General features: G+C 66.5%; 112 protein-coding genes, 1 tRNA gene and 1 pseudogene (1 of these 114 only partly in view). 67 read left to right on the top strand and 47 right to left on the bottom strand.

From position 1 onward, the window contains the following. The 3 genes from aspA to QM682_RS07395 form a co-directional block, all read right to left on the bottom strand. Positions 1 to 693 carry the beginning of an aspartate ammonia-lyase gene (gene aspA / locus QM682_RS07405; RefSeq protein WP_415128299.1) on the bottom strand. 714 nt of this gene lie to the left of the window's left edge, so 693 of the gene's 1,407 nt are visible here — the first part of the coding sequence; the start codon lies at positions 691 to 693; its stop codon lies off the left edge, out of view. Positions 694 to 840: 147 nt separating this feature from the next. Next, complete coding sequence (locus QM682_RS07400; RefSeq protein ID WP_415128298.1) at positions 841 to 1,737, bottom strand: LysR family transcriptional regulator; 897 nt, start codon at positions 1,735 to 1,737, stop codon at positions 841 to 843. A gap of 216 nt (positions 1,738 to 1,953) precedes the next feature. Beyond that, positions 1,954 to 2,418, bottom strand: coding sequence for an Lrp/AsnC family transcriptional regulator (locus QM682_RS07395; RefSeq protein ID WP_415128297.1), 465 nt, complete (start codon positions 2,416 to 2,418; stop codon positions 1,954 to 1,956). A gap of 110 nt (positions 2,419 to 2,528) precedes the next feature. Here QM682_RS07395 and putA point away from each other — a divergent pair, with 110 nt between their 5' ends. Continuing rightward, positions 2,529 to 5,957, top strand: coding sequence for a bifunctional proline dehydrogenase/L-glutamate gamma-semialdehyde dehydrogenase PutA (gene putA / locus QM682_RS07390; protein ID WP_415128296.1), 3,429 nt, complete (start codon positions 2,529 to 2,531; stop codon positions 5,955 to 5,957). Here the strand turns inward: putA and QM682_RS07385 are convergent. Continuing rightward, positions 5,954 to 6,529: a glycosyltransferase gene (locus QM682_RS07385; RefSeq protein WP_415128319.1), complete on the bottom strand. Its 576-nt coding sequence runs from the start codon at positions 6,527 to 6,529 to the stop codon at positions 5,954 to 5,956. The two genes, putA and QM682_RS07385, sit on opposite strands and share 4 nt — an antisense overlap. A gap of 25 nt (positions 6,530 to 6,554) precedes the next feature. After that, positions 6,555 to 6,782: pseudogene (locus QM682_RS07380) on the bottom strand (glycosyltransferase); the annotation flags it as partial. Between the two features lie 199 nt (positions 6,783 to 6,981). Between QM682_RS07380 and QM682_RS07375 the strand changes: the two are divergent. From QM682_RS07375 to hflX, 5 genes are all read left to right on the top strand, one after another. Next, complete coding sequence (locus tag QM682_RS07375; protein WP_415128295.1) at positions 6,982 to 7,458, top strand: aminoacyl-tRNA deacylase; 477 nt, start codon at positions 6,982 to 6,984, stop codon at positions 7,456 to 7,458. A gap of 125 nt (positions 7,459 to 7,583) precedes the next feature. After that, positions 7,584 to 8,960, top strand: coding sequence for a Trk system potassium transporter TrkA (gene trkA, locus QM682_RS07370; RefSeq protein ID WP_415128294.1), 1,377 nt, complete (start codon positions 7,584 to 7,586; stop codon positions 8,958 to 8,960). Next, positions 8,960 to 10,582, top strand: a complete 1,623-nt coding sequence (locus tag QM682_RS07365; protein ID WP_415128293.1) for a potassium transporter TrkG — start codon at positions 8,960 to 8,962, stop codon at positions 10,580 to 10,582. The genes trkA and QM682_RS07365 overlap by 1 nt, the downstream gene beginning before the upstream one ends. Positions 10,583 to 10,684: 102 nt before the next feature. Further along, positions 10,685 to 10,918 (top strand): RNA chaperone Hfq, encoded by a 234-nt coding sequence (hfq, locus tag QM682_RS07360; protein ID WP_017999735.1) that lies wholly within the window; start codon positions 10,685 to 10,687, stop codon positions 10,916 to 10,918. Beyond that, on the top strand, positions 10,919 to 12,226 hold the full coding sequence (gene hflX, locus QM682_RS07355; protein ID WP_415128292.1) for a GTPase HflX: 1,308 nt from the start codon (positions 10,919 to 10,921) through the stop codon (positions 12,224 to 12,226). 212 nt (positions 12,227 to 12,438) lie between these two features. Here the strand turns inward: hflX and QM682_RS07350 are convergent, their stop codons facing one another. The 5 genes from QM682_RS07350 to QM682_RS07330 form a co-directional block, all read right to left on the bottom strand. Then, positions 12,439 to 13,362, bottom strand: coding sequence for a carbohydrate kinase family protein (locus QM682_RS07350; protein ID WP_415128291.1), 924 nt, complete (start codon positions 13,360 to 13,362; stop codon positions 12,439 to 12,441). Between the two features lie 15 nt (positions 13,363 to 13,377). Next, a complete protein-coding gene (locus tag QM682_RS07345; protein ID WP_415128290.1) occupies positions 13,378 to 14,661 on the bottom strand; it encodes a zinc ribbon domain-containing protein in 1,284 nt (427 codons plus the stop codon). A gap of 10 nt (positions 14,662 to 14,671) precedes the next feature. Continuing rightward, positions 14,672 to 15,805, bottom strand: a complete 1,134-nt coding sequence (locus QM682_RS07340) for an SPFH domain-containing protein (protein WP_415128289.1) — start codon at positions 15,803 to 15,805, stop codon at positions 14,672 to 14,674. 91 nt (positions 15,806 to 15,896) lie between these two features. Then, the gene (locus QM682_RS07335) at positions 15,897 to 16,937 is read right to left on the bottom strand and encodes a DUF2927 domain-containing protein (protein ID WP_415128288.1); all 1,041 of its coding nucleotides are present in this window, start codon (positions 16,935 to 16,937) and stop codon (positions 15,897 to 15,899) included. Further along, positions 16,934 to 18,103: a toxic anion resistance protein gene (locus QM682_RS07330; protein ID WP_415128287.1), complete on the bottom strand. Its 1,170-nt coding sequence runs from the start codon at positions 18,101 to 18,103 to the stop codon at positions 16,934 to 16,936. Before QM682_RS07330 ends, QM682_RS07335 begins: the two co-directional genes overlap by 4 nt. A 241-nt stretch (positions 18,104 to 18,344) precedes the next feature. On the opposite strand from QM682_RS07330, the gene fabF reads away from it, so the two are divergent. The 21 genes from fabF (at position 18,345) to cysE (ending at position 36,615) form a co-directional block, all read left to right on the top strand. After that, complete coding sequence (fabF, locus tag QM682_RS07325; protein WP_415128286.1) at positions 18,345 to 19,607, top strand: beta-ketoacyl-ACP synthase II; 1,263 nt, start codon at positions 18,345 to 18,347, stop codon at positions 19,605 to 19,607. Further along, positions 19,604 to 20,785, top strand: coding sequence for an endolytic transglycosylase MltG (gene mltG, locus QM682_RS07320; protein ID WP_415128285.1), 1,182 nt, complete (start codon positions 19,604 to 19,606; stop codon positions 20,783 to 20,785). Before fabF ends, mltG begins: the two co-directional genes overlap by 4 nt. 159 nt (positions 20,786 to 20,944) lie before the next feature. Next, positions 20,945 to 21,409, top strand: coding sequence for a permease (locus QM682_RS07315; RefSeq protein ID WP_415128284.1), 465 nt, complete (start codon positions 20,945 to 20,947; stop codon positions 21,407 to 21,409). Then, positions 21,360 to 22,700: a DNA-packaging protein gene (locus QM682_RS07310; protein WP_415128317.1), complete on the top strand. Its 1,341-nt coding sequence runs from the start codon at positions 21,360 to 21,362 to the stop codon at positions 22,698 to 22,700. Before QM682_RS07315 ends, QM682_RS07310 begins: the two co-directional genes overlap by 50 nt. A 148-nt stretch (positions 22,701 to 22,848) precedes the next feature. Continuing rightward, the gene (locus tag QM682_RS07305; protein WP_415128283.1) at positions 22,849 to 24,048 is read left to right on the top strand and encodes a phage portal protein; all 1,200 of its coding nucleotides are present in this window, start codon (positions 22,849 to 22,851) and stop codon (positions 24,046 to 24,048) included. Between the two features lies 1 nt (position 24,049). After that, the gene (locus tag QM682_RS07300) at positions 24,050 to 24,283 is read left to right on the top strand and encodes a GTA head formation protein, RCAP_rcc01685 family (RefSeq protein WP_415128282.1); all 234 of its coding nucleotides are present in this window, start codon (positions 24,050 to 24,052) and stop codon (positions 24,281 to 24,283) included. A 1-nt stretch (position 24,284) separates the two neighbouring features. After that, entirely contained in the window at positions 24,285 to 24,836 is a 552-nt protein-coding gene (locus QM682_RS07295) for an HK97 family phage prohead protease (protein WP_415128281.1), read from the top strand. Positions 24,837 to 24,858: 22 nt separating this feature from the next. Beyond that, positions 24,859 to 26,025 carry a phage major capsid protein gene (locus QM682_RS07290; protein ID WP_415128280.1) on the top strand — a complete coding sequence of 389 codons (1,167 nt, stop codon included), beginning with the start codon at positions 24,859 to 24,861 and terminating at the stop codon, positions 26,023 to 26,025. Positions 26,026 to 26,159: 134 nt separating this feature from the next. Beyond that, the gene (locus tag QM682_RS07285) at positions 26,160 to 26,783 is read left to right on the top strand and encodes a head-tail connector protein (RefSeq protein WP_415128279.1); all 624 of its coding nucleotides are present in this window, start codon (positions 26,160 to 26,162) and stop codon (positions 26,781 to 26,783) included. After that, positions 26,780 to 27,130 (top strand): head-tail adaptor protein, encoded by a 351-nt coding sequence (locus QM682_RS07280; protein ID WP_415128278.1) that lies wholly within the window; start codon positions 26,780 to 26,782, stop codon positions 27,128 to 27,130. Before QM682_RS07285 ends, QM682_RS07280 begins: the two co-directional genes overlap by 4 nt. Further along, complete coding sequence (locus QM682_RS07275) at positions 27,127 to 27,552, top strand: DUF3168 domain-containing protein (RefSeq protein ID WP_415128277.1); 426 nt, start codon at positions 27,127 to 27,129, stop codon at positions 27,550 to 27,552. Before QM682_RS07280 ends, QM682_RS07275 begins: the two co-directional genes overlap by 4 nt. Before the next feature lie 5 nt (positions 27,553 to 27,557). Next, a complete protein-coding gene (locus tag QM682_RS07270) occupies positions 27,558 to 27,971 on the top strand; it encodes a phage major tail protein, TP901-1 family (RefSeq protein WP_415128276.1) in 414 nt (137 codons plus the stop codon). A gap of 1 nt (position 27,972) precedes the next feature. Continuing rightward, positions 27,973 to 28,290 (top strand): gene transfer agent family protein, encoded by a 318-nt coding sequence (locus QM682_RS07265; protein WP_415128275.1) that lies wholly within the window; start codon positions 27,973 to 27,975, stop codon positions 28,288 to 28,290. Beyond that, positions 28,287 to 28,517 (top strand): rcc01693 family protein, encoded by a 231-nt coding sequence (locus QM682_RS07260; protein WP_415128274.1) that lies wholly within the window; start codon positions 28,287 to 28,289, stop codon positions 28,515 to 28,517. Before QM682_RS07265 ends, QM682_RS07260 begins: the two co-directional genes overlap by 4 nt. Before the next feature lie 10 nt (positions 28,518 to 28,527). After that, on the top strand, positions 28,528 to 29,199 hold the full coding sequence (locus QM682_RS07255; RefSeq protein WP_415128273.1) for a phage tail tape measure protein: 672 nt from the start codon (positions 28,528 to 28,530) through the stop codon (positions 29,197 to 29,199). Positions 29,200 to 29,202: 3 nt separating this feature from the next. Continuing rightward, the gene (locus tag QM682_RS07250) at positions 29,203 to 29,835 is read left to right on the top strand and encodes a TIGR02217 family protein (protein ID WP_415128272.1); all 633 of its coding nucleotides are present in this window, start codon (positions 29,203 to 29,205) and stop codon (positions 29,833 to 29,835) included. Beyond that, a complete protein-coding gene (locus tag QM682_RS07245) occupies positions 29,832 to 30,656 on the top strand; it encodes a DUF2163 domain-containing protein (protein WP_415128271.1) in 825 nt (274 codons plus the stop codon). Before QM682_RS07250 ends, QM682_RS07245 begins: the two co-directional genes overlap by 4 nt. After that, positions 30,653 to 31,087: an NlpC/P60 family protein gene (locus QM682_RS07240; RefSeq protein ID WP_415128270.1), complete on the top strand. Its 435-nt coding sequence runs from the start codon at positions 30,653 to 30,655 to the stop codon at positions 31,085 to 31,087. The genes QM682_RS07245 and QM682_RS07240 overlap by 4 nt, the downstream gene beginning before the upstream one ends. Positions 31,088 to 31,105: 18 nt before the next feature. Further along, positions 31,106 to 34,996 carry a baseplate multidomain protein megatron gene (locus QM682_RS07235; RefSeq protein ID WP_415128269.1) on the top strand — a complete coding sequence of 1,297 codons (3,891 nt, stop codon included), beginning with the start codon at positions 31,106 to 31,108 and terminating at the stop codon, positions 34,994 to 34,996. Beyond that, positions 34,989 to 35,702: a DUF2793 domain-containing protein gene (locus QM682_RS07230; protein WP_415128268.1), complete on the top strand. Its 714-nt coding sequence runs from the start codon at positions 34,989 to 34,991 to the stop codon at positions 35,700 to 35,702. Before QM682_RS07235 ends, QM682_RS07230 begins: the two co-directional genes overlap by 8 nt. A gap of 70 nt (positions 35,703 to 35,772) precedes the next feature. Continuing rightward, the gene (cysE, locus tag QM682_RS07225; protein WP_415128267.1) at positions 35,773 to 36,615 is read left to right on the top strand and encodes a serine O-acetyltransferase; all 843 of its coding nucleotides are present in this window, start codon (positions 35,773 to 35,775) and stop codon (positions 36,613 to 36,615) included. A gap of 3 nt (positions 36,616 to 36,618) precedes the next feature. On the opposite strand, the gene QM682_RS07220 is transcribed toward cysE, so the two are convergent. Together QM682_RS07220 and QM682_RS07215 are read right to left on the bottom strand one after the other, a co-directional pair. Further along, positions 36,619 to 37,677, bottom strand: coding sequence for a quinone-dependent dihydroorotate dehydrogenase (locus QM682_RS07220; RefSeq protein ID WP_415128266.1), 1,059 nt, complete (start codon positions 37,675 to 37,677; stop codon positions 36,619 to 36,621). Continuing rightward, positions 37,674 to 38,006, bottom strand: coding sequence for a DUF952 domain-containing protein (locus QM682_RS07215; protein ID WP_415128265.1), 333 nt, complete (start codon positions 38,004 to 38,006; stop codon positions 37,674 to 37,676). Before QM682_RS07215 ends, QM682_RS07220 begins: the two co-directional genes overlap by 4 nt. 116 nt (positions 38,007 to 38,122) lie before the next feature. Between QM682_RS07215 and QM682_RS07210 the strand changes: the two genes are divergently transcribed. After that, positions 38,123 to 39,721, top strand: coding sequence for a bifunctional metallophosphatase/5'-nucleotidase (locus QM682_RS07210; protein ID WP_415128264.1), 1,599 nt, complete (start codon positions 38,123 to 38,125; stop codon positions 39,719 to 39,721). Positions 39,722 to 39,752: 31 nt separating this feature from the next. Here QM682_RS07210 and QM682_RS07205 read toward each other — a convergent pair whose 3' ends face one another. Next, a complete protein-coding gene (locus QM682_RS07205) occupies positions 39,753 to 40,115 on the bottom strand; it encodes an ArsR/SmtB family transcription factor (RefSeq protein WP_415128263.1) in 363 nt (120 codons plus the stop codon). A 186-nt stretch (positions 40,116 to 40,301) separates the two neighbouring features. Here QM682_RS07205 and QM682_RS07200 point away from each other — a divergent pair, with 186 nt between their 5' ends. The 5 genes from QM682_RS07200 to QM682_RS07180 all read left to right on the top strand — a co-directional run bounded on the left by QM682_RS07200 (position 40,302) and on the right by QM682_RS07180 (position 42,966). Next, positions 40,302 to 40,646 (top strand): AtpZ/AtpI family protein, encoded by a 345-nt coding sequence (locus QM682_RS07200; protein ID WP_415128262.1) that lies wholly within the window; start codon positions 40,302 to 40,304, stop codon positions 40,644 to 40,646. Between the two features lie 2 nt (positions 40,647 to 40,648). Next, positions 40,649 to 41,401 (top strand): F0F1 ATP synthase subunit A, encoded by a 753-nt coding sequence (locus tag QM682_RS07195; protein ID WP_415128261.1) that lies wholly within the window; start codon positions 40,649 to 40,651, stop codon positions 41,399 to 41,401. Between the two features lie 58 nt (positions 41,402 to 41,459). After that, entirely contained in the window at positions 41,460 to 41,693 is a 234-nt protein-coding gene (locus tag QM682_RS07190) for a F0F1 ATP synthase subunit C (protein ID WP_114348568.1), read from the top strand. A gap of 77 nt (positions 41,694 to 41,770) precedes the next feature. Next, positions 41,771 to 42,415 carry a F0F1 ATP synthase subunit B' gene (locus QM682_RS07185; protein WP_415128260.1) on the top strand — a complete coding sequence of 215 codons (645 nt, stop codon included), beginning with the start codon at positions 41,771 to 41,773 and terminating at the stop codon, positions 42,413 to 42,415. Continuing rightward, positions 42,412 to 42,966 (top strand): F0F1 ATP synthase subunit B, encoded by a 555-nt coding sequence (locus QM682_RS07180; protein WP_415128259.1) that lies wholly within the window; start codon positions 42,412 to 42,414, stop codon positions 42,964 to 42,966. Before QM682_RS07185 ends, QM682_RS07180 begins: the two co-directional genes overlap by 4 nt. 214 nt (positions 42,967 to 43,180) lie before the next feature. Here the strand turns inward: QM682_RS07180 and QM682_RS07175 are convergent, their stop codons facing one another. After that, positions 43,181 to 43,840: an OmpA family protein gene (locus QM682_RS07175; RefSeq protein WP_415128258.1), complete on the bottom strand. Its 660-nt coding sequence runs from the start codon at positions 43,838 to 43,840 to the stop codon at positions 43,181 to 43,183. A gap of 248 nt (positions 43,841 to 44,088) precedes the next feature. On the opposite strand from QM682_RS07175, the gene nth reads away from it, so the two are divergent. Together nth and QM682_RS07165 are read left to right on the top strand one after the other, a co-directional pair. Then, positions 44,089 to 44,757 (top strand): endonuclease III, encoded by a 669-nt coding sequence (gene nth / locus QM682_RS07170; protein ID WP_415128257.1) that lies wholly within the window; start codon positions 44,089 to 44,091, stop codon positions 44,755 to 44,757. After that, a complete protein-coding gene (locus QM682_RS07165) occupies positions 44,754 to 45,761 on the top strand; it encodes an adenosine kinase (RefSeq protein ID WP_415128256.1) in 1,008 nt (335 codons plus the stop codon). Before nth ends, QM682_RS07165 begins: the two co-directional genes overlap by 4 nt. A gap of 165 nt (positions 45,762 to 45,926) precedes the next feature. On the opposite strand, the gene QM682_RS07160 is transcribed toward QM682_RS07165, so the two are convergent. From QM682_RS07160 to QM682_RS07130, 7 genes are all read right to left on the bottom strand, one after another. After that, complete coding sequence (locus QM682_RS07160; RefSeq protein ID WP_415128255.1) at positions 45,927 to 48,110, bottom strand: 3-hydroxyacyl-CoA dehydrogenase NAD-binding domain-containing protein; 2,184 nt, start codon at positions 48,108 to 48,110, stop codon at positions 45,927 to 45,929. Beyond that, positions 48,107 to 48,574 (bottom strand): cupin domain-containing protein, encoded by a 468-nt coding sequence (locus QM682_RS07155; protein WP_415128254.1) that lies wholly within the window; start codon positions 48,572 to 48,574, stop codon positions 48,107 to 48,109. The genes QM682_RS07160 and QM682_RS07155 overlap by 4 nt, the downstream gene beginning before the upstream one ends. Next, positions 48,574 to 49,785, bottom strand: a complete 1,212-nt coding sequence (locus QM682_RS07150) for an acetyl-CoA C-acetyltransferase (protein WP_415128253.1) — start codon at positions 49,783 to 49,785, stop codon at positions 48,574 to 48,576. Before QM682_RS07150 ends, QM682_RS07155 begins: the two co-directional genes overlap by 1 nt. Then, a complete protein-coding gene (locus QM682_RS07145; protein ID WP_415128252.1) occupies positions 49,782 to 50,423 on the bottom strand; it encodes a glutathione S-transferase family protein in 642 nt (213 codons plus the stop codon). Before QM682_RS07145 ends, QM682_RS07150 begins: the two co-directional genes overlap by 4 nt. Positions 50,424 to 50,701: 278 nt before the next feature. Then, on the bottom strand, positions 50,702 to 52,480 hold the full coding sequence (locus QM682_RS07140; RefSeq protein WP_415128251.1) for an acyl-CoA dehydrogenase C-terminal domain-containing protein: 1,779 nt from the start codon (positions 52,478 to 52,480) through the stop codon (positions 50,702 to 50,704). Continuing rightward, entirely contained in the window at positions 52,477 to 52,899 is a 423-nt protein-coding gene (locus QM682_RS07135) for a MerR family transcriptional regulator (RefSeq protein ID WP_415128250.1), read from the bottom strand. The genes QM682_RS07140 and QM682_RS07135 overlap by 4 nt, the downstream gene beginning before the upstream one ends. Positions 52,900 to 52,989: 90 nt before the next feature. Next, on the bottom strand, positions 52,990 to 53,394 hold the full coding sequence (locus QM682_RS07130; protein WP_415128249.1) for a MerR family transcriptional regulator: 405 nt from the start codon (positions 53,392 to 53,394) through the stop codon (positions 52,990 to 52,992). A gap of 135 nt (positions 53,395 to 53,529) precedes the next feature. Between QM682_RS07130 and QM682_RS07125 the strand changes: the two genes are divergently transcribed. The 3 genes from QM682_RS07125 to QM682_RS07115 are packed head-to-tail and all read left to right on the top strand — an operon-like array spanning position 53,530 to position 55,802. Beyond that, a complete protein-coding gene (locus tag QM682_RS07125) occupies positions 53,530 to 53,985 on the top strand; it encodes a PaaI family thioesterase (protein ID WP_415128248.1) in 456 nt (151 codons plus the stop codon). Position 53,986: 1 nt separating this feature from the next. After that, positions 53,987 to 54,490, top strand: a complete 504-nt coding sequence (locus QM682_RS07120) for a PaaI family thioesterase (protein ID WP_415128247.1) — start codon at positions 53,987 to 53,989, stop codon at positions 54,488 to 54,490. Beyond that, positions 54,483 to 55,802 (top strand): MATE family efflux transporter, encoded by a 1,320-nt coding sequence (locus QM682_RS07115; RefSeq protein ID WP_415128246.1) that lies wholly within the window; start codon positions 54,483 to 54,485, stop codon positions 55,800 to 55,802. Before QM682_RS07120 ends, QM682_RS07115 begins: the two co-directional genes overlap by 8 nt. Positions 55,803 to 55,835: 33 nt before the next feature. On the opposite strand, the gene QM682_RS07110 is transcribed toward QM682_RS07115, so the two are convergent. After that, positions 55,836 to 56,150, bottom strand: a complete 315-nt coding sequence (locus QM682_RS07110; protein WP_415128245.1) for a DUF1476 domain-containing protein — start codon at positions 56,148 to 56,150, stop codon at positions 55,836 to 55,838. A gap of 149 nt (positions 56,151 to 56,299) precedes the next feature. Here QM682_RS07110 and purC point away from each other — a divergent pair, with 149 nt between their 5' ends. From purC to QM682_RS07060, 10 genes are all read left to right on the top strand, one after another. Beyond that, positions 56,300 to 57,064 (top strand): phosphoribosylaminoimidazolesuccinocarboxamide synthase, encoded by a 765-nt coding sequence (gene purC, locus QM682_RS07105; protein ID WP_415128244.1) that lies wholly within the window; start codon positions 56,300 to 56,302, stop codon positions 57,062 to 57,064. Between the two features lie 25 nt (positions 57,065 to 57,089). After that, positions 57,090 to 57,329: a phosphoribosylformylglycinamidine synthase subunit PurS gene (gene purS, locus QM682_RS07100; protein ID WP_415128315.1), complete on the top strand. Its 240-nt coding sequence runs from the start codon at positions 57,090 to 57,092 to the stop codon at positions 57,327 to 57,329. Between the two features lie 82 nt (positions 57,330 to 57,411). After that, positions 57,412 to 58,284 carry a LysR family transcriptional regulator gene (locus QM682_RS07095; protein ID WP_415128243.1) on the top strand — a complete coding sequence of 291 codons (873 nt, stop codon included), beginning with the start codon at positions 57,412 to 57,414 and terminating at the stop codon, positions 58,282 to 58,284. 80 nt (positions 58,285 to 58,364) lie between these two features. Beyond that, entirely contained in the window at positions 58,365 to 58,844 is a 480-nt protein-coding gene (locus QM682_RS07090; protein WP_415128242.1) for a formate dehydrogenase subunit gamma, read from the top strand. Then, positions 58,841 to 60,367: a formate dehydrogenase beta subunit gene (locus QM682_RS07085; RefSeq protein WP_415128241.1), complete on the top strand. Its 1,527-nt coding sequence runs from the start codon at positions 58,841 to 58,843 to the stop codon at positions 60,365 to 60,367. Before QM682_RS07090 ends, QM682_RS07085 begins: the two co-directional genes overlap by 4 nt. Further along, positions 60,364 to 63,243: a formate dehydrogenase subunit alpha gene (gene fdhF, locus QM682_RS07080; RefSeq protein ID WP_415128240.1), complete on the top strand. Its 2,880-nt coding sequence runs from the start codon at positions 60,364 to 60,366 to the stop codon at positions 63,241 to 63,243. Before QM682_RS07085 ends, fdhF begins: the two co-directional genes overlap by 4 nt. A 22-nt stretch (positions 63,244 to 63,265) precedes the next feature. After that, positions 63,266 to 64,045, top strand: a complete 780-nt coding sequence (gene fdhD, locus QM682_RS07075; RefSeq protein WP_415128239.1) for a formate dehydrogenase accessory sulfurtransferase FdhD — start codon at positions 63,266 to 63,268, stop codon at positions 64,043 to 64,045. 3 nt (positions 64,046 to 64,048) lie between these two features. Beyond that, positions 64,049 to 64,279 (top strand): formate dehydrogenase subunit delta, encoded by a 231-nt coding sequence (locus QM682_RS07070; protein ID WP_415128238.1) that lies wholly within the window; start codon positions 64,049 to 64,051, stop codon positions 64,277 to 64,279. Between the two features lie 45 nt (positions 64,280 to 64,324). Further along, a complete protein-coding gene (rnr, locus tag QM682_RS07065; protein ID WP_415128237.1) occupies positions 64,325 to 66,586 on the top strand; it encodes a ribonuclease R in 2,262 nt (753 codons plus the stop codon). Between the two features lie 4 nt (positions 66,587 to 66,590). After that, positions 66,591 to 67,148, top strand: coding sequence for a DUF2585 domain-containing protein (locus tag QM682_RS07060; RefSeq protein WP_415128236.1), 558 nt, complete (start codon positions 66,591 to 66,593; stop codon positions 67,146 to 67,148). Between the two features lie 91 nt (positions 67,149 to 67,239). On the opposite strand, the gene QM682_RS07055 is transcribed toward QM682_RS07060, so the two are convergent. Next, on the bottom strand, positions 67,240 to 68,838 hold the full coding sequence (locus QM682_RS07055; protein ID WP_415128235.1) for a phosphoenolpyruvate carboxykinase: 1,599 nt from the start codon (positions 68,836 to 68,838) through the stop codon (positions 67,240 to 67,242). A 217-nt stretch (positions 68,839 to 69,055) separates the two neighbouring features. Between QM682_RS07055 and QM682_RS07050 the strand changes: the two genes are divergently transcribed. The 6 genes from QM682_RS07050 (at position 69,056) to QM682_RS07025 (ending at position 72,355) form a co-directional block, all read left to right on the top strand. Further along, positions 69,056 to 69,496, top strand: coding sequence for an HPr kinase/phosphorylase (locus QM682_RS07050; RefSeq protein WP_415128234.1), 441 nt, complete (start codon positions 69,056 to 69,058; stop codon positions 69,494 to 69,496). Positions 69,497 to 69,551: 55 nt separating this feature from the next. Beyond that, positions 69,552 to 70,499, top strand: coding sequence for an RNase adapter RapZ (rapZ, locus tag QM682_RS07045; RefSeq protein WP_415128313.1), 948 nt, complete (start codon positions 69,552 to 69,554; stop codon positions 70,497 to 70,499). Positions 70,500 to 70,525: 26 nt separating this feature from the next. After that, positions 70,526 to 70,951, top strand: a complete 426-nt coding sequence (locus QM682_RS07040; RefSeq protein WP_415128233.1) for a PTS sugar transporter subunit IIA — start codon at positions 70,526 to 70,528, stop codon at positions 70,949 to 70,951. Further along, on the top strand, positions 70,948 to 71,229 hold the full coding sequence (locus QM682_RS07035) for an HPr family phosphocarrier protein (RefSeq protein ID WP_415128232.1): 282 nt from the start codon (positions 70,948 to 70,950) through the stop codon (positions 71,227 to 71,229). The genes QM682_RS07040 and QM682_RS07035 overlap by 4 nt, the downstream gene beginning before the upstream one ends. A gap of 8 nt (positions 71,230 to 71,237) precedes the next feature. Continuing rightward, a complete protein-coding gene (locus QM682_RS07030) occupies positions 71,238 to 71,849 on the top strand; it encodes a TetR/AcrR family transcriptional regulator (protein ID WP_415128231.1) in 612 nt (203 codons plus the stop codon). Positions 71,850 to 71,935: 86 nt separating this feature from the next. Next, a complete protein-coding gene (locus QM682_RS07025) occupies positions 71,936 to 72,355 on the top strand; it encodes a DUF2852 domain-containing protein (protein ID WP_415128230.1) in 420 nt (139 codons plus the stop codon). A gap of 111 nt (positions 72,356 to 72,466) precedes the next feature. Here the strand turns inward: QM682_RS07025 and QM682_RS07020 are convergent, their stop codons facing one another. From QM682_RS07020 to QM682_RS07000, 5 genes are read right to left on the bottom strand one after another with little or no spacing between them, the layout of a single operon-like run. Next, positions 72,467 to 73,846 (bottom strand): glutamate--cysteine ligase, encoded by a 1,380-nt coding sequence (locus QM682_RS07020; protein WP_415128229.1) that lies wholly within the window; start codon positions 73,844 to 73,846, stop codon positions 72,467 to 72,469. 50 nt (positions 73,847 to 73,896) lie between these two features. Then, positions 73,897 to 74,400: a hypothetical protein gene (locus tag QM682_RS07015; RefSeq protein ID WP_415128228.1), complete on the bottom strand. Its 504-nt coding sequence runs from the start codon at positions 74,398 to 74,400 to the stop codon at positions 73,897 to 73,899. Between the two features lies 1 nt (position 74,401). After that, positions 74,402 to 74,821, bottom strand: coding sequence for a GNAT family N-acetyltransferase (locus QM682_RS07010; RefSeq protein ID WP_415128227.1), 420 nt, complete (start codon positions 74,819 to 74,821; stop codon positions 74,402 to 74,404). Continuing rightward, positions 74,818 to 75,963: a succinyl-diaminopimelate desuccinylase gene (gene dapE, locus QM682_RS07005; protein ID WP_415128226.1), complete on the bottom strand. Its 1,146-nt coding sequence runs from the start codon at positions 75,961 to 75,963 to the stop codon at positions 74,818 to 74,820. Before dapE ends, QM682_RS07010 begins: the two co-directional genes overlap by 4 nt. Positions 75,964 to 75,993: 30 nt before the next feature. Next, complete coding sequence (locus tag QM682_RS07000) at positions 75,994 to 76,809, bottom strand: sulfite exporter TauE/SafE family protein (protein WP_415128225.1); 816 nt, start codon at positions 76,807 to 76,809, stop codon at positions 75,994 to 75,996. A gap of 113 nt (positions 76,810 to 76,922) precedes the next feature. On the opposite strand from QM682_RS07000, the gene QM682_RS06995 reads away from it, so the two are divergent. Together QM682_RS06995 and QM682_RS06990 are read left to right on the top strand one after the other, a co-directional pair. After that, positions 76,923 to 78,566, top strand: coding sequence for an acyl-CoA dehydrogenase family protein (locus QM682_RS06995; RefSeq protein ID WP_415128224.1), 1,644 nt, complete (start codon positions 76,923 to 76,925; stop codon positions 78,564 to 78,566). Positions 78,567 to 78,644: 78 nt separating this feature from the next. Next, on the top strand, positions 78,645 to 79,067 hold the full coding sequence (locus QM682_RS06990) for an META domain-containing protein (protein ID WP_415128223.1): 423 nt from the start codon (positions 78,645 to 78,647) through the stop codon (positions 79,065 to 79,067). 45 nt (positions 79,068 to 79,112) lie between these two features. Here QM682_RS06990 and recO read toward each other — a convergent pair whose 3' ends face one another. Beyond that, the gene (recO, locus tag QM682_RS06985) at positions 79,113 to 79,838 is read right to left on the bottom strand and encodes a DNA repair protein RecO (RefSeq protein WP_415128222.1); all 726 of its coding nucleotides are present in this window, start codon (positions 79,836 to 79,838) and stop codon (positions 79,113 to 79,115) included. 63 nt (positions 79,839 to 79,901) lie between these two features. Between recO and ade the strand changes: the two genes are divergently transcribed. After that, positions 79,902 to 81,677 (top strand): adenine deaminase, encoded by a 1,776-nt coding sequence (gene ade, locus QM682_RS06980; protein ID WP_415128221.1) that lies wholly within the window; start codon positions 79,902 to 79,904, stop codon positions 81,675 to 81,677. Positions 81,678 to 81,842: 165 nt separating this feature from the next. On the opposite strand, the gene recF is transcribed toward ade, so the two are convergent. From recF to mutM, 6 genes are all read right to left on the bottom strand, one after another. After that, positions 81,843 to 82,922, bottom strand: coding sequence for a DNA replication/repair protein RecF (recF, locus tag QM682_RS06975; RefSeq protein ID WP_415128220.1), 1,080 nt, complete (start codon positions 82,920 to 82,922; stop codon positions 81,843 to 81,845). Next, entirely contained in the window at positions 82,919 to 84,037 is a 1,119-nt protein-coding gene (gene dnaN, locus QM682_RS06970) for a DNA polymerase III subunit beta (RefSeq protein ID WP_415128219.1), read from the bottom strand. The genes recF and dnaN overlap by 4 nt, the downstream gene beginning before the upstream one ends. 72 nt (positions 84,038 to 84,109) lie before the next feature. Further along, the gene (gene dnaA, locus QM682_RS06965) at positions 84,110 to 85,459 is read right to left on the bottom strand and encodes a chromosomal replication initiator protein DnaA (RefSeq protein WP_415128218.1); all 1,350 of its coding nucleotides are present in this window, start codon (positions 85,457 to 85,459) and stop codon (positions 84,110 to 84,112) included. 485 nt (positions 85,460 to 85,944) lie between these two features. Beyond that, positions 85,945 to 86,214, bottom strand: a complete 270-nt coding sequence (gene rpsT, locus QM682_RS06960) for a 30S ribosomal protein S20 (protein WP_415128217.1) — start codon at positions 86,212 to 86,214, stop codon at positions 85,945 to 85,947. A 152-nt stretch (positions 86,215 to 86,366) separates the two neighbouring features. Continuing rightward, the gene (locus tag QM682_RS06955; RefSeq protein ID WP_415128216.1) at positions 86,367 to 87,143 is read right to left on the bottom strand and encodes an enoyl-CoA hydratase; all 777 of its coding nucleotides are present in this window, start codon (positions 87,141 to 87,143) and stop codon (positions 86,367 to 86,369) included. A 113-nt stretch (positions 87,144 to 87,256) separates the two neighbouring features. Beyond that, the gene (mutM, locus tag QM682_RS06950; protein ID WP_415128215.1) at positions 87,257 to 88,102 is read right to left on the bottom strand and encodes a bifunctional DNA-formamidopyrimidine glycosylase/DNA-(apurinic or apyrimidinic site) lyase; all 846 of its coding nucleotides are present in this window, start codon (positions 88,100 to 88,102) and stop codon (positions 87,257 to 87,259) included. 87 nt (positions 88,103 to 88,189) lie between these two features. Between mutM and ubiE the strand changes: the two genes are divergently transcribed. The 4 genes from ubiE to QM682_RS06930 all read left to right on the top strand — a co-directional run bounded on the left by ubiE (position 88,190) and on the right by QM682_RS06930 (position 93,250). Continuing rightward, positions 88,190 to 88,954 carry a bifunctional demethylmenaquinone methyltransferase/2-methoxy-6-polyprenyl-1,4-benzoquinol methylase UbiE gene (gene ubiE, locus QM682_RS06945; protein WP_415128311.1) on the top strand — a complete coding sequence of 255 codons (765 nt, stop codon included), beginning with the start codon at positions 88,190 to 88,192 and terminating at the stop codon, positions 88,952 to 88,954. Continuing rightward, positions 88,954 to 90,489, top strand: coding sequence for a 2-polyprenylphenol 6-hydroxylase (gene ubiB, locus QM682_RS06940; protein ID WP_415128214.1), 1,536 nt, complete (start codon positions 88,954 to 88,956; stop codon positions 90,487 to 90,489). The genes ubiE and ubiB overlap by 1 nt, the downstream gene beginning before the upstream one ends. A 52-nt stretch (positions 90,490 to 90,541) precedes the next feature. Continuing rightward, positions 90,542 to 91,360, top strand: coding sequence for a TIGR00282 family metallophosphoesterase (locus QM682_RS06935; protein WP_415128213.1), 819 nt, complete (start codon positions 90,542 to 90,544; stop codon positions 91,358 to 91,360). Between the two features lie 111 nt (positions 91,361 to 91,471). Next, complete coding sequence (locus QM682_RS06930; protein WP_415128212.1) at positions 91,472 to 93,250, top strand: SLC13 family permease; 1,779 nt, start codon at positions 91,472 to 91,474, stop codon at positions 93,248 to 93,250. Between the two features lie 112 nt (positions 93,251 to 93,362). On the opposite strand, the gene QM682_RS06925 is transcribed toward QM682_RS06930, so the two are convergent. The 3 genes from QM682_RS06925 to QM682_RS06915 all read right to left on the bottom strand — a co-directional run bounded on the left by QM682_RS06925 (position 93,363) and on the right by QM682_RS06915 (position 95,324). Continuing rightward, positions 93,363 to 94,226 carry a lysophospholipid acyltransferase family protein gene (locus QM682_RS06925; RefSeq protein WP_415128211.1) on the bottom strand — a complete coding sequence of 288 codons (864 nt, stop codon included), beginning with the start codon at positions 94,224 to 94,226 and terminating at the stop codon, positions 93,363 to 93,365. Then, the gene (locus QM682_RS06920; RefSeq protein WP_415128210.1) at positions 94,223 to 95,005 is read right to left on the bottom strand and encodes a GNAT family N-acetyltransferase; all 783 of its coding nucleotides are present in this window, start codon (positions 95,003 to 95,005) and stop codon (positions 94,223 to 94,225) included. Before QM682_RS06920 ends, QM682_RS06925 begins: the two co-directional genes overlap by 4 nt. Before the next feature lie 142 nt (positions 95,006 to 95,147). Continuing rightward, on the bottom strand, positions 95,148 to 95,324 hold the full coding sequence (locus QM682_RS06915) for a DUF3553 domain-containing protein (protein ID WP_415128209.1): 177 nt from the start codon (positions 95,322 to 95,324) through the stop codon (positions 95,148 to 95,150). Between the two features lie 42 nt (positions 95,325 to 95,366). Between QM682_RS06915 and QM682_RS06910 the strand changes: the two genes are divergently transcribed. Further along, complete coding sequence (locus QM682_RS06910; RefSeq protein WP_415128208.1) at positions 95,367 to 96,020, top strand: histidine phosphotransferase family protein; 654 nt, start codon at positions 95,367 to 95,369, stop codon at positions 96,018 to 96,020. A gap of 664 nt (positions 96,021 to 96,684) precedes the next feature. Here QM682_RS06910 and QM682_RS06905 read toward each other — a convergent pair. From QM682_RS06905 to QM682_RS06895, 3 genes are all read right to left on the bottom strand, one after another. Further along, on the bottom strand, positions 96,685 to 97,992 hold the full coding sequence (locus QM682_RS06905) for an NAD(P)/FAD-dependent oxidoreductase (protein WP_415128207.1): 1,308 nt from the start codon (positions 97,990 to 97,992) through the stop codon (positions 96,685 to 96,687). 68 nt (positions 97,993 to 98,060) lie between these two features. Next, on the bottom strand, positions 98,061 to 99,419 hold the full coding sequence (locus tag QM682_RS06900) for a glutamine synthetase family protein (protein ID WP_415128206.1): 1,359 nt from the start codon (positions 99,417 to 99,419) through the stop codon (positions 98,061 to 98,063). Continuing rightward, positions 99,416 to 100,111, bottom strand: coding sequence for a type 1 glutamine amidotransferase (locus QM682_RS06895; protein ID WP_415128205.1), 696 nt, complete (start codon positions 100,109 to 100,111; stop codon positions 99,416 to 99,418). The genes QM682_RS06900 and QM682_RS06895 overlap by 4 nt, the downstream gene beginning before the upstream one ends. A 136-nt stretch (positions 100,112 to 100,247) precedes the next feature. On the opposite strand from QM682_RS06895, the gene QM682_RS06890 reads away from it, so the two are divergent. Then, entirely contained in the window at positions 100,248 to 101,375 is a 1,128-nt protein-coding gene (locus QM682_RS06890; RefSeq protein WP_415128204.1) for an aminotransferase class V-fold PLP-dependent enzyme, read from the top strand. A 337-nt stretch (positions 101,376 to 101,712) separates the two neighbouring features. On the opposite strand, the gene tig is transcribed toward QM682_RS06890, so the two are convergent. After that, entirely contained in the window at positions 101,713 to 103,047 is a 1,335-nt protein-coding gene (gene tig, locus QM682_RS06885; protein WP_415128203.1) for a trigger factor, read from the bottom strand. Between the two features lie 388 nt (positions 103,048 to 103,435). On the opposite strand from tig, the gene QM682_RS06880 reads away from it, so the two are divergent. Next, a tRNA-Ala gene (locus QM682_RS06880) sits at positions 103,436 to 103,511 on the top strand. 94 nt (positions 103,512 to 103,605) lie between these two features. On the opposite strand, the gene QM682_RS06875 is transcribed toward QM682_RS06880, so the two are convergent. Together QM682_RS06875 and QM682_RS06870 are read right to left on the bottom strand one after the other, a co-directional pair. Then, a complete protein-coding gene (locus tag QM682_RS06875; RefSeq protein ID WP_415128202.1) occupies positions 103,606 to 104,184 on the bottom strand; it encodes a hypothetical protein in 579 nt (192 codons plus the stop codon). Between the two features lie 392 nt (positions 104,185 to 104,576). Next, positions 104,577 to 105,170, bottom strand: a complete 594-nt coding sequence (locus QM682_RS06870) for an HNH endonuclease (RefSeq protein ID WP_415128201.1) — start codon at positions 105,168 to 105,170, stop codon at positions 104,577 to 104,579. 181 nt (positions 105,171 to 105,351) lie between these two features. Here QM682_RS06870 and QM682_RS06865 point away from each other — a divergent pair, with 181 nt between their 5' ends. Continuing rightward, positions 105,352 to 105,777: a VOC family protein gene (locus tag QM682_RS06865; protein WP_415128200.1), complete on the top strand. Its 426-nt coding sequence runs from the start codon at positions 105,352 to 105,354 to the stop codon at positions 105,775 to 105,777. 274 nt (positions 105,778 to 106,051) lie between these two features. On the opposite strand, the gene QM682_RS06860 is transcribed toward QM682_RS06865, so the two are convergent. Genes QM682_RS06860 through QM682_RS06850 form a run of 3 tightly spaced genes read right to left on the bottom strand, consistent with a single transcriptional unit; the run spans position 106,052 to position 107,975 of the window. Further along, positions 106,052 to 106,708, bottom strand: a complete 657-nt coding sequence (locus QM682_RS06860) for an alpha/beta hydrolase (RefSeq protein WP_415128199.1) — start codon at positions 106,706 to 106,708, stop codon at positions 106,052 to 106,054. Then, positions 106,705 to 107,328 carry a DNA-3-methyladenine glycosylase family protein gene (locus tag QM682_RS06855; protein WP_415128198.1) on the bottom strand — a complete coding sequence of 208 codons (624 nt, stop codon included), beginning with the start codon at positions 107,326 to 107,328 and terminating at the stop codon, positions 106,705 to 106,707. Before QM682_RS06855 ends, QM682_RS06860 begins: the two co-directional genes overlap by 4 nt. Further along, entirely contained in the window at positions 107,328 to 107,975 is a 648-nt protein-coding gene (locus QM682_RS06850; RefSeq protein WP_415128309.1) for a GntR family transcriptional regulator, read from the bottom strand. Before QM682_RS06850 ends, QM682_RS06855 begins: the two co-directional genes overlap by 1 nt. A gap of 111 nt (positions 107,976 to 108,086) precedes the next feature. Here QM682_RS06850 and QM682_RS06845 point away from each other — a divergent pair, with 111 nt between their 5' ends. Together QM682_RS06845 and QM682_RS06840 are read left to right on the top strand one after the other, a co-directional pair. Beyond that, entirely contained in the window at positions 108,087 to 108,767 is a 681-nt protein-coding gene (locus QM682_RS06845; protein ID WP_415128197.1) for a pyrimidine 5'-nucleotidase, read from the top strand. Then, complete coding sequence (locus QM682_RS06840; protein WP_415128196.1) at positions 108,764 to 109,960, top strand: UbiH/UbiF family hydroxylase; 1,197 nt, start codon at positions 108,764 to 108,766, stop codon at positions 109,958 to 109,960. Before QM682_RS06845 ends, QM682_RS06840 begins: the two co-directional genes overlap by 4 nt. Positions 109,961 to 109,971: the final 11 nt, after the last annotated feature.

Here is a 109,971-nt window from a genome sequence, read left to right as displayed (position 1 = left end):
GGTGGCGCCCAGGTTGATCTCGCAGAGCAGGGCCGAGACCTCGGCCAGCCGCGCCTCGTCCTCGCCCAGCATGACGGCATAGGTGGTGAATTCCTGGCCCAGCGTCATCGGCACGGCCTCTTGCAACTGGGTGCGGCCCATCTTCAGGATGTCGGCGAATTCGACCGCCTTGACCTCGAAGGCGCCGCGCAGGCTGGACAGCGCGCCGATCAGCTTCTGAATGCCCTTCCACGAGGCCAGCCGCAGCGCCGTCGGATAGACATCGTTGGTCGACTGGCTCATGTTCACATGCTCGTTCGGGTGCAGGAACTGATACTGGCCCTTCTGGTGGCCCATGATTTCCAGCGCGCGGTTGGCGATGACCTCGTTGGCGTTCATATTGGTCGAGGTGCCGGCGCCGCCCTGGATCTGATCGACCACGAACTGATCGTGCAGCTTGCCCGCGCGGATTTCCTCGCAGGCGGCGACGATGGCGTCGCGGCGCTCGGGCGAAAGCAGGCCCAGATCGGCATTGGCAAGCGCCGCCGCCTGCTTGATCGCGGCCAGCGAGCGGACCAGTTCGGGGATATCGCCGATGCGCCGTCCCGAGATCGGGAAATTCTCGACCGCGCGCAGGGTGTGGACGCCCCAATAGGCGTCGGCGGGCACGTCGCGGTCGCCAAGCAGGTCATGTTCGACGCGGATCTGGTTCATGTCATTCCTCTGGGGCATAAAGGCGGGGCCGGCGGCGCACGGATCGCCCGCTGTCGCGCAACGCTTTGGGTTCGGACGGTTTTTGCCGTCCCGTGGCGCAGATCTAGGCCCGGCGGCGCGTGAATGCCAATGCCAATCCCGGCATGGTTATTCGGGTTTCGCATAACCTTCGCCCAGTTCGCGCGCGGCCTGCCAGACCCGGCCGGTGATGCCGCGTCCGCGCGCCGCATTGCGGTAAAGCCGGATCTGCATCGGCAGTTCGGGGGCCACCACCTCAAGCCGGCCCGAGGCGATCTCGGCCTCGACCAGCAGGCGGGGCAGCCAGACCATGCCATGGCCCGCGACCGCCATGCTTTTCATCGCCTCGGCCATGCTCGCCTCGTCGGTATGGGCGGTATAGACCTGCGGCGCGCCGGGCTGGGCCAGGGCGATGCGGGCCATCGCGTTCAGAAAGCTGCCGCGCGAATATTTCAGCATCGGCATGCCCTCGGTCAGCCATTCGGGCGGCCAGCCGGGCCGGGCGACGGCGACCAGGCTGTCGGCGCCCACGACCAGATGCGGATAGGCCGCCGGGTCCAGCGGGATGTTCACCTGCGGATGGGCATAGGTCAGGAAGAAGTCGTAGCCGCCTTCGGCCAGCGCCTCGATGCAGCGGTCGAAATTCTCGGGCTTGACGCGGCTGGTCATCTGTCCCGCCGTCGCCTTCAGCCGCATCAGCCAGCCGGGCAGGAAGGTCACGGTCAGGCTGTGCAGCGCGACAAAGGAAATCTCGCCGCCGCGCGCGCGGGCATGGTCGCGGAACTCGGCGCGGCGGGCCTGGATCATGCGCACGGCCTCTTCGGCGGTTTCGCGGAAGGCCATGCCCTCGGGGGTCAGGCGCACCGGATAGCTTTCGCGGGACAGAAGGTCGGTGCCCAGCCATTCCTCAAGCGCGCGGATGCGGCGCGAGAAGGCGCTTTGCGTCACCCCGCGCAGTTCCGCCGCGCGCGAGAAGCTATGCGTCTCGGCCAGGGTCAGGAAGTCTTCCAGCCATTTGAAGTCCATCGGCCCCTCCCTTTCCGCCAAGGCTTACCCCAGCCGCCCCGCCGCCGGAAGCCGCTTGCGGGGGCGGCGGGCTTTTCGCGCAGGGGCTGTCATGACATCGCGTATTCAGGATGCCATCGCCGCCGCGCCGGTCCAGCCATCCCGACGGCCTGGCCAAGCCACGGGCCGCGCCGCCGATTCAGGCCGGCACCTTCGCCCCCGAGGCAAGGGGCGGCCCTATAGCTCGGTCCAGTTCTGCTCGACCACCGCCTCCATCGAGACATAGCTGGTCGTGCCCTGGATATGGGGCAGGGCCGAGATCCGCTCGGCCATGATCCGGCGGAAATCGGCCATGTCCTGCGAACGCACCTTCAGAAGATAGTCAAAGCCGCCCGCGATCAGATAGCATTCCTCGATCTGGGGGATGGCGCGCACGGCGGCGTTGAACTGCTCCAGCGTCCTTTGCCGGGTGTCCGACAGCCGCAATTCCACATAGGTCACATGGGTCAGCCCCAGCTTCAGCGGCGACAGGATCGCGCGGTAGCCGGTGATCAGCCCCGCCTGCTCCATCTGCCGGATGCGTAGCGCCACCGGCGTCTTCGACAACCCGACCTTGCGCGCCAGTTCAGTGATTGGAATCCGGGCATTGGCGACCAGTTCGCGCAGGATCTTGATGTTGGTCGCGTCCAGGATGTCGTTCATGGACCATAAACTCGCGAATATATGTTTCAATCGCCTGGCAAAATGGCATGAATTGGTCACACCGTCCATTCCTACCCAGGTAATGAGCCGCTACGCCACAGGAGAAGATGATGCCCCCCGTTGCCCCCATTGCCTATGATCAGCTTGGTCTTGCCACCAAATACCAGCCCGAGCAGGAGCTGTCGCAGCGCCTGGTCGCCGAGACCGCGCTGACGCCCGAGGCCCGCGCCGCCATCACCGCGCGCGGCGCCGATCTGGTGCGCCGCATCCGCGCCGAGGCCAAGCCCAGCCTGATGGAGCATTTCCTGTCCGAATACGGGTTGTCGACGCGCGAAGGGGTGGCGCTGATGTGCCTGGCCGAGGCGATGCTGCGCGTCCCCGACCGTCATACCATCGACGCGCTGATCGAGGATAAGATCGCCCCCTCGGACTGGGGCCGGCACCTGGGCGAGGCGTCCTCGTCACTGGTGAACGCCTCGACCTGGGCCCTGATGCTGACGGGCAAGGTCCTGGACGACGATCAGGGCGGCATCGCGGGCACGCTGCGCGGCGCGCTCAAGCGGCTGGGCGAGCCGGTGATCCGCACCGCCGTCGGCCGCGCCATGAAAGAGATGGGCCGCCAGTTCGTCCTGGGCGAGACCATCGAGAAGGCGCTGGACCGTGCCCGCACCCGCGAGGCGCAGGGCTTTACCTACAGCTACGACATGCTGGGCGAGGCGGCGATGACCGGCGCCGATGCCGCGCGCTATGCCCGCGACTACGAAAAGGCCATCGCCGCGATCGCGAAGGCTTGCGACAAGGGCTCGGTGCAGATGAATCCGGGCATCTCGATCAAGCTCTCGGCGCTGCATCCGCGCTATGAGGTGGCGCAGGAACCGCGCGTGCTGGCCGAACTGGTGCCGGTTGTGCTGAAGCTTGCCCGCGCCGCCAAGGCCGCCGGCATGGGCATGAACATCGACGCCGAGGAACAGGACCGGCTGGTCCTGTCGATGAAGGTGATCGAGGCGGTGATGTCGGATCCCTCGCTGGCCGGCTGGGACGGGTTCGGCGTGGTCGTGCAGGCTTACGGCAAGCGCGCCGGGCTGGTCATCGACTGGCTTTACGGACTGGCCTCGGGTCTTGACCGCAGGATCATGGTCCGCCTGGTCAAGGGCGCCTATTGGGACAGCGAGATCAAGCGCGCCCAGGTCGAGGGCCTGCCGGGATTCGCGCTGTTCACCAGCAAGGTCGCCACCGATGTCAGCTATATCGCCAATGCGCGCAAGCTGATCGGATATGCGGACCGCATCTATCCGCAATTCGCCACCCACAACGCCCAGACCGTCGCCGCCGTCCTTGAGATGGTGGACGAGGCCGGCGGCATCTCGTTCGAGTTCCAGCGCCTGCATGGCATGGGCGAGCGGCTGCATGACATCGTGCTGCGCGAAAGCAACGGGCGCTGCCGCATCTATGCGCCGGTCGGCGCGCATCGCGACCTGCTGGCCTATCTGGTCCGCCGCCTGCTGGAAAACGGCGCGAATTCCAGCTTCGTGAACCAGATCGTGGACGAATCGATCCCGCCCGAGGAAGTGGCCGCCGATCCCATCGCGTTGCTGGATGGCGCGCGGGCACCCGCGGGTCTGGTCCAGCCGCAGGCGCTGTTCGGCGCGCAGCGGCAGAACTCGCGCGGCTTCGATCTCAGCGATACCGGGCTGCTGGCGCGGATCGAGGACGCGCGCGGCGGCCCGCTGCCCGATGCCGCGCCGCTGACCGTATCGGCACCCACGGGTGCGACGCTTGCCGTGGTGAACCCCGCGACCGGCGAGACGGTCGCCCATGTGACCGAGGCCGATGCCGAGACCGCCGCCCGCGCCATCGCGGACGCCCGGATCTGGGACGCCCCCCCGGCCGAGCGCGCCCGCATCCTGCGCGCCGCCGCCGATCTCTACGAGGAAAACTTCGGTCCGATCTTCGCGGCCCTGGCGCGCGAGGCGGGCAAGACCCTGCCCGATGCGGTGGGCGAATTGCGCGAGGCGGTGGATTTCCTGCGCTATTACGCCGCCGAGGGCGAGGCGACGCGCCACGCGCCGCGTGGCTTGATCGTGGCGATCAGCCCCTGGAACTTCCCGCTGGCGATCTTCACCGGCCAGATCGCCGCCGCGCTGATGGCGGGGAACGCGGTCCTGGCCAAGCCCGCCGAACAGACGCCGCTGATCGCCGCCATCGCGGTGCGGCTGCTGTACCAGGCGGGGGTTCCGGCCAGCGCGCTGCAACTTCTGCCGGGGCAGGGCGGCACGGTCGGCGCCGCGCTGACCTCGGATGCGCGGGTGAACGGGGTGGTCTTCACCGGCTCGACCGACACGGCGCGCATCATCGCCCGCGCCATGGCCCGGCATATGCAGCCGGGCACGCCCCTGATCGCCGAGACCGGCGGGCTGAACGCGATGATCGTCGACTCGACGGCGCTGCCCGAACAGGCGGTGCGCGATATCGTGGCCTCGTCCTTCCGCTCGGCCGGGCAACGCTGCTCGGCGCTGCGCTGCCTTTATGTGCAAGAGGACATCGCCCCGCATCTGATCGAGATGATCCAGGGCGCCATGGACGAGCTGGTCGTGGGCGACCCCTGGGCGCTTGCAACCGATGTCGGCCCGGTGATCGACGCCGAGGCGCGCGACGGCATCCTGGACTATCTGCGCCAGAACCAGAAGCGCGTGGCCTATGCGGTGGCGGCGCCCCAGGCGGGCACCTTCGTGCCGCCGACGCTGCTGAAGGTGGGCGGGATCGACGATCTTTCGCATGAGATCTTCGGCCCGGTCCTGCATGTCGCGACCTTCCGCTCGGGCCAGCTTGACCGGGTGATCCAGGCGATCAACGCGCGCGGCTACGGGCTGACCTTCGGCCTGCACACGCGGATCGACAGCCGCGTGCAAGAGGTCACGGACGCGATCCATGCGGGCAATATCTATGTCAACCGCAACCAGATCGGCGCGGTCGTGGGCAGCCAGCCCTTTGGCGGCGAGGGGCTTTCCGGCACTGGTCCCAAGGCGGGCGGGCCGCTTTACCTGGGCCGCTTCTATGCGCCGCGCCTGCCCGAGGACGCGCTGCCCCATGCCGTCCTGCCCGCCAGCGACATCGTAAGTGACCTCAAGGGCCTGGCCCCGGCGCCCGTGGCCGAGATCGCGCACCGCCTGATGCCCGGCCCGACCGGCGAGATGAACCGCCTGACGCTTCTGAACCGCGCCCCGGTCCTGTGCCTGGGCCCGGGCGAGAGCGCCCGCGCGGCCCAGATCAGCGCCGTGCGCGCCCTGGGCGGCACGGCCATCGCCGCGCCCGAGACCCTGGCGCCCGAGACGCTTTCGGCGGCGCGGGGCTTCTCGGCGGTGCTGTGGTGGGGCGATGTCGAGACCGGGCGCGGCCTTGCCCAGGCGCTGGCCTCGGGCCAGACCGAACTGCGCCCGCTGATCACCGCCATGCCCGACCAGGCCCATGTCGCGCATGAGCGCCATCTGTGCGTGGACACCACCGCGGCCGGCGGCAACGCCGCGCTGCTGGCGGGCTAGGGCGCGACACTTTCCGGCAGGCCCGCCAATGCGCGGGCCTGCCGGTCCAGGAAGGGAAAATTGCGCGCCACCGCCGCGTCGATCGCCTCGGGCTGCATCAGGACCATGTTGCGGCGCCTGATCATCATCGGGGTGAAATCCGTGTCGTTCGTGCCGTTGTTGGTGACCAGCGCCAGCCGGCCCGGAATGGTGATGCTGGTAAAACGCTGCGCCAGACCGAAATGCCCGAAATCGAACACGCAGCGCGTCGGATGGCGCAGCGCCGCCCCGGCGCTGAAAAACGCCACCGGCCAGTCATAGATCCCGGCTGTCGGACCGGCCAGCTTGCAATACATCACCCCGCGCATGCTGGCGGCAAAGGCCAGGCCGCTTTTCATCATCCCCGCGGTATTGCGCCGCATCCGCTCGATGAAGTCGACGCATAGGCAATCGTCGTCGTCCAGCCGGCACTGCAATACCTGACCCAGGCGCAGGCCCAGTTCGGCAAAGACCGCGCCCTGCGCCTCCGAAACCGAGGTGATCGGGAAAAACCGCAACACCACCTGCGGCACCCTGGCGCAGATCGCCTCCAGCCGGGCGCGATCCCGGCGGCATCAACTCCGAGGCCAGCACCAGAAAGCGGAAATCCTGGTCGGTCTGCGCCCGCATCGAGGCCAGCGTCAGATGCTCGAAGCTCCGCAGCCGCGCCTCCATCCGCTCGGGCGCGAACAACAGCGCCGCCTGCTCCAGCGCGATCCGCTCGATCTCCTCCTCGGGCCTGTCCTGATAGGCTTTCCAGTCGCCCCGTCCCAGCAGGGAAAAGCGGCAGATTCCGACGATGTCCATTGCGTCTCACTCTCGTTTCCCGGGGCGGCACGATCCGCATCGCATCCGCCCTTCTTTCTTGTCCAAATATCCCGGGGTCCGGGGCAGAGCCCCGGTCCAGACATCGCGGGCCCCGCGCGACCGGCGTGCTTTGCGATCTTCGCCTTGCCATCCGCCCATGTGCAAGGCAGGCATGGCATGTTCGAACAGTCAGGCGACAATGTCCACAGCCACCCCCGCCACCCATGCGCTGACCCGCGCCGCCATCGCCTTCCAGGTGCTGGAATATGCCTATGCCCCCGGCCAGGACCGCGTCGGGCTGCAAGCCGCCGAGGCCATCGGCATGCCGCCGGGACAAGTCCTGAAAACGCTGATGGTCGAGGTCGACGGCAAGCCGGCCTGCGCGGCGATCCCCTCGGACCGCACATTGTCGATGAAACGCGTCGCCGCGGCCTTCGGCGGCAAGGCCGCGCGGATGATGCCGCCCGACAAGGCCGAGCGGCTGACCGGCTATCATACCGGCGGCATCAGCCCCTTTGGCCAGAAACGCCGCGTGCCGACCGCCTTTCAGGCCGATGCGCTGACGGCGCCGCTGATCGTCCTGAACGGCGGCAGGCGCGGGCTGATGCTGCGGCTGGCGCCCGCTGACGCGGTCGAGGCGGCGGGGGCGATCCGCGCCATGCTCTGCGCCGACTAGCGCGATCCTTCGCCGCCATGCCACGGCGGGGGGCGCCTTTCCCCGCTGCGCGTTTTCCCGTATCCGCCCGTCCCGCCCCGCGCTAGGATTGGAGGCGGGCCATCGGCGAAGGCGACAGGAGCGGCATGAAGATCATCATCTGTGGGGCGGGGCAGGTCGGCTGGCACATCGCCCGCCACCTTTCGGGCGAGCGTAACGATGTCACCATCGTCGATACCGATGCCGAACTGATCCGCCGCGCCACCGACGCGCTGGATGTCCAGGGCGTCACCGGCTTCGCCAGCCATCCCGATGTGCTGGACCGGGCCGGCGCGCGCGATTGCGACCTGATCATCGCCGCCACCCATTCGGACGAGGTGAACATGGTCACCTGCCAGGTCGCGCATTCGGTCTTCCAGGTGCCGCGCAAGATCGCGCGGCTGCGCAGCTCGGCCTATCTGGATGCGATCTGGTCGGATCTTTACCGCACCGACCACCTGCCCATCGATGTGGTCATCAGCCCCGAGCGCGAGGTGGCGCGGGCGGCGCTGCAACGGCTCTCGGCACCCTCGACCTTCGATGCGGAAACCTTCCTGGACCGGAAGCTGCATCTTCTGGGCATTCTGCTGGATGCCGACAGCCCGGTGCTGAATACGCCCCTGCGCCAACTGGACGAGATGTTTCCCAGCCTTTCGGCGCTGGTGGCGGGGGTGCGCCGCGCGGGCAAGCTGTTCGCGCCCGAGCCGGGCGACCAGCTGTTCGAGGGCGACCAGATCTATGTCTTCACCCGGACCGAGGACGTGCCGCGCACGCTTGAGGTCTTCGGCAAGCCCGCCGAGCGGCAAAGCAGCATTGTCATCATCGGCGCGGGAAATGTGGGCCTGGCCGTCGCCCAGGCGCTGGAGGCCCGCCCCGAGCGCGTGCGTGTGCGCCTGATCGAGAAAAGCCGCGCCCGTGCCGAGGACGCGGCCGACGCGCTGAAGCGGACCATCGTGCTGAACGGCGACGGGCTTTCCGCCGAATTGCTGGAAGAGGCCGCCGTGCCCCGCGCCGACGCGGTTCTGGCGATCACGGATGACGACAAGACCAACATCCTGGCCGCCGTGCGCGCCAAGCAGGCGGGGGCGAAGCTTGCGATCTCGCTGATCAACGATCCCACGCTGATGTCGCTGATGGACCCGCTGGGCATCGACGCCTTCATCAATCCGCGCGCCTCGACGGTCTCGACCATCCTGCGCCATATCCGGCGCGGGCGGGTGCGCGACATCTATTCCATCGGCGACGCCGAGGCCGAAGTGATCGAGGCGCAGGTGCTTTCGACCTCGCCCCTGGCCGGGCGGCCCATCCGCGACATCGAATTCCCCGAGGGCGTGCTTCTGGGCGCGGTCCAGAAAGGCGGGCGCGTGATCAAGCCGGTGGGCGACCTGCGCATCGAAGAGGGCGATATCGTGGTGATCTTCGCCCTGGCCTCCGACATTCCCGAGGTCGAGGGCCTGCTTCAGGTCTCGATCGACTTTTTCTGATGCGGATGCTGGTGCGCCTGCCGCTGCTCGTGATCCTGGCCGGCTTCGTGTCGCTGGCCATGGCGGTGCCGGGGCTTTACGCCCATGCGCTGGACCAGCACCATGTCGGCGCGATCTTTCTGGGCTGCGCCGGGATCTTCCTGATCCTCAGCGTGCTGCTGGCCCTTGCGACGGCGGGCAAGCCGGAAAGCGCCGGGCCGCGCAGCGTGCTTCTGACCATGCTGGGGGCGATGGTGGGCCTGCCGGGCGTCATGGCCACGCCCTTCCTTTTGTCGCTGCCCGATACCGGCTTCTTCAACGCCTGGTGGGAGATGGTCTCGTGCCTGACCACCACCGGCGCCTCGCTTTACGACACGCAAAGGCTGGCCGACCCGCTGAACCTCTGGCGTGGGCTGGTGGGCTGGATGGGGGGGCTTTTCATGCTGATCGCGGCCACCTCGCTTCTGGCGCCCCTGCGCGTCGGCGGGTTCGAGATCCTGGCCTCGCCCTATGGCCGCAATGAGCGGTTCGAGCGGCTGCCGGGCTCGGCCCGGTCGTCAGGCATGGTCACGCATCTTTCGCTGCCCTCGCTGCAAAGCGATATGGTCGATCCGGTGCATCGCGTGGTGCGGGCCTTCCAGCAGGTCTTTCCGCTTTACGCGGGGCTGACGCTTCTGATGTGGGTGCTGCTGTTGATGCTGGGGGATGTAGGGCTTGTGGCGCTGACCCGCGCCATGGGCACGCTTTCGACCAGCGGGATCGGTCCGGGGCCGGGTCCCGCCGGCCAGCAAAGCGGTATCCTGGGCGAAATGGTGATCTTCCTCTTTCTGCTTCCGGCGCTTTCGCGGCGCTTTTGGCCCGGCGGAGGAGAGCTTCAGGCCACGGCGGGCTGGATCGGCGATCCAGAATTGCGGCTGGCGGCCGGGGTGGTGCTGGTGATTTCGGCCGCGCTGTTCCTGCGCCATTTCATCGCGGCGATCGGGGTGGCGCCGGGCGGCGCGCGGGGCGCGCTGGCCACGCTCGACAGTGCGGCTTCGGCGGGCTGGGGCGGGGTCTTCAACGCGCTTTCCTATCTGACGACGACGGGCTGGAACTCGGTCGAATGGCAGGGCGCGCGGAACTGGTCGGGGATCAGTTCGACAGGGCTGATGCTGGCGGGGCTGGCGATGATGGGCGGCGGTGTCGCCACGACGGCGGGGGGCGTCAAGCTGCTGCGCGTCTATGCCCTGGCTCGGCATTCCCAGCGCGAGCTGGAAAAGATCGTGCATCCGAACTCGATCGGGGGCGGCGGGCTGATGGCGCGGCGGCTGCGGGGCGAGGGGGCCTATCTGGCCTTCATCTTCTTCATGCTCTTCGCCAGTTCCATCGCGGTGGTGGTGATGCTCGTCTCGCTGCAGCAGATCGAGTTCGATTCGGCGACGATCCTGTCGATTTCGGCGCTGACGAATACCGGCCAGCTTGCCGGGGTGATTCCCACCACGCCCACTTTCCAGGGCAGCGCGGGCATGGCCGGCGCCCCGTGGGAGGGCTGGGCGGGCCTGCCCGCGCTGACCAAGGGCGTGCTCGCGGGCGCGATGATCGTCGGCCGCGTCGAGACGCTGGCTATCCTGGCGCTGCTTTCGCCAGAATATTGGCGTCGCTAGCGGCTTTGTCACAGTGGCGCGGGCCTTGGGGATGATTGGCTTGCAAGCGCCCGTGGCCTCGCCTAAGTCTTGAAAACCCGAGATAAGAACAAGGTGCTTGCAATGGCCGGCGATAAACAGAATCTCCAGGATGCTTTTCTGAATCATGTCCGCAAGGGCAAGGTTCCGGTCACGATCTTTCTTATCAATGGCGTGAAGCTTCAGGGCGTGATCACCTGGTTCGATAATTTCTGTGTGCTGCTGCGCCGGGACGGCCAGTCGCAACTGGTCTACAAGCACGCGATCTCTACCATCATGCCGGGGCAACCCATCAGCCTTTACGATGGCGAGGATTGATTGGCCGAACCGTCGGAAACGCGCGAACGCCCGACGCGCGCCTATGTGATCCATCCCGATCTGGGTAATTCTCGCACCCGCCGCTCGCCCGAGCTGGCGCTGGAAGAGGCCGTGGCACTGGCCCATGCCCTGCCCGCGATCGATGTCACGGGCGCCGAGGTCGCGCGGCTGCGCAAGCCCGATGCCGGCATGCTGCTCTCCAAGGGCAAGCGCGAGGAAATCGGCCAGCACCTGGCCGCCGTCGCCGGGGGCGAGGGGGCCGAACTGGTGCTGATCGACGGGCCGGTCACGCCGGTCCAGCAGCGCAACCTGGAAAAGGAATGGGGCGTCAAGATCCTGGACCGGACCGGGCTGATCCTGGAGATCTTCGCCGACCGTGCCCAGACGCGCGAGGGGGTGTTGCAGGTGGAACTGGCCGCGCTTGCCTATCAGCGCACGCGGCTGGTGCGCGCCTGGACACACCTCGAACGCCAGCGCGGTGGATTCGGCTTTGTCGGCGGTCCGGGCGAAACCCAGATCGAAGCCGACCGCCGCGCCATCGACGAACAGGTGATCCGCCTGCGCCGCCAGCTTGAGCGCGTGGTCAAGACCCGCGAACTGCACCGCAAGGCCCGCGCCAAGGTGCCCTATCCGATCGTGGCTCTGGTCGGCTATACGAACGCGGGAAAATCCACGCTCTTCAACCTGCTGACCGGGGCTGAGGTCATGGCCAGGGACCAGCTTTTCGCGACGCTGGACCCGACCATGCGCCAGATGGTGCTGCCGGGCGGGCGGCGGGTGATCCTGTCCGATACGGTCGGCTTCATCAGCGATCTGCCGCATGAACTGGTCGCGGCCTTCCGCGCCACGCTGGAAGAAGTGCTGGCGGCCGATCTGATCCTGCATGTGCGCGACATCTCTCACCCCGAGACCGAGGAACAGGCCGGAGACGTGGGCGAGATCCTCGAAAGCCTGGGGGTCGAGGATGACGTGCCCCTGATCGAGGTCTGGAACAAGATCGACGCGCTTACCCCCGAGACCCGCGCCGCCCTGCGCCGCACGGATGCGCGCACCGAGGGCGTGCAGGCGATCTCGGCCCTGTCGGGCGAGGGGCTGGAAGATCTTCTGGCCGCCGTCGAGACCCGCCTGGCCGAAGCCCTGGACGAGCCGCTGGTCGAAGCCCAACTGCTGCTGCCGCTCCATGATGGCCGCCGCCGCGCCTGGCTGCATCAAGCCGGGGTGGTGCGATCCGAGAGCACCGGCGAGGATGGCATCCGCCTGACCCTGCGCTGGACCGCGCGCCAGCAGGCGGCCTTCGAGGCGCTCTGAAGCGCGGGCGTCGCCGGGAAAAAGCCGCAGCCCGCCTTCTTCGTTTTCCAAATACCCATGCGGCGGTGCCGGTGGCGTTGTCCTTTGGGTATTTTGGAAACGAAGAAAGCCGATGGAGCGCGCCCTGACCGACGGCTGCTCGGGTGGCGCGGTTTTCGGGGTATGCGGGGCCGCGAAGGGCATCGGCCGCTTTGGGGGCGGCCGATCCTGGGTCACGCGGGCAGGGCCGCGAGTTCCTGCGCCCAGGGCGGGTCGGCGCCGGGGCGCGAGACGGTGATCGCCGCCGCGCGGGTGCCCATGGTCAGGGCTTGGGCCAGAGTCCTGGAGGTGAGGGCGGCGATGCCGTCGCGGGTCAGGGCGCCGCTTTGATGCAGCGCGGCGAGAAAGCCCGCGTTGAACGTATCGCCGGCACCGATCGTGTCGGCGACCTCGACGCGGGTGGCGGGGGCCTTGACCGGATCGCCTTGCCGCCAATGGGCGGTCGCGCCCTCGGCGCCGCCGGTTTGCAGCACGAGTTTCGCGCCCTGTGCAAGGATGCGTTCGGCGGCTTCGGCGAAGCTTTGTCCGGGGGCCAGCCATTCCAGGTCGTCCGCCGAGAGTTTGACGATATCCGCCTGAGCCAGCAGGCGGTCCAGGCGGGCGCGATAGGCTTCGGCGTCCTGGATGAAGAAGGGCCGGATATTCGGGTCGATCATCACCGGCATGCGGGGGCGCAGGCGCCGGACCAGTTCCTCGACCGCGCTGCCGCAGGGATCGGGGACCAGGCTGATGCCGCCCACGAAGAGGGCGCCGACCTCATCGGGGATGGGGGGCAGGTCCTCGGGGGCGAGCATGCGGCCGGCCGAGCCTTCGTCATAGAAGGAATAGCGCGCCTCGCCGCCGATCAGGGTGACGAAGGCCAGCGTGGTCGGCCTGTCCGAGCGCGGGCAGAGATCGGTGTTCACCGCCGCCTCGGCCAGGGGGCGCAGGAGCTGTTCGCCGAAAGGATCGCGCGAGATTGGCCAGAGATAGCCGGTCGGCGCGCCCAGGCGGCCGAGCGCGATCGCGGTATTGTAGACGGCGCCGCCGGACAGGGGGCGGAAGGCCCCCGCCTCTGGCACCATGTCGATCAAGGATTCGCCCGCGCAAAGGATCATCTTCGTCCCCTCCCTTTATGGTCCGTGGCCGTTTTGATAGCGGTAGCCGTCGCGGATGGAAATATCCGGCATGATGTCGCTGCCCCCGAAGCTGACATTCACCCCGTCATGCAGCCAGACGAAGAGCGCGGCCAGCGCCAGGGCCAGGAGCACAGCCAGCGCGATTTTCCAGACCGACCAGGGCCGTTCCCCTTGGACCCGGCCCGACTGGCCATTGACCACGAATCGGTAGCTCTTGCCGTTATAGCGATATGCCGCGGTCCAGACCGGCAGCAGGATATGCTTGAAGGTCTCGGCATCGTGGCGGGTCTGGATGGACGAGATCTGTTGTTCGTTGCCGCCGATGGCCCGGCGCACGTCCATGGCGATCACCCCGGCCATTTCCTGGCGCGCGATGTCATGGCCCGAGGAGAGCGGGATGGTGTAGCCCTCGGCCAGGAAACCGGCCAGGAAGGCGGGCTGATAGGGCATCAGGTGCGACAGGTCCCAGGGCGTCAGCCCATCCGTGATCCGGCGCGGCAGAGAACTGGAGGCCAGCACGAGCACATCGTTGAAAACGCGTGCGACCTGGCCCTGCACCGGGGTCCAGCGGGTGCGGCGGACCTGCTCGGCCACCTGCTGGCGCTGGCCGTTGATCTCGCGCGTGACCCAGACGGTTTCGAAATACCAATCCCCCCGCGCGCCGGCATAGGCCGAGCGCGTCGCCGCGTCGAAGGTCCAGAAGGGGGAATAGACCCCGCTGAGCCGCTTGCCCCGGCGGGCATAGGCCGTCAGCCCCGAGGGCGCGAACCACAGCCCCTTGAGCCAGCTTTCCAGCGCCGCCCTGGCCTGGTCCTGGGTGATCACGAAAGGCAGCACGCCCTGCGGCTTGATCTGGCGCGTGGTGCCGGTATCGGTCACCACGGGCGTGGCGCAGAAGGGGCAGGCCGAGGCGTGCCGGGTGTCGGTGATCTCGACCTTGGCGCCGCAGTTCGGGCAGGAGAGGGTGCGCAGCGTCTCGGTCAGGTCGCTGTCGCGGTCGAGGCGCAGGCCCTGTTCCAGCGGCAGTTCGACCAGTTCGGGCGCCTTGTGGCTGGCATCCCATTGCAACGCCCGCCCCGTGGCGGGATCTTGCAGGATGGCGCGTTCGCCCCAGGGGCCGTCCTTTTGCTGGCGCGAGGGGGCGCGGGCGGCGCCGGGGCCGATCTGTTGCGCATGGCCGCAATAGGGACAGACCAGGCTTTGCTGGCCGGGAGAGAATTCCAGGCTCGCGCCGCAATTCTCGCAGGGATAGCGATATTCCGAGGGGGGCGTCGGCATGGCGCCCTGCCTATTGCCCCGGCGGAAGCGGCGGCGGAGGGGGCGGCGGCGCGACGGTGAAGAGCTGGGCCAGCTCGGCGATTTCCTCGGCTGGTTTCCAGCCGTCCTGTCCGGGCGTCCAGACCAGCGTATCGCGGGCGAAGCCGCCCTGCGCCGCCAGGCGGCCCAGATGCGCGCGTCCGTAGGGGCCTTGGGCCGCGCCGTTCACCGCGATATGCCAGAGCGTCTCGGGATGAAGCGGCGGGGGCACCGCCGCCGCCGGGGCCTGCTGTTGTTGCGGCATCGCGCCCCAGGGGCCGCGCTGCTGGGCCATGGCGGCGCCCAGCCCCGCGCCCAGCCCCGCGCCGATTCCGGCGCCCATGCCGCCCGCCTGGTTCGAGGCGTTCAGCATCGCCTCGGCGGCGGCATATTGGCCGAAGCGGTCCAGGTCGCCCACGATCCCCATCGAGGTGCGCTTGTCGAGCATCCTCTCGACCTCGTCGGGCAGGCTGATGTTCTCGATATAGAATTCGGGGATGCTCAGCCCGTATCCGGCAATGGTCGGGGCGATGGCCTTGGCGACCAGCCCGCCGAGTTGGCCGGTATTCGCCGCCATGTCCAGGACAGGGATGCCCGAACCCGCGATCATGCGCGAAAACTCTTGCACGATGATATTGCGCAGTTGGAAGGCGATCTCGTCGCGGGTGAATTCGCCGTCGGTGCCGACGATCTCGGTCATGAACTTGCCCGGATCGGTCACGCGCATCGAATAGGTGCCGAAGGCGCGGATGCGGACCGGGCCGAATTCGGGATCCCGCGCTATCACGGGGTTCTTGGTGCCCCATTTCAGGTCGTTGAAACGGGTGGTGTTGACGAAATAGATCTCGGACTTGAAGGGGCTGCGGAAGCCGTGATCCCAATGCTGTATCCGGGTCAGGACCGGCATGTTGTTCGTTTCCAGCATATACAGGCCGGGCTGGAACACGTCCGCCAACTGCCCCTCATGGATGAAGACGGCCGCCTGCCCTTCGCGCACGGTAAGCTTGGCGCCGTATTTGATCGCGCGGCCCACGGTCGGGAAGCGATAGACCATCGTGTCGCGCGAATCGTCCACCCATTCGATGATGTCGATGAATTCGCCGCCCAGAATGTCGAAGATGCCCATGACCCGCTGTCCCTCGCAAAAAACGCTTGTGCCGATAGTGCCGCAGGCGGGGGGCGCGTCAAGCCGAAAGGCCGATGCCCCGCCTTGGGCTTTAGCTTTGCGCGGCCAGCAATTCGCGGGCGATCTGAAGGACGATGGGGCGGGACTCGGCCTCGGTCATGCCGGGATGCAGGCGCGGATCGTAGAGGATCTTCAGCAAAAGCTCGTCATGCGGGGTCAGCGAGGCGAATTCCTCGTCGTCGTTGAAGATCGACGGGCGGACCAGGCGGCTGTCATTGGCCAGCCCCATGCCCTGGGCCAATTCCTCATGCACGCAGGATAGCCGCAGCCGCTGCGGCGTTTCCGAGCGGATCAGCGCCACCGCATGGGCATAGGTCGAGGCGCTGCCGCGCGAATAGGCGAAGACCGTGCAATAGTTCTGGGGCGAGAGATGCACCAGCGCGTTCACGTCGCTGGGCGGGATGCCGGGCACCAGCGCGGCCAGCCGCTCGGCCATGTCGTGGCGCTCGTCCTCGGACAGGATCAGGATGGTGAAGTTGCCGTCCCCCGCGCCGAGCGAGACCGGATGCCCCGTGGCCGCTTGCAGCCGCGCCGCATAGGCGGCGATGTCGGCGCGGTCGCGGCTGCGTTGGGCGGGCGCGACCGAGGCGCCGAATTCGATCCGCATCCGCACCGGATTGACCCAGCGCCGCAGCGGGGCCGGGATCGAGTTGGCGATCAACTCGCCGTTCTGGCGGGTATATTCGTCATGCAGCGCGACCAGCACGAAATCATCGGCCAGCCGTTCGGGCGTCATCGCGATCTCGGTCCCGCCATCGGTGCGCATCAGGCCGCGCCCGATCAGGGATTTCTCGACCCCTTGCAGATAGGCGCGCATCTGGCGGCTGGCCGGGGTATCGGCGGCGGTCTGGGCGGCCAACCGCGCCTCGCGCGCGCTGGCGGCCCGGTCGCGGCGAAGCGCGGCCTGGCGGATGTCGCTGGGCCGGGGCCGGGGCGCGGCCGCGCCGATCACCTCCTCGGGTGGGGCGCTGTCGACCTTGGGCGCGCCGTCGCAGCCGGCCAGCAGCGCGATGCAGGCCAGCGCCAGCAAGGGGGCGGTCGGGCGCGAGGACGGGAAGGCGAGGGCGGTCACGATGGGGTCTGGCCTTTTTGGCTGGCGCTGGCCGAGGACAGGGTGCGGCGCAGTTCGCCCTCCATCTGGCGCAGTTCCTCTTCGGCGGCCGCGCGGCGGGCCTTGCCCTCGTCGGCGATGCGCAGGCTGTCCTCGATGGTGGCGACCAGTTCGGCATTGGCGGCGCGCACCGAGGCGATGTCGAAGACGCCCCGCTCGACCTGGGTGCGGATGGTGGCGTTCGCATCGCGCAGGTTCCGGGCATTCGCGGTCAGAAGGTCGTTGGTCAGGTCGTTGGCCTGTTTGACCGCCGCCGCCGCCTCGGCGCCGCGGCGGATGGTGACGGCCTGGGCAAGCTGGGTTTCCCACAGGGGGACGGTATTGACCAGCGTAGAATTAATCTTGGTGATCAGTGACTTGTCGTTTTCCTGAACGAGCCGGATCGAGGGCAGGGATTGCATCGTCACCTGCCGGGTCAGTTTCAGGTCATGCACCCGCCGCTCCAGATCGTCGCGGCCCGCGCGCAGGTCGCGAAGCTCTTGCGCGGCCATCACCTTGTCCGGCTCGGGGGCGGCCTGCATCGCGGCCTCGCGCGCGGGAACCTCGTCGTGGTCGATCTGGGCAAGCTTTTCCTCGCCCGCCGCGATATAGAGGCCCAGTTCATCGTAGAAGGCCAGCGTGCGGTCGTAAAGCAGATCCAGCGAGCGGATGTCCTTCAAAAGCCGGTGCTGGTGCTGGTCCAGTTCCGAGGTGATGCGGTCGATCTGGCCTTGGACCTGTTCGTAATTCGCCACGAATTTCGCGAAGGGCGCGGCGCGGCCGGTCAGACGCTCGAACCAGCTTCTGTCCCGGCGCGTGTCCAGTTCCGAAAGCGAGAAGCCCCGGATCGTGGTCACGATCTCGCGCAGGGATTCGCCCGCGGGGCCCACGTCCTTGTTCTTCACGTCCGCCAGCATGGCCTGGCTGATCTCTTGCAATTCGTTCTGGGCGCGGGCGCCGAAATGGATGATCGAGCCGCTGTCGCGGATGTCGATCTCGGCCATGCGGCGGAGGATCTCGTCCGCGACCTCGGGGCGGGCGGCGGCCAGGTCGGGCTGCGCGGGCGGCGGCTCGGGCAGGGCCACGGCGGTCACGTCCCGGATCTCGGCCATGGCGGCCTTGGCGCTGGCCTGGGTCTTGTCGGTCATGCGGTCGTCCTTCGCTGGTTCAGGACCAAGCGCAGAATAGGCGGAATCCGCGCGGTTACAACGCCATCCCGGCGCGCGGGGGCGGGAATGGCGTCCAAGGCGGCCCATCTTGCGCCCGACCGTTGCAATCGCGCCGCATGCGCGGAAAGTCGCGGGCGGGGGCGGCGGCAGGCTTTGCGTTGCGCAGATCGCGGGCGGCGTGTAGAACCTGCCCGATTGAACGAGGGGTAAGGAGCCGTCTATGCGCAGAGTAGTCGTCACCGGGCTGGGTATGGTCACGCCGCTGGCCTCGGGGGTCGAGGAGACCTGGAGCCGTCTTCTGGCCGGAGAATCCGGCGCCGGTCCGATCACGCGCTTCGATACCTCGGGGGTCGTGACGAAATACGCCTGCGAGATTCCCTTGGGCGATGGCAGCGGCGGCACCTTCAATCCCGACGACTGGATGGAGCCGAAGGACCGCCGCAAGGTGGACGATTTCATCCTTTACGGCATGGCCGCCGCCGAGCAGGCGGTCAGGGATTCCGGCTGGGCGCCCGAAAGCCTTGAGGATCGCGAGCGCACCGGGGTCATGATCGGCTCGGGGATCGGCGGGCTGTCCTCGATCGCCGATACCGCCGTCCTGATCAAGGAACGCGGGGCCAAGCGCGTCTCGCCCTTCTTCATTCCGGGGGCGCTGATCAACCTGGTTTCGGGGCAGGTGTCGATCCGCTTCGGCTTCAAGGGTCCGAACCATGCCGTGGTCACGGCCTGTTCGACCGGGGCGCATGCCATCGGCGACGCGGCGCGGCTGATCGCCCTGGGCGATGCCGATGTCATGGTCGCGGGCGGCACCGAAAGCCCGATCTGCGAGATCGGCGTCGCGGGCTTCAACGCCTGCAAGGCGCTGTCGACCCGGCGCGAGGACGATCCCAAGGCCGCCAGCCGTCCCTGGGACGAGGCCCGCGACGGTTTCGTCATGGGCGAGGGCGCGGGCGTCGTCGTGCTTGAGGAATACGAGCACGCCAAGGCGCGCGGCGCCAGGATCTATGCCGAGATCCTGGGCTATGGCATGTCGGGCGACGCCTATCACATCACCGCCCCCAGCGAGGATGGCGACGGCGGCTTCCGCAGCATGACGGCGGCGCTGAAGCGGGCGGGGATCGGCCCCGGCGATCTGGATTACATCAACGCGCATGGCACCTCGACCATGGCCGACGTGATCGAGCTGGGTGCGGTCGAGCGGATGCTGGGCGATGCGGCGGGCAATGTCGTGATGTCCTCGACCAAATCCAGCATCGGGCATCTGCTGGGCGCGGCGGGCGCGGTCGAGGCGATCTTCTGCATCCTGGCGATCCGCGATCAGATCTGCCCGCCGACGATCAACCTGGACAAGCCGGCGCGCGAGACGGCCATCGACCTGGCCGCCAATGCCGCCGTGCGGCGCAAGGTGGATCATGTGCTGTCGAACAGCTTTGGTTTTGGCGGCACCAATGCCAGCCTGGTGATGGGACGCGTGGCGGAATGATCTTCTGGCGTCACGTCGCCGCGAATTTCCTGACGCTGCTGATCGTGATCCTGATCGCGGTCGCGGCGGCGGTGGCCTGGGCCAAGCATCAATATTCCGCGCCCGGACCGAATGCGGTCGCCTCGTGTCTGCGCATCGCGCCCGGCGCCGGCCTGAGCGCGGTGAGCCAGCAACTGGTAGAGCAGGGCGCGGTCTCGAACGGTTATATCTTTCGCGCGGGCGCCGATTACGCCGGCAAGGCGCGGGACCTGAAATACGGCGCCTATCTGGTGGCGCCGCATTCCAGCATGGAGCAGATCGTCGCCACGATCACCGCCGGCGGACCCAGCACCTGCGGAGCCGAACTGATCTATCGCATCGGCGTGCGCGAGAATTCGGTGATCCTGCGCGACACCGATCCCGCCAGCGGACAGATGGCCGAGCAGGCGAAATACGTTCCCGGCGTCGAGCCCGCCCCCGAGGCGATCACCGCCGCCGAGGCGCGTTCCGACCTGCGCATCCGCCTGACCGTGGCCGAGGGCGTGACCAGTTGGCAGGTCGTGGACGGGCTGAAAAAGGCCGGATTCATGAGCGGCGATGTGGCCAAGGTGCCCGCCGAAGGCAGCCTTGCCCCCGATACCTATGACGTGCAGAAGGGCGCCGAGCGCGGCAAGCTTCTGGACGAGATGGCGCGGCGGCAGGCGGCTTACCTGACGCAAGCCTGGGACGCGCGCGAGACGGGCCTGCCCTATCAGACGCCGGAAGAGGCGCTGATCATGGCCTCGATCATCGAGAAGGAAACCGCCGTTCCCGACGAACGGCGCGTGGTGGCCAGCGTCTTTGTCAACCGGCTGCGGCGGGGCATGCGGCTGGAGACCGACCCGACCGTGATCTATGGCATCACCGAGGGCAAGGGCGTCCTGGACCGCGGCATCCGCGGCAGCGAGTTGCGCCGGCGCACGCCCTGGAACACCTATCAGATCAAGGGCCTGCCGCCGACGCCCATCGCCAATCCGGGCCGCGCCTCGATCCAGGCGGCGCTGGACCCCGAGGAGACGGACTATATCTTCTTCGTCGCCGATGGCACCGGCGGCCATGCCTTCGGTCGCACCCTGGCCGAGCACAACGCCAATGTCGCGCGCTGGCGCCAGATCGAAAAGCAGCGTGGCGAGCAGCTTTCCCCGGTTCAGGGCGAATAGATTCGGGCGCGGCGGGGGGCCTTGGCGCCCCCGTTGCAACAGCGCGCGCTGGGGGTGTTGCGCGGTTCAGTAAATTGTTTTTCAAGGGAAATGAATGGAAGGTTTATCAACCTTTGGTTTTGCGTTGACTCATCGAACGCTCTAAAGTAGAAATTATACATGCTGGGAGAAATGGGCAAGCGGCCGGGTCGAAAGATCCGAGGCCGCTTTTTTCATGTCTCGCTCGTGCGGACAGGCACACGAGGGGCAGGGCGATACGGAATGACAGTGAACTTCGATCCGGGGCGCGAGCCTTCGGAAGGGCCGATCATGCCCGGCGCCGATGCGGCGCCGGGCATCAATGTGCTGGACATCGCGGAGGGGCTTTTCCTGTCCTATGCCGCGGATCTGGACCTGCTTCGGCGTAAGATCGAGGCGGGAGCAACCGAAGAAGTAAAGGAATCCTGCAAGCTGGTCCGCACCCTGCGGGATGCGGCCCATCTGGTGCTGGAGGAAAGGAACAAGGTTGACAAGCTACGCAAAGATGCTGCCGGACAGGTCGGTGCAGGCGCACTCGACCTTGTCGCGGCAAGAGATGAAGTCGGGCGCCGCCTGGCTTGCCTGCGCCGCGCCGGAGGAGGTTGACGAATTCCTGGGCGGCCTCAGCGACAATGCGCTGGCGAGCCTGCCCTGGCTGTTCGAGTTCTGGGCCCTGCCGCATCAGCTGCCCCCCGAGGGCGACTGGAAAAGCTGGGTGATCATGGGGGGGCGCGGGGCGGGCAAGACCCGTGCCGGATCCGAATGGGTGCGCGTGCAGGTCGAGGGCGCGACGCCCGATGCGCCGGGCCGCGCCCATCGCGTGGCCCTGGTCAGCGAGACCTTCGATCAGGCGCGCGACGTGATGGTCTTTGGCGAGTCGGGCATCCTGGCCTGTTCGCCGCCCGACCGCAGGCCGGTCTGGGAGGCGGGGCGGCGGCGGCTGCTCTGGCCCAATGGCGCGACCGCGCAGGTCTATTCGGCGCATGAGCCGGAGGCTCTGCGCGGGCCGCAATTCGATGCGGCCTGGGTCGATGAGCTGGCCAAGTGGAGGAAGGCCGAAGAGACCTGGGACATGCTGCAATTCGCGCTGCGGCTGGGCGCGCATCCGCAGCAGGTCGTGACCACGACGCCCCGGAACGTGGCTGTGCTGAAGCGCATTCTGGGCAATGCCTCGACCGTGACGACCCATGCGCCGACGGATGCGAACCGCGCCTATCTGGCCGAGAGCTTTCTGGCCGAGGTCGAAAGCCGCTATGCCGGCACGCGGCTGGGGCGGCAGGAGCTTGAGGGGCTGCTGCTGGAGGATGTCGAGGGGGCCTTGTGGTCTGGCGCGGGGCTGGAAGCCTGCCGGGTGGCCGAGGCTCCGCGCCTGTCGCGTATCGTCGTCGCCGTCGATCCGGCGGTGACGGGGGGCGTGGGGGCGGACGAATGCGGGATCGTCGTGGCGGGTGTCGTCTCGGAAGGGCCGGTCGGCGAATGGCGGGCCTATGTGCTGGAGGATGCGAGCGTGAGGGGCGGGCCGACGGACTGGGCGCGCGCCGCCATTGCCGCGATGGACCGGCACGGGGCCGAGCGGCTGGTGGCCGAGGTGAACCAGGGCGGTGATCTGGTCGAGGGCGTGATCCGCCAGATCGATCCGCTGGTCCCCTTCCGGGCCTTGCGGGCTGCGCGCGGGAAGGGGCTGCGCGCCGAGCCGGTCGCGGCGCTTTACGAGCAGGGCCGGGTGCGTCACCTGCATGGCCTGGGCGCGCTTGAGGACCAGATGTGTCGCATGACCGTCGGGGGCTATGACGGCAAGGGTTCGCCCGACCGGCTGGATGCCCTGGTCTGGGCCATTCACGAGCTGATCATCGAGCCGGGCGCGCATTATCGCCGGCCTTCGGTGCGGGGGCTGTAGGGGGCTCTGCCCCCGCGTTTTCGAGGCCCCTCAATGGGGCCTCGAAAACGCTCCCCCGGGATATTTGGACAAGAAAGACGGGCCTTGGGGGTCCGCGGGGGTCGCGGTTGACGCGGCCCTTTTTCGTTGGGATTTCAGGAGGAAAACCATGGCTTTTCCCTGGTTCGGCCGGGCTGTGGCGCCGGCCGTCGCGGAACCTGCTCCGGTCGAGACGAAGGCAAGCGCGACGGGCAAGCTGGTCGCGCTTGCCTCGGGTTCGGGCCGGGCGGTCTGGTCCGCGCGCGACACGTTCAGCCTGACGCAGAGCGGGTTCGTCGGCAATCCCGTCGGCTTCCGCGCCGTGCGCCTGATCGCCGAGGCCGCTGCCGCTGTCCCGCTGATCTGTCAGGACCGCGAGCGCCGCTATGAGTTGCATCCGGTTCTGGATCTGTTGCGGAGGCCCAATCCGGGCCAGGGCCGGGCAGAACTGTTCGAGGCGTTGATCGGCCAGATCCTGCTGAGCGGGAATGGATATCTGGAGGCTGTGGGCGAGGGTGCCAAGGGCTTGCCGGCCGAGTTGCATGTGCTGCGCTCGGACCGGATGGCCGTGGTGCCGGGGCCGGACGGCTGGCCCGTGGCCTTTGAATATGGCGTCGGGGGGCGGAAATTCCGCTTCGACATGACCGGAAGTCCCGATCCCATCTGCCATATCCGCAGTTTCCATCCGCTGGACGACCATTATGGCCTGTCGCCCATGCAGGCGGCGGCGGTGGCGCTGGATGTGCATAACAGCGCCTCGGCCTGGTCGAAGGCGCTGCTGGACAATGCCGCCCGGCCTTCGGGCGCGATCGTCTATAAGGGGGCGGATGGGCAGGGCAGCCTGTCGGCCGATCAATATGATCGCCTGGTGACCGAGATGGAGATGCATCACCAGGGTGCGCGCAATGCGGGCCGGCCGATGCTTCTGGAGGGGGGGCTGGATTGGCGGCCCATGGGTTTCAGTCCCAGCGACATGGAGTTTCACCAGACCAAGCTGGCGGCGGCGCGCGAGATCGCGCAAGCCTTCGGCGTGCCGCCGATGCTGATGGGCATTCCCGGCGAGGCCACCTATGCCAATTACGCCGAGGCGCATCGGGCCTTTTACCGGCTGACGGTCCTGCCGCTGATCACGCGGGTCGCAAGCGCGCTGGCCTGGTGGATGAGCGAGCATCTGGGCGCCGAGGTCGATTTGCGCCCCGATCCCGATCAGGTGCCCGCCCTGTCCGAGGAGCGCGACCAGCAATGGAAGCGCGTCGGCGAGGCCGCTTTCCTGACCGATGCCGAGAAGCGGGCGGCGCTGGGTCTGCCGCCTCTGGCCTTGGAGGGCTGAGATGGAGGGCTCGCGCTTTCTGAAGGAGCCTTTCGACTGGCACGATCAGCGTTTCGACACTCAGGAGCGGATCATGGCCCTGCAATTCGGTCAGGTCGAGCGTCGTCTGGAGCGGATCGAGGGGTTGATCGAAGGGCTGGAGCGGCGGCTGTGGATGACCGTCTACGGTGTCGTCGCGGTCATCCTGACCCAGGCCGTGCAGTCGATCCTGGCCTATACCCCGAAAGGAGGATGAAATGAGTTCAACGGACTATGGGCTTGAGTTGAAATACGCGCCGGGAGCCTCGCTGGTTTCGGACGGGACCATGCTGGAGGGTTACGCCAGCCTGTTCGGGCTGACCGACCAGAGTGGCGATGTGGTCGTCAAGGGTGCCTATGCCGCCAGCCTCAAGCGGCTGGAGGCGCGGGGCGACAAGGTGCGGATGCTGTGGCAGCACGACCCTGCCCGCCCCATCGGCGTCTGGGACGAGATCCGGGAGGACGACAAGGGGCTGTGGGTCAAGGGCCGCCTGCTGCCCGAGATTGCCCAGGCCCGCGAGGCCGCGGCGCTGATCGCCGCGGGTGCCATCGACGGGCTTTCCATCGGCTACCGCACCATTTCAGCGGAGCGCGACGGCAGGGGGCGCCGCCTGCTGAGCGAGGTCGAGTTGTGGGAGGTGTCGCTGGTCACCTTCCCGATGCTGGCCGAGGCCAAGGTCGGGCGCAAGTCCGAGGACGTGCCACAGAGTGGCGCGCAGGAAATGGCGGCGGCCTTTCGGGCCGCGACGCTGGCGCTGCGCGCCGAATGAGTTTCACCGCAAGGAGGGGAACATGACCGAGGTGAAAGCCGTGGCCGGGGCAGGGACGCCCGGTGAACTGGGACGCGAGATGGTGGGGTTCGTCAACGAACTCAAGAGTTTCCGCACCGACATTCAGAAACGACTGGAAGCACAGGAAGAACGCATGACCATGCTGGACCGCAAGACGATCGTTCGGGGCCGCGCCCCTTTGTCGGTTGAGGCCGATGCCGGCGCGCCCCATCAGAAGGCGTTCGACGCCTATATCCGCCATGGCGACGATGCCGCGCTGCGCGGCTTGCCGCTGGAGGGCAAGGCCATGGCCACGACCTCGGACGGCGGTTTTCTGGCGGCGCCCACCGTGTCGCTGCAAGTGCAGGATTTGCTGAACTCGATGGCCTCGCTGCGCCGCGTGGCCAATGTGGTGACGGTGGAATCGGCCACTTTCGAGATGCTGGTCGATATGGGGGATATCGCCAGCGGCTGGTCGGTCGAGGCCACCGCCCAGGCCGAGACCGCCACTCCGACCGTGCAGCGCATCCAGATCCCGGTCTATGAGCTTTCGGCCATGCCGAAGGCCAGCCAGCGGCTGCTGGACGACGCGGCCTTCGACATCGAGGCGTGGCTTTCGAACTCGATCGCGCAGCGTTTCGCCCGTGCCGAGGCGACGGCCTTCATCAGCGGCGACGGCGTGAACAAGCCGCGCGGCTTTCTGACCCATGCGCGGGCGGCGAATGCCTCGGCGACGAATGTGCAGATCGGCACCATCCCCTCGGGTGCGACGGGCGATTTCGCGGCGTCCAATCCGGCCAATGCGCTTATCGATCTGGTCTATGCCCTTGGCGCGCACTACCGCGCCAATGCGAGCTTCGTGATGAATTCGAAAACCGCCGCGGCGGTTCGCAAGATGCGCGATACGGATGGTCGCTTCCTGTGGTCGGACAGCCTGGCCATGGGCCAGCCTCCGCAGCTTCTGGGCTATCCCGTGCTGCTTTGCGAGGACATGCCGGACATCGCCAACGGGTCGGCCTCGATCGCGTTCGGGGATTTCAGATCGGCCTATACGATCGTCGAGCGTCCCGATCTGCGCGTGCTGCGCGATCCCTTCTCGGCCAAGCCGCATGTGCTGTTCTATGCCACGAAACGTATCGGCGGCGGCGTCACCGACGCCCGTGCGATCAAGTTGATGGTCTTCGGCTGATCTAGGCCGAAGGGGGGCCGCGCGGGCCATGTCCGCCCAACCGGCTGAGCAGCTGTCCGCGCGCGCGAGGGCGGACAAGCGCGGCCCCCGATTTCGTCCTGGATGCAGCAACCGTGCGAGCGGGAGGTTCGAAGATGATGCTTGTGGAATTGACGGCGCCAGCCCTTGAGGCGCTGCCTGTCGCGGGGTTGCGCGCCCATCTGCGGCTGGGAACGGGGTTCGACATGGCCGAGGATGAGGCCGAGACCGCCGCGCTGGCGGGTTTCCTGCGCGCTGCCATCGCGACCATCGAGGCGCGCACGGGCAAGGTGCTTCTGGCCCGGCAGTTCCGGCTGCGGCTGGAGGATTGGCGCGACCCGGAATGCCAGCCCTTGCCGCTGTCGCCGGTCAGGTCGGTCGAGCGGGTCGAGATCGACGACGGAACCGGCGAGGTCACGCCGGTCGATCCGGCAGGTTGGCAGCTTTGCCCCGACATGCAAAGGCCCTCGCTTGTGCCCAAGGGCAGCGCATGGCTGTCGCCGGTGCCTTCGGCGGGTTTCGTGACGATCATGTTTTCGGCCGGTTTCGGGCTAAGCTGGGACGCGGTTCCGGTGGATCTGGCACAGGCCGTGCTGCTGCTTGCCGCGCGCTATTACGAGGACCGCACCTTCGAGGGCAGCCAGTCGGCCATGCCGTTCGGGGTCAGCGCGCTGATCGAACGCTGGCGTGCCGTGCGGGTGCTGGGGGGGCGCGGCCAAAGCCCGCGCTTTCGGCGATGAGCCCGCCGCGCCTTTCGGTGCCTTTGGTGCTTGAAGCCTCGGTCAGAGAACCGGACGGCATGGGCGGGTTCACCCTGGCATGGCAGTCGGTCAGCCGGTTCTGGGCCGAGATGCGGTCCGGCGCGGGTGGCGAGAAATTCGCCGAAGTCGGGGCGAGAAGCGTCGTGACCTGGCGGATCCTCATCCGCTCGGTCCGGGCCGGCGATCCTCGTCGTCCGCGCCCCGAGCAGCGGCTGGTGATGGGCGAGGGCGTCCATCAGCGTTGCTTTCGCATCGAGGCCGTGGCCGAGGCCGACAATCTGGGCCGCTATCTGGTCTGCTTTGCCAAGGAGGAGACGGCGGCATGAGTTACGCGGCGAGCGCGGCTTTGCAGGCTGCGATCTATCGGACGTTATGCGCCGATGACGGGCTTGGGGCGCTGATCGGGGATGCGATCTTCGACGCCATGCCGGTGGCCGCGCCGAACGGCACCTATGTCGCGCTTGGCCCGGAAGAGGTGCGCGACGCGGGTGACATGACGGGCGCGGGATCGAGCCATGATTTCGTCGTCTCGGTGCTGTCGGGCGCCGATGAGGCGAACGGTTTCGGCGCGGTCAAGGCGGTCGCGGTCGCGGTCTCGGAGGTGCTGGAGGCGGCCGAGATACGGCTGACCCGAGGCCGCCTGGTGGGGCTTTGGTTCCTGCGCGCCAAGGCGCGGCGGGTGGAAAACGGCGGGGGGCGGCGGGTCGATCTGACCTTCCGCGCCCGCATTGACCTGGTTGAGGAGTGACGGACATGGCGGTGCAAAACGGGCGCGACCTGCTGATCAAGATGGATATGACCGGCGATGGTCAGTTCGAGACCATCGCGGGGCTTCGTGCCTCGCGCATCTCGTTCAATGCCGAGACGGTCGATGTGACCAGCATCGAGAGCGAAGGCCGCTGGCGGGAGTTGCTGGGGGGTGCGGGGGTGCGCTCGGCCAGTATCTCGGGCTCGGGCGTGTTTCGCGACGGGACCACGGACGAGCGGGCGCGGCAGGTCTTTTTCGACGGCGAGGTGCCGAATTTTCAGGTCGTGATCCCGGATTTCGGGACCGTCCAGGGCTCTTTCCAGATCACCAGCCTGGAATATTCCGGCAGCTATAACGGCGAGGCGACTTATGAAGTTACCATGGCAAGCGCGGGCGTCATCAGCTTCGTCTCGCTTTAGGATGGCCAACCCCCTTGCCGGCGAGGTCGAGGTGGTGCTGGGCGGCCGGTCCTATGCGGCGAAGCTGACCTTGGGCAGCCTGGCCGAGCTTGAGGCGGAGCTGGGAGCGGAGAGCATGATCGCGCTGGTCGAACGCTTCGAAGGTGGCCGGTTTGCGACGAAGGACGTGATCGCCGTGCTGGTGGCGGGTCTGCGGAGCGCGGGCTGGCAGGGGGATCGCCAGGCGTTCGGCGCGCAGGAGCTTGAGGGCGGGCCGGTCATGGCGGCGCAACTGGCGGCGCAACTGCTGGCGCGGGCCTTTCGGATCGAGGGCACATGAGCAGGCGCGGTCTGGACTGGCCGGGCCTTTTGCGCGTCGGTCTGGGGCCGGAGCGGACGGGCGGGCTGGGACTGGCCCCCGATGCGTTCTGGCGGCTGACCCCGGCGGAACTGGCCCTGATGCTGGGCGTGGATTCGGGCGGGGCGGGAATGACCCGCGACCGTCTGGCCGAACTGGTGGCGCGTTACCCGGATGCGCCGCGCAAGATCCCCACGAAAAAGGACTAGGAGGGTTGGCATGGCCAACAAGGATGGTTTCGGTGGCCTGTCCGACGACAGCGGCGACGGCGGCGCCCTGGGCAAAAGCCTGGACGAGAGCGGTCGGGTGACGGCGGCCTTCGAGCAGGAGCTGGCGCGGCTTCGCGGCTCGATGCTTTACACCGGCCGCGAGGTCGGCACGCTGAGCGCGGGTATCGGCAGCGGCTTGCGCAAGGCTTTCGAGGGGCTGGTCTTTGACGGCGCCAAGCTGAGCGACGCGCTGAAGTCGGTCGGGCGCAGCATGGCGGATACGGCGTTCTCGGTCGCGTTCAAGCCGATCCAGCAGGCTTTCTCGGGTGCGCTGGCGCAGGGCGTGAACGGTCTTGTTTCGGGGGCGATGCCGTTTGCGGATGGCGGGGCGTTCACCCAGGGCAGGGTCATGCCCTTTGCCAAGGGCGGCGTCGTCAGCCAGCCGGCTTATTTCCCCATGCGCGGCGCGACCGGGCTGATGGGCGAGGCCGGACCCGAGGCGATCATGCCCCTGCGCCGGGGCGCGGATGGCAGGCTTGGGGTCGCGGCGGGCGGCGGCGGCCGTCCGGTGAACGTCACCTTCAATGTAACGACGCCCGATGTCTCGGGCTTTCAGCGCAGCCAAAGCCAGATGGCTGCCCAGTTGGGCCGGCTATTGGCACGCGGCGACAGGAACGGGTGAACCATGGCCTTTCACGAAATCCGGTTTCCGGCGAATCTTTCCTTTGGCTCTGTCGGCGGTCCCGAGCGGCGCACCGAGATCGTGGCCATGACCAACGGCCACGAGGAGCGCCGCTCGCCCTGGGTGCATTCGCGGCGGCGCTATGATGCCGGAATGGGGTTGCGCTCGATGGACGATATTGCGGCGCTGATCGACTTTTTCGAGGCGCGAGCCGGCCAATTGCACGGCTTTCGCTGGAAGGATTGGGCGGATTGCAAATCCTCGGCGCCCAGTGGCGAGGTCTCGGCGCTGGATCAGCATCTGGGGCGGGGGAACGGCATCAACCGCGTTTTCCAGTTGCGCAAGGTCTATCAATCCGGGCCGTCGCGCTATTGGCGTCCGGTCCAGAAGCCGGTGGCCGGAACGGTGACGCTGGCCATCGGCGATGTCGTGCAGGTGGAGGATGCCGATTTTTCGGTCGATACGGCAAGCGGAGAGGTCACTTTTACGGTGCCTCCCGACGATGGCGCGCCCGTCACGGCAGGGTTCGAGTTCGACGTGCCGGTGCGGTTCGATACGGATCGCATCGCCGTCTCGGTCGCATCCTTTCATGCGGGTGATCTGCCGCAGGTTCCAGTCATCGAGGTGCGGCTGTGAGGGGCGAGAGCATCGCGCGCGCATGGGCCATTCGCCGCAAGGACGGCATGGAGCTGGGCTTTACAGATCACGACCGGCCCTTGTCATTCGGCGGCATGACCTTCCGCCCCGAAAGCGGGTTGACGGCCAAGGCGCTGGTGCAGGGCGCGGGCCTGTCGGTGGACAACACCGAGGCGGTCGGGGCGCTTTCCGATGACGGCATCACCGAGCTGGACCTGCTGGCGGGGCGATGGGATTCGGCCGATGTGCGGCTGTGGGAGGTCGACTGGGCCGATACGGAGCGGCGCAAGCTGATCTTTCGCGGCGGCTTGGGCGAGGTCAGCCGGTCCGGCGGGGCGTTTCGCGCCGAGTTGCGCGGGCTTTCCGAGCCGCTGAACCGCACCCAGGGCCGGGTCTATCATGCACGCTGTTCGGCCGAACTGGGGGACAAGGATTGCTGCTTCGACCTGACCAAGCCGGGATACCGGGCCGAGGGGGTGATCCGGTCGCATGAGGATGGGCAGCGTTTCATCCTGGGCGGAATCGCCGGTTATGATACCAGGTGGTTCGAGCGTGGGCAGTTGATCGTTCTGTCCGGCCGTTGCGAGGGACTGCGCGGGCTGGTCAAGAACGACTTCGCCCAGACGGGTCAGCGGCGCGATGTCGAACTGTGGACTGCCTTGGCGCTTCAGCCCGAGGTCGGCGACCGTATCCGGCTGGTCGCGGGATGCGACAAAAGGGGAGAAACCTGCCGTTTCAAGTTTCTGAACTACCTAAACTTCAGGGGCTTCCCTCATCTGCCGCCGGAAGACTGGCTGATCGCGCCGCAGGTGCAGCGATGAGCGAGCGGATTGTGCTTGCGGCGCGGGGATGGATCGGCACGCCTTATGTTCACCAAGCCTCGGTCAAGGGAGCGGGGACGGATTGCCTGGGCCTGATCCGAGGGGTCTGGCGCGAGCTTTATGGCCGCGAACCCGAGGCATTGCCCGCTTATACCCAGGACTGGGGCGAGATGGGCGAGAGCGAATTGCTGATGTCCGGCGCGGCGCGTCTGCTGATGCCGGTCACGGATGAAATGGCGGGGGATGTTCTGATCTTTCGCATGCGGTCGGGCGCGATCGCGAAACATATGGGTATCCAGGCGCAGGCGGGAAGCGCGGCAAGTTTCATCCATGCCTATGATCGGCATGGTGTCGTCGAGAGCCCTTTATCCGCGCCCTGGAGTTCCCGGATTGCCGGGCGGTTCCGTTTTCCGCCCCTGCAACAAGCCTGAAACAAGAGGGAAGGCGCGATGGCGACTATTCTGCTGGCGGCTGCGGGCGCCTCGGTCGGGGCGGGTTTCGGCGGCACGGTCCTGGGCCTTTCCGGGGCCGTCATCGGACGTGCCGTGGGTGCGACGCTGGGCCGGGTCATCGACCAGAGGCTTCTGGGTTCCGGCTCTAAGGCCGTCGAGACGGGCCGGATCGACCGGCTGCGGATCCAGACCGCCGGCGAGGGCACGCCGATTCCGCGCGTCTGGGGGCAGATGCGTATGCCGGGGCATGTCATCTGGGCTGGCCCGCTGGTCGAGACCCGGCGCAAGCAGGGCGGCGGCAAGGGCACCAGCCCCAGTGTGACCGAGATCAGTTATCGTTTGAGCTTTGCCGTCTCGGTCTGCGAGGGGCCTATTCTGGGCGTGGGGCGGATCTGGGCGGATGGAGAGGAGATTTCCCCCGACGATCTGGGCATGCGGGTCTATAAGGGCGGGGCCGAGCAATTGCCGGACCCCGCCATCGTCGCGGATCATGGCGACGATGCCCCAGCCTATCGCGGCATCGCTTATATCGTATTCGAGGATCTGGCGCTGGAACGCTGGGGCAATCGCGTGCCGCAATTCTCGTTCGAGGTCACCCGTGCGGCGATGCAGGGGCGGGGGCTGTCCCGCGAGGTTCAGGCGGTCGCGATGATCCCCGGCACGGGGGAATATTCGCTTGCGACGACAGCGGTGTCCTATGATTTCGGCCTGGGCGAGACCCGCGTGGTCAATCGCAACACGCCGATCTCGGGCACGGATTTCGATGGCTCGATGCGGATCCTTGGGCGGGAACTGCCTGCGGTCGGCTCGGTTTCGCTGGTCGTGTCCTGGTTCGGCGACGATCTGCGGGTGAACCATTGCACCGTCCGCCCCAAGATCGAGGATGCCTCACGCGAGGGTGAGGGCATGGCCTGGCGGGTGGGCGGGATAGACCGTGCCCATGCCAGCGAGGTTGCCCGGTCAAGCGGGCGTCCGATCTATGGCGGCACGCCCGCCGATGGGTCGGTGCTGGAGGCATTGCGCGCCATCGCCTCCAGCGGGCGCAAGGCGGTGTTCTATCCGTTCATCCTGATGGAGCAGCTTGCCGACAATGGGCGCGACGACCCCTGGACGGGCGCCTCGGATCAACCCGTCATGCCCTGGCGGGGCCGGATCACCGCGAGCATTGCGGCAGGGCGGCCGGACAGCCCGGTGGGAACGGCGAGTGCCGCGCATGAAGTGGCGAAGTTCTTCGGCTCGGCCACGCGCGAGGACTTCTTTGTCGAGGGTGGCGAGATTTCGTATCGGGGTCCCGATGAATGGTCCTATCGGCGGTTCATTCTGCATTACGCGCATCTTTGCGCCTTGGCGGGGGGGATCGACGCGTTTCTGATCGGCTCGGAGATGATCGGGCTTACGCAGATCCGTGCCGCCGGGGATGGTTTCCCGGCCGTCGCGGAACTGCGCCGGCTTGCGGCCGATGTGCGCGCCATCCTGGGAGAAGAGGTCAAGATCGGCTATGCGGCGGATTGGTCTGAATATTTCGGCTATCATCCCGGCGATGGGGATGTCTATTTCCACCTGGACCCGCTTTGGGGTGACGAGAATATCGATTTTATCGGCATCGACAATTACATGCCGCTGTCGGACTGGCGCGAGGGTGAGACGCATCTGGATGCGGGTTGGGAGCGCAACGACAATGTTGAATACCTGAAGTCCAATGTCGCGGGCGGCGAGGGGTTTGACTGGTATTATGCCCGCGACGAGGATCGCTTGGAGCAGAAGCGCAGGCCGATCCGCGACGACTTGTTCGACGAGCATTGGATCTGGCGCTACAAGGATATCCGAAATTGGTGGCTGAACGAGCATTTCGACCGGATCCGCGGGGTCAGGCAGTCGCAGCGGACGGCATGGAGGCCCGGCTCGAAGCCTGTCTGGTTCACCGAGATGGGTTGCGCGGCCCTGGACAAGGGGACCAACCAGCCGAATAAGTTCCTGGATGCGATGAGCTCGGAATCCTCTTTGCCCTGGTTCTCGGACGGGCGGCGGGACGATGCGTTGCAGGCGGCCTATATTCGGGCGATGACTGAATATTGGGAGAATCCGACAAATAATCCTGTCCGCGCCGCTTTCGGACGGATCGCGGCGGGGCGGATGATAGACATGGCGCGGGCGCATGTCTGGTGCTGGGACGCCAGGCCCTTTCCCGCCTTTCCGTCGCGCACCGACCTGTGGTCGGATGGCCCCGCCTGGGAGCGGGGCCATTGGTTGAATGGTCGTGCGGGCGCTGTTCCTTTGGGAGACGTGGTGGCGGAGTTATGCCGCGATGCCGGAGTTGCCGCATTCGATACCGGGGAACTGGCGGGCCTGGTTCGGGGCTATGTCGTTTCGGGTGCCGAAAGCGGACGCGCGGCGCTGCAACCGCTGATGCTGGCGCATGGCTTCGATGCCTTGGAGCGGGACGGCATATTGCAATTCCGCATGCGGGATGCGCGCGTGGACGCTGATCTGACCGTGGACGATCTGGCGATTTCGTCCGAAGTCGACATGCCCGAATTCACCCGCGCGGCGGAGTCCGAGACGGCGGGGCGGGTCCGCGCCACATTTGTCGAGGCGGGCGCGGATTATGTTGCGCGCACTTCCGAGGCCCAGCAGCCTGGAGGGGATGTGCTGACGGTATCGGATAGCGAACTGCCGATGCTGATGACCCCAGGCGAGGGTCTTGCCATGGCCGAGCGCTGGCTTTCGGAAACGGTGGTGGCGCGGGATGTGGTTCGTTTTGCGCTGCCGCCGTCCGCCGATGGTCTTGGACCGGGAGATGTGGTCCGGTTGATCGAAGGGGACGGTGTTGCCAGGCGGTGGAGGATCGACCGTATCGAACGATCCGGCGCCATCACGGTCGATGCGGTGCGGGTCGAGCCCGGCGTTTATCGCCCGGCGCGGCCCATCGCCGAAGAAATGCCGTCCAAAGCCTACCAGCCGCCACTGCCCGTCTGGCCGGTCTTCCTGGATCTGCCGCTGCTTCGGGGAGACGAGGTGCCGCATGCGCCCTATCTGGCGGTGACTGCCACACCTTGGCTGGGCGCGGCCACGGTCTGGAGTTCGGTGCAGGAAAATGGCGGTTACGCTTTGAACAGCACGCTGAACTCTTCCGCCGTCATGGGCGTGACGTTGGAGCCTCTGGAGACCGCGAGGGCGGGCTGCTGGGACCGGGGCGCGCCGCTTCGGATCCGTGTGAAGGGTGGCAGTCTGGAATCCGCGACCGAGACCGCCCTGCTGGCCGGGGCGAACCTTTTGGCGATCGGCGACGGCACGCCCGAAGCCTGGGAGCTGATGCAGTTCCGGGACGCCAGGCTGATTTCGTCAGAGGTATGGGAGATTTCGACCCGGCTTCGCGGCCAGGCCGGCACGGATGCCTTGATGCCCGAGATCTGGCCGGCCGGCAGCACGGTCGTTCTGCTGGACGGTGCCGCGCGTCAGGTGGATCTGCCGCCCTCGGCGCGCAATCAATTGCGCCATTGGCGGATAGGGCCGGCGACGCGGGTCCTGGGCGATGCCAGCTATCGCCATGTCGCGGCGGCCTTCAGGGGCGTGGGCCTGCGGCCGCTGTCGCCCTGCCATCTGGATCTGAGCGGCACCACCTTGCGCTGGATCCGCCGGACCCGCATCGACGGCGACGATTGGGCGGGTCTGGACGTGCCGCTGGGCGAGGCGCAGGAGCGGTATCTGGCACGCGTGGTGCAGAACGGCTTGGTCCTGGCGCAGACGACAACAAGCGAGCGGCAATGGAGCGTGCCGCCCGCGATATGGAACACGGCGATGGCGGCCGGACCCTTCGCGGTCGAGGTCGCCCAGCTTTCCGACAGTTTCGGCCCTGGCCTTTTTGCAAGGAAAATCATCAATGCCTGAGAATATGACGGCCAAGATCGAGCTGCCTCTGCTGGCGCCCGCCCAAGCCCAAAAGCATGTCACGGTGAACGATGCCTTGGCGCGGCTGGACGGCCAGGTGGACCTGGTGCTGCAAAGCCTGGGGCAGACCACGCCGCCCGAGACGGTGGTGGACGGGATGTGCTGGGCCGTGCCCGCTGGCGCCGTCAACGCCTGGGGGGGACAGGAGGGCAAGATCGCCATTGGTGCGAATGGAGGATGGATCTTTGTGCAGCCGCGCTATGGTCGCCGCGCTATGATCGCCGATCAGGGTTTGGCGGCTATCCATGACGGCTCTGACTGGGTTGCGGGCGCCATTTCGATGGGCGCGCACGGTTCGGGCATGATCGCGGGCCAACTTTCCGAGGATGTGACCCTGAGGGCGGGCGGCTTCGTCAATACCTCGATGGTCATTCCGACTGGCGCCATGGTGATCGGGGCGACTGCGCGGGTCCTGAGCCCCATCACTGGCTCTTTGAGTTCATGGACGCTGGGGAACGCGGATTCTCTGAACCGCTTCGGGCAGGGCTTGGGCAAGGAGGCGGGGGTCTGGGTCAGGGGAATCCTGTCCGCGCCCATGACCTTCTGGACGCCCACGCCGCTACGGTTGTCGGCGACGGGGGGCCAGTTCGCGGATGGTCAGGTCAGGGTGGTCGTGCATTGGTGGGAATTGCGGGTGCCGAACTGATACGCGCTCTTTCGGAGGACGAGGGTTTCCAGTAGAAGCGGCTTTGGGATGCAAGCCGACGGACATTGTCATGAACCTTCAGAAAGACATGATCGAGCCGCTTCAAGTGGGCGAGCAGGATGTGTCGCGTGAAACGATCTGGGCGCGCATTCAGCGCGAGGCGCGCATGGCCATACGTGACGAGCCGCTGCTGGGTGCCTTGATCCATGCGGGCCTGCTGCACCATTCCACATTCGAGGCGGCGCTGGCCTTCCGCTTTTCGCTGAAGCTCGCCTCCGGCGAAATGAGCGAGCAGATCCTGCGCGAAATCGCGGATGATGCCTTTGCCCGCGCGCCGGGACTTGCCTTGGCGGCCCAGGCGGATCTGATCGCGGTCTATGACCGGGATCCGGCCACGCATCGTCTGATGCAGCCGATCCTGTTCTTCAAAGGCTACCAGGCATTGCAAGCTTATCGTATCGGGCACTGGCTTTGGCAGAACGGGCGCCAGGACATGGCCTATTTCGTCCAGATGCGGTGTTCTGAAGTGTTCGGCGTGGATATTCATCCCGCCGCGCGGATCGGGACGGGCGTGATGATCGACCATGCCCATTCCATCGTGATCGGCGAGACGGCGGTGGTGGGCGACAATGTCTCGATGTTGCATTCGGTGACGCTGGGCGGCACCGGCAAGGAGGACGGGGACCGTCATCCCAAGATCGGCAATGGCGTCATGATCGGTGCGGGGGCCAAGGTTCTGGGGAATATCCAGGTCGGGCATTGCTCGCGCATCGCCGCCGGCTCGGTCGTGCTGACGGACATTCCGCCGTGCAAGACCGTGGCGGGCGTGCCCGCGCGGGTCGTCGGCGATGCCGGATGCAGCGATCCGTCGAGCGCCATGAACCAGCTTCTGGTGCAACCGGACCTGTTCTAAGCTTCAGGTCCAGTCCTTGATGCCGCTGCCGATCAGTTCGGGCAGGGAAATCCTTTCGCGTTTCAGGCGCGCGTCGATCTGTCGCGCGATCCTGTCGGCCAAAGAAAAGCCCTGATAGATCAAGGCCGAGTAGATCTGTATCGCCGAGGCGCCCGCCCGGAGCTTTTCCCAGGCATCTTCGGCCGAGGCGATGCCGCCGACACCCAGGATAGGAATGCGGCCAGCGATCTGCTGGCTGAGGCGCGCCAGCACCTGGGTGGATTTTTGAAACAGCGGCCGCCCCGAGAGCCCGCCGGCCTGCGCCGCATCGGCCGAGGTCAAGCCATCACGCGCGAGCGTCGTATTGGTCGCGATGATCCCGTCCAGGCCAGCCGCGACCGCGACGGCGGCTATGTCGGCGATTGCGCCGTCCTCCAGGTCGGGGGCGATCTTCACGAAGACCGGCGGACGGTTCGGCAGTTCGTTGCGCGCCGACACGACACCGTCGAGCAGCGCGGCGAGCGCTTCGGCCCCCTGGAGATCGCGTAGCTTCTCGGTATTCGGCGAGGAGACGTTGACGGTCAGGAAATCCGCATGCGCACCAGCGATGCGCACCACGGCCGCGAAATCCGCAGCCTTGTCGATGCTGTCCTTGTTTGCGCCGATATTCAACCCCACCGGAATTCCCGTAGGACGCTGGGCCAGGCGGGCGGCGATTACCTTTGCGCCTTCATTGTTGAAACCGAAGCGGTTGATGATGGCCTGGTCCTGCGTCAGCCGGAAAAGGCGCGGCCTGGGATTGCCCGGCTGGGGTCGGGGCGTGGCGGCGCCGACCTCGACGAAGCCAAAACCCGCGCGCATCAGCGCAGGCAGGGCGCGGGCATTCTTGTCATAGCCTGCCGCCAGCCCGACCGGATTGCGCAGGGACAAGCCCGCGACGGTGCAGGCCAGCCGCTCGGAACCGTATGGTTGGCCGGGCAGGGGCACCAGGCCCCGCTCAAGCGCGCGGATCGAGAGGTCATGCGCGCGCTCGGGTTCCAGAAGGTGCAGCGCCTTCAGGCCCGCCGTTTCGATCATCCTCATTCCAGTTCTCCCGGCTCGTGGCCGTTCAGGCCGGCGGTGATCGGACGTGCCCAAAGCACATCCTCGCGCCGCAACTCGCGATAGAGATGCGGGAAGAGCGCCCCGCCGCGAGAAGGCTCCCATTTCACTTTGTCCAGGGCGTCGATATCGACGGCAAGCAGGTGCAGGCCGTTTTCGCCGGCGAAATGCTTGGTCAGCGTCCCGCGGACCTGATCGGCGGTCGAGAGGTGGATATAACCATCCGCCAGGTCGATGGGCGCACCCTGGCTGCGGCCCTGATCCTGAAAGGCGCGGAATTCTTCGGCACGGAAAATCTTGTATGCGAGCATGCGCGGTTCATGCGCCGCACCCTGGGCCGCGTCAAGCCGGAAGCGCATCCGGGTTGACGGCGGTCGCCGCATCCCGGAAGCTGTCCCTGTCAAACCATCGATGACAGAGGTTCAAGATGAAACGCTGGCTCATGATCTCGGCTGCGGTCTTCTTCGGCGCGGGCTCGGCCCATGCGGAATACAAGCTGCATGTTCTGCATATCAACGATTTCCATAGCCGTATCGAGCCGATCACCAAATCCGACAGCACCTGTGCCGCCGAGGATGACGCCAAGGGCGAGTGCTTCGGCGGCGTCGCGCGTCTGGCGAGCAAGGTGGACGAGCTGCGCAAGCAACTGCTCGCGGATGGCCAGAACGTGATCCTGCTGGATGCGGGCGACCAGTATCAAGGCAGCCTGTTCTATACGACCTACAAGGGCAAGGACACGGTCGAGTTCATGAATATGATCGGCTTCGACGCCATGGCGGTGGGCAATCATGAATTCGATGACGGGCCTGCGGGCTTGCAGATACTGATCGAAGGCGTGAAGTTCCCGGTCGTCTCGGGCAATCTCGACGTGTCGCAATCGCCCGAGCTGAAGGGCAAGCTGGGCGATGTGCTGACGCTGGATGTCGGAGGCGAGAAGGTCGGGATCGTTTCGGCCCTGGCGATGGATACGCCCGAGACCGCCTCGCCCGGCGACAAGGTGATCTTCAAGGACGATCTCGATAGTTTGCGCGACGATGTGCAGGTGCTGAGCGATCAGGGTGTCAACAAGATCATCGCCCTGACGCATGAGGGTTATAAGCGCGACCAGGAAATCGCCGCCGATGTCGCGGGCATCGACGTGGTGATCGGCGGTCACAGCCACACCCTTCTGGGTGAGATGGAGGGCGCCGAAGGCCCTTATCCCACCATGGTCAAGGGAGCCGACGGTGTCGAGGTTCCCGTGGCAACCGCTTATGCTTACGGAAAATATCTGGGCCATCTGGTGTTGACCTGGGATGACAAGGGCAAGCTGATCAAAGCCGAGGGCCAGCCGGTGCTGCTGGATGCCTCGGTCCAGCCCGACGCTCGGGTCGCTGCTCGCGTCAAGGAGATGGCGGCGCCGATCCAGGAGTTGAAGCAGAAGCAGGTCGCCACCCTGAAGGCGGGCATCGACGGAGATCGCAACAATTGCCGCCAGCGCGAATGCGAGATGGGCAATGTGGTCGCGGATTCCATGCTGGACCGGGTAAAGGGGCAGGGCATCTCGATCGCCATCGAGAATGGCGGCGGCCTGCGTGCTTCGCTACAGGCCGGAAACATTACCATGGGCGATGTGCTGGCGGTGCTGCCGTTCCAGAACACGCTTGCGACCTTTCAGCTGAAGGGCGGCGATATCGTCACCGCGCTGGAGAACGGCGCCAGCCAGTATGACGAGAAGGCGGGGCGCTTTGCCCAGGTCTCGGGCCTGAAGTATACGGTCGATCCGAAGGCCGAGGTGGGCAAGCGCATCTCTGATGTGCAGGTCAGCGAGGGGAGCAAATGGGTGCCTCTGGATCCGGCGGCGATCTATGGCGTGGTCGCGAACAATTACACCCGCCTGGGCGGGGACGGCTACAAGATCTTCGAGACGAACGCGATCGCGGCCTATGATTTCGGCCCCGACATGGCCGATGTGCTGGCCGAGTATCTGGCCAAAAAGGGGCCGGATTTTGTCCCGGAGATGGATGGCCGCATCACGGTGAAATGAATCGGACCGGGCGCGGGGCTTGTCTTCGCGCCTATTCGGCTAAGGGTGGGGCGGTATCCGGCTCGTCCTGAAGCTCGGCCAGCAGGAAACGCTCGAAATCGTCCAGATCCACGGGATCAAACTGGCCGAAGCCCTGCATCCAGACCGAGGCTTTGCGCAGCCCGTCCGGCTCGATCTTGCACCAGATGATCCGGCCGCGACGCTCTTGCCGGATCAGTCCTGCTGTCACCAGCACCGCCAAATGTTTCGAGATCGCCGCCAGGCTGACCTGGAACGGTTCCGCCACATCGGTCACGGCCATGTCATCCTCAAGCAGCATCGACAGGATCGTCCGCCGGGTCGGGTCGGCCAGGGCGGAAAAGATCATGTCGAGGTTCGGCTGATGCGCGCTCATCGTCTTTGTTTAACTGAGTGGTTGAATAAAGGCCATGGGGCGATTTTCCCGAAGGCTGGTTCGGCTGGCGAGAATTTCCCAATATTGTTTATATAAAACAGATATTTGATGATTGCTCTCGATTGCTTGACTCGGGGCGTCGCAACCCCTATCACCAGCCTCAATCAATACACGGGGGCGTGAGCGATGTCCGAAGGGCCGGATGAGCAGGCTGCGCGCGTCCGGGATGCTGAACGGCTGCGGCAGCTTGAGGCCCGTCTGGGTGAAAAGGTGGCCCGTGAGGAGCAGTCGCGCGGCGAAGACCATTTCCGCCAGGCCAATATTGCCTGGCGCATGGTAACCGAACTGGTGGCCGGATTGGGCATCGGTTTCGGGATCGGATACGGGCTGGACGTGCTGTTCAGCACCGCACCGTTCCTGATGGTCGTCTTCGTGATGCTGGGCCTTGCGGCCGGGGTGAAGACGATGCTGCGGACGGCGAGGGACATAGGGAAGACACCGGGGCGCACCGGCGACGACAAGGGTGAATGACGATGGCTGTTACTGAAGAAGAAGTTGAGGGGCTGGTTTTCCATCCCATGGACCAGTTCATCGTCAAGCCGCTGTTTGGCGGTCACGACGTGCATTGGTATACGCCGACGAATGCCGCGCTGTGGATGGGTCTGGCCGCGCTTTGCGTGGTGGGCCTGCTCGTCTTCGGCACCCGTGGCCGTGCCATCGTCCCGAACCGCCTGCAATCCATCGCGGAGCTGCTTTACGGCATGGTCCGCAAGATGGTCGAGGACGTGACCGGCAAGGACGGGCTGAAATACTTCCCCTATGTGATGACGCTGTTCTGCTTCATCCTGTTCGCGAACTTCCTGGCCCTGCTGCCGAAATCCTTCTCGCCGACCTCGCATATCGCGGTGACGGCGGTGCTGGCGCTTCTGGTCTTCGTTGGCGTGACCGTGTTGGGCTTCGTCAAGAACGGCACGCATTTCCTGGGCCTTTTCTGGGTCAGTTCGGCGCCGCTGGCGCTGCGCCCGGTCCTGGCCGTGATCGAGCTGATCTCGTATTTCGTGCGTCCGGTCAGCCACTCGATCCGGCTTGCGGGCAACGTCATGGCCGGCCACGCGGTGATCAAGGTCTTTGCCGCATTCGCCGCCGTCGCCGCCATCGCCCCTGTCTCGATCGTCGCGATCACCGCCATGTATGGGCTTGAGGTGCTTGTCGCGCTGATCCAGGCTTATGTCTTTACCATCCTGACCTGCGTCTATCTGAAAGACGCCCTGCATCCGGCGCACTAAGCGCCGGATCGACGGTCGGACAATCGAAACCCTTTCCAAAGCCTCAAGGAGCATGAATATGGAAAATCTGGGTCAACTGGGACAATACCTCGGTGCCGGTCTGGCTTGCATCGGCATGGCCGGTGCTGCCATGGGTGTGGGCAATGTCGCAGGCAACTACCTGGCCGGCGCGCTGCGCAACCCCTCGGCCGCCGCTTCGCAGACCGCTACGCTGTTCATCGGCATGGCCTTCGCCGAAGCCCTGGGCATCTTCTCGTTCCTGGTCGCGCTGCTGCTGCTGTTCGCAGTCTGATCCTTTTGCCATCCTTGCGGTTGGGTGGGGGCATGACGCGCCCACCCGATTGTGAAACGACCGGCATGGGGTAGGATATGTTCAGCCTGTTGCAACAGACCGCGCCCGTCGTGGTCGAAGAAACCGAAACGGTGATCATCACCGAGACCGCCCCCGATGCAGCGCATGGTGTGGCGGCGCATGGTGCCGACGCGGCCCATGCCGCGGCTGAGGGCGCCCACAGTGCCGGAATGCCGCAATTGGACGTCAGCACGTTCGGCAACCAGATCTTCTGGCTGCTGGTGGTGTTGGCTGTCATCTACTGGGTTCTGTCGCGCGTGGCCTTGCCGCGTATCGGCGGGGTCATCAGCGACCGCCAGGGCGCCATCACCGGCGATCTGATGGCTGCCGAGGAGTTCAAGCAGAAAGCCAAGGAAGCGGAAGCCGCCTATGACAAGGCGCTGGCTGATGCCCGGACCGAAGCGAACAAGATCATCGCCGCCAACAAGGCCGAGATGCAGAAGGAACTGGACGCCGCCATCGCCCATGCCGATGCCGAGATCACCGCGCGCTCGGTCGAATCCGAGAAGCGCATAGGTGAGATCCGTGCCTCGGCGGTCGAGGATGCGCGCAATGTCGCCCGCGACGTGACCCAGGCCCTGGTCGAAAGCTTTGGCGGCAATGTCGATCAATCCATGGTCAACGAGGCCGTGGACCAGCGGCTGAAGGGGGTGCTGCAATGAAACGTCTGAGCGTCCTTTTCGCCCTGCTGGCCAGCCCGGCCTTCGCCGCGTCCGGCCCGTTCTTCTCGCTGCGAAACACGGATTTCATCGTCACGCTGGCCTTCCTGCTTTTCGTGGGCATCCTGGTCTATTACCGGGTGCCGCAACTGGTGGGCGGTCTGCTGGACAAGCGGGCCGAGGGTATCCGCAACGATCTGGCCGAAGCCCGGCGCCTGCGGGACGAAGCGCAGGAGATCTATGTCAGCTACGAGCGCCGCCAGCGCGAGGTCAAAAGCCAGGCCGACGAGATCGTCGCCAACGCGAAGCGCGAGGCCACGCTTGAGGCCGAGAAGGCCAAGAAGGCGCTTGCTCTGTCGATCGAGCGCCGCCTGAAGGCCGCCGAAGAGCAGATCGCCAGCGCCGAAGGCGATGCGGTCCGCGCCGTTCGCGACCGTGCGATCCAGACCGCCGTGGCTGCCGCGACCGAAATTCTGGGCAAGCAGACCACCGCCGACCAACGGCGTTCGGGCATCGACAAAGCCATCGAAGATGTGGCCCGCCGCCTGAACTGAAACAAGATACGCGGCCTTCAAGGGCCGGTGCATCGGACAGTGATCGGCCCCCGTGACAGCAATGTCCGGGGGCTTTTTTCATGCTTGGCGGCTGGCTTCTGGCTGCTGCGCGCCTGGGCCAGGCACGCTTGGGCGACGCATGCTTGGGCAATGTATGGCGGGCAATAGAAAAGGGCCGGCGTGATGCCGGCCCTTCTGGTCGTGGCCGTGGAAATCAGCGGCTGTTTGGAGTGATCAGGATTTCGACCCGGCGGTTTTGCGCCCGGCCTGCCACCGTGTCGTTCGAGGCGACCGGGTTCGCGGCGCCCCGACCCGTGGTGGTCAGCCGCCCCTGCGCCACGCCGCCCGCCGTCAGGATGCCCGAGACCGAGCGTGCCCGGCGCTCGGAGAGGTCCTGGTTATAGGCGGCCGAGCCGGTGCTGTCGGTATGGCCGATCACCTGGATGCGGCTGTCTGAATATTGGTTCAGGTTGCGCGCGATGGTGTAAAGATCATTCTGTCCCTGGGCACCGACGGCCGCCGAATCGGTCGCGAACAGCGTGGATTCCGGCATTACCACGGTCAGGTAATTGCCATTATTGACGATGCGGATATTGGGGTTGTTCAACTGCTGTTGCAGCGCCTTTTGTTGCTGATCCAGGATCGAGCCGCCGACCGCGCCCGCGGTCGCGCCGATCAGCGCGCCCTTCAGCGCATTTTCCTTGCTCTCTCCGGCGCCGATCAGGCCACCGACGACGGCGCCGGCGATGGCGCCCTGCTGGGTGCGGCTCAGGTTGGTCTGGCCGCCGGACGTGCCGTAGGAGTCCGTGGTCGCACAGGCGCCAAGCGCGAACACGCCCACCGAGGAGATCAGCAGCGCAATACGGGTTTTCATCATGTCACCTTTCTTCATGGAGCGATTCAACGCCGCCTTGTCCTACGACGCGCCCCAAGCGTTCAACCGCAACTTGGGTCTGGTCTTCAAGCACGGGCAAGATGGCACGGGTTCCCGCGCAACTCCACAGAAATACATCGGAAAAGCGATATCGCGCCGCTCACATTGCGGCGATGGCGGTGCGGGCGGGACCGGCGTTTTTTGCCTGCGCGCCTTGCGTTGGCGCGCGGGCCGGGGCATGTGGAGGCATGGCCCGTGCAACCCTGTCCCGCAGTTTCCAGCCCTTGCCCTATGGCGCCCAGGTCGCGATCTTTTCGTGCCTGCGCGAGGCCAATCCGCAGCCGGAGACCGAGCTTGAATATACCAATGCCTTCACGCTGCTGGTCGCGGTGGCGCTGTCGGCCCAGGCGACGGATGTGGGTGTGAACAAGGCGACCAAGGCGCTTTTCGCCCAGGTCTCGACGCCCCGGCAGATGCTGGACCTGGGCCTTGAGGCGTTGACCGATCACATCAAGACCATCGGGCTGTTCCGGCAGAAGGCGAAAAACGTCATCGCCCTTTCGCGCATCCTGGTCGAGGAATATGGCGGCGAGGTGCCGCAATCGCGTGCCGCGCTGATGACCCTGCCCGGCGTGGGACGCAAGACCGCGAATGTCGTCCTGAACAGCGTGTTTCACTTTCCGGCCCAGGCGGTCGACACCCATATCTTTCGCGTCGGCAACCGCACCCGCATCGCGCCCGGTCGCGATGTCGAGGCGGTCGAGCGCGCCATCGAGGACAATGTCCCCGTCCCTTTCCAGCAGAACGCGCATCACTGGCTGATCCTGCACGGCCGCTATATCTGCCAGGCCCGCCGTCCGCGCTGCAAGATCTGCCCCATCGAAGACCTCTGCCCCTATGAGGAGAAGACCGAATGACCACCCCCTATGTGATCGGGATCGGCAATGCCGTGATGGATGTGATCGCGCCGACCTCGGATGCCACGCTGGCGCGGCTGGGGGTGGAAAAGGGCATCATGCAGTTGATCGAGCGTGAACGCTCCGAGTTCCTGATGGCCGCCCAATCCGCCGACAAGGGCGCGGGCAAGGCCCGGCTGGTCCCCGGAGGCTCGGTCGCGAACACGCTGGCGGGACTGGGCATGATGGGGCTGCGCACCTGCTTCATCGGCAAGGTGGCGGACGATGCCCTGGGTTTGAGCTATGCCGAGCAGACCGAGGCGCAGGGCACGGTCTTCGTGAACCCTCCGGTCGCGGGCGAGGTGCTGCCCACCTCGCGTTCGATCATCTTCGTGACGCCGGATGGCGAGCGTTCGATGAACACCTATCTTGGCATTTCGGGCGGCATCTGCCCCGAGGACGTGAACCCCGCCACCTTCAGCGGCTGCGATTGGCTGTTCCTGGAGGGCTATCTTTTCGACAAGCCCGAGGGCAAGGCCGCCTTCCTGAAAGCCACCGAGGCTTGCCACGCTGAGGGCGGGCAGGCGGGCATCGCGCTGTCAGATCCTTTCTGCGTCGACCGCCACCGCGAGGATTTCCGCCGCCTGGTCGCGGGGCCGATGGATTACGTCATCGGCAATGTCCATGAGTGGCAGTCGCTTTATCAGGTCGAGGATCTGGAACAGGCCCTGACGCTGGCCCGCGCCGATTGCGGCACGGTGATCTGCACCCGCTCGGGCGAGGATGCCATCCTGATCCGTGGCGACGAGCGCGTGACGGCCCCGGTCAACCGCGTCGTTCCGATCGATGCGACCGGCGCGGGTGACCAGTTCGCCGCCGGGCTGATCCACGGCCTGGCGCGCGGCCTGCCCCTGGCGGTCGCCGGCCGCATGGGCTGCATCGCCGCCGCCGAGGTGATCTCGCATGTCGGCGCCCGGCCTGAAAGCGATCTTTTGGCCGCCTTCCGTGCGGATGGTCTGATCTAGGCGCTTCCGGCGCGCTTGGCATGGGTATTTGAAAAACGAAGAAAGGCCCGAGGCGGGGGGCGAAGCCGCGACAGGGCAAAGCCTGGGGGCTTCTTCGTTTTTCAAATACCCATGCGACGCAGGCGGACAAAGCCGAGCAAGCCGACTTTGTCGCTGCCCGCTTTCTCAGGCGGCGTTCTTTCCGGCCCCGAAGCGATCATGGAAGTTTTCGTTCTTGTCCGCCATGTCCTTCAGAAGTCGCGGCGGGGCGAAGCGGGCGCCGAATTTCCGGGCCAGATCCTCGGCGATGTCGACGGCGCGGGGCGCGCCCAGCATGTCGAGCCAGCCGAAGGGGCCGCCGGACCAGGGCGCGAAGCCCCAGCCCAGGACCGCGCCCACGTCGCCTTCGCGGATGTCTTCCAGCACGCCCTCTTGCAGGGCGCGCACGGCCTCAAGCGATTGGACGAACATCAGGCGGTGCTGGATCTCGGTCAGGTCGGGCTGGTCGGGGCATTCCGGCCATTCCGTGGCGAGGCCGGGCCAAAAGCCCTGGCGCTTGCCGGCATCGTCGTAATCGTAGAACCCGGCCTTGGCCTTGCGGCCCAGCCGGCCCAACTCGGCCAGCTTGAAGATCACCGCATCCACCGCCCCATCCGGGTAGGCGTCGCCCATCGCCGCGCGGGTCGCCTTGGCGATCTTGACGCCCAGGTCGATCGAGGTTTCGTCCACCAGTTGCAGCGGCCCCAGCGGCATTCCCATCATCTTGGCGGCATTCTCGATCAGGATGGGGCTGGTGCCCTCGGCCACCATGCGGATGCCTTCGTTGATATAGGGGATGATGCAGCGATTGGCGTAGAAGAAGCGCGCGTCGTTGACCACGATGGGCGTCTTGCGGATCTGGCGCACGAAATCCAGCGCCTTGGCCACGGCGCGCGGGCCGGTCCGATGGCCCTTGATGATCTCGACCAGCAGCATCTTGTCCACGGGGCTGAAGAAATGGATGCCGATGAACTGTTCCGGCCGGGCGCTGGCCTTGGCCAGTTCGCTGATCGGCAGGGTCGAGGTATTGGTGGCGAAGATCGCGTCCCGCGGGATCGCGGCCTCGGCTTTCGCGGTGACCTCGGCCTTGACCTTGGGATCCTCGAACACTGCCTCGACCACCAGGTCGCAGCCGGCAAGGGCGGCGTAATCGGTGGTGGCGGTGATGCGGGCCAGCACCTCGGTCTTTTTCGCCTCGGTCGCCTTGCAGCGGCTGATCGCCTTGTCCAGGAGGTCTGCCGAATGCGCCTTGCCGCGATCGGCGGCCTCTTGGGCCGCGTCGATCAGCACCACCTCGATCCCCGCCATGGCGCTGACATGAGCGATGCCGGCGCCCATCATGCCGGCGCCCAGGATACCGACCTTGCGCACGGTCTGGTCCGGCGCCTCGGGGCGGTTCGCGCCTTTCTCCAGCGCCTCCTTGTTGATGAAGAGGCTGCGGATCATCGCGGTCGAGGAGGGGTTCATCAGCACATTGGTGAACCAGCGCGCCTCGATTTTCAGCGCCGTGTCGAAGGGCACCAGCGCCCCTTCATAGACCGCGCTCAGCAGCGCCCTGGCCGCCGGATAGACGCCCAGCGTCTTGCCATGCACCATGGCGCTGGCGCCCACGAAGGTCATGTAGCCCGCCGGGTGATAGGGCTCGCCGCCGGGCATCTTGTAGCCCTTGGCGTCCCAGGGCTTGACCAGATCGGCGTCCGAGGCGCTCAGCACCCAGTCGCGGGCGGCTTGCAGCGGGTCGGCGGCCACCTCGTCGATCAGCCCCGCCGCCCTGGCCTTGGCCGGATCGCTCAGCTTGCCTTCCAGCAGGAAGGGCGCGGCGCCCATGGCGCCCAGCTTGCGCACCAGCCGCGTGGTGCCGCCGCCGCCCGGAAAGATGCCGACCATGATCTCGGGCAGGCCGATCCTGGCCTTGGGGTTGTCGGCGGCGAAGATGCGATGCGTGGCCAGCGGCAGTTCCAGCCCGATCCCCAGCGCGGTGCCGGGCAGGGCCGAGGCGATGGGCTTGGCCCCCTTTTTCGTCTTGGGGTCCATGCCGGCCAGTTCGATCCGGCGCAGCAGATGGTGCAGGGACATGGTGCCGTCGAAGACCGCCCGCGCGCCGCCGTCCTTCATCGCTGCGATGACGTTCAGGTCCATGCCGGCGGCGAAATCCTTTTTGCCGCTGGTGATGACGATGCCCTTGACGGCCGGATCGGCCAGCGCGTCGTCGATCAGCGCGCCCAGTTCGGCGGCGCCTTCCAGCGACAGCACGTTCATCGACTTGCCGGGCACGTCCCAGGTGACGATGGCGACGCCGTCGTCGCCGGTCCGCATGGTGAAATCGGTCATTCTCTCTCTCCCTCGCTCGGGTAGGGGGTGCCGTCCAGACGCACATATCCCTGGGGCGTCGCCAGCAGGTCCAGGCCCGGATAATGGCAGATGTTGTTCGGTTGTCGGCTGCCGGCGATCAGGTAGGTCGCGGGCGCCTCGCCATGGTTGCGCAGCGTATGGGCGACGGGGGTGCCCGCCTTCCAGCAGCAGGCATCACCGGGGCGGATCACGGTCTCGATCCCATCCTCGATGACGGTCAGTTCGCCTTCGAGCATGTAAAGGAATTCGTCCTCATGCTCTTCCCAATGCGGCTGGCTGCTTTGCTTGCCGGGGTGAAGCGTCTCCAGCGCGATGCCGAACTGCGTCAGTCCGCCTGCCTCGGTCAGGTGACGATAGGAAAGGAACCCCCGGCCCAGGTTCCAGGGATCGGGATAGCCCGAGACCCCCTCGGTCACCGGCACGCTGTCCTTGCGAATGATCATCACACGCGCTCGATGATGGTGGCCGCGCCCATGCCCGAGGCGATGCACAGCGTGGCAAGGCCCAGGGCCTTGTCCTGCCGCTCAAGCTCGTCCAGCAGCGTGCCGATGATGATGGCGCCGGTTGCGCCAAGGGGGTGACCCAGCGCGATGGCGCCGCCGTTGACGTTCACGCGTTCGGGATCGGCCTGGAAGGCTTGCAGGAAGCGCAGCACCACGCTGGCGAAGGCTTCGTTCACCTCGAACAGGTCGATGTCGCCGATGGTCAGCCCGCTTTCGCGCAGGATCTTCTCGGTCACCGGGACCGGGCCGGTCAGCATGATCGTCGGATCGGTGCCGATCTTGGCGGTGGCGCGGATGCGGGCGCGGGGCTTCAACCCGTGCGCCTGGCCGAATTCCGCGTTCCCGATCAGCACGCCCGCCGCCCCGTCCACGATGCCCGAACTGTTGCCGGCATGATGAATATGCTCGATCCGGTCCAGATGCGGGTATTTCAGCGTGGCCACCTTGTCGAATCCGGGCATCGCCTCGCCCATGTCCTTGAAGGCGGGCTTCAGCCTGGCCAGGTCGTCCAGCGTGGTGCCTGGGCGCAGGTATTCGTCGCGGTCCAGAATGGTCAGCCCGTTCTGGTCCAGCACGGGAACGATGGACTTGTCAAAGCGGCCCTCGGACCAGGCCAGGGCGGCGCGGCGCTGGGATTCCACCGCCAGCCGGTCGGCATCCTCGCGCGAAAAGCCGTATTCGGTGGCGATGAGATCGGCGCTGATGCCTTGGGGCACGAAAAAGGTCGGGAAGGTCAGGCTGGGATCGACGGCGATGGCGGCGCCGTCGCTGCCCATGGGGACGCGGCTCATCATCTCGACTCCGCCGGCGATATAGGCCGCGCCGGCGCCGCCCATGACCTGGTTCGCGGCCAGGTTCACCGCCTCCATGCCGCTGGCGCAGAAGCGGTTGATCGAAAGGCCGGGAATGGATTGGTCCAGCCCCGAGGCCAGCACGGCCGAGCGTGCCAGGCAACCGCCCTGTTCCTTGACCTGGGTGACATTGCCCCAGATCACGTCCTCGACCGCGTGGCCGATAAGCCCGTTGCGGTCCTTGATCGCATCCAGCAGCCGGGCCGAAAGCGCGACCGAGGTGACCTCATGCAGGCTGCCGTCCGGTCGGCCCTTGCCGCGCGGCGTGCGTGCGGCGTCATAGATATAGGCGTCGGTCATGCGTCCTCCTTCGCGGCCCGGTCCGCGGGATTGCCGGGCATCAGGTCATAGGGATGTTTCCAGCCGGGCAGGGCCTGAACGCGGCTCAGCCAGGTATCTATATGCGGCCATTCCGAGCGGTCGAAGCCGAAAGGCTCGGGATAGAAGAGGTAACCGCAGCATGAGAGGTCGGCGATGGTCGCACGGTCTCCGGCAAGCCAGTCGCGGCCTTCAAGCTGGCCGTCCAGCGTCCCGAGCGCGGCGCGCATGCGGCCCCGCATCCAGCCGATCACCTCGGCGGGACGCTTTTCGGGCGGCAGGAAGTTCATCAGAAAGCGCAATGCCCCGAATTGCGACGAACCCTTGTGATTGTCCCAGAAAAGCCAGCGCAGGATCTCGTTTCGATCACCGTCGAGAAAGCGCCCGGTCCTTTCGGCCAGATGCAGCAGGATGACGCCCGATTGCGTCAGGGTCACGTCCCCTTCGATGAAAACGGGGGCCTCGGCCATCCCGTTCAATGCGCGATAGTCCGGGCTGCGCGTCGCGCCGCCGAAGAAATCGACGAAGACCGGCCGCCAAGAATAGCCGGTGAGCTCCATCATCAGCGCGACTTTGTAGGAATGGCCGGATTCTCCAAAGCAATGCAATTGTGCGGTCATGTGCTCTTTCCTTTCTGCGCTGTCGGGGCGGGTGGCGGCGCCGGATTATGGGTATTTGTAAAGCAAAGAAGGTTAGAGGTTTCTTAACCTTTCGCCACTACGTTCAATATTGCGGTACAGGCTGGGGAGCCGATGACCGCAAGCGAAGAAGGCGCTCCGAGGCTCCCGGCTTGTCCCCGTCAAACGGGGAGGCCCGGTGTCTCGGAGCCCAACCTGGCCCTTCTTTGCTTTTCAAATACCCATAATCCGGCATCTCGACCCGCGTTCTCCTTGCAGTTTCAGAACTGCGCCTCGTCCAGCGCCATCACCGGCTCGGCGCCGGAACGGATGCGGGCCAGGTGGGTTGCGGTCATCGGCAGTTGACGCGCCATGTAATAGCGCCCGGTGGCAAGCTTGGTTTCATGGAAAGAGGGATCGGCCGCGCCTGCCGCCAGCGCGTTGCAAGCGGCGGCCGCCATGCGCAGCCACATCAGGCCAAGCGCCACATGGCCGAAGAGGTGCATGAAATCATAAGAGCCCGCCAAGGCGGCATCTGGATTTCTCATGCCCTGCTCCATGAAGAACATGGCTGCCGATTGCAGATCCTTCGAGGCTGCTTTCAGCGGCTCGCAGAAGGGCGCGCGAAGCTCTTCCTTGGCCTCGTGCCGCTTGATCTCGGCCTTGATCAGGTCGAAGAAGGCCATGATCGGTTTACCGCCTTCGGCAGCCAGCTTGCGGCCCACCAGATCCAGCGCCTGCACGCCGTTCGCCCCTTCGTAGATCATGGCGATGCGGGTGTCGCGGACGAACTGGGACATGCTCTGTTCCTCGATATAGCCGTGGCCGCCAAAGACCTGCTGGGCCTGCACCGCGCTTTCGAAGCCCTTGTCGGTCAGGAAGCCCTTGATCACCGGCGTCAGCAGCGAGACCAGCGTCTCGGCCTCGTGATCCTGGGTCAGGCGGCTGCGGTCGATCAGGTGCGCGGCCCAGGTGGCCAGCGCGCGGGCGCCCTCGACGAAACTTTTCTGATCCATCAGGTTGCGGCGGATGTCGGGATGGACAAGCAGCGGATCGGCCGGTCCCGTGGGGTTCGCGGCCCCGGTCACGGCACGGCCTTGCAACCGATCCTTGGCATAGGCCAGCGCGTTCTGGTAGGCGGCTTCGGCCACGGCATAGCCTTGCAGGCCGACGCCGATCCGGGCCTCGTTCATCATGGTGAACATGGCCTTCATGCCCTTGTGCTTCTCGCCCAGCAGCCAGCCGCGGGCGCCGTCGTAGTTCATGACGCAGGTGGAATTGCCGTGGATGCCCATCTTTTCCTCGACCTTGCCGACCGAGACCGCGTTGCGCGCGCCGAGCGCGCCGTTTTGATCGACCAGGAATTTCGGCACGATGAAAAGCGAGATGCCCTTGGTGCCCTCGCCGCCGCCGGGGGCCTTGGCCAGGACCAGGTGGATCACGTTCCCGGCCATGTCGTGGTCCCCGGCCGAGATGAAGATCTTCTGTCCGGTGATCAGGTAGCTGCCATCCGCCTGCGGCTCGGCCCGACTGCGCAGAAGGCCCAGGTCGGTGCCGCAATGCGGCTCGGTCAGGTTCATCGTGCCGGTCCAGTCGCAGTTGACCAACCGGGGCAGATAGGTGCGTTTCTGCGCCTCGGTGCCATGAGTGTGGATGGCGGAATAGGCGCCATGCGTCAGCCCCTGATACATGGCGAAGGCCATGTTCGCGCCCGAAAACAGTTCTCCCGCCGAGATGCCGATCACATAGGGCATGCCCTGGCCGCCATATTCGGGATCGCAGTCCAGCGCGGTCCAGCCGCCCTCGCGCAATTGCGAAAAGGCTTCCTTGAACCCGTCGGGTGTGCGCACCACGCCGTTTTCCAGCTTGCAGCCCTGGCGGTCGCCTGTTCCGTTCAGGGGCGCGATCACGTCCGAGGCGAGCTTGCCCGCCGCCTCCAGGATGGCCTGGGTGAAGTCGCGGTCCAGATCGGCATAGCCCGGAACGTCGAGCGTCGAAATCCCCAGCACGTCATGCAGGATGAATTGAAGGTCGCGCAGGGGGGCGGTGTAGGTGGTCATCGGTCCTCCGGGGGGATGTCCTGCGCCCCGGAGGCGCGGGATGTCATGCTTTCAAGCCAGGTCTCGCCCTGGACGATCTGCTGGCGAAGTTCGTCGATCGCCACGGCAAGCTCGCGCTGCTGGCGTTCCATGTCGGCCAGGCGCGCGCGCGCGGTGGCGAGGGTTTGGGTGGTCTGGGTGAGGTTGCGCTCGGCCGGATCGTAAAGCTCGATCAACTGGCGGATCTGTTCCAGCGAAAAGCCGAAACGCTTGCCGCGCAGGATCAGCTTCATCCGGGCGCGATCCGAACGGCCGTAAAGCCGGTGCTGGCCCTGTCGTTCGGGAAAGATCAGTTCGCGGGATTCATAGAAGCGCAAGGTGCGCGGTGTCACCTCGAAGATGTCGCACATTTCGCGGATGGTCATCAACTGGTCGCTCATGGCCCTCCCTTCCGATTGCTTGGGGTGGAATATAAAGCAAGTTGACGTTCACGTCAGCGGAGACGTGGCGTCAGATCGCGAGGCGCCCCGTCACTGCTGGCCGTGCGGCTTGTCCTGGGCCGTCTGTTCGAGGAAGCCGGTGGTCTCGTCGCGCAGGGCCTTCAGGTCCGTGATCGCGGCCTGGATTTCGGCCTGCTGGCGGCTAAGCTGTTCGATCTGGCGGTTGGCCAGGTTGATCCAGACGCGATATTGCTCGTGCGTGCCCTTTTCGCCGTAGATCAGCAGCCATTGCCGGATTTCCTCCAGCGAGAAGCCGAAGCGGCGGCCGCGCAGGATCAACTTCATGCGCGCGATTTCACGAGGGCCGTAAAAACGCGCGCGCCCGTCGCGTCGGGGGTCCAGAAGCTCGATATATTCATAGTAGCGCAGCGTTCTCGGCGTGACCTCGAACCGGGCGCACATTTCCTTGAAACTGATGAAGTCGCTGTCTGCCATGGGTTACCTGCCGCAAGCAGGGACAGCCTAGCTTGACGTTTTGGGAAACTCAACCATCTGGCGGATATCTGGTGGCTTGCTCCCCGATCCGGGCGGGGCTAGCGTGACCCGCGAAACAACGATCCGCGAGTCGGCATGCCAGATCACGATCCCGTCGCCCCGGACGAGGCCGCGTGCGAGCATCGCCTTCGCATCGCCCGGCAATTCATCGAGGCCATCCCCCATGTCCGCGCCCTGGGGATGCGGCTGGACGATATACTGCCCGGCGCGGCCTGGATCTCGATGCCCTGGGCGGCGGAACTGGTCGGCGATCCGCGCAGCGGGGTGATCCATGGCGGCGTGATCTCGGCCCTGATGGATACTTGCAGCGGGGCGGCGGTCATGGCCCATCCCGAGGGGGCGAAGGTCACCGCGACCATCGACCTGAGGATCGACTATATGCGCGCCGCGACCCCGCGCCAGACGATCCGGGCGCGGGCCGAATGCTATCACGTCACCCGCTCGGTCGCCTTCGTGCGCGCCTGGGCGATGGATGAGGACGACACCCGCCCGGTCGCCGCCGCCACCGGCGCCTTCACCTTCGAGCGTTAGCATGACCGACCCGAACGAATCCCTGGCCGCGATCAAGCTGCGCCGCAACACCACGCTGAACGCCCTGATCGCGGGGGTGCCCTATATGCGCTGGCTGGGCATCCGCTTCGACCGGCGCGGGGATGAGCTGACCGCCATTCTGCCCTTTGACGAGAAGCTGATCGGAAATCCGATGCTGCCCGCCATCCATGGCGGCGTGACGGCGGCTTTCCTGGAGGTCACGGCGATCATCGAACTGACCTGGACCGCGATCTGGGAGGATATGGAGCGCGGCCGCATCGTCCCCGACGCCGCCGTGCCGGACAGCCTGCCGCGCCTGCCCAAGACCATCGACATCACTGTGGATTACCTGCGCCCGGGCCTGCCGCGCGACGCCTATGCGCGGGCGCGGGTGGTGCGTTCGGGGCGGCGCTATGCCAGCGTCCAGGTCGAGGCGTGGCAGGACCAGCGCGCCCGCCTGTTCGCCCAGGCCACCGGGCATTTCGTGATGCCCGAGAATGGCTGAGCCGGGCGCCGAGGTGTCGTTGACGCATCGCCGGGTGCTGTCGATCGCGCTGCCCGTGGTGATCTCGAACGCGACGGTGCCGCTTCTGGGCGCGGTCAATACCGGGGTCATCGGCCAGATGGGCCAGGCCGCGCCCATCGGCGCCGTGGGGCTGGGCGCGGTGATCCTAGCCTCGATCTACTGGGTTTTCAGCTTTCTGCGCATGGGCACGTCCGGGCTGGTGGCGCAGGCCCGTGGCGCGGGGGACGGGCGCGAGGCCGGGGCGCATCTGGTCCGGGCGCTGCTGATCGGGCTGGCCGCGGGGCTGGTCCTGGTGTTGGGGCAGGGCCTGATCCTGGGCGGCGCGCTGCGGCTGGCGCCGGCCTCGGCCCAGGTCGAGGATCTGGCGCGGCAATATCTGTCGATCCGCATCTGGGGCGCGCCCGCCACCATCTCGCTTTACGCGTTGACCGGCTGGCTGATCGCGGTCGAGCGGACCCGCGCGCTGCTGGTGCTGCAACTGCTGATGAACGGGCTGAACGTCGCGCTGGATCTGTGGTTCGTGCTGGGCCTGGACTGGGGCGTGCCGGGGGTCGCCGCCGCCACGCTGATCGCGGAATGGTCGGGGCTGGCCCTGGGCCTGTGGCTGGCACGCCATGCGATCGCCAGGGGGCTGCGCCATGCCCAGCTGTTCGCCGCCGACCGGCTGCGGCGGCTGGGGCAGGTGAATGGCGACATCATGATCCGCTCGGTTCTGTTGCAGGGCTGTTTCACCAGCTTCATGTTCCTGGCGGCGGGACAGGGGGACGTGACGCTGGCCGCGAACCAGGTGCTGCTGCAATTCCTGGAGATCCTGTCCTTCGCGCTGGACGGTTTCGCCTTCGCCGCCGAATCGCTGGTCGGCCAGGCGGTGGGCGCGCGGCATCCGGCGCGGCTGCGGCGGGCGGCGGCGCTGGCCTCGGGCTGGGGTTTTGGCGGGGCGGCGGCGCTGGCGCTGGCCTATGGGCTGTTCGGCGGCGCGCTGATCGACCTTCTGACCACCTCGACCGAGGTTCGCGACGAGGCGCGGCGCTATCTGCCCTGGCTGGTCGCCTTGCCCCTGGTCAGCGTCGCCGCCTATATGCTGGACGGGATCTTCATCGGCGCCACCCGCACGCGCGAGATGCGCAACGCCATGATCCTGACCGTCGCGGTCTATGCGGCGCTGGTCCTGGCGCTGCTGCCCGTCTTCGGCAACCATGGGCTGTGGGTGGCGCTGACGGTGCTGAACTGCCTGCGGGGGCTGACGCTGTGGCGGCTTTTCCCGCAGGTCGAGGCGGCGGCCCGCGCCTGAGGCGTGTTCCCTTGCGGCGGGCCGGGCCGGAGTTCAGCCCTCGTTCAGGATCTGCTCGCGCGCGACGATGCGCAGTTGGGCCATCTTGCCGCGGATCGTCGGCTCGTCCGCCTTTTCCTTCAGGTCGGTCGCGAGCTTGCGATAGACATCCTCTTCGCCCGGTTCGTCGAAATCCGATGCCACCAGCGTCAGCGCATAGGCGCGGGCATCGTCGCCGGTCTTGCCCAGAAGCGCGGCCGCCCATTCGCCGACCAGCCGGTTGCGCCGTGCCTCGGCCTTGAAGTTCAATTCGGCGTCATGGGCGAACTTGTTTTCGTAAGCGCGCTCGCGTTCGTCAAATGTCGTCATGGCAGTCTCCGCCTGAGGGTGCTGGATTATTCGCTGGCACGATAGCACCAGCTTTGCTCTTCGCTCGCAAGCCCGTATTGCCCCGGACCCTCGTTCTGGCCTATAGCCGCAGGGAAGTGATGGTTACCTTGCGGACGGGAGACGCGCAGATGGCACCAAGGCGCAAGAAAATCTACGAGGGCAAGGCGAAGATCCTTTACGAAGGCACCGAGCCGGGCACGCTGATCCAGTATTTCAAGGATGATGCCACGGCCTTCAATGCCCAGAAGAAGGCGACCATCGAGGGCAAGGGCGTGCTGAACAACCGCCTGTCCGAATTCTTCATGACGGGGCTGACCAATATCGGCGTGCCGAACCATTTCATCCGCCGCATCAACATGCGCGAGCAATTGGTGCGCCAGGTCGAGATCATCCCGCTTGAGGTGATCGTGCGTAATTTCGCCGCCGGCTCGATCGCCAAGCGCCTGGGCATGGAAGAGGGGACCCCCCTGCCGCGCCCGATCGTCGAATACAGCTTCAAGAACGACGAACTGGGCGATCCCTTCGTCTCCGAGGAATATGTCATCGCCTTCGGCTGGGCCAGCCAGCAGGATCTGGACGATATCGTCAGCCTGGCGCTGCGCGTGAACGACTTCCTGTCGGGCGTCTTCTTCGGCGTCGGCATCAAGCTGGTGGATTTCAAGATCGAGATCGGTCGCGTCTGGGACGGCGATTTCATGCGCCTGGTCGTCGCCGACGAGATCAGCCCGGATTCGTGCCGGCTGTGGGACGTGAAGACCGGCCAGAAGCTGGACAAGGACGTGTTCCGCCGCGACTTGGGCAGCCTGACCGACGCCTATACCGAGGTGGCCCGCCGGCTGGGCCTGATGCCCGCCAACACCACCTCGCTGACCAAGCCCACGCTGATCAACTGAAGGACTGCCGCCGATGAAAGCCCCCCTGAAGGCTCGTGTGACCATCATGCTGAAGGACGGCGTCCTGGACCCGCAGGGCGAGGCGATCCGTCACGCGCTGGGGGGGCTGGGTTTTGCGGGCGTCTCGGGCGTGCGCCAGGGCAAGGTGATCGAGCTTGATCTGGCGGCCGGCGATGCCGAGGCCGCCAGGATCGAGGTCGCGCGCATGTGCGAGGGGCTGTTGGCCAATACCGTGATCGAGAAATACGCCGTCGAGATCGTCTGATCCGCCGAACCGGGGCTTTGCCCCGGACCCCAGGGTATTTGGCAAACGAAGAAAGACGGTCCGTGCGGGGAGGGCGGTCCGCTTGATCGACAAGCTGTCCATGTTCATGGTGCTGGCGCGCGAGGAGCATTTCGGCCGCGCCGCCGAGGCGCTGGGGATCGCCCAGCCCACGCTTTCCTCGGCCGTCAAGTCGCTGGAAGAGCAGCTTGGCGTGCAATTGGTTCGGCGCGGCTCGCGCTATCAGGGGCTGACGCCGGAGGGGCGGCGTGTGCTGGAATGGGCGCGCCGCATCGTCGGCGATGCGCGCGCCATGCAGGAGGAGATGGCGGCGAGCCGGCGCGGCGTCTCGGGGCTGCTGCGGCTGGGGGTGATCCCGACCGCCATGCCGCGCATCGCGGAGCTGACCGGGCCGTTCCTGCAACGCCATCCGAATGCCGGGGTCTCGATCCTGTCGCGTTCCTCGGACGAGATCCGCGAGCAGATCGAGGCATTGGAACTGGATGCGGGTGTCACCTATCTGGATGGCGAGCCCCTGGGCCGGGTCCAGAGCCTGCCCTTGTATCGCGAGACCTATTGTCTGGTCGCCCGCGACGAGGCTGGTGGTCCCGTCGGCTGGGCCGAGGCCGCGCGGCGGCCGCTTTGCCTGCTGACGCCGGATATGCAGAACCGTCGCATCGTCACCCGCCATCTGCTGGCGGCCGGGGTCGAGGCGCTGCCCAGGGTGGAATCGACCTCGATGCTGGCGATCCTGGCCCATGTGGCCACCGGCGACTGGGCTGCGATCCTGCCGCGCGGCCTGGCGCATGGCCTGCCGCTGCCCGCGGGGGTGCGCGCCCGCGACCTGGCCGGCGAGGGGTATCTGGTGGGCCTGGTCGTGGCCGCGCGCGCGCCGCATTCTCCGCTGGTCGAGGCGCTATTGCGGGGCCTGAGCGCGATAGACCAGAGCTATCAATAGACGAGAGTTTGAAATTGCCTGGTCTATCGCGAGGCCATATCCTGGGTGTGATCGTGCAATGAGCCAGGACGGACCCAGCCATGACCGACGCCGCGCATGCCGCCGATTTCCGCGAGCGCCTAGACGAGATCCTGACCCGGCATCGGAGGCGCGAGGGGCCGCTGCTGCCGATCCTGCATGATGTCCAGGCCGAATGGGGCCATGTGCCCGAGGCCGCGCTGCCGGTGATCGCCGGTGCCCTGGGTCTGACCCGGGCCGAGGTGCATGGCGTCGTCAGCTTCTATCACGATTTCCGCGACCATCCCTCGGGGCGGCATGTGCTGCGGCTGTGCCGGGCCGAAGCCTGCCAGTCGATGGGCGCCGACGCGTTGGCCGATCAGGTTCGCGCGGCCCTGGGCGTCGATTTCCACGAGACCACGCCCGACGGGCGGCTGACGCTGGAGCCGGTGTTCTGCCTGGGGCTGTGCGCCTGCGCGCCCTCGGCCCAGATGGGCGGGCGGCTGCTGGGCCGGGCGACGGTCGAAAAGGTGCAGCGCATGGTCGCGGAGGCGGGCGCATGAGGGTCTGGGTTCCGCTGGATGCCGCCGCCCGCGCGCTTGGGGCCGACGAGGTGGCCGAGGCCCTGGCCAGGGATTTCGCCGTGACGCGGAACGGCACGCGCGGGATGATCTGGCTTGAGCCGCTGGTCGAGGTCGAGCGTGACGGGGTGCGCTACGGTTACGGGCCGGTCGAGCCGGGCGATGTGGCCTCGGTCTTGGATGCGATCCGCACGGGCGCCGATCACCCGCTGGCGCTGGGTCCGGTCGATGACCTGCCCTGGATGAAGGCGCAGATGCGGCTGACCTTTGCCCGCGTCGGCGTGATCGACCCGCTGTCGGTCGAGGAATACCGGGCGCATGGCGGGCTGGACGGCCTGCGCCGCGCCATCGGGATCGGGTCCGAGGCCATCGTGACCGAGGTGACGGATTCGGGCCTGCGCGGCCGGGGCGGCGCGGGGTTCCCGACCGGCATCAAGTGGAAGACCGTGGCAGGCGCGGGGGCCGCCCGCAAATATATCGTCTGCAATGCCGACGAGGGCGACAGCGGCAGCTTCGCCGACCGCATGATCATGGAGGGCGATCCGCTGGTCCTGGTCGAGGGCATGGCGATCGCCGGCATCGCGGTGGGCGCGGTGCAGGGCTATGTCTATTGCCGCAGCGAATATCCCGACGCGATCCGCATGATGCAGGCCGCCATCGGCAAGGCCCGGCAGGCGGGCATCCTTGGGGACAGCGTGCTGGGATCGGGCCATGCCTTCGACATGGAGGTGCGCACCGGCGCCGGCGCCTATGTCTGCGGCGAGGAAACCAGCCTATTGAACAGTCTTGAGGGCAAGCGCGGCACCGTGCGGGCCAAGCCGCCGATCCCGGCGCTGGAGGGGTTCCTGGGCCGGCCGACGGTGGTGAACAACCTGATTTCGCTGGCGACGGTGCCCTGGATCCTGGCGCATGGCGGCGCGGAATACGCCAAGCTGGGCATCGGGCGCTCCAAGGGCACCATCCCGATCCAGCTTTCCGGCAATATCAAGCATGGCGGGCTGTTCGAGGCGCCCTTTGGCATGAGCCTGCGCCGGATCATCGAGGAGATCGGCGGCGGCACGGCCAGCGGCCGCCCGGTCAAGGCGGCGCAGGTCGGCGGGCCTTTGGGCGCCTATGTCCCGCATTGGAGTTTCGATGTGCCTTTCGGCTATGAGGAACTGGGGGGCAAGGACGCGCTGCTGGGCCATGCCGGCATCACCGTCTTTGACGATACCGCCGACATGCTGAGACTGGCGCGCTTTGCCATGGAATTCTGCGCCACGGAAAGCTGCGGCAAGTGCACGCCCTGCCGCATCGGCTCGGTTCGTGGGGTCGAGACCATCGACCGCATCGCGTCCGGCGACCGGGACGGCATCCCGATCCTGACGGATCTGTGCAACACGATGAAATGGGGCTCGCTTTGCGCGCTGGGGGGCTTTGCGCCCTTTCCGGTGATGTCGGCGCTGACCCATTTCCCCGACGAATTCAGCGGGCGGCGCGCGCCGCGTAAGGAGGCCGCAGAATGAAGGATTTCATCATCCCCAGTCGCGACATGGGCACGCCCGCCGTCAAATCCGACGTGACGGTGAACCTGCTGGTCGACGGCATCCCGGTCAGCGTTCCCGCCGGCACCAGCGTCATGCGGGCCGCCGCCATGGCCGGGATCAGCGTGCCCAAGCTTTGCGCGACCGATCACGTTTCGGCCTTTGGGTCCTGCCGCTTGTGCGTGGTGCAGATCGAGGGGATGCGCGGCACGCCGGCATCCTGCACCACTCCGGTCGCCGAAGGGATGGTCGTCCATACCCAGACCGACGAGGTGGCGCGCATCCGCCGGGGCGTGATGGAACTGTATATCAGCGATCACCCGCTGGACTGCCTGACCTGCGCGGCGAACGGCGATTGCGAATTGCAGGACATGGCCGGCGCCGTTGGCCTGCGCGAGGTCCGCTATGAGCCCGGCGCGAACCATTTCGCCCGCCGCGCCGCCGAAGGCCCGAACCCGGAATACCGGCCCAAGGACCAGTCGAACCCCTATTTCACCTTCGATCCAGCGAAATGCATCGTCTGTTCGCGCTGCGTGCGCGCCTGCGAGGAAGTGCAGGGCACCTTTGCCCTGACCATCGAGGGGCGCGGCTTCGACAGCCGCGTTTCGGCGGGCATGGAATCGGACAGCTTCCTGTCCTCGGATTGCGTGTCCTGCGGCGCCTGCGTGCAGGTCTGCCCGACCGCCACCCTGATCGAGAACAAGGTGATCCAGATCGGCACGCCCGAGCATGTCGTCAAGACCACCTGCGCCTATTGCGGCGTCGGCTGCTCGTTCGATGCGCATATGCGGGGCGAGGAAGTCGTGCGCATGGTGCCCAGCATGGACGGCAAGGCGAACCGGGGCCATTCCTGCGTCAAGGGCCGCTTTGCCTGGGGCTATGCCACCCATCAGGACCGTAAGCTTGAGCCGATGATCCGCGACAGGATCACCGATCCCTGGCGCGTGGTCACCTGGGATCAGGCGCTGGATTTCGCCGCCGAGCGGCTGCGCCGGGCGCAGGCCGATCACGGCCGCGACAGCATCGGGGTGATCACCTCGTCGCGCTGCACCAATGAGGAAACCTATCTGGTGCAGAAGCTGGCGCGCGCGGTCTTCGGCAACAACAACACCGACACCTGCGCGCGGGTCTGCCATTCGCCGACCGGCTACGGGCTGAAGACGGCCTTCGGCACCTCGGCCGGGACGCATGATTTCGACTCGGTCGAGGAAACCGACCTGGCGCTGGTGATCGGCGCGAACCCGACGGACGGGCATCCGGTGTTCGGAAGCCGGCTGCGCAAGCGCCTGCGTCAGGGCGCCGGGCTGATCGTCGTCGACCCGCGCGAGATCGACCTGCTGTCGACCCCGCACATGGGGCAGGGCCTGCACCTGCCGCTGCGCCCGGGCACGAACGTCGCCGTCGTCACCTCGCTTGCCCATGTGATCGTGGCCGAAAAGCTTTATGACGAGGCGTTCATCCGCGCGCGTTGCGACTGGGACGAATTCCTGGCCTATGCCGAATTCGTGCTGGACCCCAGGCACGCCCCCGAGGAGGTCGAGAAACTCAGCAAGGTGCCCGCCGGGCTGATCCGCCAGGCGGCCCGCGCCTATGCCGGGGCGCCGCGCGCCAGCATCTATTACGGACTGGGCGTGACCGAGCATTCGCAGGGCTCGACCACGGTGATGGCGATCGCGAACCTTGCGATGATGTGCGGCAATATCGGCAAGCCCGGAACCGGGGTGAACCCGCTGCGCGGCCAGAACAACGTGCAGGGTTCGTGCGACATGGGGTCGTTCCCGCACGAATATCCGGGCTATCGCCATGTCTCGGACCCCGAGACCAGGGCGCTTTACGAACGCGTCTGGGGCGTCGAGCTGTCGCCCGAACCGGGCCTGCGCATCCCCAACATGTTCGACGAGGCGCTGGCCGGCCGCTTCCGGGGCCTTTACTGCCAGGGCGAGGACATCGTGCAATCCGACCCCGACACCCGCCATGTCACCGGCGCGCTGTCGTCCATGGACATCGTCATCGTCCACGACCTGTTCCTGAACGAGACCTCGAATTACGCCCATGTCTTCCTGCCGGGATCGTCCTTCCTGGAAAAGGACGGCACATTCACCAATGCCGAGCGGCGCATCAACATGGTGAACCGCGCGATGACGCCCAGGAACGGGTTCGAGGATTGGCAGATCACCCAGATGCTGGCGAACCGGCTGGGGGCGGGCTGGTCCTATGCCCACCCGCGCGAAATCATGGACGAGATCGCCCTGACCACGCCCAGCTTCGCCGGCGTGACCTATGACCTGCTGGAGCGCGAGGGCTCGGTCCAATGGCCCTGCAACGAGGCCGCGCCGCTGGGCACGCCCTTGATGCACATCGACGGCTTCGTGCGCGGCAAGGGCAAGTTCATCCACACCGAATATGTCGCGACCGAGGAGCGCACCGGAGCCCGCTTCCCGCTGCTGCTGACGACGGGCCGGATCCTGTCGCAATACAACGTGGGCGCCCAGACCCGGCGCACCGACAACGTGGCCTGGCACCCCGAGGATATTCTGGAAATCCACCCCTCGGATGCGGAAAACCGCGGCGTGCGGGATGGCGACTGGGTGCGGGTCGCCTCGCGCTCGGGCGACACCACGCTGCGGGCGCATATCACGGAACGGGTGGCGCCGGGCGTGGTCTATACCACCTTCCACCACCCGACGACCCAGGCCAATGTGGTGACCACGGACAATTCCGACTGGGCCACCAACTGCCCCGAATTCAAGGTGACGGCGGTGCAGGTCAGCCCCTCGAACGGGCCATCCGACTGGCAAGAGGAGTATCGGACCCATTCCGACCTGTCGCGCCGCATCATCGCCGCCGCAGCCGAGTGACATGCGCGATCCAAGGGGCGTCATGCGCTGGGACGGCGGTGGCTGGCATCAGGCCGCCCCGCCGCCCGCGCCGCAGGAAATGCCGGTGGCGCTGGTCGTCGACGGCATGAGCCAGGCGGTGCTGATGGCGACGCCGCTGGACCTGCGCGACTTCGCCCTGGGCTTTGCGCTGACCGAGGGGCTGATCGCCGATCCGGGCGACCTGCGGGATTTCGAGGAAGCCGAGGTCGAGACCGGCGGTTTTCCCGCGCGCGAGGCGCGGCTGTGGCTGCGCCCCGGCCTGGCGGCGGGTCTGGCCGCGCGGCGGCGTTCCATGGTCGGCCCGGTCGGCTGCGGCCTTTGCGGCGTGGACAGCATCGCCGCCGCCCTGCCGGCCATCGTCCCGGTGACCAGCGACTGGACCATGCCGCCCGGCGATGTGGCCCGCGCCATGGCCGCGCTGGACGCGGGCCAGGCACTGCGCCGCGAAACCCCCGCGATCCACGGCGCCGCCTTCTGGGACGGCGCCCGCGCGCTGGTGCGCGAGGATGTCGGCCGCCACAATGCGCTGGACAAGCTGGCCGGCGCGCTGGCCTTGGCGGGGACTGACGCGGGGCGGGGGGCCATCGCCATGTCCTCGCGCCTGTCGGTCGATCTGGTGCAGAAGGCCGCCCGCATCGGTGCGCCCATCCTGATCGGGGCCAGCGCGCCGACCCGGCTGGCGCTGGACTGGGCCGAGCGCGCCGGCATCACCCTGATCGCCCGCGCGCGGGGCGACAGCTTCGATCTTTACACCCACCCCCGACGCATCGCTGGAACCTGACCCATGCATTACGACACGATGAAACTGATTCGCATGGCCAAGCAGATGGCCGATTTCTTTCGCAGCCAGCCCGACCGTCCGGCCCCCGAGGCGGTGGCCGATCACATCAACCACAACTGGTCGCCGCAGATGCGCCAGGACTTTCTGGACCTGATCGCCTCGGGTGCCGAGGCCGACCCCATCGTGCGCGCCGCCGCCGGCTTCGTCCGGCCCCGCACCCGAGGCGCCGCCTGATTTTTGCCCCTGCCTTGTCCGGTGGCGCCGTGCTAGCGTGGCGCCATGGCACAGCTTCCTTCCCGACAAGAGATTCTCGACTGGGTGAACGCGCACCCCGACGCCACCGCCAAGCGCGACATCGCCAAGGCGTTCGGCATCAAGGGCGCCGCCCGGATCGAATTGAAGCGCATCCTGAAAGAGCTTGAGGCCGAGGGCCTGCTAGAGCGCCGCCGCCGTCATTATCGCGATGCGGAAAAGCTGCCCCCGGTCACGGTGCTGCAACTTCTGCCCCCGGACGGCGATGGCGACATCTTTGCCAAGCCCATGGAATGGCAGGGCGAAGGTCCGGTCCCGCGCATCCTTTACGCCGCGCTGAAATCCGATCCGGCGCTGGCGCCCGGCGAGCGTATCCTGGCCCGCCTGATCGAAACGCGGGGTCAGGATCACGATTATCAGGCCCGGCTGATCCGCCGCATCGGCACCACCAGCCACAAGATCGTCGGCATCTATCGCGCCAGTTCCGGCGGACCCGAGGCCGGCGGCCGCATCCTGCCCATCGACAAGGGTTCGGACAAGGAATGGGTGATCCCCGCCCGCGAGGTGCATGGCGCGCAGAACGGCGAGTTGGTCGAGGCCGAGCAGACCGGCCCGCGCGGCCGCCTGGGCCTGCCGGTGGCGCGGATCGTGGAACGGCTGGGCGACCCCTCGGCCCCGCGCGCGGTCAGCCTGATCGCCATCCATCAGCACGGCATCCCCGACGATTTTCCCGATGAGGTCATGGCCCAGGCCGATGCCGCCCGGCCCGCGACCATGAAGGACCGCGAGGACCTGCGCCATCTGCCGCTGGTCACCATCGACCCCTCGGACGCGCGCGACCATGACGATGCGGTGGCGGCGGAAATCCGGCCGGACGGCGGCGCCGACATCTGGGTCGCCATCGCCGATGTGGCCCATTACGTCACGCCGGGTTCCGCGCTGGACCGCGAGGCCCGCAAGCGCGGCAATTCGACCTATTTCCCCGACCGCGTGGTGCCGATGCTGCCCGACATCCTGTCGGGCGATCTGTGTTCGCTGCACGAGGGCGTGGACCGGCCGGTGATCGCGGTGCGGATGCGGCTGGACGCGCAGGGCAACAAGACCAGCCACAGCTTTCACCGCGCCATGATGCATTCCGCCGCCAGCCTGTCCTATGAACAGGCGCAGGCGGCGGCGGACGGCAACCCGGATGAGGCGACCGGGCCGCTTCTGGATTCGGTGATCCGCCCGCTGTGGCACGCCTATGATCTGTTGAAATCCGCCCGCGCCCGCCGCCAGCCGCTGGAACTGGACCTGCCCGAGCGCAGGATCGTCCTGACCCCGGATGGCCGCGTGAAATCGGTGAATTTCCGCGACCGCTTCGACGCCCACAAGCTGATCGAGGAATTCATGGTGCTGGCCAATGTCGCCGCCGCCGAGGAACTGGAACGCCTGCGCCGCCCGCTGCTTTACCGCGTCCACGAGGAACCATCGGCCGAGAAACTCGACGCCCTGCGCGAGGTGGCCGAGGCGTCCGGCTTTACCCTGGCCAAGGGGCAGGTGCTGCAAACCCGCCATCTGAACCGCTTGCTGGAACAGGCCCAGGGCAGCGATTTCGACGAATTGATCAACATGACCGCGCTGCGCTCGATGCAGCAGGCTTATTATCACCCCGAGAATTTCGGCCATTTCGGGTTGGCGCTGCGATCCTATGCGCATTTCACCTCGCCCATCCGGCGCTATTCCGACCTGATCGTGCATCGCGCGCTGATCCTGGGCCATAAATGGGGCAAGGACGGGCTGTCGGAATGGGACATCGAGAACCTGTCCGAGACCGCCAAGCAGATCAGCGAGACCGAGCGTCGGTCCATGGCGGCCGAGCGCGACACCACCGACCGCTATCTGGCCGCCTATCTGGCCGACCGCGTGGGGGCGGAATTCACCGGCAAGGTCTCGGGCGTGCAGAAATTCGGCGCCTTCGTGCGGCTGGACGAGACGGGCGCCGACGGTCTGCTGCCGATCCGCGAAATCGGGCGCGAATATTTCCATTACGATCCTGATGCCCAGGTGCTGATGGGTTCGGAAACCGGGCTGGAAATCGGCATCGGCCAGCGCGTCACCGTGCGCCTGTCCGAGGCCGTGCCGCTGACCGGGGGCCTGATGCTGGAACTGCTGGAGGTCGAGGGCAGGGCGATGCCGCAGGGCGGTTCGCGTGGTCGGGGCAAGGGCCCGCTGCGCAAGCGCGCCACCCAGGCCCGGCTGGCCGAGGTCAAGCGCGCCCAGAAACGCCGCCGGTTGCGCCGGAAATAACCGCATGAAGGCCCGGCTGCCCTATCTGCTGGCCGCGCTGATCGTGGCGCTGGCCGCCGCCTGGCTGCTGTGGATCGGGCGCGAGCCGATCTGCAAATGCGGCTATATCAAGCTCTGGCACGGCGAAACCGTCAGCGCCGAGAACTCGCAGCATATCGCCGACTGGTATACGCCCTCGCACCTGATCCACGGCCTGCTGTTCTACGCCGCGCTTTGGCTTGTCGCCCCGCGCCTGCCACTCAGTTGGCGTCTGACCATCGCCACCCTGGTCGAATCGCTCTGGGAACTGGTCGAGAATTCCGACGCGATCATCGAACGCTATCGCGCCGTGACCATCTCGCTGGACTATTACGGTGACAGCGTGCTGAACTCGGTCAGCGACATCCTGACGATGATGCTGGGCTTCGCCCTCGCCAGCCGCCTGCCGGTCTGGGCCTCGGTCGGCATAGTCCTGGGGTTCGAGGCACTGACCACCTGGCTAATCCGCGACGGGCTGGCGCTCAATGTGCTGATGCTCATCTGGCCGCTGCAAGCCGTCCGCGACTGGCAATCCGCCATATGAAAACGGGCGGCCCAACCAGACCACCCGCTTCTTTGCTCCATAAATACTCCGGGGGAGCCCCGAAGGGGCGGGGGCAGAGCCCCCAACCCTCTCAGCCGATGGCCGCAGCCTTCACGTCGTCGTCGATCTTGTCGGCATATTGCGCGAAATTGTCGCTGAACATGCCGACCAGCTTGCGGGCCTGCGCGTCATAGGCGGCCGGATCGGCCCAGGTCTGGCGCGGGTCCAGCAGCCTGTCCTCGACGCCGGGGACCGAGACGGGAACCTCGAAGCCGAAATTCGGGTCCTTGCGGAACTGCGCGTCGTTCAGCGAGCCGTCCAGCGCGGCGGTCAGCAGGGCGCGGGTCGCCTTGATCGGCATCCGCTTGCCGGTGCCGAAGGCGCCGCCGGTCCAGCCGGTGTTGACCAGCCAGCAGGCCGCGCCGGTCCTGGCGATCTTTTCCTGCAACAGCTTGCCATAGACCTCGGGCCGGCGCGGCATGAAGGGCGCGCCGAAGCAGGTCGAGAAGGTGGGCGTCGGCTCGACCACGCCCACCTCGGTGCCCGGCGTCTTCGAGGTGAAGCCCGACAGGAAGTGATACATCGCCTGCGCCGGGGTCAGCCGCGCGATGGGCGGCAGGACGCCATAGGCATCGCAGGTCAGCATGATCACGTTCTTGGGCATTCCGCCCAGCGACGTGTCCGACGCGTTCGAGATCTGCTCCAGCGGATAGGCGCAGCGCATGTTGTCGGTCAGCGAGTTGTCTTCGAAATCCAGTTCCAGCGTGTCGGGATCATGGACCATGTTCTCGACCACGGTGCCGAACTTGAAGCAGGTGGCGTAGATTTCCGGCTCGGCCTCGGCCGACAGGTTGATGGTCTTGGCGTAGCAGCCGCCCTCGAAGTTGAAGATGCCGTGATCGGACCAGCCGTGTTCGTCATCGCCGATCAGCGTGCGCGAGGGGTCGGCCGACAGCGTGGTCTTGCCGGTGCCCGACAGGCCGAAGAAGATCGCCGCGTCGTCCGGCTTGCCGATGGCGTGGTTGGCCGAGCAATGCATCGGCATCACGCCTTTTTCCGGCAGCAGATAGTTCAGCAGCGTAAAGACCGACTTCTTGTTCTCGCCGGCATAGGCGGTATTGCCGATCAGGATCAGCTTGCGGTCGAAGTTCAGCGCGATCACCGTTTCCGAGCGGCAGCCGTGGCGTTCCGGGTCGGCCTTGAAGCCGGGGCAGTTGATGATGGTGAACTCGGGCACGAAGCTGGCGAGCTCCGCCGCCTCGGGACGGCGCAGCAGGTGGCGGATGAAGAGACCGTGCCAGGCCAGCTCGGTCACGACGCGCACGTCCAGGCGCAGCGCGGGGTCGGCGCCGCCATAAAGATCCTGGACGTAGTAATCCTTGCCTTTCATATGGGCCAGCATGTCGGCGTAAAGCCGGTCGAACGCCTCGGGGGCCATGGGCTTGTTGTTGTCCCACCAGATCGAATCCTCGACCGAGGGGCTGCGCACGACGAATTTGTCCTTGGGCGAGCGGCCGGTATGGGCGCCGGTCGAGACCAGGAAGGTGCCGCCCAGGCCGATCTTGCCCTCGTCGCGCTTCACGGCGGCCTCGATCAGGGCCGGCTCCAGAAGGTTGTAATGGACATTGCCCAGCCCTGTGATCCCCTGATCCTCAAGACGGCAGTTCGGATTGACGCGCGCTTCGGTCATGGCCTGATTAAGCTCCTGCTTGCTCGGAAAGTCCGGGACCCCCCCGTTCCTTGGCGTCCTATAGCATGGCATTTCCGTGACGAAAGCGGCCTTATCGACAGGTTTAGCGCCATCAGGAAAGGTTAGCGCAATCATTTGCCATTTCGTGGATTTATTGCCAAGGTTCATGCTGTGGTCCCTGTCGTTTTCCCGGTGCCGCGCTATAGGGTTTCCCTCTATGGATGTTGAAAATCGAAACCTGATCCATGCCACGGCAATCGCCCATCGGGGGCGGGGGCTGCTGATCCTGGGTGCCTCGGGGACAGGCAAATCCACGCTTGCCCTTGAAATGATGGCATTCGGGGCGGAGCTTGTTTCGGATGACCAGGTGTTGCTGCGCGTCGAGGCGGGGCGAATCACCGCCGATTCGCCGGATCGGATCCGGGGCCTGATCGAGGCGCGGGGGGTGGGCATCCTGAATGCCCGCGCCCATGGCCCCGTGATCCTGGCACTGGCGGCGGATCTGGGGCTTGCCCCGGACCGGCGGCTGCCGGATCACGAAAAACTTGATCTTCTGGGGTGCGGCCTGCCTCTTGTGCGGGGGGCGGGGCGTGTTCATCTTGCAGCAGTGTTGATGCAATATCTTGCCGCCGGGCGCTGGGATGGCAACGGGGGTTGACCTGCATTGCGCCAATGCTCTTGATATTCTGGCGACATTTCCATGGTTCCGCATGATGGACGATCACGCCCAGAGCGACGATCAGGTGCAGCGCCTGGTCCTGATCACCGGCCCTTCGGGTGCCGGGCGGTCGACGGCGATCAACGTGCTTGAGGATCTGGGCTATGAGGCGATCGACAACCTGCCTTTGTCGCTGGTGCCGCGGCTTTTGGATGGTCCGGCAAGGCCGATGCCGCTGGCGCTGGGGCTGGACGTGCGCAACCGCGACTTCTCGGTCGCGAACCTGATCGAACTGGTGGACCGGCTGACGCGCATGCCCGAATACGCGCTTGAGGTGCTGTTTCTGGACTGCGCGACCGAGCAGTTGCTGCGCCGCTTCAACGAAACCCGTCGCCGCCACCCGCTTCAGACCGAGGGGGCGCCGCTGGACGCCATCCTGGCCGAGCGCGACATGCTGGCTCCGATTCGGGCGCGGGCGGATGTGCTGCTGGATACCTCGGAACTGTCGCCGCACGACCTGAAGGCCGAACTGGCGCGCTGGTTCGACATCCAGGCGGGGCGGCGGCTGGCGGTCTCGGTCCAGTCGTTTTCCTATAAGCGGGGGGTGCCGCGCGGGGTCGATGTGATGTTCGACTGCCGCTTCCTGGCGAATCCGCATTGGGAACTGGCGCTGCGGCCGATGGACGGGCGCGACAAGCCGGTGCAGGACTATGTGGCCGCTGATTCGCGATTCGCGGAATTCTTTGAGCGGGTGCGCGATTTTCTGCTTTTCGTCCTTCCGGCGCATCTGGATGAGGGCAAGGCGCATCTGGTAATCGGCTTTGGCTGCACAGGCGGGCAACATCGTTCCGTCACACTGGCGGAAAAAATGGCGGACGCGCTTGCGCAAGCGGGCTGGCAAGTGTCAACTAGGCACAGGGAACTTGAACGCCGTGAAAAGGCGCCGGCACCTGCGGAGGAAGGCTTGACCCCAAGCGCCCGCAAGATCGCCGCCAGCCGTTGACGGCAGACCATGCGTGGTGAGGAAATTTGATCGGAATTGTCATCGTGGCGCATGGAGGGCTGGCGCGAGAGTATCTCTCGGCGGTCGAGCATGTCGTGGGGCCGCAACCGGGAATTCGCGCGGTCACGATCGAAGAGGTGCATGACCGGGGCGAGAAGCAGGCCGAGATCTGCGCGGCGGCCGATTCCGTCGATACGGGCGACGGCGTGGTGGTGGTGACGGATCTGTTCGGCGGCTCGCCCTCGAACCTGTCGCTGATGGCCTGCGCGATGCGCAACCGCTCGATCCTTTACGGGGCCAATCTGCCGATGCTGGTCAAGCTTGCGAAATCGCGCAAGCTGCCGGTGGCCGATGCGGTGACACTGGCCAAGGATGCCGGCCGCAAATACATCAACAGCTATGACGTGCTGCCCGCCGACATCATTCCCGTTCCCAGCCGCGCCGCGTCATGAGCATCGAGCCGATCACCCGCGAGCTTCAGATCATCAATGAAAAGGGCCTGCACGCGCGGGCCAGCGCCAAATTCGTCGAAACGGTCGAGCGTTTCGATGCCCGCGCCACGGTCGAGAAGGATGGGATAAGCGTGTCGGGCGACAGCATCATGGGCCTTTTGATGCTGATCGCGCCGCGCGGCAGCACGATCCGCGTCACCACCCAGGGCGCGCAGGCGACGGAACTGGCCGAGGCGCTGTCCTTGCTGGTCGGAGATTATTTCGGCGAAGGCATGTAGGGACGACATTGTCCCGCGCCTCGTATCATCACGGCAATCTGCGGCAGGCCCTGGTCCAGGCGACCATCGGCCTGATCGAGGAGAGGGGGCCGCAAGCCTTCACCCTGGCCGAGGCCGCGCGCCTGGCCGGTGTCAGCGCCGCCGCGCCCTATCGCCATTTCGCCGGCCGGGACGAGCTTCTGGAAGAGGTCGCCCGCCAGGGGTTCGAGGAATTCGCCGAACGGCTTGAGGCGGCGTTCGACCAGGGGCGGCCCAGCCCGCTTTCCGCCTTCCTGCGCATGGGTCAGGCATATCTGGCCTTCGCGGCCGAGCGGCGGGGATCCTATATCGCCATGTTCGAATCCGGTATCTCGATCGCGGGCAATGCCGCGCTGTCGCAGGCGGCCGAGCGCGCGCGCGGCACCTTGGTGCGCGGGGCCGAGGCGCTGTTTCAGCGCGTCCCGTCCGGCCCGCGCCCGCCGGCGGGCATGGTCGCGGATCATATCTGGGCGCTAAGTCACGGTGTGGTCGAGCTTTTCGGCAGGGGAAAGCCCGGCGGCCGCTCGCCCATCTCGGCCCCGGATATGCTGGAAAGCGGCGTGCTGATCTATCTGCGCGGGCTGGGCGTCATCCCCGAGTGAAATTTTCGCGCCAAACCATTGAATGGCGCGCGGGGGTCTCCCATCTATGTAAATGTAATTAACATTCACATCGAAAGGGAGCGTAGATGAACACTGAGATTGCCATGCGCCCGCCGGTTCTGGAACGGATCGGCATGGCCCTTGCGGCGGTCCGTGACTGGCTGGACGAGCGCGGCAAGGCTGCCTGGATCATCGCCATGATCCTGGGCTTCGTCGCGGCCTGGCCTTTGGGCCTTGCCATCCTTGGTTACATGATCTGGAGCAAACGCATGTTTTCCTGCCGCCACCGTCATCATTCCCATTCGCGCCGCTTCGGCGGTCCCGTCTATAGCCAGCCCAGCGGTAACGCCGCCTTCGATGCCTATCGCGAGGAGACGCTGAAGCGGCTGGAGGACGAACAGCGCGAATTCGTCGATTTCCTGCAAAAGCTGCGCGAGGCCAAGGACAAGGCCGAATTCGACCAGTTCATGCAGAACCGCAAGGAGCCGCGCGACCTGGCCTCCTGACGACATGGGATCAGGCTGGGGCGACAGGGCCCCGGTGTAACGAGTAACGCTTTCGACCAGTGCCCATGACGGGGCATGACCGGGGCCGGGAAATTCCCGGCCCTTTTCGGGTCAATAGGAATATTCGGCGTAGATCCGGCTTGCGTCGCCGTCCCATTCGCCGTGGTATTTCTCAAGCAGTTCGTCGGCCTGCACCTTGCCGGTGTCGATGCTTTCCTTGAGCGTGTTCAGGAAATGCGTCTCGTCCGGGACCAGCCCGCCGGCGCCGGGCCGCGCCCGCGCCTTCAGCCCCGCCTCTGAAATCGCAACGACCTCGCGCGCCAGATCGCGCATCTCGGTGCCGTTCACGCGGGCCTGCAAGCCGTGGATGCCCGCCTCGCGGCGCCAGGCGTCGCGGGTTTGCGCATCCCAGCCGCGCACCAGATCCCAGGCCGCGTCCAGCGCGCCCTGGTCATAGATCAGCCCGACCCAGAAGGCCGGAAGCGCGCAGAGGTTGCGCCAGGGACCGCCATCCGCGCCGCGCATCTCGATGAATTTCTTGACGCGGGCCTCGGGGAATACGGTGGTCAGGTGGTCCGCCCAATCCGAAAGCGTCGGCACCTCGCCCGGCAGCGCGGGCAGGCGGCCCTGCATGAAATCGCGGAAGCTTTGCCCCAGCGCGTCGATGTATTTGCCGTCGCGATAGACGAAATACATAGGCACATCAAGAACATAGTCCACCCACGCCTCATAGCCCATGCCGTCCTGGAAGGCAAAGGGCAGCATCCCCGTGCGCGCCGCGTCCAGGTTCTGCCAGATATGGGCGCGCCAGCTTTTCCAGCCGTTCGGCTTGCCGTCCAGGAAGGGCGAGTTCGCGAAAAGCGCATTCGCCACGGGTTGCAGCGCCAGCGCCACGCGCAGCTTCTGCACCATGTCGGCTTCGCTGCCGAAGTCCAGATTCACCTGCACCGTGCAGGTGCGATACATCATCTGGGTGCCCAGCGTGCCGACCCGGCCCATGTAATCGGTCATCAGCCGGTAACGGCCCTTGGGCATCGTCGGCATCTGGTCCTGATGCCAGATCGGCGCGGCGCCCAGGCCGATGAAGCCCGCGCCCAGTTTGCCCGCGATCTCGCGCACCTCGGCCAGGTGGCTGTTCACCTCGTCGCAGGTCTGGTGGATGGTTTCCAGCGGCGCGCCGGACAGTTCAAGCTGCCCACCCGGCTCAAGGCTGACATTGGCGCCGTCGCGCTCAAGCCCGATGATATGGCCGGCTTCAAGCACCGGGGTCCAGCCGAAGCGGTCGCGCAAGCCTTCCAGCATGGCCTTGACCGAGGGTTGGCCGGGCGCGGCCTCATAGGGCAGGGGCATCAGGTCGGAATGGCGATAACCGAATTTCTCGTGCTCGGTGCCGATGCGCCAGTTTTCGCGGGGCTTCTCGCCCGAGGCGAGGTATTCGGCCAGTTGCTCGGGTCGCTCGATCGGGCCGCCGCCCTGTTGGGGAATGGACATCGGGGGCCTTTCATCTGCCTTTGAAGGACACAGGTGGCGCGCCGGGCGCGTCAAGTCAAGCCGGGCCGGTCGTGGCTGCGCCAAAGCGTCTGGACAGCGGGACCCTCGGCCGTCAGCGCGGCCGAGATGCGGCCCAGATCCGCGCCGGGCAGGCTGGCAAAGGCGCCAGCCAGCCGTTCGGCCCCCGCCGCATCGCGGGGGATCAGCAGGGCCTGGCCGTCGCGGCTTTTCAGCCGCCAGTGGACTGCGCCGTTCAGGCGCAGAAGGCGGATCTCGGACAGGTCGCGCAGCGCCATCTCTCCGCCCAGGAAGGAGTTCGGGGTCAGATAGCGAATCGCGCCTTCGTCCAGTTCCACCAGGCCCGGCGCATCCGCCCTGCCGCGAAAGCGCCGCCGCCGCCAGGCATCCAGCGCCCAAAGCGCCGCCGCCCCCGCGATCAGCGCGCCCAGGGGCCAGAACACCCAGCCGCCCAGAGAGAACACCCAAAGCCCGAAGCCGGTCGCGCCCAGGGCCAAGGCGGTTTCGGTCCAGGGGCGCAGTTCGGGGCGGATCATGCTAAAGCTCCTGCACCATGTCGCGATGGGGAATGCCCGCCTCAAGGTATTCCGGCCCCTGGGCGATAAAGCCCAGTCTTTCGTAAAACCCGACGGCATGGGTCTGCGCGCCGAGTTTCGCACGGGAAACACCTGGAATTGCGCGAAATTCCTCAAGAGCGGCGCGGATCATCGCGGCGCCGATGCCCAGGCCGCGCGCCTGCGCAAGCACTGCGACGCGGCCGATCTTGCCGGTTCCGTCCCGCACCAGCAGCCGGGCCGTGCCCAGCGGCCGGCCCTGCGCGTCCTGGGCCAGAAGGTGGATCGCCTGCGCGTCCTGTCCGTCCCGTTCCAGCGCCTCGGGGACGGATTGCTCGATCACGAAGACCTCGTGCCGGATTCGGCGGCAGGTCTCAAGGTCCTGGCTGCGTGCGATTTTCATGCGAAATACCGCTCAAGGATGCGGCGATAGATGCGGGCAAGCTGGCGCACCTGATCGGCTGGCACGCGCTCATCGACCTGATGCATGAAATGCCCGACCAGGCCGAATTCCAGCACCGGGCAATGATCCTTGACGAAGCGCGCGTCCGAGGTGCCGCCCGAGGTCGAAAGCACCGGGTCCAGCCCGGTTTCCGCGCGCACCACGTCCGCCACCAGATCGACGAAAGGTCCGGGCGCGGTCAGGAAGCTTTCGCCGGAAACCTCGGTCAGGATGGTGAACTCGACGCCGGTTTCGGCCGCGATCGCCTGCGCCTGGGCGCGGATCGCCGTATCCAGGCTGGCCGATGTATGAGCGTCGTTGAAGCGGATGTTCACCGTGGCCCGCGCCCGCTCGGGGATCACGTTCGAGGCCGGGTTGCCGCAATCCACTGTCGTCACTTGCAGCCCCGAGGGATCGAAATGCGCCGTGCCCTGGTCCAGCGGCCGGGCGGTCAGTTCCCCCAGCAGCCGCACCAGCGCGTGCAGCGGGTTCTTCGCGCGATGCGGATAGGCGGCATGGCCCTGCACGCCCCTGGCCTCGATCCCGAATGTCATCGAGCCGCGCCGGCCGATCTTGATCATCTCGCCCATGCGGTCGGGATTGGACGGCTCGCCCACGAGGCAGACATCCATCCGCTCGCCCGTCGCGGCCATCCAGTCCAGCAGGGCGCGGGTGCCGTCGCGGCCGGGGCCTTCCTCGTCGCCGGTGATCGTCAGGATGACGGCGCCGTCGGGCGGGGTCTGGGTCACGAAGCCGATGGCGGCCGCGGCGAAGGCCGCGACGCCCGATTTCATGTCGGTCGCGCCCCGGCCCCAGATCCAGCCATCGACCTGGGCCCCGGAAAAGGGCGGATGGGTCCAGCTTGCCGGATCGCCGGGCGGCACGACATCGGTATGGCCGTTGAAGCCGAAGGTCCTGGCCCCCCTTGCGCCCCAGCGCGCGAACAGGTTCGAAACGCCCCCCCGGTCCACGCGATGGCATTCGAACCCCGCCGCCGAAAGCACCTGGGCCAGCAGCGTCAGCGCGCCCCCCTCGTCCGGTGTGACCGAGGGGCAGCGGATCAGCCGCGCGGTCAGGTCGGCGGCGTCTGGAACAAGGCTCATTGCGGTTCCCCCTTTTACCTGGGGGTCGGTCTATACCGGCCAGCCCAGCAGTTCCAGCGCCCGCCGGATCAGGTTCATCCCGGTCAGGATCAGAAGCACCAGTGTCCAGCGCCGGAACTGCGCCACGTTCAGCCGGTCATGTGCCAGATAGCCCAGCCCCATGCCGATCACCGCCGGAAGCACCAGCATCGCCGAAAAGGGCAGGGTCTGCGCGTTCAGAAGCCCCGATTTCAGATGCGAGACCGTCAGCACCGCCGCGCCGATGAAGAAGACGACGCCCTGGACCCGCATCTGTTCGTCCTTTGGCGCGTGCAGCGACAAAAGCAGCACCACCAGCGGCGGCCCCCAGATCCCGGAAATCCCGCCGATGATCCCGCCGATGATTCCGGTCACGATCTCGGCCCGGCGGCGGTGATGCAGCGGCAGGACCAGGCTGCGGCCCAGCAACTGCCACAGGGCGAAGGCGGTGATGGGCAGGCCGATCATCGCATACATCGCCCATTGCGGCACGCGGGTCGCGAAAAAGGCGCTGATCGGGATGAACAGCACCACCATGGCCACATGCCAGCGATAGGCCCAGGTCGCCTCGCAGGCGGGGCCCCAGCCCTGACGCAGCGCCTGGCGGATATTGGTGAACAGCACCGGCAGGATCACCGCCGCCACCGCCTGCTGCGCGGTCAGGAACGATCCCAGCGCCGACAGCATGATCATCGGCATGGCAAAGCCGATGGCCCCTTTCACGAAGCCGGAAAACAGCGTGATCGCGATTGCAAGCGCCAGATGAAGAGGGTCGAGGCCGAACATGGCGACAGGGTTGCCCTTTTGGCCCGGCGGATGCAAGGCCATGCCGGCGGGTCATATTCGTTCGCCCTTGCTTAGCATGGCGCATGATAGTTGCGCTGCGATTGCAAAGGCGCTAGTCATGCCGCAACGCCGCAGAGCGATGCAGAGGACATGCCATGAAGGATAGCCCCGCCATGCCCGCCGATCTTCTTTCCAAGGCCCGTGAGATCCAGCCCGAGCTTGCCGATCTGCTGTCCCGCGCGACCGGGGCGCTGCGCACCCGTGTCGCGCCCTTGGGCAAGGCCGATGCCGCGCTTCTGGACCGACATCAGCACGCGGCCCATGCGCTGTCCTGGCTGGCCACCTATATCGAGGCGCTGCGCCAGCTTTCGGCCTGGGCCGCGCGGCTGGACGAGGCGGGCCACCTGGGCCGGATCGAGGTGCTGATCCTGCGGATCGGCCTTGGCGAATACCTGACGCAGATCCAGGGCGGCATCCCCATGAGCCAGACGGAATTCGCCCGCCTGTCGGACCTTGGCCTGGAGTTCCAGCCCTCGGCGGCGCTGCGCGAGCTTGCGGGCGGCAATACGCCCGAGGCGCGGGCCGAGCTTGCGCGCCTGATGCACGAAAACCAGGGCCGCGCCACCTTCGGCGCCTCGGGCCTGGACGAGGATCTGGAGATGATCCGCGACCAGTTCCGCCGCTATGCCGACGACCGGGTGATCCCCAATGCCCATGAATGGCACCTGAAGGACGAGCTGATCCCGATGGAGATCATCGAGGAACTGGCCGAACTTGGCGTCTTCGGCCTGACCATCCCCGAGGAGTTCGGCGGGCTGGGCCTGTCCAAGGCATCCATGGTCGTCGTCACCGAAGAGCTTTCGCGCGGCTATATCGGCGTGGGCAGTCTGGGCACGCGCTCGGAAATCGCGGCCGAACTGATCCTTTGCGGCGGCACGGCTGAGCAGAAGGCGAAATGGCTGCCCAAGCTCGCCTCGGGCGAGATCCTGTCCACCGCCGTCTTCACCGAGCCGAATACGGGCAGCGACCTGGGTTCCCTGCGCACCCGTGCCGTGCGCGACGGCGAGGATTGGGTCGTGACCGGCAACAAGACCTGGATCACCCATGCGCAGCGCACCCATGTGATGACGCTGCTGGCACGCACCGATCCGGCCAGCACCGACTGGCGCGGCCTTTCCATGTTCCTGGCCGAGAAGACGCCGGGGACCGATGACGATCCCTTCCCGACCCCCGGCATGACGGGGGGCGAGATCGAGGTGCTGGGCTATCGCGGCATGAAGGAATATGAGCTTGGCTTCGACGGCTTCCGCGTGCGTGGCGAGAACCTTCTGGGCGGCGCGCCGGGACGCGGCTTCAAGCAGTTGATGGAAACCTTCGAATCCGCTCGGATCCAGACCGCCGCCCGCGCCGTGGGCGTGGCCCAATGCGCGGCCGAGATTGGGATGCGCTATGCCCTGGACCGCAAGCAGTTCGGCCGTTCGCTGATCGAGTTTCCCCGTGTCGCCGACAAGCTTGCCATGATGGCGGTGGAAATCATGATCGCGCGGCAGTTGACCTATTTCAGCGCCTGGGAAAAGGACCATGGCAGGCGCTGCGACCTTGAGGCCGGGATGGCCAAGCTGCTGGGCGCGCGCGTAGCCTGGTCGGCGGCGGATAATGCGCTGCAAATCCATGGCGGCAACGGCTTCGCGCTGGAATATGCGATCAGCCGCGTCCTTTGCGACGCGCGCATCCTGAACATCTTCGAGGGCGCGGCCGAGATCCAGGCCCAGGTTATTGCGCGCCGGCTACTGGGTTAGGGCGAATTTTCGCGGCCGGCTGGACAGATAGGCCCGATCAGGCATTATGTCGGGCAACATGAGAGAACGGAGCTGCCAATGACCCGCCTTCTGCCCTTTTCCGCGGCCCTGGCCGCAGTCTCGGCCCTGGCCGCCTGCCAACCGACCGCCACGCCCTCGGCGGGCGGCAGCGTCCCGACGGGGCCTTACGTCCTGGTGGGCATCGGCGCGGATACCGTGCCGCAACGCAATGTGGGCCTGACGATCGAATCGGATGGCTCGGTTTCGGGCCAGGGGCCGTGCAACCATTACTCGGCTCCGCAGGCCGCCGAGCCGCCGGGCTTCAAGCTGGGTGCGATCACGACGACCTATATGGCCTGTTCGGGCCGCGCCGGCGCGCTTGAGACGCGCTATCTGGGGGCGCTGTCGCAGGCCGACGGCATCACCTATGAGGGGGGCGTGCTGAAGATCACCGGACCGACCTATCTGACCTTCGAGCCGGGTTATCGCAAAGAGCAATAACCGCCATCACGCCGCCCCAGGACGCGCCGCCGAACGGATACGGTGTCAGGCATCGCCGCCGTCCCGCGCCATCAGCCGGGCGATCAGCCGCGCCCGCGCGGGCGGCAGGGGCCTGCCGGCATGGGCCTGGGCCAGATGCGTCTCCAGGAAATGCCCGGTCAGGCGTAGCGCATCGGCCACGCCGCCATTGCCCCTTCCCCCCAGGATCGCGGGCAGGGGCAGCAGCCTCGGCGCCCATTCCCCCGCCGCCTGCGCGCTGACCGCGCGACCCGTGCGCGGGCTGACATAGGCCAGCCCATGCCGCGTCCCGGTCAGCGCGCAGCTTTCCAGGTCCAGCCCGAAGCCCAGTTCCTCAAGCAGGTGCAATTCCCAGCGCAGATAGGTCTCGGTCCAGGCGTCGCCCGCGTCCATCCGGTCCAGCAGCACCTCGGTCAGGTCTGACAGGCGGGGATGCGGATCGCGCTCGGGCAGGGCGAAGGTCACAAGCGCGGTCACCGCATTGACCCCGGCCAGCGCCTCGGCGTCCGACAGAAGGCCCGGCCTAGCCCGCGCGGGCTCGGCGGCGAAGGTGCCCAGCTGCCCGTCGACCCGCGCGCGCCAGCGCAGGCTGACCCGGTTGCCCGGTTGCACGATCGCGGCGCGTTTCGCGCTGGCGCCCCCCGGCACCAGTCCCGAGACAAGCCCTGCCTCGCGCGACAGCACCGTCAGGATCACGGCGCTTTCGCCATGCCTGCGCAGCGTCATCACGCTGGCCTCGCCGCTCCACTCCATCGCCGGTCCTTTCCTTCGCGGCCACCTTGCCGCAGATTGGTCGCCAGGAACAAGGAGACAGGCATGCTGAAACCATGGATCCAGGCGCAGGCCCGGCTGGTCGAGGTGGCGGCGGGACGCGCCCCCGCCGATCTGGTGATCCGGGGCGGGCGATGGGTGAACGTCCATAGCCGCGAGGTGATCGCGCAAACGGATATCGCGGTGGCCGATGGCCGTGTCGCCTATGTCGGTCCCGATGCCGCGCCCTGCATCGGGCCGGACACGCAGGTGATCGAGGCCGCCGGCCGCTTCATGGTTCCGGGGCTGATCGACGCGCATATGCATGTGGAATCGGGGATGCTGACGCCGGCCGGCTTCGCCGCCGCCGTGATCCCGCATGGCACGACGACGATCTTTCACGATCCCCATGAGATCGCCAATGTCCTAGGCCTGGAAGGCGTGCGCCTGATGCGCGACGAATCGGTGATCCAGCCGATCGGCATGTTCACCCAGATGCCAAGCTGCGCCCCCTCGGCCCCCGGACTTGAGACCACCGGCGCCCCCATCACCGAGGGCGAGGTGGCCCAGGCCATGGGCTGGGAGGGGATCGTGGGCCTGGGCGAGATGATGAATTTCCCCGGCGTGGCGGCGGGTGATCCCCAGATGCTGGGCGAAATCGCGGCCACGCGCGCGGCCGGCAAGACGGTCGGCGGCCATTACGCCAGCCCGGATCTGGGCCGTCCCTTCCATGCCTATGTCGCGGGCGGTCCTCAGGACGATCACGAGACCACCAGCGAGGCCGAGGGCCTGGCCCGCGTCCGCCAGGGCATGGCCTGCATGATGCGGTTGGGCAGCGCCTGGTATGACGTGGCAAGCCAGATCACCGCGATCACCGAAAAGGGCCTGGACCCGCGCGGTTTCATCCTTTGCACCGATGACAGCCATTCGGGCACGCTGGTCCATGACGGCCATATGAACCGCGTCGTCCGCCATGCCATCGAATGCGGCTGCGATCCCCTGATCGCGATCCAGATGGCCACGATCAACCCCGCCAGCCATTTCGGCCAGGAGCGCGAGCTTGGCAGCATCACCCCAGGCAGGCGGGCCGATGTGATCCTGACCTCGGACCTGGCGTCCCTGCCGATCGAGGCGGTCATCGCCCAGGGCGCGCTTGTCGCCGAAAACGGCCGCCTGCTGGCCACATGCCCCCGCATCGACTGGCCCGAGAGCGCCCGCAACTCGGTCCGTCTCGGCCGCGCGCTGGCCGCCGCCGATTTCCGGGTTCCGGCGCGGGGCGACCTGGCTCGCGTCCGCGTGATCGGCGTGGTCGAGAACCAGGCTCCGACCAGGGCGCTGGAGGCCGAGCTTCCCATCCGCGACGGCGTGATCGAGGGCGAGGGAGAGATCTGCCAGATCGCCCTGGTCGAGCGTCATCGCGGCACGGGCGGCGTGACCAATGGCTTCGTCCAGGGCTTCGGCTATCGGGGCCGCGTCGCGGTCGCCTCGACGGTGGCGCATGACAGTCACCACATGATCGTCGTGGGCACCTGCCGCGACAGCATGGCGGCGGCGGTGAATCATCTGGGCCGGATCGGCGGCGGCGTCACCGTCTTCCGCGACGGCGCCGAGCTTGCCACCGTTGCGCTGCCCATCGCCGGTCTGATGTCCGACCTGCCCGCCGAAGAGGTGGCCGAGGCCGCCCAAGGCATCGTGCAGGCCATGCGCGATTGCGGCTGCCAGCTCAACAACGCCTATATGCAGCATTCGCTTCTGGCGCTGGTGGTGATCCCGGAACTGCGCATCTCGGATCTGGGCCTGGTCGATGTCCGCCGCTTCGAACTGGTCGATCTGATCCTCTAGCCTTCAACAGGATGCGCGGCCCTCACCGCCGCGCATCATTTCCGTTTCCCAGTCACCCAAAACGCGGCGCCTCCATCCCGCGCCCCCCGCCTGGCCGACAAGCCACGCCTTCTTTGCTTTCCAAATACCCAAAAGCGCACCGCCGCGCCGGCCTTTCCTCTTGTTTCAAACACCCATGCCCAGCCCCGACACCTCGCCCCGCCGTTCGACCGCCAGGGACTGGGCCCGCGCGCCCAGCGTCTGGAACAGTTCCGGCCCGGTCCCGGTCAGGAAGCTCTGCGCCTCAAGGGCGCAGATTTCGTCATGCAGGGCCGCGCGGCGTTCGGCGTCAAGATGCGCCGCCACCTCGTCCAGCAGCAGGACAGGGCGCTGATCCGCCAGGGCGCGGGCATTGGCGAGGATCAGGGACAGCAGCAGCGCCTTCTGCTCTCCGGTCGAGCTCAGGGCGGCGGGCATGTCCTGCGGCCCCCAATGCGCCCCCAGATCGGCGCGATGCGGGCCGGTCAGGGTGCGGCCGGCGGCCATGTCGCGGCTTCGCCCCTCGGCCAGGCGGGCGGCGATGCTTTCGGGGTCGGGATCGTCGGCCCAGCCCTCGCCCGGCAGCAGCGTCAGCCTGGCCGAGGGGAAGCTGGTCCCGGCCCCCTCCTGCGCCTGGGCGATACGGGCGATGGCGTCCTGGCGGTTGCGGGTCAGGGCCGCGCCCATATCGGCCATCTGGACTTCAAGCGCGCGATACCAGCCGCTATCCCGCACCTCTTCCTTCAGCAGCCGGTTCCGTTCGCGCATGGCCTTTTCATAGCCCAGGGAATCCTCGGCATGGCCGGGGGTAAAGCTCAGCGTGACGCGATCCAGGAAGCGGCGGCGCTGCTCGGGCGGGTCTGTCCATAGCCGGTCCATGGCGGGGGTCAGCCAGATCACCCGCATTAGCACGCCAAGCGCCGATTGCGTGGCGGGCTTGCCGTCGACGATCACCTCGCGGGTCAGGCCGGGCAAGGCGCGGGTCGCGACCTCGTGATCGCCGATGCGGGCGCGGATCTGCCAGCCAAGCCCCGGCCCCCGGCGCGCCTGATCGCCCGGCGGCGCCCCGCGCATGCCGCGTCCAGGCGACAGCATCGAGACCGCTTCCAGGATATTCGTCTTGCCCGCTCCGTTCGGCCCATGGATCGCCACGGGCCGCGCATCCAGCGCCAGATCCAGCCTGGCCCAGCTTCGGAACTGCGCCAGTTGCAGCTGATGCAGCGTCACACGCGCATCGGCATCACGACATAGACGGCGGAACTGTCGCCGCCCTCGCGGATCAGTGCCGCATCGCCCGAGCCGTTGAACAGGAAGACCGCATTCTCACGCTCGATCTGGCTGGCGATCTCGTGCAGGTATTTGGCGTTGAAGCCGATATCCAGCGGCTCGTCGGCATAGGCCACCGGCAGTTCCTCATCCGCCGCGCCGCTGTCGGGGGCGTTGACGGACAGGACCAGCCGGTCTTCCTCAAGCGAAAGCTTCACCGCGCGCGAGCGCTCGCTGCTGACCGTGGCCACCCGGTCCACGGCCTTGGCGAAATCGCCGGCATCGACTTCCAGTTTGCGGCTGTTGGCCGAAGGGATGACACGCGAATAATCGGGGAAGGTGCCGTCGATCACCTTCGAGGTCAGCGTGATCGTGGGCGTCGCGAAACGCACCTTCGTTTCGCTGACCGAGACGGCGATCTCGGTCGCGTCATCGTCCAGCAGCTTGCGCAATTCGCCCACGGTCTTTCTGGGCACGATCACGCCGGGCATGTCGCCCGCGCCCTGGGGCAGGGGGGCGTCGATGCGGGCCAGCCGGTGGCCGTCGGTGGCCACGCAGCGCAGGCTTGGCCCATCCTCGCCCTGCGCCACATGCATATAGACGCCATTCAGGTAATAGCGCGTCTCCTCGTTCGAGATGGCGAATTTCGACTTGTCGAACAGCCGCCGCAGGACCAGGGCCGGGGCGCTGAAATTCGCCGCGTATTCCGAGGCGGACATGACCGGGAAATCCTCGCGCGGCAGGGTCGCCAGGCTGAAATTCGAGCGTCCCGCCTGCACCGAGAGCCGCCCCGAGCCGCCGTCCAGGCTAAGCTGCACCAGCGCGCCGTCCGGCAGCTTGCGCGCGATGTCGTTCAGCATCGAGGCCGAGACGGTCGTGGCGCCCGGCCGCTCGACCTGGGCGGCGGCCTGATAGACGATTTCCGTGTCCAGATCGGTGGCACGGAAGGTCACGCCGCCCTGGCTGGTCTCGATCAGCACATTGGCCAGGATCGGGATGGTGTTGCGGCGTTCGACCACGGACTGGGCCTGCGACACCGCCTTGACCAGGTCGGCGCGTTCAATGGCGAATTTCATGGTCGTTCCTCATCTCGATCCGGCGCGGGGCGCCAATCTGGCACAATTCCGCGCGGGGTCAAGCGGGCAATCTTACGCCTCCAGCAGGCGGCGCAGCAGGTCGATATCCTCGGCCAGGCTGCGGTCGGCGCCGCGCAACTCCTCGATCTTCCTGACGCCATGCATAATCGTCGTGTGATCCCGCCCGCCGAAGCGGCGCCCGATCTCGGGCAGGCTACGCGAGGTCATCTGCTTGGCCAGATACATCGCGATCTGGCGGGGCCTAGCCACGGTGCGGACCCGCTTTGGGCCGATCATATCCGACAGGCGGATGTTGTAATGCTCGGCCACCTTGCGCTGGATCTCCTCGATCGAGACCTTGCGGTCATTGGCGCGCAGGATGTCGGCCAGGCATTCCTGGGTCATGTCCAGCGTGATCTCGCGCCCCATCAGGCTGGCAAAGGCGAACAGCCGTTGCAGCGCGCCTTCCAGCACGCGCACGTTCGAGGTGATGCGATGGGCCAGGAATTCCAGCACGCCCGGCGCCAGTTGCAGGCCCGGATATTGCACGCGGAAGGCATCGGTCTTGGATTGCAGAATGCCCAGGCGCAATTCGTAATCGGTCGGGTGCAGGTCCACGACCAGCCCGCATTGCAGGCGCGACCTGATGCGCTCTTCCATATCCTTGATCTCGCCCGGCGCGCGGTCGGCGGAAATCACGATCTGCTTGCCCTGATCGACCAGGGTATTGAAGGTATGGAAGAATTCCTCTTGCGTGCTGTCCTTGCCGGCGATGAACTGCACGTCATCGACCATCAGCACGGATACGGTGCGGAACAGTTCCTTGAAATCCATCACGGTGCGGTCGCGCAGCGCCTGGACGAAGCGATACATGAACTGTTCGGCCGACAGATACAGCACGCGGGCCTCGGGCTGGCGGGCCTGGATCTCGCGCGCGATGGCATGCATCAGGTGGGTCTTGCCCAGGCCCACGCCGCCGTAAAGGAACAGCGGGTTGAAGGTGACCGGCCCGCCCTCGGCCACGCGGCGGGCGGCGGCATGGGCCAGTTCGTTCGGCTTGCCGACGACGAAATTCTCAAAGGTGAATCGCTGGTCCAGGGGCGCGGCCAGTTCCTCGTCCGTGCCCAGGCGCGGACGGCGAATCTCGGGGGCCGCGGCCGGGGCGGGGGCGGGGCGGGCGCTTTGGCTGCGTGTCTCGAAGCTCAGCCGATGCACCGCGCCGCCCAGCCGGTTCAGCACCTGAAGGATATCGTCGCTGTAATGGCGCGATACCCAGTCCGAGAGGAAGCGGGTCGGGCAGGCGATGACGGCCGTGCCATCATCCAGGCCGCTCAGGCGCAGCGGGTCGATCCAGGTGGCGAAACTGTCCGCTCCGACGACCTTCTGAAGTTCCTCACGCGCCTGCCCCCAAATCTTGTCCATCTCGCCCACGTCCGTTTCCTTGGCCCATATCCCGCCGGTTTTCCCGACGTGCAGCGACTCGCGTTTCGGCGCCCGAGGTGGAAACAGAGAACAGCAAGCCTTTACCGTGCGGGACGGTATGTCAGACCTTGCTGGCCCTATTTCCAAACCTGTTATGTCGGCCGGTGGCAGCCGGCGCGGCATTGTCAATCGGCAAGCTGTTCCGCCCGCGCCGCAGTCAGCAGCTTCTTGCGGCGGGCTGTCCCCCAGGTGCGAGGTGAATCGCATGGTGGAAGCTAGCAAGAAGGGGGTTCCGCCGACAACCGATCTTCGCGCTTGACAGTCACTTTGGCTGTCGAATCTCGAAACGCCGCGGCACGCCGGGCAGTTCAGGAAACCCAATCTTTCCAATAGGTTGATCGGATTTATTTCATCAGGAAAGGCGCGCTGAAAGAGAGCGCGCCTTTAATTAATCTTCTGTCAGTTGCGTATTTGTCGCAATTGTCTTAGGCGGTCGCCAGTGCTTTCACGCGCGAGGCCAGACGCGAGATCTTGCGGGCTGCGGTGTTCTTGTGGACGACGCCCTTGGTGACGCCGCGCATCAGTTCCGGCTGGGCGGCTTGCAACGCCTTCTTCGCGGCTTCCGCATCGCCCGAGGCGATGGCTTCCTCGACACCGCGCAGGAAAGTGCGGATGCGCGAGCGGCGGGCTTTGTTGACGGCGGTGACACGCTCGATCTGGCGGGCGCGCTTCTTGGATTGGGGCGTATTGGCCATGGGTCTCGTCCTTATCGTAATCTGTATCTCGGTGACGCAAAGCCCCATGGCGCCGTCCGGCAGGGGACGGTCATGATTCTTGCCTTAAGCGGGCCCACGCGCATGTAAGGTCTGCCCTATACAGGCCCGACCCCCGGATGCCAAGCTGAAAATCAGCGGTCGCGGAATTGCGGCTCGCGCTTTTCCAGGAAGGCGGCCATGCCCTCTTTCTGATCCTCGGTCGAGAACAGCGCCTGGAAGGTCCGGCGCTCGAACAGGATGCCTTCGTTCAGCGTGGTCTCATAGGCGCGGTTCACGGCCTCCTTGGCGGCCAGCACGGCGATCTGGGATTTCTCGGCGATCTTTCGCGCGGCGGCCAGCGCCTCGGGGACCAGCTTGGAGCTGGGCACGACCCGGCTGACCAGGCCCGAGCGTTCGGCCTCGGCCGCATCCATGAAACGGCCGGTCAGGTGCATTTCCATGCTTTTCGACTTGCCGACGAAGCGGGTCAGCCGCTGGGTGCCGCCGATGCCGGCGATGACGCCCAGGTTGATCTCGGGCTGGCCGAATTTGGCGTTCTCGGCGCAGATGATGAAATCGCAGGCCATGGCCAGTTCGCAGCCGCCCCCCAGCGCATAGCCCGAGACGGCGGCGATGACCGGCTTGCGGGTCGCGGTGATGCGGTCGATATCGGCGCCGAAAAGGTCGCTCGTATAGACCTCGACAAAGCTCTTCTCGGCCATTTCCTTGATGTCGGCGCCGGCGGCGAAGGCTTTCTCGCTGCCGGTCAGGACGATGGCGCGAACCCGGTCGTTGCGGTCGGCATCGGCCAGGGCATCGCCAAGCTCGGACAAAAGCTGGGAATTCAGTGCGTTCAGCGCATCGGGCCGGTTCAGCCGGATCAATGCGACATAGTCGTCGATCTCGACGGTAAGGGTCTGGTAAGCCATGAAAACCTAGCCTTTCGGTAAGAAGCTGGGCCAGAGTCCTAGCAAATCGCCCCGGCCAAGGCCAGCGCCGGCTTCGCCCTTGCCGAATATCCCGGCCATGGGCGGGCCTGTCCCTATCGTTGGCAGATCGGGCAGAAATAGCTGGACCGTCCCGATTGCACGATGCGCCGCACCTGCCCGGCGCAGCCGGGGACGGGGCAGGGCGCGCCCTCGCGGCCATAGACGCGGAAACTGTGCTGGAAATAGCCAAGCTCGCCTGTCGCCTGCCGGTGATCGCGCAGGGACGATCCCCCGGCGGCGATGGCCTCGGTCAGCACCTCGCGGATATGGCCGGCAAGCGCGGCGATTCGTCCCGGCCCGATCCGGCCCGCCGCGCGGCGGGGGTCGATCCCGGCGCGATGCAGCGCCTCCGAGACATAGATGTTGCCCAGCCCCGCCACCAGCCGCTGGTCCAGCAGCGCCGCCTTCACCGCCGTCTTCCTGCCCGTGAATGCCGCCGCCAGATGCGCGGCCGAAAAGGCGTCGGACAGGGGTTCGGGTCCCAGGTGCGCCAGCAGCGGGTGCTCGGCCCCAGGCGCCACCAGGTCGACCATGCCGAATCGGCGCGCGTCGTTGAAGGTGATCCGCGTGCCCAGGTCGGTCCACAGCACCACATGGTCGTGGCGCGGCAGGATCGCGGGATCGCGGTGAAATTCGCCCTGGCTTTCGCCCTCGATCAGCATTCGCCCGGACATGCCCAGATGCAGAAGCAGGCTGCCCCGATCCTCCAGATCCACGAGGATGTATTTGGAGCGCCGCCGCAGCCCGCCGACCCGCGCGCCCGTCAGCACCTGGACCAGGTCCGGGGGCAGGGGCCAGCGCAGGTCCGGGCGCCGCGCCTCGGCCCGCGCGATCACGCGGCCGGTCAGATGCGGCTCAAGGCCGTGCCGCACGGTTTCGACCTCTGGCAGTTCTGGCATTTCCGTCCCATTCGTCACATGTTGCGCGGGGTGGCGCATGGCCCGCGTTCGGACTATCTGGGCGTGAAACGACGGATGGACAAGCAGATGACCGACGATCAGCGCCCAGATGCGACCCGCGAGACCCATTTCGGCTTCCGCACCGTGGCCGAGGATGACAAGGCGGGGCTGGTCCATGGCGTCTTCTCGCGCGTGGCCTCGCGCTATGACGTGATGAACGATCTGATGAGCATGGGCATCCACCGGGTCTGGAAGAACGCGATGATGGACTGGCTGGCCCCGCGCGACGGCCAGCACCTGCTGGACGTGGCGGGCGGCACCGGGGACGTGGCCTTCCGCTTCCTGACCCGCGCCTCGGGCGCGCGCGTCACCGTCTGCGACATGACCGAATCCATGCTGATCGAGGGGCGCAAGCGCGCCGAGGCCCAGCAGATGGCCGACCGCCTGGCCTGGGTCACGGGCGATGCGATGGCGCTGCCCTTCGCCGATGACAGCTTCGACCGCTACACGATCAGCTTCGGCATCCGCAACGTGACCCGCATTCCCGACGCCCTGGCCGAGGCGCGGCGCGTGCTGAAGCCGGGTGGGCGCCTGATGGTGCTGGAGTTCAGCCAGATCCCGGTCCCGATGCTGCAATGGCTTTACGACCGCTACAGCTTCAATGTGATCCCGGCGATGGGCCAGGTCGTGGCGAACGACCGTGACAGCTATCAATACCTGGTGGAATCGATCCGCAAGTTCCCGAACCAGCAGGCATTCGTGAACATGATCCGGGAAGCGGGCTTTGGCCGGGTGCAATATCGCAACCTCTCGATGGGGATCGCGGCGCTGCATTCCGGCTGGAAGATCTGATGCGCGGACCCCACAACATCTGGCGCCTGATCCGCACCGGCGCCACGTTCGAGCGCACCGGCGCCATGGGCGCGGCCCTGGATGCGATGAACGCCCCCGCCCGCGTGCGGCTGGCGGCGCGTGTGATGGGCTGGCCCTTCGCCTGGCTGGGCTATAAGGGCGATCCCGCGCTGCCGCCGGTGACGCGCGCGATCACCGCCCTGGGTCCGGCCTATATCAAGTTCGGGCAGATCCTTTCGACCCGGCCCGATGTGGTCGGCCCCGAACTGGCCAGCCAGCTTTCCATGCTGCAAGACCGCCTGCCGCCCTTTCCGCTGGCCCAGGCCCGCCGCATCGTCGAAGAGGATCTGGGCCAGCCGGTCGCGGATCTTTTCGGCGAATTCTCGGAACCCGTCGCCGCCGCCTCTATCGCCCAGGTCCACCGCGCGCGTCGCGCCGATAACGGGCGCGAGGTCGCGGTCAAGGTGCTGCGTCCCTCGGTCGAATCCGATTTCCGCCGCGATATCGACGCCTTCCACTTCGCCGCCGGCATGATCGAGCGGCTTTCTCCGGCGACCCGCCGCCTGCGTCCGCGCGATGTGGTCAGCCACTTCGAATCCGTCGTGACGGGCGAATTGGACCTGCGCCGCGAGGCCGCGAACGCCTCGGAATTCGCCGAGAATACCGGCGGTGATCCCGGCATGCGCGTGCCGCTGCCGCATTGGCACCTGAGCGCGCGGCGCGTCCTGACCAGCGACTGGGCCGAGGGTATCGCCATGGGCGACATCGCCGCCCTAACCGCGGCGGGCCACGACCTGCATGGCCTGGGCGAGCGGGTGTTGCAGCTTTTCCTGCGCCATGCGCTGCGCGACGGCTATTTCCACGCCGACATGCATCAGGGCAATCTGAAGGTCGCGGCGGATGGCGATGTCGTCATCTATGATTTCGGCATCATGGGCGAGATCGACGAATATACCCGCCGTGTCTATGCCGAGATCCTGATGGGTTTCATCCGCCGCGACTATATGCGCGTGGCCCGCGTGCATTTCGAGGCGGGCTATGTCCCCCGCGACCGCGACCCGGCCGAATTCGCCCGCGCCCTGCGTGCCGTGGGCGAGCCGATCTTCGGCGCCGATGCCAGCCGCATCAGCATGGCGAACCTGCTGGCCTATCTTTTCGAGGTGACCGAGCGCTTCGGCATGGCGACCCGGACCGAGCTGATCCTGCTGCAACGCACCATGGTCGTGGTCGAGGGGGTGGCGCGGTCGCTAAGCCCCCAGATCAACATGTGGGAGGTCGCCCGCCCCGTGGTCGAGGATTACATCCGCGACAATCTGGGCCCCAAGGCGGCCTTGCGCGATCTTGGCCGCTCGGCCCAGGTTCTGGCGCGCTTCGCGCCGCTTCTGCCCGAATTCCTGGAACGCCGCATGCCCGAGCTTCTGCGCGAGGACGCGGCCCCGCCCGCGCCGCGCCCGCGCCTGGGCTTCGCGGCGGGCGTGGCGCTGGGGGGCGTGATCGCGCTTGGATCGGCGCTGATTGGCGCATGGCTGGGCTAGGGCCGCCACGATGGGGCTTGAGTGCGGGCCGGCTTTGACCTAAAGGCGGCGCATGCGCATTCTGTATCTTGGGGACGTGATGGGCCGCGCCGGTCGTCGCGCCATCGTCGAGGGGCTGGGGCCGCTGAAGCAGCGTCTCGGCGTCGATTTCACTGTCGTCAACTCCGAGAACGCCTCGGGCGGGATGGGGCTGACCGCCGGTCATGCCAAGCTGATCCTGGAGGCGGGGGCGGATTGCATCACGCTGGGGGACCATGCCTTCGACCAGAAGGAGATGCTGTCCTTTATCCAGACAGAGCAGCGCATCGTCCGGCCGCTGAACTACTCCAAGGCGGCGCCGGGCCGGGGCGCGCGGGTCTATGAGGCGACGCGGGGCCGCAAGGTGCTGGTGGCCCAGATCCTGGGCCAGGTCTTCATGAAGCGGCCCTTCGACGATCCCTTCTCGGCCATCGAGACGGTGCTGAAGGCGCATCCGCTGGGCGGGCTGGTGCAGGCCAGCGTCGTGGACATCCATGCCGAGGCGACCAGCGAAAAGATGGCGGTGGGGCATTTCTGCGACGGCCGTGCCAGCCTGGTCGTGGGCACCCACACCCATGTGCCGACCGCCGACACGATGATCCTGGCGCGGGGCACCGGCTATCAGTCCGACGCGGGGATGTGCGGCGATTATGACAGCGTGATCGGCATGGACAAGGCCGAGCCGCTGCGCCGCTTCCTGACCGGCATGGCCAGCGAGCGTTTCACCCCCGCCGACGGCGAGGCCACGCTGTGCGGCGTGCTGGTCATCACCGACGACCGGACTGGCAAGGCGCTTGAAATCGCGCCCGTCCGTGCCGGCGGCCGTCTGTCCCAAACGCAGATTCCCGCCTGATTTTGGAATTTCCCCAGCTTGCGCTTGCGGTGTAGGGGAAAATTATTCTAATACCCACCGAAAGGGCCGTGATTTAACCGGCCTGCCTGGGACGGGATTGGGACAACGCCTATGCTTGGCTTCGAACTGACCGGCACCAATGCCGCGCTTGCGATGTTGGTGATCATCACGATCATGTTCATCGAATTCATCCGTGAAAAGCACCCGCCCGAGGTCGTGGCCATCGGCACGGCGGCGGCGATGATGCTGCTGGGCCTCTTGCCGGTCAAGGACGCGGCCGGCGTGCTGTCGAACTCGGCGCCCTGGACCATCGCCTTCATGTTCATGATCATGGGCGGGCTGTTGCGGACGGGCGCGCTGAACATGGTTTCGGGCGTGATCACCAGGCGCGCGGCCGAGCGGCCGATCTTCACCATCTGCCTGACCTTCGGCTTCCTCATCGTGGCCTCGACCGTGATGAACAACACGCCGCTGGTCGCGGTGATGATCCCGATCCTGATCCAACTGGGCCTCAAGGCCAGCATCGCGCCCTCGAAGCTGCTGATCCCACTGTCCTATATGACGATCCTGTCGGGCATGATCACGCTGATCGGCACCTCGACCAACCTGCTGGTCGATGGCGTCGCGCGCGAACAGGGGATGACGCCCTTCACCATCTTCGAGATCGCCCCGGTCGGCATCGCCGTCACCATCGCGGGGATCGCGTATTTCGGCCTGGTCGGCTGGAGACTTCTGCCGGACCGCACCTCGCTGGCAGGGTTCCTGGGCACCAGGCGCGAGTTGAAATATTTCACCGAGGTCGCCATCCCCGAGGATTCCACCCTGGTCGGCATGAACGTGAACGAGGTGCCGCTGTTCAAACGCGCCGCCGTCCGGCTGATCGACGTGCTGCGCGGTGATGCCTCGCTGCGGCGCGACATGGCCGAAGTCGTGCTGGCGCCGGGCGATCGCGTGGTGCTGCGCTCGGAAATGGCCGACCTGCTGGAGATGCAGGCCAACAAGAACTTCCAGCTGGTGGACAAGCTGAGCTCCGTCGCGACCGAAACGGTCGAGGTGCTGATATCGCCCGGCGCGCGCATGATCGGCCGCCGGCTGGGCGATCTGCGCCTGCGTCGGCGCTATGGCGTCTATGTCCTGGCGGCGCATCGCCGCAGTCAGAACATCGGCCGGCAACTGGACGACCTGGTGGTGCAGATCGGCGACACGCTGCTGCTGGAAGGCGCGCCCGAGGATATCGGCCGCCTGGCCGCCGACATGGACCTGCTGGACGTGTCGCGCCCCTCGGCCCAGCCTTTCCGTCGCCGGAAGGCGCCGATCGCCGTGGTCTGCCTGCTGTCGGTGGTGACGCTGGCGGCGCTGGACGTGGCGCCGATCATGGCGCTGTCCTTCCTGGCGGCGGCGGTGATCCTGCTGACGCGCTGCGTCGATGCCGAAGAGGCGTTCTCCTTCGTCGATGCGCGGCTCATGGCGATGATCTTCGCCATGCTGGCGGTGGGCGAGGCGCTGGAGCACACTGGCACCGTGAACATGGTGGTGGATGTCGTCGCGCCCTGGCTGCGCGGCCTGCCGCCCTTCGCCACGCTGATCGCGGTCTATTTCCTGGGCCTGGTCATGACCGAGGTGCTGTCGAACAATGCCGTGGCGGTGCTGCTGACGCCCGTGGCCATCGCGCTGGCGAAATCGCTGGGCCACGATCCGCGCGCCTATGTCGTGGCGGTCATGTTTTCGGCCACGGTCGCCTTCGCGACACCCATCGGCTATCAGACGCATCTGATGGTCTATGGTCCCGGCGGCTACAGATTCAGCGATTTCGTCAAGGTGGGCGTGCCGCTGGACATCATCTGCGGCATCGTCGCCTGCCTGGTGATCCCGCTTTTCTGGCCGCTCTAGCACCCGCCCGCGACCGCATCCCTGGGAAAGGCAAGGCCGGCCCTTCTTTGCTTCTCAAATACCCATGCGACCGTGCCCATCCGCGATGCGCTCGCGGCTCCGGGGCGCGCTTTCAACCCCTCGCGAAGTCCGCGCGGATGCTGGCCTCGGCCTTGGCGGAAAGGGTCTTGCGGGTTTCTCCGGCGACGGGAATGGGCGCGCCCAGGCGAACGGTGATGCGGCCCTGGCGAGGCTGGGCCAGCACGGCCAGCAGATGTGCGCCCAGGTCCATGTCCCCGAACCATCCGTAAAAGCGGGGATCGCGGCCGGGAGGCGCGTGATAGATCGCCGTCATCGGCTGGATCGCCAGGCTCTGGGGCAGTTCGGGCACAAGAAAACCCTGAAACAGCGTCGGCTTGAAGGGAAGGACGCGGCGGCCATCGGTGCTTGTGCCCTCGGGAAAGAACAGCAGCCGGTGGCCCGCGCGGGTGCGCTCGGCGAATTCGGCGGCCTGGATGCGGGCCAGGCGTGGATCTCGGGTCACGAAATGGGTATTGGTGACGCGGGTCAGGATATTGATGCCCGGCCAGCCCGCGACCTCGGATTTCGAGACGAAGAAGACCGGCATCGCGGCATTCAGCGCGAAGATGTCGAGCCAGCTTGAGTGATTGGCGACCACGGCGCCGGGGCCGCGCATGGGTTCGCCTTCGCGGCGCCAGGAAATCCCCATGATCCAAAGGCAGATCCGGCACACGCCCTGAACCCACGGCCCGGTCAGCGGGCGGCGGGGGCCGGCAAGCAGCCGCTCGGTCCCGCGCAGGGGCAGGATCAGGATCACGCCCAATGCCAGGACCAAGATAACCCCCAGCCCTCGCGTCAGCACCAGCACCCAGCCCAGCGGGCCGATGCGGACTTTTGGCGGAGCCTCGCCGATCCAGGTGGCCTGGCTTGCCCGGTTCTCGGGCAAGGCGGCGGGGGGCGAAGGATCGATGGTCATGGTGTCTGCAAGCGGGTCTCGTAGAATTTCCGGTGCTTTTCGGACATGGCGGCAGTGTCCAGCATCAGGAACACATCGGTGGTGTTGAAGTCATGGTCCAGATAGGCGCCTTCGCCGATGATCCCGCCCATGCGCAGATAGGCTTTGATCAGCGCGGGCATGCTCAGCATGGCCGCGCGCCGGTCCAGATCCGGCTCGGCCACCAGGTCCATGGGCTGGAACCCTTCGGGCCGGGCGCGGGGACGCAGGGCCTCGGGCGCCAGGTGGTTGTGATGCAGCCAGCTTAGCGGCTGGGCCAGCGCCTGGGGATCGGTGCCATGGAACGAGGCCACGCCGAAAAGCAGTTCTATCTCTCGCGCCAGCACATATTCCGCCAGCGCGTTCCACAAAAGGAACATTCCCGAACTGCCCCGGAACCCGGCATCCACGCAGGAGCGCCCCAGTTCCAGAAGCGAGCGCCCCGAGGCCCGCAGCGCCGAAAGGTCGTATTCGGCATCGCAATAGAAGCGGCCGAAGCGCGCCGCCCGTTCGCCCGGCAGCAGGCGATAGGCCCCCACCACATGATCGAGGCTGTTGCGGTCGCGGCGATTGTCGATCAGCAGCAGGTGATCGACCAGCGAATCGAACTCGTCCCGTTCCAGCCGCCGCGCGTGATCGACCATCGCGCCATCGCCGCCCAGTTCCTCGACAAAGACCCGGTAGCGCAGTCGCTGCGCGGCCAGCAGGTCGTTTTCGTCCTGGGCCAGCCGGGTTTCGAAGAACAGGTTGTCCGAGGTCATCAGCGATGCTCTTGCCGGTCGGGTTGTGGTTCAAACGTCTCTAGGCGCCACGGGCGGGCGATGCAACCTGGCACGAAAGCGAGGGGCAGGTTCAGGGGGAATTGACTCACTCAAAAGTTGTATTAAACTCGAATTGTATGATTTAAGGGGCCGACGTGACCAATTCCAGGCTGACATTCCGACCGTCCACGACCTGCTTGCCGGCATGGGCGAAATTCACCGTGATGCGGTCGCCGATCCGCGACTGGACCTGCCCGATGCCCCATTCTGGCGCGGCGGGATGGCGGACCAGCATGCCGGGTTCCAGGATTTCGTTCATGTCGCAATCTCGCAATGGAATATGATGGAAAGCTAGACACAGATGGACGATCTGACAATCCACCCCGAACAGATGGCGAGCAAGCTGAAAAACGACCGATTGGCCGCGCTTGTGACCTCGCGGCTATGCCATGACCTGGTCTCGCCTTTGGGGGCGATCGGCAACGGGTTGGAGCTGTTGCAGATGGGGGGAGAGTTTCCGGGCATCTTGCAGTCGCCCGAATTGCAGCTTGTGGCCGAGAGCCTTGACGCGGCGCGGGCACGGCTGCGCTGGTTCCGGGTGGCCTTTGGCCCCGCCGGGGCCGAGCAGCGCCTGGCTCTGCCCGAACTCACCGCTCTGCTGGCCGATCTTGAGCGCGTGGGACGGTTGAGGCTGCGCCTTGATGCGCAGGGCGACCTGCCCCGCGACGAGGCGCGGCTGATCCTTCTGGGCCTGATGTGCCTTGAGACCGCCTTGCCCTGGGGCGGCAGCGTGCTGATCTGTCGCGGCGCGCAGGGCTGGCGCCTGGTGGCCCAGGCCGCGCGCACCAAGCGCGACCCCGCGCTTTGGGCCTGGCTGGATCAGGGCGCGCGTCTGGACCTGCCCGAGCCTTTGCCCGCCGAGGTGCATTTCGCGCTGCTGGCAAGCTTCGCCGCCGGCGCCCGCCGCAGCCTGGCCTGGGAACTGGACGAAAGCGGTGGCGAGATTTCCTTTTAACGCATTTTGCCCGCCATGCGTCGTGAATGGATCGCCCCACGCCGGCGTTTTCATGAATGACGGGCCATGCCGGCGCCGCCTGTCCAAGCCTGATGGCGCAGGCGGGCAGGGCCAGTTGCCTGCGCGGCCGGGCTTGGCTTGGTGAAACGTCCGCCCGCAAGGGATTGCTGAAGGTTGGGATCTGCCTCGGCTTTGGCCTCGGTATCATGCCCAGGTAGAGCGAGAGATAGCTCGGGCGTGGCGGCAGGCGGCGCTGGGTGCCGATCCTCAGACGGAGCGGGAAGCCTATGAGGCTGCGCTCAGGGGGGCAGGCTATGCTGTCCGCAGATGCCGACGTCGATTGAGGGATGTCGACGCCGTCTTGAGGGATGCGCCCAGCCGCCGAATTCCGCGATATTGCCCTGTATGCTGCGGCACAGCCTCGGCGAAGCCACACTGGACGATGGCGCTCGGTCCATGCCCACAACCATGCTCGGGCGACAAAGGGTCTGAAGGCCGGGTGTGGGGGCACGGCGCTTGGGTCGCGCGGCCCTTCGGATGCGCCTGCCGCGTGCTTGCCCTTGCTTTCCGCTTTCTGGGACAGCGGCCATGCCATCCATTGCTCCGGCCCGGCGTCGCGCGTGGCAAAAGGCGCTCCCCTTCCTCGCCTTCGGTCACGACATCGCTAGCCCCCCAGCCGGTCGCGCAGCGCATACCAGCTCATGCCCGCGACCAGCAGCGGCCAGCGCAGCAGGGTGCCGCCGGGGAAAGGCGGCGTGGGCAGGGCGGCCATGGTGTCGAAACCCTCGCTCTGCCCTTGAAGGGCCTGCGCCATCAACTTGCCCGCAAGACAGGCCAGCGCCAGCCCATGGCCGGAATAGCCGCTGGCCGAAAGGCAGTTCGGGGCGGGGCGGGTGAAACAGGGCATCCGGTTCATGGTGATCGCCAAAGTCCCGCCCCAGGCATGGGTCAGGCGGATATCGGCCAGTCCGGGATAGATCCGCAACAGCGGTTTTCGCACCTTGGCAAAGATATCGGAGGGGAAGCGATAGCCCAGGTTTTCGCCGCCGCCAAAGATCAGCCGTCCCTCGGGGTCCAGCCGCCAATAGTTCACCACGAACTTCGTATCATGCACGCCGATGTCGCGGGTCAGCACCTGGGCGGCGCGTGTGCCCAGCGGCTCGGTTGCGACGATGAAATTGTTCAGCGGCATCACCCGCGCCGCCACCTTCGGTGCAAGCCCGCCCAGGTAACCGTTGCAGGCCAGGATCAGACGATCGCAGATTACCGCGCCCTCGGCGGTGTTTACGCGGGTCGCGGCGGTGACCCCGCCATGCCGCAGGTCCACCACCTCGGCACGCTCATGGATGACGGCTCCGGCCGCATCGGCCAACCGCGCCATCCCGATGGCCAGGTTCAACGGATGCAGATGCCCGGCGCCCATGTCCAGTTCGCCCGCGACATAGCTGTCCGAGGGCAGCAGTGCCCGAAACGCCTCGCGCTCCAGCGGCTCGATCGCGCAATAGCCGTAATCGCGGGCCAGCCTCTCGATCATCGCGCGCGCGTGGTCGAATTCGGCGGGCTTGCGGAAGGCATGCGCAATGCCGTCGGCGATGGGCACGCCCGCCCGCGCGGCCAGGGCGCGGGTCAGGGCCTTCGCCTCCTCGGCCATGTCCCATAGCCGATGCGCGGCCTCCGGTCCCGCCATCGCTTCAAGCTGATCGACCTCCAGCCGCTGCCCCGAGCCAAGCTGCCCGCCATTCCGTCCCGAGGCGCCGAACCCCACGCGATGCGCCTCAAGGACCACCACCCGGCGCCCGGCCTCGGCCAGATGCAGCGCCGCCGAAAGCCCGGTATAGCCTGCGCCGATGACGCAGACATCCGCCCGGACCTCGCCCCGCAAGGGCGGGAAAGGATCCAGCGGCAGGCGCGTGGCGGCATAAAGACTGGGCGGATATTCCCCCGCCCGGTCATTGGCGTGAAGCAGGTTCATCCTGTCGCCTTCTTTGCTTCCCAAATACCCGCAAGACGACGCCCGCAACAGGCGCCACGCCTGCCGTCTCAGACGTTCAGCAGCAGGTGCTCACGCTCCCACGGGCTGATGACTTGCAAGAACTCTTTGTATTCATTGCGTTTAACTGCCTGATAGATGGCAAAGAACTCGGCGCCCAGAACCTCGCGCATGGGCGCGCTCTCATCCATCAGGTCCAGCGCGTCGCCCAGGTTATAGGGCAGCGCACCCTCGGACATATAGGCGTCGCCCAGGCATTCGGCGCGGGGATTTTCCTGCTCGACCAAGCCCAGATAGCCGCAGGCGAGGCTGGCGGCGAGGCCCAGATAGGGGTTGCAGTCCATGCCCGCCAGCCGGTTCTCGATCCGCCGCGCCTCCGGCCCCGAGATCGGCACCCGCAGCCCGGTGGTGCGGTTGTCGCGGCCCCATTCCAGATTGATCGGCGCCGCGAAATCGGGGACATAGCGGCGATAGCTGTTGACATAGGGGGCCAGCAGCGCGACCGCGGCGGGCAGATGCTTCTGCATCCCGGCGATGAAATGCATGAAGGCGGGCGTCTCGCGCCCCTGCGGGTCCGAGAAGATGTTGCGCCCGTCCTCGACCCCCACGACGGAATGATGGATATGCATGGCGCTGCCCGGCTCGCCTTCGATCGGCTTGGCCATGAAGGTGGCGAAACAGTCGTGGCGCAGCGCCGCCTCGCGGATCAGCCGCTTGAAGAAAAAGATCTGGTCGGCCAGATGCACGGGATCGCCATGGTTCAGGTTGATCTCGACCTGACCGGCGCCGCCTTCTTGCAGGATGCCGTCGATTTCGAAGCCCTGCGCCTCGGCGAAATCATAGATGTCGTCGATGACCTTGCCGTATTCGTCCACCGCGCTCATCGAGTAAGCCTGCTTTGCCGCTGCCCGCCGTCCGGTGCGGCCCATGGGTGGCATGATCGGCTGGTTCGGGTCGATATTGCGGGCGGTCAGGAAGAATTCCATCTCGGGCGCGACGATGGGTTTCCAGCCGCGCGCGCGGTAAAGCTCGACCACCCGTTTCAGCACATTGCGCGGCGCGGCGGGCACCGGATCGCCCGATTGCGTGGACACGTCATGGATGACCTGCAAGGTCACGTCCGCCGTCCAGGGCGCAGCCGTCGCGGTCGAGAAGTCCGGCGTCAGGATCATGTCCGGTTCGGTGAACGCGCCCGAGGGATTGTCCGCCCAATCGCCGGTGATGGTTTGCAGAAAGATCGAATTCGGCAGGTAGAAGCGTTCCTGATGCGCGAATTTCGATGCAGGCATGGCCTTGCCGCGCGCCACCCCGGCGATGTCGGCCACGATGCATTCAACCTCGTCCAGGCGCCGGCCGGCGACGTAATCCTGGGTGGCGGGCGGGGTTTCCTCGATCCAGCGCGGTCTCATGCGGCACCTCGCACGGCCAGGCGGGGGGCCTTGAGAAAGGTTTCGATCCGGTCGGCAAGGATCGCGGACTGGCCCGCGCCGCTCAGGCGCGCGCGCGCCTTCGCTACCAGTTCGGGCGGGACGCTGGCGCTGCGATGCTCGATCAGCCCGCCGATCATGGCATCGCCGAATTCGGGATGCGCCTGCACGGTAAAGGCGCGGTCGTCATAGGCCAGCGCCGCGTTCCGGCAAAAACCGCTGAACGCCACGGTTTCCGCGCCCGGCGGCGGTTCGACCACCTGGTCCTGATGCCAGGCGTTCAGCGTGATCGACTCGCCCTGGAAGTCGTATTCCTGCGCGCCGACCGACCAGCCGCCCGCGAATTTCTCGACCCGTCCGCCCAGGGCCTGGGCGATGATCTGATGGCCGAAGCAGATGCCGACCAAAGGCACGCGCGCGACATAGGCGGCGCGGATGAAATCCTCTAGCGGGGGGATGAAGGCGTGACTTTCATAGGCGCCATGGCGCGAACCCGTCAGAAGCCAGCCCTGGGAGTCATGGACCGAGGCGGGGAACTCCATCGCCTCGACGTGGTAGCTGGTGAAGTCGAAGTCGCGCCCCGCAAGAAGCTCTTCGAACATCGAATCGTAATCGCCAAGCGCGCCCCGGATGATTTCGGGCGACTGGCCGCATTTCAGAATGCCGATACGCATGAATGGCCTGTTGGTTGTCCAACTTGAAGGTAGACGGCGACGCGGGACCGGGCAAGGGCCTTGCGGCGGCGGGGGCTGGCCCTCGTGTCGGGGTCGGGCTAGGTTCGGTGCTGCCATGAAAGAAAGGTTTCTTCCCATGCCCGGACTGCGCCCCGATGTCGATCCCGACGGCTTGCAGGAATTCTCGGTGGTTTTCACCGACCGCTCGCTCAACCACATGTCGCGGAAGTTCCAGCAGGTCATGCGCCGGATCTCGGCCCGGCTGGCCGAGGTCTATCGCGCCGAGGGCGTGGCCCTGGTTCCCGGCGGCGGCACCTGCGCGATGGAGGCGGTGGCCCGCCAGTTCGGCCGCGACGCCCATGCGCTGATCATCCGCAACGGCTGGTTCAGCTATCGCTGGAGCCAGATCTTCGAGGCGGGCGGCTTTGCCGGGGAAACCACGGTGATGATGGCCCGCCAGTCGGGCAATGCGTCGCGGACCCCCTTCGCCCCCGCCCCGATCGAGGAGGTCGTCCAGAAGATCCGCGAGCTGCGCCCCGATGCGGTCTTTGCCCCCCATGTCGAGACTTCGGCCGGCATGATCCTGCCCGACGACTATATCAAGGCGGTTGCCGACGCGGCCCATGAGGTCGGCGCGCTGATGGTCCTGGATTGCATCGCCTCGGGCGCGATCTGGGTCGATATGCAGGCCACCGGGGTCGATGTCCTGATCTCGGCGCCGCAAAAGGGCTGGTCGGCCTCGCCCTCGGCGGGGATGGTGATGTTCTCGGCGCGTGGACTGGCCCGGCTTGAGGAAACCACCTCGAACAGCTTCGCGCTGGATCTGAAGAAATGGCGCGCGATCATGAAAGCCTATGAGGATGGTGGCCACGCCTATCACGCGACCATGCCGACGGATGCGCTGGCGGGGCTTCTGGACGCCATGGAGGAGACCGCCGCGATGGGTTTCGAGGCCGCGCGCGACGCGCAATGGCGGCTGGGCCGTGCCGTGCGCGAGGAGTTGGCGCGGCGCGGGCTGCGCTCGGTCGCGGCCGATGGCTTCGCGGCGCCGGGTGTCGTGGTCTGCCATACCGACGATCCCGAGGTGCAGAGCGGCAGGAAATTCCTGGCCGAAGGCTATCAGATCGCGGCGGGCGTGCCCTTGCAGGTGGGCGAGGGCGAGGGGTTCCGCACCTTCCGCATCGGGCTTTTCGGCCTCGACAAGCTCAAGGATGTCGAGGCCACGCTGGCACGACTGAAACCGGCCTTCGACGCCGTATTCTGAGGCGCGCGGGCATGTGGATCCCACTCGCGTCTTGGTTGTATTTTCCAGCCTGCCGTCCCTGGCCCTTTTCGCGGATCTCATGCGGGCGGGGCGGGTGATCGAACGGTCCCAGGTGGCCGGGGGCTGCGTGTCAGGTCACGGGGCGTCGGGTCGCGGAGCCGGGCGGGCTGACGCCAAAGGCAGGATCAGATTTCGGAAAGCGCCGGCATATGTTGATCCAATATAAGATATTGAAGATATGTATCTATATTGCAAGCAGCCCAATGCCTAAGCCATCGTGAAATAAGCAAGGCCGCCCCCAAGGGGACGGCCCGGATGTCGTGATCGCGAGGCCGGATCAGATATTGTCCAGCGCCTCGATGGCTTTTTCCAGATCGTCCTTGCTGACCGTCTTGTCGGTCACCTTGGCGCCCTCGACGATGTGATCGACGACCTTGTCCTCGAAGATCGGCGCGCGAAGCTGTTGCTGGGCCTGCGGGTTCTGCTGGATGAACTCGAAGAAGGCGCGCTCCTGGCCCGGATATTGGCGGGCCTGGCTCAGCACGGCCTGCGTCATCTCCTGATCCGAGACGCTGATCTCGGCCTTCTGGCCGATCTCGGCCAGCAGCAGGCCCAGGCGGACCCGGCGCTCGGCCAGGGACTTGTGCTCTTCCGTCGGCTCGATCTCGCCATGGTTATGGCCGTGATCCTCGGGGTGTTCCTCGTGGTAAAGCTGGTGCGCGATCTGCGCCGCCTCGGCCTCGACCAGCGACTGGGGCAGGTCGAACTGGACCAGCGCATCCAGCTTGTCCAGCAGCGCTCGTTTGAGCACCTGGCGCGAGGCGCCCTTGTATTCGGCTTCCAGGCGCGAGCGGATCTGCCCCTTCAGCGCCTCAAGATCCTCGGCACCGAATTTCTTGGCCAGTTCGTCATCCAGTTCGGCGGCCTGGGGCGCCTTCACGGTCTTCACGACCGTCTCGAAGACGGCATCCTTGCCGGCCAGCGCGGCATGGCCGTAATCCTCGGGGAACTTGACCTCGACATTGATTTCGTCGCCGGCTTTCGCGCCGACCAACTGATCCTCGAAGCCGGGGATGAAGCTGGAGGAACCCAGGACCAGCGGGTAATCCTCGGCCGAGCCGCCCTCGAATGCCTCGCCATCGACCATGCCCTTGAAGTCGATCACGACCTGATCGCCCTCCTTGGCCTTGCTGCCCTTCTTGCGTTCCTCGAAGGACTGGGCGTTCTTGGCCAGGTTTTCCAGCGCCTCGCTGATCTGCTCATCGGCGGCGGCGACGACCAGGCGCTCAAGCTCGATGCCCGAGAGGTCGGCTTGCGGGATGGTGGGCAGGGCCTCGTAGGTGACATCGACCACCAGGTCGTCACCCTCTTTCCAGGTCTCGCCGCCGACCATCTCGATCTTGGGTTGCAGCGCCGGGCGGTCGCCGGATTGCTCCAGATGATTGCGCAGCGCGCCGTCGATCGCTTCCTGCATGGCATCGCCCATGATGCGCGGGCCGAACTGCTTCTTCAGCATCGCCATCGGCACCTTGCCTTTGCGGAAGCCCTTCAATTCGATCTCGGGCTGGGCCTCTTTCAGCTTCGCTTCGACCCGCGCGGCCAGATCGGCCGCAGGCAGGGTGAATTGATAGCCGCGCTTCAGACCGTCGTTCTGGGTTTCCTTGACCTGCATTTGCCTTCCTTCATCCAACCTTGTCGCGAAGAAGGGGCATCGCCCCCGGACCACGAGGCTTGATCGCCCCGGCTTCCCCGCCATGTTTCAGCGCGCTAGCTAGGGGATTTTGGCGGCCATAGCAAGGAGGAAGGGCTGCCCGCGCATGGCCTCGCTGCCGCGATTCCCCTTGGCACGGCACTTGGGCGCGATCCTGGCCGGGCAGGCCCCCAGCCGCGCCGCGCCGTCCACGGTCGGGTGATCCGCCGCAATGCCCAGCAATTGCTGGGGTAACCTCGGGGGGGTGAAGAATCTTCCGAAAATCCGCTTTTTTCCGCTTGCGCCCCTTTTCCACCCCCCCTATACGACGCCTCACGAAGCGACGGCAGCGTTGTTTCAGACCTCCGGTGGGGCCATAGCTCAGTTGGTAGAGCGCTTGAATGGCATTCAAGAGGTCAGGGGTTCGACTCCCCTTGGCTCCACCAAACCGCACTTTTGTTGCAAGAAATCCGCTAACACCTTGAACAGAAAGGTGATTTCAGCGGTTCTATAACCTTTTTTCCGATTGTAGCGCAGGGGCTACGCGAAGGCCAGTTTCAGCACTGTCCGCTTGAGCGGGAATGTATATTTTTCGTATATTTTCCAATGACTTGCTGGAAACAGCAGGGTCGGTTCGATAAATTCGTTCAGCCTGCCCGGCGGCGGCACGGCATTCTCGACCCGATCCGCCAATATCCGTTTCTCTCGTTCCAGCTTTTCGATGCGCTGCTCAAGCGATACGTCGCCGTCCAGATGCACCAGCCCGCGCAGCAGCGCATCCAGCCAGTTCTGCGCCTTGTGTTCAAAGAACCGCGCTTCCCCGCCGCCACTGTCAGGCAGCGGCGTCCGCGCCATGCGGCGGCTGTCGGCCACCAGCAAGGGCAAGTGCGCCAGCAGCGCCACGCTATGATCGGGCAGCCCATGCAGCGGATACGGGTTGATGCAATAGACATGCGCCCCCTGATGAACGAGGCCGCGCCCGATCACGGCAGCCAATTCGCCCTTGGGGTCGAGGATGGCATAGCGTGGCGGTTGATCCTTACCGCGCCCCGTATCCGCCATGATATGGGCGAGGACGGAGACGAACTTGCCGGACCCGACCCCACCGATCAGCAGCACTCCGGCTTGCCGGGAATGAAACAGCAAGCGCCCGCCAGAGAAACCGATGGATGTTTTATACGGGGCAATTATTCGGTGTCAGAAGGATAAGATGCTGGCCTTGCAACATGGTTTGCCGATCTGCATTGCCGATCTCCAGAACGCCGGCTCGGCGTGATGGTAGGAGCTATCGTTCCGTAGTCTAGCCCCCGGCTCACATATGTCTGCGACCTGGACAAAGAAGTAATTGACCGGAAGCGCAGTCAGGACCAAGGATAATTTTCTTGGGGACCCACCGCCAAGTTTGCCGAAAACCGGAAAATTGTGAATCCGATGCATCATTTCATGCACTATAAGCCCCGATTTGGTAAGACTTATGGCGCCTTTTGCAACCAGATGACGGGACTGAACAATTAGCTTTCCAACTCGCTGTCCCAGTAAAGATAGTCCATCCAGCTGTCATGCAGGAAGTTTGGCGGGAAACGGCGGCCTGCCGCGTGCATCTCTTCGGGGCTGGGACGATGCGGCGCGTGGCGCAGGCGCAGGCCGGAATTCCGCAGCGACTTGTTCGCCTTTTTCAGGTTGCAGGGCGAGCAGGCGGCAACGACATTCTCCCAACTGGTAATACCCCCGCGCGAACGCGGCACGACGTGATCGAAGGTCAGTTCCCCCTTGGCGCCGCAATACTGGCAGCAGAACTCGTCCCTCAGAAAAAGATTGAAGCGCGTGAATGCCACGCGCTTCTGGGGTTTGACGAAATCCTTCAGCACCACGACCGAGGGGATGCGTATGCTGTGCCGCTGGCTTCGCACCACATCGTCATATTCGGCGATGATCTGAACCCGGTCCAGGAAGACCGCCTTGATCGCCTCCTGCCAGGGCCAGAGAGACAGCGGATAATAGCTGAGCGGCCGGAAATCGGCATTCAGCACAAGGGCGGGATGGTGGCGCAAGCTGGCCGGCTCGCGCACGAATTGGGTTCGGAATTCGCCGTGGTGGTCCAGCATAGGGCCTCTGCCTTTGGTGCCAGGAACAGTTCGGATCTTCTCGGGTCAGACTATATATCGCGGCTGTGACCTGGCAAGTCCCCGAATATATGTGCCCCCGAACGAATATTCGTGATCCGTGACATGGGGGTGACAACCCTCGCGCTGGAAAGAGGCGGCCTGGCGTGGCAGGGTAGGGGGCATGAAACATCCGCCGAAACTTCTGGGCACGCTGGAATCCGCGCTTTACGCCACCGATCTGAGGGCGGCCGAGGGGTTCTGGACCGGCATCATCGGGCTTGAGAAGGTCGCCGCAGCGCCCGGTCGCCACGTCTTCTTTCGCTGCGGCGCGCAGATTCTGCTGGTCTTCGATCCCCGCGCGACGATAATCCCGCCCGCGTCAGCGGCGAAACTGCCGGTGCCGCCGCACGGGGCGCGCGGGCCGGGCCATTTCTGCATGGCGGCCGAACCGGGTCAGCTTGACCCCTGGCGCGCGCATCTGGAAAGCCTGGGAGTTGTGATCGAGGCGGATTTCCGCTGGCCGCAAGGCGGACGCTCGATCTATTTCCGTGATCCCGCCGGCAATTCCATCGAAATAGCCGAGCCCCGGATCTGGGCGGCACCCTGAAGGAGCAAGACTGGGGACGTAATATTAAAGGGCGCAAGAAAAAACGGCGGCCCCTTGCGGGATCGCCGTTCCGTATTCGTCAAGGTCAGCGACGGGCTCGCACGGCGACCTTCTGCTTTTCGGGGCGGGCCATCGCCACGGCCAGAAGGCCGGCGGGCAGAAGTGCGGTCAGCGCCATCCAGGTCAGGGTCATCGCGGAATCTCCTCGTATCCTTGAGGCCAAGGTAAGCTTTGGCCGGTGGGTTTCAAGCGTTATTTGCGAATCTTGCTAGGATCAGGCGCCAAACCGCTGTTTCAGAAACCCAAGCGCGGCGGACAGCCCATCGGGTGAGATGCCATGCGGCGTATTTTTCATCACATGCGTATAGACGGCAAAGCCTGCGGCGGTCAGCGCATCCGCCGCCAAGCCCATGCTTTCGAAGGGCACGACCGGATCCTGATCGCCGTGAAGCAGCAGCACCGGCGGCGTGACGCGCACCTCGCGCGCCATTTGCTCGGGATCAAGCAGGCGCCCCGAAAAGCCGACGACGCCCGCGATCTCGGCCTCGCGGCGGGGAGCGACCTCAAGCGACATCATCGTGCCCTGCGAGAAGCCTACCAATGCCAGCCGGTCCGGCGCAATCTCATCCTGCTTCAGCACTTTATCTATGAAAGAATTGATATCATTGAATGACTGCTCTGCCGAAGACCGCGCCGCCTCGGGCGATGAGCCGTCCATCCAGGGGATCGGGAACCACTGAAAACCCATGGGATTGTTCACGCAACGCTCGGGCGCATCGGGGGCATAGAAGGCCGTGCGCGGCAGATGCGGCGCCAGCGGATCGGCAAGGCCCAGCAGATCCGCGCCGTCGGCGCCATAGCCGTGCAGAAAGATGACGACGGAATCGGGCTTGGCCGGTCCCTTGCGCTTCGATTTCAGTTCCCGTGTCATCTGATCCCCTCGCGTCCTTTTGCCAGCCGGTAATAGGCCCAGAGGCCGCGTGCCGCAACCGCCCGCCAGGGCCGCCACGGCTCGGCCAGCGCCATCAGGGCGGCGGGCCTGGGACGCTCGGGCAGGGCGTAAAGCAGCCGCGCGGCCTCGGCCAGCGCCAGATCGGCCGAGGCCAGCACATCGGCCCGCCCCAGCGCGAATTTCAGATAGATCTCGGTGGTCCAGCGCCCGATACCCGGCAGCGCGACCAGCCGGGCGATGGCCTCTTCGTCGGGCAGATCGGCCAGCGCCCGCCAGTCGATCCCGGCCTGGGCGATGCCGCGCAGATAGCGCGCCTTCCGCCCCGAAAGCCCCGCCGCGCGCAGATCCGCATCGCTTGCGGCGCGAAGCCCCGCCTCGGTCTCCAGCCCCGCCCCGGCCATGCGCGCCAAGATCGCCCCCGCCGCATGGGTCGAGATCTGCTGCGAGACGACGGCATCGCGGATCGAGCCGAAGCCTTCGTCCCAGCGCCGCAGCGGCAAGGGCGGCAGGTCCGGCAGCACCCGCGCCCAGACCGGACAGACCTTTGCCAGATGGGCCGCGCCCTCGGCCAGGTCCGCCTCGGTCCGTATCAGCCGCATCAGATGTCCAGCCCCGCCCCGCCATGGGCGTTCAGCCGCGCCTCTTCCTTCAGCCGGGTCTCGTAGGCCATCGAGATATGGCGCCGCAATGCCTGCTCGGCCCCGGCGGAATCGCGGGCCGAAATCGCGTCCACGATCTGCTGATGCTCGTCCAGGCTGATCGCGTCGCGGCCCTTGGCGGCCAGCGTCGTGCGCGCCATCAGGGCCATCGAACGATGCACCAGATCAAGTTGCTGCACCAGATAACGGTTATGCGAGGCCAGATGCATCTGGTGGTGAAAGCGCCGGTTCGCGCGCGACAGCGCCTGCGGATCGCCCATGATGCGGTGATCGTCCTGGACCATGCCGGCCAGGACGCGGATTTCCTCGGGGGTGGCGTGCAGGGCGGCAAGGCGCGCGGCCAGGGCCTCAAGCTCGGCCCGCACGGTGTAAAGCTCGGCCAACTGATTGTGATCCAGCGTCGCCACGATCAGGCTGCGGCCGTCGCGCTTCAGCATGGCCTGGGTTTCCAGCCGTTGCAGCGCCTCGCGCACGGGGGTGCGGCTGACCCCGAAACGCTCGGCCAGCTCGGATTCCACCAGCCGGTCGCCGGGCCGATAGGTGCCATTGTCGATGGCGGACAGGATCAGGGAATAGGCATCTTTCATGCCGCGCACGATCAATCGTCGCGCGGGGGAATGCAAGCGCCGCATCCGGGCACGCCGCGCGACATCGCGTGAACGATTGCAAGCCGTCCCGGCCCGGCTTAGGCATGCGGCATGGATTTCTCGCATGTGACCACCTGGATCTTCGATCTGGACAACACGCTTTACGCGCCCCGGATCAGGCTTTTCGACCAGATCGAACGGCGCATGACCGCCTATGTCATGCGCGAGCTTCGCCTTTCGGAACCCGAGGCGAACCGCCTGCGCAGCCATTACTGGCGCGAGCACGGCACCACGCTTTCCGGGCTGATGGCGATCCACGGCATCGACCCGATGGCCTACCTGCGCGAGGTCCATGACATCGACCTCTCGGAACTGACGCCGGATCCGCGGCTTGCCGCGCTGATCCGCGACCTGCCGGGACGCAAGATCGTGCATACCAATGGCGATGTCGCCTATGCCGCGCGGGTGTTGAAGGGCCGCGGGCTGGAGGTGTTCGACCAGGTGCATGGCATCGACAGCCTGGGCTTTCACCCCAAGCCCGACTTCCGCGCCTATGAGGCGGTGATCGCGCAATCGGGCTTCGCCCCGCGCTCCGCCGCCATGTTCGAGGATGATCCCCGCAACCTCGCCGTGCCGCATGCGCTGGGAATGCGCACGGTGCTGGTCGGCGCGGGCAGAAGCGGCCCGGACGATCCGGCCCCCGACAGCGACCATGGCCCCCATGTCCATCACCGCACGGGCGATCTGGCCGATTTCCTGCGCCGCCTTGCCATTCAGGAGCCGACCCCATGACCGGACAGATCCAGGACTACGACGTGCTGATCTCGGGCGGGGGCATCGCCGGGCTGATCGCGGCGGCAAGCTTCGGCGCGGCGGGCCATTCCGTCCTTTGCGTCGACCCCGCACCCCCGGTCACGGATGAAGCGGCCCAGGGCGCGGACCTGCGCAGCACCGCCTTCCTGCAACCCTCGGTCGCGACGCTGAAGGCGGCCGGCCTGTGGGAGCGGCTGGCCCCGCACGCCACGCCCCTGCAAGTCATGCGCATCGTCGATGCGGGCGGCGGGCTGCCCCAGGCGCGGCTGGTGCGGGAATTCGACGCGGCCGAAATCTCGGACCAGCCCTTCGGCTGGAACCTGCCGAACTGGCTGCTGAAGCGCGAGATCGCCGCGCGGCTGGCGGGGCTGCAAAACGTCCGCTTCCTGCCCGGCACCGGCACCGCCGCCCTGACCGCCCGCCAGGCCGAGGCGCTGGCCCGGCTGACCGATGGCAGCCGCATCCGCGCGCGCCTGGTGATCGGCGCCGATGGCCGCGACTCGCCCGTGCGCCAGGCGCTGGGGATCGGGGTGCGAACGCTGCGCTATGGCCAGAAGGCGCTGGCCTTCGCGGTGACCCATGCGCGCGCCCATGAAAACGTCTCGACCGAGATCCACCGTTCAGGCGGCCCTTTCACGCTGGTCCCGCTGCCCACGCGCGATGGCAGGCCGTGCTCGGCGGTGGTCTGGATGGATCGCGGGCCGGAAATCGCCCGCCTGCGCGCCCTGCCCCCCGAAGCCTTCGAGGTTGAACTGAACCGCCGCTCGGCCGGCGTGCTGGGCCACCTGACCCAGGCGACCCGGCTGACCGAATGGCCGATCATCAGCCAGATCGCCGACCGCTTCACCGGCCCGCGCACCGCTCTGATCGCCGAGGCCGCCCATGTCGTCCCGCCGATCGGCGCCCAGGGCCTGAACATGAGCCTTGCCGATCTTGCCGCCCTGATCGAGATCACCGCCGACCGCCCCGGCGAACCCGAGGGCCTCGCCCGCTTCGAACGCCGCCGCCGCCCCGAGGCACTGGCGCGTCTGGCCGGCATCGACGCGCTGAACCGCGCCAGCATGCTTGCCCCCCGCCCCCTGCGCGACCTGCGCGCCGCCGCACTCGGCGGATTTTACGCGGTCCAGCCGGTCCGCAAGCTGCTGATGCGCACCGGCCTGGGCGCGACCTAAGGCTCGTGGGG

Origin of the sequence: Paracoccus sp. (in: a-proteobacteria) (assembly GCF_047605025.1) — a bacterium.
In the GTDB taxonomy this organism is placed as follows: domain Bacteria; phylum Pseudomonadota; class Alphaproteobacteria; order Rhodobacterales; family Rhodobacteraceae; genus Paracoccus.
The sequence above is the reverse complement of the archived record's forward strand: the minus strand, read 5'-3'. Positions and strand labels throughout refer to the sequence as shown.

Bases quoted from the DNA above. Each gene is read 5' to 3' on its own strand.
- ade (WP_415128221.1), top strand. From the start codon at position 79,902: ATGCTGAAACCATGGATCCAGGCGCAGGCCCGGCTGGTCGAGGTGGCG.
- QM682_RS07000 (WP_415128225.1), bottom strand. From the start codon at position 76,809: ATGGCCTTGCATCCGCCGGGCCAAAAGGGCAACCCTGTCGCCATGTTC.
- QM682_RS07375 (WP_415128295.1), top strand. From the start codon at position 6,982: ATGTCCACAGCCACCCCCGCCACCCATGCGCTGACCCGCGCCGCCATC.
- rnr (WP_415128237.1), top strand. From the start codon at position 64,325: ATGGCACAGCTTCCTTCCCGACAAGAGATTCTCGACTGGGTGAACGCG.
- dnaN (WP_415128219.1), bottom strand. From the start codon at position 84,037: ATGAAATTCGCCATTGAACGCGCCGACCTGGTCAAGGCGGTGTCGCAG.
- rapZ (WP_415128313.1), top strand. From the start codon at position 69,552: ATGGACGATCACGCCCAGAGCGACGATCAGGTGCAGCGCCTGGTCCTG.
- QM682_RS07395 (WP_415128297.1), bottom strand. From the start codon at position 2,418: ATGAACGACATCCTGGACGCGACCAACATCAAGATCCTGCGCGAACTG.
- dapE (WP_415128226.1), bottom strand. From the start codon at position 75,963: ATGAGCCTTGTTCCAGACGCCGCCGACCTGACCGCGCGGCTGATCCGC.
- QM682_RS06860 (WP_415128199.1), bottom strand. From the start codon at position 106,708: ATGACACGGGAACTGAAATCGAAGCGCAAGGGACCGGCCAAGCCCGAT.
- QM682_RS07200 (WP_415128262.1), top strand. From the start codon at position 40,302: ATGTCCGAAGGGCCGGATGAGCAGGCTGCGCGCGTCCGGGATGCTGAA.
- QM682_RS07120 (WP_415128247.1), top strand. From the start codon at position 53,987: ATGACCGACCCGAACGAATCCCTGGCCGCGATCAAGCTGCGCCGCAAC.
- rpsT (WP_415128217.1), bottom strand. From the start codon at position 86,214: ATGGCCAATACGCCCCAATCCAAGAAGCGCGCCCGCCAGATCGAGCGT.
- QM682_RS06900 (WP_415128206.1), bottom strand. From the start codon at position 99,419: ATGAGACCGCGCTGGATCGAGGAAACCCCGCCCGCCACCCAGGATTAC.
- QM682_RS06905 (WP_415128207.1), bottom strand. From the start codon at position 97,992: ATGAACCTGCTTCACGCCAATGACCGGGCGGGGGAATATCCGCCCAGT.
- trkA (WP_415128294.1), top strand. From the start codon at position 7,584: ATGAAGATCATCATCTGTGGGGCGGGGCAGGTCGGCTGGCACATCGCC.
- QM682_RS07205 (WP_415128263.1), bottom strand. From the start codon at position 40,115: ATGAGCGCGCATCAGCCGAACCTCGACATGATCTTTTCCGCCCTGGCC.
- tig (WP_415128203.1), bottom strand. From the start codon at position 103,047: ATGCAGGTCAAGGAAACCCAGAACGACGGTCTGAAGCGCGGCTATCAA.
- QM682_RS06865 (WP_415128200.1), top strand. From the start codon at position 105,352: ATGAAACATCCGCCGAAACTTCTGGGCACGCTGGAATCCGCGCTTTAC.
- QM682_RS07215 (WP_415128265.1), bottom strand. From the start codon at position 38,006: ATGCTCGCATACAAGATTTTCCGTGCCGAAGAATTCCGCGCCTTTCAG.
- QM682_RS07235 (WP_415128269.1), top strand. From the start codon at position 31,106: ATGGCGACTATTCTGCTGGCGGCTGCGGGCGCCTCGGTCGGGGCGGGT.
- QM682_RS06870 (WP_415128201.1), bottom strand. From the start codon at position 105,170: ATGCTGGACCACCACGGCGAATTCCGAACCCAATTCGTGCGCGAGCCG.
- mltG (WP_415128285.1), top strand. From the start codon at position 19,604: ATGATCTTCTGGCGTCACGTCGCCGCGAATTTCCTGACGCTGCTGATC.
- mutM (WP_415128215.1), bottom strand. From the start codon at position 88,102: ATGCCAGAACTGCCAGAGGTCGAAACCGTGCGGCACGGCCTTGAGCCG.
- QM682_RS07190 (WP_114348568.1), top strand. From the start codon at position 41,460: ATGGAAAATCTGGGTCAACTGGGACAATACCTCGGTGCCGGTCTGGCT.
- QM682_RS06845 (WP_415128197.1), top strand. From the start codon at position 108,087: ATGGATTTCTCGCATGTGACCACCTGGATCTTCGATCTGGACAACACG.
- QM682_RS07260 (WP_415128274.1), top strand. From the start codon at position 28,287: ATGAGCAGGCGCGGTCTGGACTGGCCGGGCCTTTTGCGCGTCGGTCTG.
- QM682_RS07365 (WP_415128293.1), top strand. From the start codon at position 8,960: ATGCGGATGCTGGTGCGCCTGCCGCTGCTCGTGATCCTGGCCGGCTTC.
- QM682_RS07305 (WP_415128283.1), top strand. From the start codon at position 22,849: ATGGCTTTTCCCTGGTTCGGCCGGGCTGTGGCGCCGGCCGTCGCGGAA.
- QM682_RS07145 (WP_415128252.1), bottom strand. From the start codon at position 50,423: ATGACCGCACAATTGCATTGCTTTGGAGAATCCGGCCATTCCTACAAA.
- QM682_RS07330 (WP_415128287.1), bottom strand. From the start codon at position 18,103: ATGACCGACAAGACCCAGGCCAGCGCCAAGGCCGCCATGGCCGAGATC.
- QM682_RS06935 (WP_415128213.1), top strand. From the start codon at position 90,542: ATGCGCATTCTGTATCTTGGGGACGTGATGGGCCGCGCCGGTCGTCGC.
- QM682_RS07270 (WP_415128276.1), top strand. From the start codon at position 27,558: ATGGCGGTGCAAAACGGGCGCGACCTGCTGATCAAGATGGATATGACC.
- fabF (WP_415128286.1), top strand. From the start codon at position 18,345: ATGCGCAGAGTAGTCGTCACCGGGCTGGGTATGGTCACGCCGCTGGCC.
- QM682_RS07110 (WP_415128245.1), bottom strand. From the start codon at position 56,150: ATGACGACATTTGACGAACGCGAGCGCGCTTACGAAAACAAGTTCGCC.
- QM682_RS07250 (WP_415128272.1), top strand. From the start codon at position 29,203: ATGGCCTTTCACGAAATCCGGTTTCCGGCGAATCTTTCCTTTGGCTCT.
- QM682_RS07125 (WP_415128248.1), top strand. From the start codon at position 53,530: ATGCCAGATCACGATCCCGTCGCCCCGGACGAGGCCGCGTGCGAGCAT.
- QM682_RS07195 (WP_415128261.1), top strand. From the start codon at position 40,649: ATGGCTGTTACTGAAGAAGAAGTTGAGGGGCTGGTTTTCCATCCCATG.
- QM682_RS07230 (WP_415128268.1), top strand. From the start codon at position 34,989: ATGCCTGAGAATATGACGGCCAAGATCGAGCTGCCTCTGCTGGCGCCC.
- QM682_RS06995 (WP_415128224.1), top strand. From the start codon at position 76,923: ATGAAGGATAGCCCCGCCATGCCCGCCGATCTTCTTTCCAAGGCCCGT.
- QM682_RS07400 (WP_415128298.1), bottom strand. From the start codon at position 1,737: ATGGACTTCAAATGGCTGGAAGACTTCCTGACCCTGGCCGAGACGCAT.
- QM682_RS07285 (WP_415128279.1), top strand. From the start codon at position 26,160: ATGATGCTTGTGGAATTGACGGCGCCAGCCCTTGAGGCGCTGCCTGTC.
- QM682_RS07035 (WP_415128232.1), top strand. From the start codon at position 70,948: ATGAGCATCGAGCCGATCACCCGCGAGCTTCAGATCATCAATGAAAAG.
- QM682_RS06890 (WP_415128204.1), top strand. From the start codon at position 100,248: ATGCCCGGACTGCGCCCCGATGTCGATCCCGACGGCTTGCAGGAATTC.
- QM682_RS07185 (WP_415128260.1), top strand. From the start codon at position 41,771: ATGTTCAGCCTGTTGCAACAGACCGCGCCCGTCGTGGTCGAAGAAACC.
- QM682_RS07060 (WP_415128236.1), top strand. From the start codon at position 66,591: ATGAAGGCCCGGCTGCCCTATCTGCTGGCCGCGCTGATCGTGGCGCTG.
- QM682_RS06895 (WP_415128205.1), bottom strand. From the start codon at position 100,111: ATGCGTATCGGCATTCTGAAATGCGGCCAGTCGCCCGAAATCATCCGG.
- QM682_RS07290 (WP_415128280.1), top strand. From the start codon at position 24,859: ATGACCGAGGTGAAAGCCGTGGCCGGGGCAGGGACGCCCGGTGAACTG.
- QM682_RS06920 (WP_415128210.1), bottom strand. From the start codon at position 95,005: ATGACCTCGGACAACCTGTTCTTCGAAACCCGGCTGGCCCAGGACGAA.
- QM682_RS07315 (WP_415128284.1), top strand. From the start codon at position 20,945: ATGCTGGGAGAAATGGGCAAGCGGCCGGGTCGAAAGATCCGAGGCCGC.
- QM682_RS06910 (WP_415128208.1), top strand. From the start codon at position 95,367: ATGGACGATCTGACAATCCACCCCGAACAGATGGCGAGCAAGCTGAAA.
- purC (WP_415128244.1), top strand. From the start codon at position 56,300: ATGGCACCAAGGCGCAAGAAAATCTACGAGGGCAAGGCGAAGATCCTT.
- QM682_RS07115 (WP_415128246.1), top strand. From the start codon at position 54,483: ATGGCTGAGCCGGGCGCCGAGGTGTCGTTGACGCATCGCCGGGTGCTG.
- QM682_RS06930 (WP_415128212.1), top strand. From the start codon at position 91,472: ATGCTTGGCTTCGAACTGACCGGCACCAATGCCGCGCTTGCGATGTTG.
- putA (WP_415128296.1), top strand. From the start codon at position 2,529: ATGCCCCCCGTTGCCCCCATTGCCTATGATCAGCTTGGTCTTGCCACC.
- QM682_RS07340 (WP_415128289.1), bottom strand. From the start codon at position 15,805: ATGGGCATCTTCGACATTCTGGGCGGCGAATTCATCGACATCATCGAA.
- QM682_RS07295 (WP_415128281.1), top strand. From the start codon at position 24,285: ATGAGTTCAACGGACTATGGGCTTGAGTTGAAATACGCGCCGGGAGCC.
- QM682_RS07255 (WP_415128273.1), top strand. From the start codon at position 28,528: ATGGCCAACAAGGATGGTTTCGGTGGCCTGTCCGACGACAGCGGCGAC.
- QM682_RS06925 (WP_415128211.1), bottom strand. From the start codon at position 94,226: ATGACCATCGATCCTTCGCCCCCCGCCGCCTTGCCCGAGAACCGGGCA.
- QM682_RS07275 (WP_415128277.1), top strand. From the start codon at position 27,127: ATGAGTTACGCGGCGAGCGCGGCTTTGCAGGCTGCGATCTATCGGACG.
- QM682_RS06990 (WP_415128223.1), top strand. From the start codon at position 78,645: ATGACCCGCCTTCTGCCCTTTTCCGCGGCCCTGGCCGCAGTCTCGGCC.
- QM682_RS06855 (WP_415128198.1), bottom strand. From the start codon at position 107,328: ATGCGGCTGATACGGACCGAGGCGGACCTGGCCGAGGGCGCGGCCCAT.
- QM682_RS07055 (WP_415128235.1), bottom strand. From the start codon at position 68,838: ATGACCGAAGCGCGCGTCAATCCGAACTGCCGTCTTGAGGATCAGGGG.
- QM682_RS06955 (WP_415128216.1), bottom strand. From the start codon at position 87,143: ATGGCTTACCAGACCCTTACCGTCGAGATCGACGACTATGTCGCATTG.
- QM682_RS07090 (WP_415128242.1), top strand. From the start codon at position 58,365: ATGACCGACGCCGCGCATGCCGCCGATTTCCGCGAGCGCCTAGACGAG.
- QM682_RS07025 (WP_415128230.1), top strand. From the start codon at position 71,936: ATGAACACTGAGATTGCCATGCGCCCGCCGGTTCTGGAACGGATCGGC.
- QM682_RS07050 (WP_415128234.1), top strand. From the start codon at position 69,056: ATGGATGTTGAAAATCGAAACCTGATCCATGCCACGGCAATCGCCCAT.
- QM682_RS07155 (WP_415128254.1), bottom strand. From the start codon at position 48,574: ATGATCATTCGCAAGGACAGCGTGCCGGTGACCGAGGGGGTCTCGGGC.
- QM682_RS07135 (WP_415128250.1), bottom strand. From the start codon at position 52,899: ATGAGCGACCAGTTGATGACCATCCGCGAAATGTGCGACATCTTCGAG.
- nth (WP_415128257.1), top strand. From the start codon at position 44,089: ATGGCCCGTGCAACCCTGTCCCGCAGTTTCCAGCCCTTGCCCTATGGC.
- QM682_RS07160 (WP_415128255.1), bottom strand. From the start codon at position 48,110: ATGACCGATTTCACCATGCGGACCGGCGACGACGGCGTCGCCATCGTC.
- fdhF (WP_415128240.1), top strand. From the start codon at position 60,364: ATGAAGGATTTCATCATCCCCAGTCGCGACATGGGCACGCCCGCCGTC.
- QM682_RS07300 (WP_415128282.1), top strand. From the start codon at position 24,050: ATGGAGGGCTCGCGCTTTCTGAAGGAGCCTTTCGACTGGCACGATCAG.
- QM682_RS07240 (WP_415128270.1), top strand. From the start codon at position 30,653: ATGAGCGAGCGGATTGTGCTTGCGGCGCGGGGATGGATCGGCACGCCT.
- QM682_RS07350 (WP_415128291.1), bottom strand. From the start codon at position 13,362: ATGATCCTTTGCGCGGGCGAATCCTTGATCGACATGGTGCCAGAGGCG.
- ubiE (WP_415128311.1), top strand. From the start codon at position 88,190: ATGACCGACGATCAGCGCCCAGATGCGACCCGCGAGACCCATTTCGGC.
- QM682_RS06915 (WP_415128209.1), bottom strand. From the start codon at position 95,324: ATGAACGAAATCCTGGAACCCGGCATGCTGGTCCGCCATCCCGCCGCG.
- QM682_RS07140 (WP_415128251.1), bottom strand. From the start codon at position 52,480: ATGACCACCTACACCGCCCCCCTGCGCGACCTTCAATTCATCCTGCAT.
- QM682_RS07020 (WP_415128229.1), bottom strand. From the start codon at position 73,846: ATGTCCATTCCCCAACAGGGCGGCGGCCCGATCGAGCGACCCGAGCAA.
- QM682_RS07015 (WP_415128228.1), bottom strand. From the start codon at position 74,400: ATGATCCGCCCCGAACTGCGCCCCTGGACCGAAACCGCCTTGGCCCTG.
- QM682_RS07130 (WP_415128249.1), bottom strand. From the start codon at position 53,394: ATGGCAGACAGCGACTTCATCAGTTTCAAGGAAATGTGCGCCCGGTTC.
- QM682_RS07345 (WP_415128290.1), bottom strand. From the start codon at position 14,661: ATGCCGACGCCCCCCTCGGAATATCGCTATCCCTGCGAGAATTGCGGC.
- cysE (WP_415128267.1), top strand. From the start codon at position 35,773: ATGAACCTTCAGAAAGACATGATCGAGCCGCTTCAAGTGGGCGAGCAG.
- ubiB (WP_415128214.1), top strand. From the start codon at position 88,954: ATGCGCGGACCCCACAACATCTGGCGCCTGATCCGCACCGGCGCCACG.
- QM682_RS07085 (WP_415128241.1), top strand. From the start codon at position 58,841: ATGAGGGTCTGGGTTCCGCTGGATGCCGCCGCCCGCGCGCTTGGGGCC.
- QM682_RS07175 (WP_415128258.1), bottom strand. From the start codon at position 43,840: ATGAAAACCCGTATTGCGCTGCTGATCTCCTCGGTGGGCGTGTTCGCG.
- QM682_RS06840 (WP_415128196.1), top strand. From the start codon at position 108,764: ATGACCGGACAGATCCAGGACTACGACGTGCTGATCTCGGGCGGGGGC.
- QM682_RS07010 (WP_415128227.1), bottom strand. From the start codon at position 74,821: ATGAAAATCGCACGCAGCCAGGACCTTGAGACCTGCCGCCGAATCCGG.
- QM682_RS07150 (WP_415128253.1), bottom strand. From the start codon at position 49,785: ATGACCGACGCCTATATCTATGACGCCGCACGCACGCCGCGCGGCAAG.
- recO (WP_415128222.1), bottom strand. From the start codon at position 79,838: ATGGAGTGGAGCGGCGAGGCCAGCGTGATGACGCTGCGCAGGCATGGC.
- QM682_RS07310 (WP_415128317.1), top strand. From the start codon at position 21,360: ATGAAGTCGGGCGCCGCCTGGCTTGCCTGCGCCGCGCCGGAGGAGGTT.
- QM682_RS07070 (WP_415128238.1), top strand. From the start codon at position 64,049: ATGCATTACGACACGATGAAACTGATTCGCATGGCCAAGCAGATGGCC.
- QM682_RS06850 (WP_415128309.1), bottom strand. From the start codon at position 107,975: ATGAAAGATGCCTATTCCCTGATCCTGTCCGCCATCGACAATGGCACC.
- QM682_RS07280 (WP_415128278.1), top strand. From the start codon at position 26,780: ATGAGCCCGCCGCGCCTTTCGGTGCCTTTGGTGCTTGAAGCCTCGGTC.
- fdhD (WP_415128239.1), top strand. From the start codon at position 63,266: ATGCGCTGGGACGGCGGTGGCTGGCATCAGGCCGCCCCGCCGCCCGCG.
- QM682_RS07265 (WP_415128275.1), top strand. From the start codon at position 27,973: ATGGCCAACCCCCTTGCCGGCGAGGTCGAGGTGGTGCTGGGCGGCCGG.
- QM682_RS07165 (WP_415128256.1), top strand. From the start codon at position 44,754: ATGACCACCCCCTATGTGATCGGGATCGGCAATGCCGTGATGGATGTG.
- hfq (WP_017999735.1), top strand. From the start codon at position 10,685: ATGGCCGGCGATAAACAGAATCTCCAGGATGCTTTTCTGAATCATGTC.
- QM682_RS07210 (WP_415128264.1), top strand. From the start codon at position 38,123: ATGAAACGCTGGCTCATGATCTCGGCTGCGGTCTTCTTCGGCGCGGGC.
- QM682_RS07220 (WP_415128266.1), bottom strand. From the start codon at position 37,677: ATGAGGATGATCGAAACGGCGGGCCTGAAGGCGCTGCACCTTCTGGAA.
- dnaA (WP_415128218.1), bottom strand. From the start codon at position 85,459: ATGGACAAGATTTGGGGGCAGGCGCGTGAGGAACTTCAGAAGGTCGTC.
- QM682_RS07180 (WP_415128259.1), top strand. From the start codon at position 42,412: ATGAAACGTCTGAGCGTCCTTTTCGCCCTGCTGGCCAGCCCGGCCTTC.